We start from the raw sequence: 111,975 nt of genomic DNA on the forward strand, positions 1-111,975 counted from the left end.
AGGGCTCCTGGCGCAGCGATTCCTTCAGCAGCTTGTAGTCGCCCGCGTTGGGCTGGTTGGCGATCAGGCCGGCGAGCTGCACGTCGTCGAGCACGTAGGCCGCGGCGCGGTCGCTCGCGAGCAGCAGGAAGGCATCGGCCGTGTCCTTGCCGGCGATCTCCTGCACGTCGATGCCGTTCTTGCGCGCGCCGCGCAGCAGCTGGATCGAGGTGCTGCCGGCCACGGTGGCCACGGTCTTGCCCTGCAGGTCGGCGAAGCTGTTGATGCCCGAACTCTTCTTGACCGCCGCCGTGATGTTGGTGACGAAATGGCTGGGTGCGAAGTCCACCTGCTGCTGGCGCTGCGTGGTGTTGGTGGTGGTCGCGCAGTCGAGGTCCACGGTGCCGTTCTGCAGCAGCGGGATGCGGTTGGTGGAGTTCAGCAGCGTGTAGCGCACGTCGAGCTTCGGCAGGTTCAGCTTCGCCTTCACCGCCTCGACGATCTTCAGGCAGATCTCGTTGGTGAAGCCGATCGGCGCCGCGTCGGCGCTGGTCTTGTACGAGAACGGGATCTGGGTGTCGCGGCTGCCGATCTGGATGGTGCCGCTGTCCTTGATCTTGCGCAGCGTGCCGCTGTCCTGGGCGGCGGCGACGCCGCAGGCCACTACGAGGGCGATGCCGAGTGCGGCGGGGCGTGGGAAGTGCATGGTGAAGTCCTTGGCCGTGTGGTTTGAATACGAAAGTGGTGGGCGCAACCGGTTCGGAGCGCATCTTCGGCGCGGCTTCAAGTTTCCAAAAGCGATTTTTATTCATCGAAAAAGATCGCTTAAAGTGTTCTTTCGCCCAAGGAACGCACCGCCATGATGACCTTCAAGCAGCTCGAGGCCCTGTACTGGATCGCCCGCCTGGGCGGCTTCGCGCAGGCCGCCAACCAGCTCCACACCTCGCAGTCGGCGGTGTCGAAGCGGGTGCACGAGCTCGAGGCGCTGTTCGACACCGAGCTGTTCGACCGCAGCCAGCGCAGCGCGCGGCTCACCGAGAAGGGCGAGGAGATGTACGTGCTCGCGCAGAAGCTGCTGGCGCAGCGCGACGCGGCGGTCGAGCAGTTCGGCAAGCCCGGCGTGGTGGAGCGCCGGCTGCGCATCGGCGTGACCGAGCTCACGGCCATGACCTGGCTGCCGCGGCTGGTGCGGCTGATCCAGCAGCACTACCCGAAGGTGATCCTCGAGCCCGACGTCGACGACAGCCTGCAGCTACGCGACAAGCTGCTGGCCGACGAGCTCGACCTGGTGTTCCTGCCCGACAGCTTCGCCGACGCGCGCATGGCGAGCAAGGCGATCGGCGAGGTGAAGAGCGCCTGGATGTGCAAGCCCGGCGTGGTGCCCACCGACGCGCCGCTGCGGCTGCACGAGCTGGCGCGCCAGCGCATGCTGGTGCAGGGCGGCAACTCGGGCACGGGCCGCGCCTACGACGCCTGGATGAAGGAACAGGGCGTGCAGCCGGCCGACACCATCGTGGTCAGCAACCTGATCGCGCTGGTCGGTCTCACGGTGTCGGGCCTGGGCGTGAGCTACCTGCCGCGCGAATGCCTGCGGCCGATGGTGGCCGCCGGCATGCTGGCCGAGATCGAGGTGGCGCCGGCCCTGCCGGTGGTGCGCTACGTGGCGATGCACAAGGGCGAGCACCGCAGCGCGCTGACCTCGTCGATCGTGATGCTCGCGCAGTCCTGCTGCGACTTCACGCGCATGTTCCAGGCGCAGGCCGACGATGCGGTGACGGGCTGATGTCGCGGGTCATGCCGCGGGCATGACGGCGGCGTGACTTTCAAAAATCTTTCATGGGCGCGTCATGGCGCGCACCGAGACTGCAGCGCGTTCCCGGCGCCCGCGCGCCGGGTCCGTCCCCGAGCGCCGCGGCATCGCCGTGGCTGCCTCGTGCTCCTTTCCGCGTTCCTGTTTCCGTCTTCATGAAATCCCTGCCTTCCCTCCCCGGCCTGCCGCTGTCGCGCCTCGCCTTCTCGCTCGTGCTCGGCACGGCCCTGCTCGCCGGCTGCGGCGGCGGTTCCGACAGCGGCGTGCTGTTCGGCGGCCTGCCCGCCGCGCCGGCGCCCGCCCCGGCACCCGCGCCCCCGGCCCCGCCGCCCGCGCCGGTCGCCGAAGCCGGCCGCTGGACCGTCGGCGACCTGCACGTCCACACGTACCAGTCGGACGACACGCAGCAGATCTCCACGCTCGACCAGGTGCTGGCCAAGGCCTTCGACCGCTTCGGCCTGGACTGGGTCGCGATCTCGGACCACCTGCGCCTCTCGTCCTACGACAACGCCGGCAACAAGCTGCCGGCGCAGATCCCCTTCTCCGAGGGCATGGCCAAGTACCAGGTGCCGCGCATCAAGGCGCTGCAGGCCGGCGGCAAGTACGCCGACAAGACCATCTTCGCCTCGGCCGAATGGGACATGCCCGCGCACGACCACGGCAACGTCGGCATCCTGACCGACAGCCCGATGTCGGATGCCGCGCTCAAGGCCGTGAGCCAGTTCGAATACCTGTTCACCAACCGCGACGCCGCGCTGTTCCCGGCCGCCGACGTGGCCGCCTGGGGCCCGAAGGCCGGCACCGGCTACAACACCCATGCCGAGACGATGCAGGCCGTGGCCTGGCTCAAGAAGAACTACCCGGCCACCAGCTACCTGCAGATCAACCATCCCTCGCGCAACCCCGGCAAGTACACGATCGCGCAGCTGCGCGAGATGAACGACCTCGCGCCCGACATCGTGTTCTCGCTCGAAGGCATGGTCGGCAACCAGATGGAGCCCGACCGCGGCGGCTACAACAGCGCCTACATCGACGCCAACCTGCCCTCGCGCACCTATGGCGGCGTCGACTACCTGGTGGCCAAGCTCGGCGGCACCTGGGACGCGTTGCTGTCGGAAGGCCGCCGGATCTGGAACGTGGCCGACTCCGACTACCACTTCACCACCTCGCAGGGCCTCTACAGCAGCGGCTACGCGCCCGGCGAGTACGCCAAGAACCACCTGTTCGGCGACATCAAGGATCCGAACTCGCTGCTCGCGGCGATGCGCGCGGGCCGGCTGTTCGCGGTCAACGGCGACCTGATCGATGCGCTCGACTTCCGGGTGGAAGGCAGCAAGGGCGCCGGCCGCATGGGCACCGAGCTCGCGGCCGCCGCGGGCGAGGAGCTCCAGATCACCGTGCGCTTCCGGAGCCCCGAGCGCAACAACTTCGAGTACCAGCTCGGCAGCGGCCTCTACGCCAACGTCAAGCCCGTGGTCGACCACATCGACCTGATCGCGGGCGACGTGACCGGCCGCGAGCAGCCCGGCACGCCCGGCTACGACCGCGCGACCAATCCGTCGACGCGCGTCGTCAAGCGCTTCACGCGCGCCGACTGGAAGCTCGACGCCGAGGGCTACTACGCCGCCAGCTTCACCGTGAAGGCCGGCGCCAACCAGTACTTCCGGCTGCGCGGCACCAACCTGGGGACCGACGTGCCCGGCGAGACCGCCAACGGCGAGCCGCTGCCCGACGCGCGAACCGAGGGCAACGACAACGTGGCGCGCTTCAACGCGATCAACGCGCGCAACTACGCCGACCTCTGGTTCTATTCGAACCCGGTGTTCGTGAAGGTGGCGGCGAAGTAGGCCCGGCCCGTCTTCCCCCTCCCTTTCCGCGCGAGAGCGCCGTGGCCCCTGGGCCCGGCGCTCTTTTTCTTGCAGCGGCGGTCCGAGCCCGCCCGTCCGCGCCTCAGGGAATCTACGGATATATGAATATCTGGATGATCTTGATTGTGCTCAGTTTTTGTATACAAATAACGAACTCAAAAACGGGCGCACAAATTGCGTCGTAAGCAGGTCCTCCAACGCAACCCAATCGAAGAGACGAGGTAAAGACCATGAGCACAGCCGTCAGCCAGACGCCCGCCGGGGCCAGCGCAGCCAGCGCCCCGGCGCATGCCGAATCGAATGCCCTCATCAAGCCCGGCTACCACCCGCGCCTGACCAACGAGGACCTCGCGCCGCTCAAGAAGCAGACCTGGGGGCAGTACAACATCTTCGCGTTCTGGATGTCCGACGTGCACAGCGTGGGCGGCTACATCACGGCCGGCAGCCTGTTCGCGCTGGGCCTGTCGAGCTGGCAGGTGCTGGTGTCGCTGCTGGTGGGCATCGTGATCGTGCAGATCTTCTGCAACCTGGTCGCCAAGCCCAGCCAGGTGACCGGCACGCCCTACCCCGTGATGTGCCGCGCCTCCTTCGGCGTGCTCGGCGCCAACATCCCGGCCATCATCCGCGGCCTGATCGCGGTGGCCTGGTACGGCGTGCAGACCTACCTCGCCTCGGCCGCCTTCATGGTGCTGGCGCTGCACATGTTTCCCAACCTCGCGCCCTACGCCGACCTGGCGCAGCACGGCTTCGTCGGCCTGTCGACGCTGGGCTGGGTCGCCTTCATGGTGATGTGGGTGCTGCAGGCCTTCGTGTTCTGGCACGGCATGGACGCGATCCGCAAGTTCATCGACTGGGCCGGTCCGGCGGTCTACGTGGTGATGGCCATCCTGTGCGGCTGGCTGGTGTGGAAGGCCGGCTGGAAGAACATCGACCTGAATCTCGGCGGCATCAAGTTCCAGGGCTGGGACGCGCTGCCGGTGATGCTGTCGGCCATCGCACTGGTGGTCAGCTACTTCAGCGGCCCGATGCTCAACTTCGGCGACTTCTCGCGCTACGGCAAGAGCTTCGACGCGGTGAAGAAGGGCAACTTCTGGGGCCTGCCGATCAACTTCGTGTTCTTCTCGCTGCTGACCGTGATCACCACCGCCGCCACGCTGCCGGTGTTCGGCGAACTGATCACCGACCCGGTGCATACCGTGGGCAAGATCGACAGCACCACCGCCGTGGTGCTGGGCGCGCTGACCTTCATGATCGCCACCATCGGCATCAACATCGTCGCCAACTTCGTCTCGCCGGCCTTCGACTTCTCGAACGTGGCGCCGCAGCACATCAGCTGGCGCACCGGCGGCATGATCGCCGCCGTGGGCTCGGTGTTCCTCACGCCGTGGAACCTCTACAACAGCCCCGAGGTCATCCACTACACGCTCGACGTGCTGGGTTCGTTCATCGGCCCGCTGTTCGGCATCCTGATCGCCGACTACTACCTGGTGCGCAAGCAGCAGATCGACGTGGATGCGCTCTACAGCATGAGCACGCAGGGCAAGTACTGGTACAGCGGCGGCTACAACCCGAAGGCGATCCAGGCGCTGATCCCCTCGGCGATCGTGCCGATCCTGTGCGTGATGGTGCCGACCCTGCGCGGCGCGGCCAACTACGCCTGGTTCATCGGCATGGCGCTGGGCTTCGTGATCTACGCGCTGCTGAACCGCAACACCAAGAGCTGAACACACTGCAAGAGAAAGGGAGCGCACCGTGCGCATCAAGATCATCAACCCCAACACCACCTGGAGCATGACCGAGAAGATCGGTGCCTGCGCCCGCGCGGTGGCGCACGCCGGCACCGAGATCGTGGCCGTGAGCCCGGCCATGGGCCCGGTGTCCATCGAGAGCCACTACGACGAGGCGCTGGCCGTGCCCGGCCTGCTGCAGGAGATCGCGGCCGGCGAGCGCGACGGCATCGACGGCTACGTGATCGCCTGCTTCGGCGACCCGGGCCTGAAGGCCGCGCGCGAGCTCGCGCGCGGGCCGGTGGTGGGCATCGCCGAGGCCGCGATGCACCTGGCCAGCATGGTCGGCAGCCGCTTCAGCGTGGTCACCACCCTGGGGCGCACCATCGGCCAGGCCTGGCACCTGGCGGAGATCTACGGCATGGAGCGCTTCTGCGCCAACGTGCGCGCCTGCGAGCTGCCGGTGCTCGAGCTCGAGGAGCCGGGCTCGCGCGCGCGCGAACGCATCGTCGAGGAATGCCGGCGCGCGCTCGAGGAGGACGGCTCCGACTGCATCGTGCTCGGCTGCGCCGGCATGACCGACCTGTGCGAGCACATCGGCGAGCTGCTCGGCGTGCCGGTGATCGACGGCGTGGCCGCGGGCACGCAGCTGATCGAATCGCTGGTGCGGCTCAAGCTGCGCACCAGCAAGCGCGGCGAGCTCGCGCGGCCGCTGCCCAAGACCATGGTCGGCGCGCTCGAAGGCTTCACCCTCGCGAGGCCATAGCGGCATGTGCGCCCGGCACCGGCTTGCGCCAAGCGACAATCCACCGATGCCCCGCGCACGTTCCACCCCCGCTCCTTCCCCCGCCGCGCCGGTTGCGTCCGGCGACGGCCCGGCCGCCGCCAGCGAGAAGGCGGACAAGGCCAGCTCCATCGAGAGCATCGCCCAGGACATCGCCACCGCCATCGTCGAGAAGCGCCTGCCGCCCGGCACCTGGCTGCGCGAGGAGGCGCTGGGACGCGTCTATTCGGTGAGCCGCACCAAGGTGCGCGCGGCGCTCCTGATGCTGTCGAAGGACAAGCTGATCGAGATCATTCCCGACAAGGGCGCCTTCGTCTGCCAGCCCACCGTGGAGGAAGCGCGCGAGGTGTTCGCGGTGCGCCGCATCCTCGAGCGCGAGGTGGTGCGGCTGTTCATCGCCAACGCGCGGCCGCGCGACTACCAGGCGCTCGACCAGCACATCCGCTTCGAGCGCAACGCGCTGCGCCAGACCACCACCATGGGCACGGTGCGCGAGAAGCTGCTGGGCGACTTCCACGTCGCGCTGGCCGAGGCCACGGGCAACCACACGCTGGCCGAGCTGGTGCGCGAGCTGGTCGCGCGCAGCTCGCTGATCGCGATGCTCTACCACTCGTCGAACGATCCGCACTGCTCGTCCGACGAGCATGCCGACTTCCTGCGCATCTGCCGCACCGGCGACGTGGAGGCCGCCGTGAACTGCATGATCGAACACCTCGACCGCATCGAGGCCAGCCTCGAGCTCGGCACCGGCAAGCCCGACCGCCAGCTCGACCTGGTGAAGGCGCTGCTGGCCTGAGGAACGCGCGCATGGCGGCCCACGACACCGGTCTCGCGCTTCGGCGCCTGCGGCTGCTGCGCGGCTTCAAGCAGAGCCATTTCGCGCAGCTCATGGGCGTGCACCAGGCCACGGTGTCGCGCTGGGAGCGCGGCGACCTGCCGCTGTCGAAGGCGCAGCAGGCGGCCGCGCACCGGCTGCTGGCCGCGGCGCGCGATCCGCGCCAGGACGCGGCGCTCAAGCGGCTGGTGGAGTCGTCCACGCGCAAGGTGCACCTGATCTGCGACCGCACGCACCGGCTGCTCGCGGCCTCTCCCGCGCGCCAGTCCGAATGGCGCGCCGACCCGGCCGAGTTCATCGGCCGCTCGCTGATCGGCTATGCCTCGCGGGAGATCCTCGCGGCCGAGGCCACGCTCGCGGACCGCGGCTGGCACGAGGGCGAGCTGGCCACGCTCGAGATCGCGACCGCCGGCACGCTCGACCCCGTGATTCCGATCCTGCCGGGCCGCGTGCTGTGGGAACGCATCGCGCTGGCCGACGGCAGCGCGGGACGGCTGGTCACCACCATCGCCTGAGGGCGGACCGCCCCACGCATAACTTATGCGTGGACGGGGCGCGCGGCCTCGCGCTAGCCTCGCGGTTTCGAGAATCCCCATCGCAGGAAGGAAACCGTTCCCATGACCACCCTGGTCACCGGCAGCGCCGGCCATCTCGGCGAAGCACTGATGCGCCATCTGCGCGCGCACCCCGACACCCTGGGCGAGGCCCGCGGCATCGACCTGCTCGCCTCGCCTTTCACCGACCGCACCGGCTCCATCGCCGACCGCGGCTTCGTGCGCGAGTGCATGCGCGGCGTGCGCACGGTGCTGCACACCGCCACCCTGCACAAGCCGCACGTGGCCACGCATGCGAAGCAGGACTTCGTCGAGACCAACATCGCGGGCACGCTCGCGCTGCTCGAGGAGGCGGTGGCGGCCGGCGTGCAGGCCTTCGTGTTCACGAGCACCACCAGCAGCTTCGGCTCGGCGCTCACGCCGGCCGCGGGCGAGCCCGCCGCCTGGATCACGGAAGAGGTGACGCCGATCCCGAAGAACATCTACGGCGCGACCAAGACCGCGGCCGAGGACCTGTGCCAGCTGTTCCACCGCGAGCACGGTCTCCATGCGATCGTGCTGCGCACCTCGCGCTTCTTCCCCGAGGACGACGACGATCCGCGCGCGCGCGAACGCCATTCGCTCGAGAACGCCCAGGCCAACGAGCTGCTGCACCGCCGCGCCGACATCGCGGACATCGTCGAGGCGCACCTGTGCGCGGCACGGCGCGCACCGGCGCTGGGCTTCGGCCGCTACATCGTCTCGGCCACCACGCCCTTCGCGCGCGACGAGCTCGAGCTGCTGCGCAGCGATGCACCGGCCGTGCTGCGCCGGCATTTCCCGGACTGCGAGGCGCTCTACGAACGGCGCGGCTGGACCCTGCCCGCGCAGCTCGACCGCGTGTACGTGAACGAACGCGCGCGGCGCGACCTGGGCTGGGCGCCGAAGCACAACTTCGCGCAGGTGCTGCAAAGCCTGCGCGAGGGCCGCGATTTCCGCAGCGACCTGGCGCATGCCGTGGGCAGCAAGGGCTACCACGCGCAGCGCTTCGAAAACGGTCCCTACCCCGTGGCCTGAACCCGCCGCGGCACGGCCTCCGGCCCACCCGGGCCCTCCGGGTTTTCCTCAGTCCGGATTGCCGCATAAATTGTATACAGTTTCGCGTACACCAGATGCGGTGGACGCGCCCGACGACTGCGCGCCGCACCTCTCCCTGTCTTTCTCTCATTGCCGCAGCAGGAGATTCACGATGACGGCCGACTCCCTTTCCCCAGTCCATCCGGTGGACCAGCGCCTGCCCGCCGGCAAGCTCACCGCCCTGGGCCTGCAGCACGTGCTGGTCATGTACGCGGGCGCGGTCGCGGTCCCGCTGATCGTGGGCCGCGCGCTCAAGCTCTCGCCCGACGAGGTCGCGCTGCTGATCTCGGCCGACCTGTTCTGCTGCGGCATCGCCACGCTGATCCAGGCGCTCGGCGCCACGCAATGGTTCGGCATCAAGCTGCCCGTGATGATGGGCGTGACCTTCGCCTCGGTGGCGCCCATGGTGGCCATCGCCAATGCCAACCCGGGCCAGAACGGCGCGCAGCTGCTGTTCGGCGCCATCATCGGCGCGGGCATCGTCTCGATACTGATCGCGCCGTTCGTGAGCCGCATGCTGCGCTTCTTCCCGCCGGTGGTCACCGGCACCATCATCGCGGTGATCGGCATCAGCCTGATGCGCGTGGGCATCAACTGGATCTTCGGCAATCCCGTGGGCCCGACGGCGCCCGCGCTGGTCGACCCGGTCTACGCCAAGTGGCTGGCCGAAGTCACCTCGCCCGGCAGTTCCATCCCCGCGGTGCCCAAGGGCTTCGCGATCATGCCCACGGTGCCCAACCCCAAGTACGCCGACCTCTCGGGCCTGGGCGTGGCCGCGCTGGTGCTGGTGTCGATCCTGCTGATCGTGAAGTACGCCAAAGGCTTCGTCGCCAACATCTCGGTGCTGCTGGGCATCGTCATCGGCGCGGTCGTGGCCTCGCTCACCGGCCTCATGACCTACGAGAAGGTCGGCAAGGCCGCGTGGTTCGACATCGTGCTGCCCTTCCACTTCGGCATGCCGCAGTTCGACCCGATCCTGATCCTCACGATGACGCTGATCATGGTGGTGGTGATGATCGAGTCGACCGGCATGTTCCTCGCGCTCGGCGAGATGACCGAGCGCAGGATCTCGCAGCAGGACCTCGCCAAGGGCCTGCGCACCGACGGCCTGGGCACGTTGATCGGCGGCATCTTCAACACCTTCCCCTACACCAGCTTCTCGCAGAACGTGGGCCTGGTCGCCGTCACCGGCATCAAGAGCCGCTATGTCTGCGTGGCCGGCGGCATCATCCTGATCGTGCTGGGCCTGCTGCCGAAGATGGCGGCGCTGGTGGAGTCGCTGCCCACCGTGGTGCTCGGCGGCGCGGGCCTCGTGATGTTCGGCATGGTGGCCGCCACCGGCATCCGCATCCTCTCGGGCGTGGACTTCAAGCACAACCGCCACAACGCGATGATCGTCGCGGTCTCGATCGGCGTCGGCATGATTCCGCTGATCGCGCCCAACTTCAAGCAGTGGATGCCGCATGCGATCCACTCGCTGATCGAGTCGGGCATCCTGCTCGCATCGATCGCGGCGGTGCTGCTGAACCTGTTCCTCAACGGCGCGAAGCACGACGAGCAGGCGGTGATCGCGGCCGCCAAGCACGCGGATGCGCACTGAGCCGCTGCACGCCACGACGAACGAAGGGGCCGTCGGCCCCTTTTTTCATGCAGTGCCCAAGGCCTGCTAGACCGCGTGCGCCGGCACGCCGCGCTGCGAGGCATGCCAGCCGAGCAGCCGCTCCTCGGCCAGCTCGATCCCCTTGAAAAGCACCACGCCGAGCACGCACAGCAGCGCGAGCGCGACGAACACGGTGGAGGTGTCGAAGCTGCCCTGCGCCACCAGGATCACGTGGCCCAGCCCCGATTCGCCGGCCACGAACTCGCCGACGATGGTGCCCACCAGCGCGAAGGACACGCCGACCTTCATGCCCGCGAACAGGCTCGGCAGCGCATTGGGAAAGCGGATCTTCCAGAGGATGCGCCCGCGCGTGGCCTTGTTGACCCGCGCCATGTCGAGCATGTCGGGGTCGGTGGAACGCAGCCCCAGCACGCAGTCGATCAGGATCGGGAAGATCGCGATCAGCATCGCGATCGCCACCTTGGGCAGCGCGCCGGTGCCCATCCAGATCACGAACAGCGGCGCGAGCGCGACCTTGGGCACGGCATTGAGCGCCACCAGCAGCGAGTAGAGCGTGCGGTCGAGGAAGCGCGAATAGACGATGCCGATGGCCGCGGCCACGCCGAGCACCACTGCCAGCACGAAGCCGTACAGGGTGGTGAGCAGCGTGTCGAGCGTCTCGCGCAGCAGGTAGCCGGGCTGCGCGAGGAACTGCCCGATGATCTTCGAGGGCGCGGGCAGCAGGAAGTCGCGGATGCCGAGCAGACGCACGCACGCCTCCCAGGCCACGAGCAGCACGGCGAGCGTGAGCAGGGCCTGGCGGCTGCGCTCGGTGTGGTTCCAGAGTGTCTTCATGGTCAGTAGGCGCCCAGTTCGCGGAAGGTTTCCTTGATGCGCGACACGTAGGCCGCGAACTCGCGCGTCTCGCGCACGTCGAGGCCGCGCGGCCGCTCGAGCTCGATCGGCAGGATGTCGGCGATGCGGCCCGGGCCGCGCGCCATCATCACCACACGCCCGCCGAGGTACACGGCCTCGGTGATCGAATGGGTGATGAAGATCACCGTCTTGCCGGTCGCCATCCAGGTGCGCTGCAGCTCCGCGTTGAGCGCATCGCGCGTGAAGGGGTCGAGCGCGCCGAAGGGCTCGTCCATCAGCAGCAGCTGCGGATCGAGCAGCAGCGCGCGGCAGATCGACACGCGCTGGCGCATGCCGCCCGAGAGCTCGCGCGGATAGCGGTCCATGAAGTCGGCCAGGCCGAACAGGGCCAGCAGTTCGCGCGCGCGCGGCGCATGCCGCGCACGCTCGAGGCCATGGAATTCGGCGGCCGCCAGCACGTTGTCGAGGATGCTGCGCCATTCCAGCAGCAGGTCGCGCTGGAACACCACGCCCATGTTGTCGGGTGGCTCGGTGATCGGCACGCCGTCGAGCGCGAGCCGGCCGCTGGTGATCGACTCGAGCCCGGCGATGCAGCGCATCAGCGTGCTCTTGCCGCAGCCGCTCGGGCCCACGATCGAGACGAACTCGCCGCGCGCGACGCCGAGGCGCACGTCCTGCAGCGCGGTGATCGGCTTGCGGCCGGACTGGTAGACCTTGTGAAGGCCGTCGATCGACAGGAAATCGGCCACGTGGTGGGCTCCGCGCGCGGGCGCTTCAGACGGAAAGGAGCGCATTGGTGTAGTAGTCGGAGGGTTTGCGGCCCGGCTTGATCTGGCCGGTCTGTTCCATCGAGCGGATCGCCGCGGCCCAGTCGGCGTCGGACTGCTGGCCGATCGGCAGGTTCTTGTCGCCCGGGCTCTGGAAGAACGGGCGGTAGGCCACGAGCTGTCCCTTGAGCACCTCGGGGTCGAGCCGCGCATTGGGCCGCTGCGCCACGATGGCGGCCACCGCCTCGTCGATGTGGTTGTCGTGGATGTACTGCCAGGCGCGCAGCTGCACGCGCGTGAACTTCGCGATCGCGGCCTGCTTCGATTCGATCGCCTTCGGCGTCGTGGCCAGCCCGTAGCTCGGGAAGCTGATGCCGCTGTCGGCCAGCAGCAGCGCGCTGGCCTTGCGGGTCTTCAGCACCATGGGCTGGCCGAACGGGGCCTGCGACATGAAGCCGTCGCTGTTGCCCGAGGCATAGGTCGAGATCATCGCGCTGGGCGTGACCATCACCAGCTCGATGCTGCTCTTGCTCATGCCGTTGGCCTTGAGGAAGGGCTCGATGAACGGCGCCCACGGGCTGGTCGTGAAGCACACGATCTTCTTGCCCGCGAGCTCCTTCGGCGACTTCACGCCCTGCGCCGCGTCGGTCATGACGGCGAGGTCGCCGGTGCGCGCGAAGCCGGCGATCGAGACCAGCTCGAGCCCGTTCTCCTTCGCCACCGCCATGGTGCCGAGCGCCACCTGGCCGACGTCGACCTGCCCCGCCGCGAGCAGCTGCAGCGTCGAGATGGTGCCGGTGCCGTCCTGCACCTCAACCTCCAGGCCCTCGTCCTTGAACCAGCCCTTCTGCTGGGCCAGGTGCACCGCGCCATGCATGCCCCAGGGCGAGAAGTCCATGCGCACGCGCAGCTTGGTGGCCCCCTGCGCCTGCGCCGTTCGCAGGCCGAGGGACAGCGCTGGGAGCGCGGCCATCGCCGCGAGGCCTTGGGTCAACGTACGTCTTTTCATCGCTTACCTCTGCTTCTTCGTCATGGGGTGGTGGGGGAATCGCGGGAACGGCGCGGTGCTTCAGTCCGCCGTGCCGGCGCGCAGTGCCTGGGTTTGCGCGGCATCGAGGCGGCCGCTGGCCGGATCGACCACCGCGCGGTAGTGCCGGCGCACGAAGTCGGCCGAGAGCTTGTGGTCCCAGACGTCGCGCTCGATCTCCTGCGCGGGGCGCAGCAGCGGATCGCCGAAGCCACCGCCACCGGGTTGCGTGTGCGTCACCACGCTGCCTCTTGCAATGCGCATGCCAACCTTGCTCGCGAGCTCGGTGGTTTCAGCGTCGTGCTGCAGCCGGTTCGAGGCCGACTTCGCGGGCAGGCCGCCCTGCAGGCCGTAGGGCTGGAACTTCATGCGGTCGGCGCGCAGCTGCAGCAGCACGTCGTCGGCCAGCACGCGGTAGCTGCGCCGGATGCCGAGGCCGCCGCGGTAGCGGCCGGCGCCGCAGGAGTCGGGCTCGAGCTCGTAGGCCTCGACGCGCACCGGATGCTGCGCCTCCAGCGTTTCCACCGGCGTGTTCGAGAGGTTCTGCGAGGCATTGGTGATCGCCTCGATGCCGTCGGAACCTGGGCGGCCGCCCCAGGCGCCGCAGATCATGTCCACGATGATGTAGCTGCTGCCGTCGTCCTTCTTGCCCGAGAGGCAGACCACGGTGTTGCCGCCCTCGCCCGCGGCGGGAATGCGGTCGGGCACCACCTGGGCCAGCGCGCCGAGCATCGCGTCGAACACGCGGTAGCCGGTGAGCGCGCGCGCCGCGACCGCGGCCGGCTCGATCGGGTTGAGCACGGTGCCTTCGGGCACGTGCACCTCGATGCAGCGGAACACGCCGGCGTTGTTCGGCACGTCGCCCTTCAATGCGCAGCGCACGCTGAGGTAAGTGCAGGACTTGGTGTACGACAGCGTCGAGTTGATCGCCGCGCGCACCTGGGGCGAGGAGCCGGTGTAGTCCACGCTGACGCGATCCTCGTGCACCGTGAGCGCGACGCGGATCGGGATCGGCTCGGGAGAGAGGCCGTCGTCGTCGATGAAGTCCTCGAAGTGGAAGGTGCCCTTGGGCCAGCGGCGGATCTCCTCGCGCGTGAGCCGCTCGGCATAGTCGAGCAGTTCGGCGAAGTAGCGCCGCGCGTCGTCGCGGCCATAGCGGTCGAACAGCGCCGTGAGCTCGCGCACGCCCACCTGCGAGGCCGCGTACTGCGCGCGCAGGTCGCCGAGCACGCGGTCGGGCACGCGCACGTTCTGCGCGATCACGCGCTCCATGATGTCGTTGACCGTGCCGCGTTCGTAGAGCTTGACCACCGGGATGCGCAGGCCCTCCTGGTAGACCTCGGTCGAGTCGCTGGCGTTCGATCCGGGCACGCGGCCGCCCACGTCGGTGTGGTGGCAGATGACGACGCAGAAGCCCTCGAGTTCCTCGCGGTAGAAGAAGGGCACGAACATGAAGATGTCCGGCAGGTGCATGCCGCCCTGGTAGGGGTCGTTGACGATCACCGCGTCGCCCGGCGCGAGCGCATCCCCGTAGCGCTTGCGCACCTCGGCCATGGCCTCGGGGATGGCGCCCAGGTGCAGCGCGATGGTCTTGGCCTGCGCGATCATCTGGCCGTGGCGGTCGCAGATCGCGGCCGAGTAGTCCATCACGTCCTTGACGATCTCCGAGCGCGCGGTGCGCAGCACGGTGTAGGCCACTTCGTCGACGATGGAATCCATCGCGTTCTTGACCACCGCGAAGGTGATCGGGTCGATGGCGCGGTTCATGCCGGGATCTCCTGGAGGTCGATGACGATGTTGCCGATGGCATCGGCGCGTGCGCTGCAGTGCGGCGGCACGACGATGGTGGTGTCGTAGGACTCGACGATCAGCGGCCCCTGCACCGGCTCTGCACCGAGGCTGGCGCGCGGGACCACGGGCGTCGAAGCGGGCGCCTCGCCGGGCGCGAAGCTCACGAGGCGTTCGCCCTGCGTGCCCTGCAGCGCGGTCGCGTCGACGCGGCACTGGGCGAAGTCGAGCCGGAAGTCGCTGCGGCCATGGGCGCTGACGCGCAGGTTGACCAGCTCGAGCGGCTCGTCGCTGCTGTAGCCGAAGGTCTGCTGATAGAGCGCATGGAAGTCGCGCGCCAGCTGCTCGAGCACGGCCGTGTCGAGCGTGCCCGCGGGCAGCGCCACGGTGAGTTCCGAGCTCTGGCCGAGGTAGCGCAGGTCGGCGAAGCGCTCCACGCGCACCGCATCGGCCGCGTAGCCTTCGGAGGCCAGCACCGTGAAGCCCTGGTCGGCGAGCACCGCGGTGGCGCGTGCGAGCGCGGCCGGTTCGCAATCGGCCAGCGGGCGCAGCACCGCCTTCACGAAGTTGTGCTCGGCGTCGGCCGAGAGCATGCCGGCCGAACAGAAGACGCCGGCCATGATCGGCGCGATCACGCGGCGGATGCCGAGCAGCCGCGCCACCGCCACCGCATGCAGCGGGCCGCCGCCACCGAAGGCGATCATCGACATGTCGCGCGGATCGCGGCCGCGCTCCACCGTCACCGCGCGGATCGCACGTGCCATGTTCACGTTGGCGACCTGGCGGATGCCGTGCGCCGCGGCGAGGCGGTCGAGCTTCAGCGGCCCGGCCACGTGGGCCTCGATCGCCCGCGCCGACAGCTCGGGAGAGACCGGCAGGCTGCCGCCCGCGAGCGCTTGGGGATTGAGGTAGCCGAGCACCATGTTGGCGTCGGTCACGGTCGGGCGCTCGTTGCCGTTGCCATAGCAGGCCGGTCCCGGTGAGGCGCCCGCCGATTCGGGCCCGACGCACAGCAGGCCGCCGCCGTCGATCCAGGCGATCGAGCCGCCGCCCGCGCCCACCTCGGCGATGTCGATCGCGGGCACCTTGAGCACGTAGCCGCCGCCCTTGACGAAGCGGCTCGGTGCGCTGATGCCGTCGCGGAACTCGTACTCGTTGGTCAGCGAGGGCTGGCCGCCGACGATGACCGAGGCCTTGGCGGTGGTGCCGCCCATGTCGAAGACGATCAGGTCGTCGTCGCCGCCCATCGCGCCGATGCGCGCGGCGCCGGCCACGCCGCCCGCCGGGCCCGAGGCCACGGCGAACACCGGCTTCTCGGTCGCGGAGGCGATGCCCATCATGCCGCCGTTGGAGGCCATCACCTGCAGCGAGGCATCGACGCCCATGTCGCGCAGGTCCTTCTTCAGGCGCGCGAGGTAGGTCTTCATCGCGGGCAGGATGTAGGCGTTGACCACCGTCGTGCTGGTGCGCTCGTACTCCTTGATCTCGGGCAGCACCTCGCACGACACGCTCAGCAGCAGCTCGGGAAAGCGCGCCTGCAGCGCGGCCTTGGCCTGGAGCTCGTGCGCCGGGTTGATGTAGCTGTTGAGGAAGCACAGCGCGACCGCGTTCACGCCGTCGGCCACCAGCTCGCCGGCCTGCTCGAGCAGGTGCTCGACGTCGAGCGGCACGACCACCTCGCCGCGCGAGCCCATGCGCTCGCGCACCCCGCGGCGCCAGCGGCGCGTGGCCAGCGGCTGCGGCTTCTGCCAGCCGAGATCGAACATGGTGGGCGTGCGGATGCGGCCGATCTCCAGCACGTCGCGGAAGCCCTCGGTGGTGAGCACGCCGGTGTTGGCGCCGACCTTCTGCAGGATGGTGTTCGACGCGGTGGTGGTGCCGTGCACGATCTCGGCGATGTCGCCCGGCGCGATGCCGGCCTGGTCGATCAATGCGCGCAGGCCGTTGACGATGGCCTTGCCGAGGTCCTCCGGCGTGGTGGACGTCTTGTTCACGAAGAGCCGGCCGTCGGGCATCGCGAGCACGATATCGGTGAAGGTTCCTCCGATATCGCATCCGACGCGCACGCCTTTGCTTCGCTGTGGTGCAGAACCCATTGTGATGCTCCGTTCTAGCGGGGTTGGACGATAATGGGACCGGCCTTAACTAACTAACTGGCTAGTACCATTGAGGGCGAAATATAGGAGCCGTGACCGCACGGTGTCAACCTTTGTTTTGCATCTTTTTCGCGCCCGCGCCGGAAGTAGACTCGCGGCCTCGGTGGTGCCTCGCCGACATCAGGACCCATGACACACGACACAAAGACGCCCAAGCCGCGGCAGCGCAATGCCGTGGCAACGCGAGACCGGATCTTGAAGATCGCGAGCAAGGAGTTCGCCGCGCACGGCTACGACGGCGCGCGCATCGACGCGATCGTGGCCCGCTGCAAGATCAGCAAGAACCTCGTCTATCACTACTTCGACAGCAAGGAGGCGCTGTTCATCGAGGTGATGGAGCGCGCCTACGGCGCGATGCGCGAACGCCAGAACGAGCTCGCGCTCACGGGCGAGGACCCGGTGCGCGACATGCGCGAGCTGGTCGAGAAGACGGTGCAGCACTTCATCGACCAGCCCGAGTTCCACCAGCTGCTGTCGACCGAGAACCTGCACAAGGCGGTGCACATCCGCAAGTCGAAGGTGATCTCGGAGATGTTCAACCCGCTGCGCACCGCGCTGTCGACCATCCTCGAATCTGGCAAGCAGAAGGGCGTGTTCCGCCGCGATGCCGACTGGGTCGACCTCTATGTCTCGATCTCGGGCCTGGGCTCGTACTTCATCACCAACCGCTACACGCTCTCGTACGTGCTCGACGTCGACCTCGGCGCGGCGGACCGCCAGCAGTCGCGGCTCAGGCACGCCTCGGACATGGTGATCAGCTACCTCTGCGACCGCAGCGCTGAAGCCGCGTGAGGTCCGCTCAGATCATCGCCAGCGCCGTCTTGCGCTTCGGCGGCGGATGCAGCCGGTCGAGCTTCTCGAGCACGCCGGCATCGAGCGTCAACGAGGCCGCCGCGAAGTTCTCCTTCAGATGCGCGCTGCCCACCGCCTTCGGAATCGCCGCCACGCCCGGCCGCGCGATGACCGCGGCCAGCGCGAGCTGGGCCGCGCTCACGCCCAGGTCCGCCGCGAGTTCGCCGAGCCCCTCGTCGTCGGCCAGCGCGCCCTGGTCGATCGGGCTGTAGGCCATCAGCGGGATGCCGCGCTCGCGCTGCCAGGGCAGCAGGCTGAACTCGGGACCGCGCTCGCCGAGCGACAGGTAGACCTGGTTCGCCGCGCACGCGGGACCGCCCTGCCCCAGCGGCGCCAGCTCCTCCATGTCGTCGGTGTCGAAGTTGCTCACGCCCCAGCGCGCGATGCGCCCGCGCGCCACCAGCGCCTGCAGGGCGTCGACGGTCTCGGCCAGCGGATGGCTGCCGCGCCAGTGCAGCAGGTAGAGGTCGATGGCATCGAGGCCCAGGCGCTTCAGGCTGCGCTCGCAGGCCTCGGGCGTGCCGCGCCGGCTCGCGTTGTGCGGATAGACCTTGCTGACGATGAAGAGCTCGTCGCGCCGCACCTCGCTGGCGCGCAGCGCCTCGGCCACGGCCTGGCCCACCACGGTCTCGGCACCGCCCTCGCCGTACATCTCGGCGGTGTCGATCAGCCGGTAGCCGAGCGCGATGGCCTCGCGCACCGCGGCCACCTCGGCCTGGCGGCGGCCCGCGGCCTCGCCCATGCGCCAGGTGCCCAGCCCGAGCACGGGCATCTCGTTGCCGTTGCCGGCGCCTTGGGGAAAGGAGAGTGTTCGCATCGGGCCATGCTAGCGCCGGCCGAATGCCACACGTGGATTACTTGAATTCCTCGGCCGCGATGCCGAGCTTGCGCAGCTTGTCGAACAGGGTCTGGCGCGCGATGCCCAGCGCGCCCGCGGTGGCCGGCTGGTCGCCCTGGTGCTGGCGCAGCGCCTCGACGATGACGGCGCGCTCGAAGGCCTCCACCTGCTGCGGCAGGGCCTGCGGCAGCACCTCCTCGTCGCTCGCGCGCAGCAAGGTGAGCCGCTCGCCGAGCAGGCCCAGCACGAAGCGGTCGGCCACGTTGCGCAGCTCGCGCACGTTGCCGGGCCAGGCATAGGCCATCAGGTCGGCGAGCTGGGCATGGCTGGGCACCGGCGCGGGCCGGTCGTACTTCTTCGCGGCCTGCAGCGTGAAATGCTCGAACAGGAGCGGGATGTCCTCGCGCCGCTCGCGCAGCGGCGGCAGCTCGATGAACGCCACGCCGATGCGGTAGTAAAGGTCGGCGCGGAATTTCTGCCGGTCGCTCAGCGCCTTCAGGTCCTCCTTGCTCGCGGCCACCACGCGGCAGTCGAAGGGGATCGGCTTGTTCGAGCCGATGCGCTCGATGCTGCGCTCCTGCAGCGCGCGCAGCAGCTTGATCTGCACCGCCATCGGCATGCTCTCGATCTCGTCGAGGAACAGGGTGCCGCCGCTCGCGTACTCGAACTTGCCCACGCGCGTTCGGTTGGCGCTGGTGAAGGCGCCGGCCTCGTGGCCGAACAGCTCGCTCTCGGCCAGCGCCTCGGGCAGGCCGCCGCAGTTCAGCGGCACGAAGTGCTCGCGGCGCCGCTCGCTGTGGTCGTGCAGGCAGCGCGCCACCATCTCCTTGCCGGTGCCGGTCTCGCCGTAGATCAGCACGTCGGCCGAGGTGCCGGCCAGGGTCATCACATTGCGCCGCACCCGCTGCATCTGGGCCGAGCGGCCGATCAGCACCGACTGGATGCCGTTCCAGTTGTCGAGCGCCTCGCGCAGGCTGCGCACCTGCAGCGCCAGCTGCCGCCGCTCGATCGCATGCCGCACGATGGCCACCAGCCGCTCGGTGGTGAAGGGCTTCTCGATGAAGTCGTAGGCGCCGTCGCGCATCGCCGCCACCGCCATCGCGATGTGGCCATGGCCCGTGACCAGGATCACCGGCAGCTCGGGATCGATGCCGCGCACCTCCACCAGCCACTCGGTGCCGCTCATGCGCGGCAGCCGCACGTCGCACACCACCACCGCGGGCACGCCGAAGGCGATGTGCGGCCGCACCCGCTCCACGCTCGCGAAGGCCTCGACCTCGAAGCCCGCCAGGCTCAGCATCTGCGCGGTGCTCAGGCGCACGTCGTCGTCGTCTTCGACGAGCAGCACGCGGATGGCGGAGGCTTCGTTGGCGGGCGGTGGTGTCATGGGTGGGCGTGGGGGCTGGCGGCCGGCAGGTCGACGACGAAGTATGCCCCGCCGCCCTCCCGGTTGTCCGCCCGCAGGCCGCCGTTCATGGCGCGCACGAGTTGCGCGCACAGCACGAGGCCGAGCCCCAGCCCCGAACCCGCGGGCTTGGTGGTGACGAAGGGCTCGAACAGCTTCGGCACCACGTCGTCGCGGATGCCGGGCCCGGTGTCGCTCACCGTCAGCACCGCGCGGCCGTCCTCGCTGAGCCGCCCCTGCAGGCGCAGCACGCGCTGCGGCATGTGCTCCATGGCCTCGATCGCGTTGCGCATCAGGTTCACCAGCACGCTGCCGAGCGCGGCCTCGTCGGCCATCACGGCGAGCTGCGGCGGCTCGATGTCGACCTCGACCTGCACGCCGTGCTTCTGCTCGGCGCCGGCGACGATCACGCGCGCATCGTCGATCGCGGCGGCCAGCGCCACGGGCGAGGGCCCGAGCTGGTTCTTGTGCGAGAAGGTCTTGAGCTGCGCGGTCAGCCGCGCGAGCCGGTCGACCATGTCGCGGATGCGCTTGAGGTTGCCGCGCACCTCGTCGTGGCGCTCGTGGTCGAGCAGGATGGCCGCGCTCTCCGACAGCGTGCGCATCGCGGTCAGCGGCTGGTTGAGTTCGTGCGCGAGGCCGGCCGACATCTGGCCCAGCGCGGCCATCTTGCCGGCCTGCACCAGCTCATCCTGCGCGGCGCGCAGCTGCGCGGTGCGCGCCGCCACCATCGACTCGAGGCCGTCGTGCGCGGCCTGCAGCGCGGCCTGGTTGGCCAGCTTCTGGCGCTCGGCGCGGCGGCGCTGCCACAGGGTCACGCCCAGCAGCAGCAGCGCGACCATGCCGAGCGCGGCGGTCATCGCGGCATTGCGCGCGGCCACGCGCAGCGGCGCCATGTCGTCGAGCGTGAGCAACTGCCACGGCGCGTTGCGCAGGGTACGGCTGGCGACGAGCCGGTCGGCGCCCTCCACGCGGATCAGCTGCACGCCCGGCGCCAGCGCCTCCAGCCGCTGCCAGCGCAGCGGCGCGAGCGCGGCCTCGCCATAGGGCCGCGAGCGCAGCACCTCGGCGCGCTGCAGCGCGTCGAGCGGCAGCAGCGGCCGGAACTTGAGGTCGTCGCGCGTGGCGAGGATCACCACGCCGCGCTGGTCGACCACCACCACGTCGCCCGGCAGCTTGCGCCACGCGGCCTCGTTGTCCTCGAGGTTGATCTTCACCGTGACCACGCCGGGCACGGAGCGCTCGCGGCGCAGCGCGTACGAGAGGTAGTAGCCGGGCCGGCGGCTCGTGATGCCCACGCCGTAGAAGCGCCCGCGCCCCTGGGCCAGCGCATCGATCATGTAGGGCCGGAACTCGTAGTGCTGGCCCAGCGTGGTGCCGGGCCGGTCCCAGTCGGAGGCCGCGAGCGAGGTGCCGCCCGCGTCGAGCACGTAGAGCATCTCGGCGCGCGCGGTGGCGTTCACGCCCGCGAGGTAGCGGTTGGCGGCGTCGCGCAGCGAGGCGTCGGCCGGCGCGTTCAGCAGCGCGGGCACCACCGGCGTCATCTCGAGCAGCGCGGGCAGGTAGTCGAAGCGCGTGAGCTCGGCGTCGAGCCCGGTGGCGACCATGTCGAGCCGGTGCTCGGCGGCCTCGCGCAATCGCGCCAGGCCGGCCTGCATGGAGAGGTGGTGGCCGACCAGGGCGGACAGCGCCACCAGCACGAGCGCGGCGCACCAGCGCACCACCGCGCGCCGGGTGCGGGGACGGAAGGTCACGGTGGAAGTCTCCATGGAAGGGCGCGCCGCTCCGGTTCGATTCTGGGGCGCAGGTTAATGCAGATTGCGAAGCCGCAAGGCAGGACGCCCGCGCGAGGCGGGCGTCCGAGGAAGAACCGGCGCGAACGCCGGCCCCGATCAGCGCCCGCTGCCCGCGGGCATGTGCGCTTCCTTGGCGTCGAGCACCAGCTCGGGCTCGTCGGCCTCGGCGCCGCTGCCCTGGTTCAGCTGGCTGGTCAGGCGCTCGGTGTCGAGGTCGCCGGTCCACTTCGCGACCACCATGGTGGCCACGCCGTTGCCGATCAGGTTGGTCAGCGCGCGCGCTTCCGACATGAAGCGGTCGATGCCCAGGATCAGCGCCAGGCCGGCCACCGGCACGTGACCCACGGCCGAGAGCGTGGCCGCCAGCACGATGAAGCCGCTGCCGGTCACGCCGGCCGCGCCCTTCGAGGTCAGCAGCAGCACCAGCAGCAGCGTGATCTGCTGGGTGATCGACATCGGCGTGTTGGTGGCCTGGGCGATGAACACCGCGGCCATGGTCAGGTAGATCGAGGTGCCGTCGAGGTTGAACGAGTAGCCGGTGGGGATCACCAGGCCGACCACCGACTTCTTGGCGCCGAGGTTCTCCATCTTGGCCATCATGCGCGGCAGCGCGGCCTCGCTCGAGGAGGTGCCCAGCACGATCAGCAGCTCTTCCTTGATGTACTTGATGAACTTCCAGATGCTGAAGCCGTGCGCGCGCGCGATCGCGCCGAGCACCACGAAGATGAAGAACAGGCAGGTGGCGTAGAAGGTCGCCATCAGCGCGCCGAGCTGCACCAGCGAGCCCACGCCGTACTTGCCGATGGTGAAGGCCATCGCGCCGAAGGCACCGATCGGGGCCACCTTCATGATGTAGCCGACGATGGTGAACAGCACGTGCGAGAACTTCTCGATGAAGTCGAACACCAGCGTGCCGCGGCCGCCGAAGCGGTGCAGCGCGAAGCCGAACATCACGGCGAACAGCAGCACCTGCAGGATCTCGCCCTTGGCGAAGGCATCGACCACGGTGGTCGGGATCACGTTGAGCAGGAACTCGGTGGTCGAGGCCATCTTGCCCGGGCCGGTATAGGCCGCGATCGACTTGGCGTCGAGCTGGCTCGGATCCACGTTCATGCCGTGGCCGGGCTGCACGATGTTGATGATGACCAGGCCGACGATCAGCGCGATGGTGCTGACGATCTCGAAGTACAAGAGCGCGAGGCCGCCGGTCTTGCCGACCTTCTTCATGTCCTCCATGCCGGCGATGCCGACCACCACCGTGCAGAAGATGATCGGCGCGATGATCATCTTGATCAGCTTGATGAAGCCGTCGCCCAGCGGCTTCATCGCGGCGCCGGTGTCGGGATAGAAGTGGCCGAGCAGCACGCCGATGACGATGGCGGTGATGACCTGGAAGTACAGCGATCTGTAGAAGGGCTTGGGGGCGGATGCGGATACGTGGTCCACGGGAAATCTCCTTGAGGCCGGGGGCCGGCCGGGGCTGAACACTGGGATGGAAAAGGGGTGCGCCCGACGGGCGCGGTCGGACGGGGTCAGCGCGCCGGCGCGCCGCCGCGCGGGGCGGGGCGTGCTGGCGAAGGGGGTCGCAAGGCCGGTCGGCTGAGGGTCATGGTTGTCTCCTGGGCTCGTTGTCGCCGGCTGCGCCGTCCGAAAAGGCGGCGCCGGCAGTGGAGAACACAGAGCAACGCACATGCCAGTCGAAACGGCACGTGAACCCGACTCAAGTCGTTGATTTCATTGAAGAAAATCAGGGGCCGACAAGGCCCCGCGCCGCGCTTCCGGACGCGGCCCGTGCGGGCCGTCCGGCGTTTCGGACGCACCCTTCAGGGAAAACCCTAGGCGCTGTATTCCGCGCGCAGCCCGCGCACCACCTGCTCGACCGTGGCCAGCCCGGCCACGCCGCCGACCGAATGCCCGGCGCTCCACAGGTCGGCCCAGCGCTGGATCACGGCGCCTTCGGAGCCGCCGCCGAAGCGCTGGCGCGCCTCCTGCACCGACACCGTCTCGTCGAGCGCCGCCGGATCGAGCCCCGCGTTCACCACCGAGGGCCGCAGGAAGTTGGCCGGCAGGCCGGTGAAGGCGCGCGTGGTCATCACGTCGTCGAGCGAGCTCGCGGCCAGCATCTTCTTGTAGGGCGCCGAGGCCAGGCTCTCCTCGGTGGCGATGAAGCGCGTGCCCATCGAGCCCAGGTCGCAGCCCAGCACGGTGGCCGCGTGCAGCGCCACGCCGTCGGGCAGGCCGCCGGCCAGCACCAGCGGGCCGTCGAAGAAGGCGCGCACCGCGCGCACGAAGGCGAAGGGATTGGCCCAGCCGGTATGGCCGCCCGCGCCCGCGGTCAGCAGCACCAGGCCGTCGGCGCCGGCCTCGATGGCGCGCTCGGCATGGTGCACCGAGGCCACGTCGGCCAGCACCAGGCAGCCGCCGTCGTGCAGCGCGGGAATCACCGCCGCGGGCGAGCCCACGCTGGTGATCACGAGTTCGGCGCGATGGCGCACGATCAGCTCGACCTCGGCGCGCACGCGTGCCGGGTCGCGCCGCATGATGAGGTTGGGGCACCAGGGCGCATGCGCGGTGCCGGCATCGCGCGCCGCGGCCGCCTCGTCGTTGAGCCGCGCCATCCAGCCCGCGAAGGCCTCGAGCGATTCCGCATTGGCGGTCGGAAAGGCACCGACCACGCCGGCGCGGCAGGCGGCCGACACCAGCTCGATGCCCGACACCCGCAGCATCGGCGCGGCGATCGCGGGCACCGCCAGGCGGTCGAGGAAAGGCAGGCGCTGCGTCATGCGGGCTCCGATGCGGGGGACACGAGGGAAGGCAGGCGCGCGAGCGAGGCCCGCGCCTGCGCCAGCAGCTCGGCCACGATGGCCGCCAGCGGCTCGATGCGCCGCGCGAAGGCGATAGCCGGCCCGAGCGACACCATGCCGCGCTGCCAGTCGCCCTGCGCATAGCAGTGGTCGCGCGTCTGGCGGCCGTCGATCAGCGCGCCGAAGGCGGTGTGGTCGGCCGCGCCGGCGCGCTCGATCGCCTCGACCTCAAGCGCGGTCTCGTTGCGCAGCACGCGCCAGGTGTTGCCCAGCGTGTGCAGCAGCCGCACGGTGGACTGCTCGTCGCAGTCGAGCAGGTGGCGCTTGTAGGCCGGATGGGTGGCGATCTCCTCGGCCACCAGGAAACGGCTGCCGATCAGCACGCCGTCGAGCCCCTGCGCGAGCACGGCCGCGAGCTGGCGCCCATGGCCGATGCCGCCGGCCAGCACCACGGGCACGCGCAGCTGCTCCGCCGCCAGCGCGCCCAGCAGCATGGTCGGCAGCTCGTTGGCGCCCGGATGGCCGCCCTCCTCCATGCCGACCAGCGCCACCGCGTCGGCGCCCGCGCGCTCGGCCGCGAGCGCATGGCGCAGGCCCGGCGCCTTGTGGATCACCACCGCGCCGGCCGCGTGCAAGGTGCCGATCAGCTCGCCGGGCGCATAGCCCGCGGTCTCGAAATGGCGCACGCCGTGCGCGAGCGCGATCTCCATCCAGCGCCGCACCGCCATGTTGGCCTCGGGCCGCTTCGAGAGCGTGAGGTTCACACCGAAGGGCCGCCCGCGCGTGAGCTCGCGGCATTGCACGAGCGCGGCCGCGAAGGCCGTGTCGTCGGCGAAGGAGCGCGGCGTGACGAAGCCCATGCAGCCGGCGTTCACCAGCGCGGCCACGTAGCGCGCATCCGAGAGCCACATCAGCCCGCCGCCGAGGATCGGATGGTCGATGCCGAACAGCTCGGTGATGCGGGTGCAAAAGAGCGGTGCCGTCATGGCCGCTCAGCCGCGCGCGCTGTCGAGCCGCGGCGCGCCGCCGAGACCGCCAGGCGCCACGCCCGCCATCGGCACCGGATAGCGCGCAAGCGAGAGCGCTGCATCGCTCTCGAACTTGCCGCGCTGTGCGAACTGCGGCAGCGCCGCGAGCGCGGCCGGCTCCACCACCGGCGCCACCGGCACGTCGTGCCGCTGCAGCAGCGCGAAGGCGTCGTCGGCATCGAACGCGGCCAGCGCCTCGGCCAGCCGCGCATTGATGGCCGGCGCCACCTTCTTGCGCGCGCCATGCGAGCGGAAGGCCGCGTCGCCATAGGGCGAGAGATCGAGCGCCTCGCACAGGCGGGCCCAGAAGTGGTCCTCGAGCGCGGCCACCGACAGGTGCCTGCCGTCGCGGCAGAGGAAGGCGCCGTACGCGGCCTTCACCAGCGTGGCCTCGCGCTGCGCTGCCAGGTCCGCATCGCCCGACGAGCGCCAGGCGCCGAGGCGCGGGTTCATCCAGTGCAGCGCGCAGTCGGCCAGCGCCACGTCGAGGTGCTGGCCCTGGCCCGTGTGCTGGCGCTGCAGCAGCGCGGCCAGCGTGGACGACAGCGCATACATCGCGCCGCAGAGGTCGGCCACCGGCAGGCCGAAGCTCTGCGCCGGACCGCCGCCGGGCACGCCCGAGACCGCGAGCACGCCGGCCGCGCCGAGGTAGTTGATGTCGTGCCCCGGCAGGTCGGCCCACGGCCCCTGCTGGCCATAGCCGCTGAGCGACACGTAGACCAGCCGTGGAAATTCCGCGCGCAGGCTCTCGGCATCGAGCCCCAGCCGCGCCATCACGCCGGGCCGGTACGACTCCACCACCACGTCGGCCGTGGCGATCAGCGCGCGCACCTCGGCGCGCTGCGCCTCGTCCTTCAGATCGACCAGCAGGCTCTGCTTGCCGCGGTTCACGGCCTCGAACACGCCCGGGCCCATGCGCCGCACGTTGTCGCCATGCGGCGGGCGCTCGATCTTGATCACGCGCGCGCCGAGCTCGGCCAGGTTCTGCGTGAAGAAGGGGCCGGGCAGCAGCTCGCTGAAGTCGACCACCACGATGCCGGCCAGCGGCGGCGTTGCGACTTCTCGCGTCATGCCGGCACGCGCTCGATGATCACGGCGTCGAGCGGCAGCGCGCCCTCGCCCACCGCGCCCACCCAGACCGGATTGAGGTCCATCTCCTCGATGCGATCGGCATTCGCCACCACGAACTCCGACACGCGCAGCAGCAGCGCCTCGAGCGCCGCGAGGTCGGCCTTGGGCCGGCCGCGCGCGCCGTCGAGCAGCGCGAAGCTGCGGATCTCGCGCACCATCGCCGCCGCGTCGCGCGGGCCTATGGGCAGCATGCGCCGCGTCACGTCGCGCAGCACCTCGACGTAGATGCCGCCGAGGCCGAAGGTCATGACATGGCCGAACACCGGGTCGCGCGTGACGCCCACCATGAGTTCGGTGCCGCCGCGCGGCGCCATCTTCTCGACCAGCAGGCCGTCGACCGTGGCCTCGGGATGGTGCTTCGCGGCCGCGGCCATGATCTCGCGCCAGGCCTCGGCGACCTGGGGCGCGTCCTGCAGTCCCACCTTCACGCCGCCGATGTCGGACTTGTGGACGATCTGCGCGCTCGCGATCTTCGCGACCACGGGGTAGCCCATGTCCTCGGCCAGCGCATGCGCCTCTTGCGCCGATCGCGCCAGGCCCTGCGGCAGCAGCGCGATGCCCGCCTGCTTCAACTGCGCCTTGGCCTGCGATTCCGACAGGCTGCGCGTGGCGAACTCGCCCTCGGGCGCGCGCGTCGGCAGCACCGGTCGCGCCTCGGGGTTCGACGGATTCGCGCGCTTCCAGCGCCCGTACTCGACCCAGCGCGCGATCGCCGCGATCGCCTTGTTGACCGAGCGCGGCGGCGCGAAGCCGGCCGCCACCAGCTTGCGGTAGCCCTCGCCGAGCCGGTCGCTCATCCAGATCGGCACGATCGGCGAGGCGCTGTCCTTCTGCGCATTGATGATGTTGTCGGCCATGCGCGTGGTGGTCTCGCCGTAGTCGAGCGCGATCGGCACGATGGTCAGGCCCGTGTGCGGATCGTTCGCCACGCAGCCCAGCGTGGTCTCGACCACGGTCTTGTCGCTGAGCACCATCGCCGTGGTGTCGACCGGGTTGCCGATGGCCGCGTAGTCGGGCAGCTTGGCGCGCAGCACCGCGGTGGTCTCTGGAGCGAAGGTGGCCAGCGTGAGGCCGGCGGCGCCCACCGCGTCGGCGGTCAGCGCGGCCGTGCCGCCCGAGGAGCAGTAGATGCCCAGCGCCTCCTGCGCCCCCGGCATGGCGCGCGCGAACAGCCAGGCGGTGTCGACCAGCTCGTCGATGTCGTCGACCTCGATCACGCCGAACTGGCGGAACACCGCGCTGTTGACCTCGGCCGAACCCGTGAGCGAGGCGGTGTGCGACTGCGCGGCCTTGCGTCCGTATTCGGAGCGGCCCACCTTGAGCCCGATCACGGGCTTGCCGTTGGCCGCGCAGCGCTGCACCGCGGCCGCGAACTTCGCGCCGTCCTTGATGCCTTCGAGCAGCGTGACCACCACCTTGATGTCGGGCGCGTCGGCCATGTAGTGGATGAAGTCGGCCACCTGCAGGTCGACCTCGTTGCCGGTCGAGGCCCACAGGCCGATGCCGATGCCGCGCTCCATCGCCTGCATCACGTTGCGGCCCAGGCCGCCGCCCTGCGTGGCCAGGCCGATCGGGCCCTTGGTCAGGTCGTGCGGGAACGAGGGCGAGAAGGTCAGGCCCAACCGGTGGTTGACGTTGGTCAGGCCCGGGCAGTTGGGGCCGTACAGCCGCAGGCCGCCGCGCGCGGCGATCTCCTTCATGCGCTGCTGCTCGCGCTCGCCTTCCTCGCCGGCCTCGCCGAAGCCCGAACTGAGGATCACGGCGAAGCCCACGCCGCGCGCGGTGCATTCCTCGATCACGGCCAGCACGCCGCTCGCGGGCACCGCGACCACGGCCACGTCGGGCGTGGCAGGCAGCGCGGCCACGCTGGGCCAGCATTGGCGGCCGCGAAGCTCGGCCTTGGTGGGATTGACGAGGTAGACCTCGCCGTCGAATTCGGAGTGTTCGATCAGGTTGTTCAGCGTGCGCTCGCCGATGCTGCCTTCGCGCTCGGAAGCGCCGACCAGCGCGATGGAGCGCGGGCGGATCAGCCGCGCGATGTCGACCGGGCGCGTGTCCTGGGTGCCTTGCATTGCGGTGCTCCCCTCAGGCGATCGCCGACATGCCGAGGATCTCGCGCCCGACGATCAGCGTCTGGACCTCGGTCGTGCCCTCGGGAATGGTGCCGCCGCGGGTGTCGCGGAAGATGCGCTCGATCGGATAGTCGGTGGAATAGCCGAGCCCGCCATGCACCTGCAGCGCCATGCTCGCGACCTCGTGCGCGGCCTCGGTGGCATAGAGCTTGGCGATCGAGCAGGCCATGCGCGCGTCGTCTGCGTTGGCGTCGAGCGCCGCGGCCGCGCGCAGCGCCAGCGCGCGCGCCGCCTCCACGCGCACCGTCATGTCGACGATGAGCTTCTGCACCAGCTGGAAGCTGCCGATCGGCTTGCCGAACTGGGTGCGCGTGCGCGCATAGTCGATCGACAGCTCGAGCGCCGCGCGCGCGGCGCCGACCGCGCCCATCGCGATGTTCACGCGCGCGCCGTCCAGCCCCACCAGCATGCGCTTGAGCGCGCTGCCCTCCTCGCCCAGCAGGTTCTCGCGCGGCACCTTCACGTTGTCGAAGCTCAGCTCGGCGGTGCCGGTGCTGCGCAGCACCATGGTGTCGACGCGGCGCGCCTCGAAGGGCGAGACCTCGCGCTCGACCAGGAAGGTCGACAGCTGCCCCTGGCAGTCGGGGCTGAAGGTGCGCGCCACCACGATGCCGAAGTCGGCGAAGGCGCCGTTGGTGATCCAGAGCTTGCGGCCGTTGAGCACGTAATGGTCGCCCTGCAGGTCGGCGCGGGTCTGGATCTGCGCGATGTTCGAGCCGGTGCCGGGCTCGCTGATGGCGGTGAAGACGCGGCGCTCGCTCGCCAGCAGCGGCTCGAGGAACCTCTTCTTCTGCGCCGCCGTGCCCTCGCTCGCGATCTTGTGGATCGGCCCGTTGGTGATGTTGAGCATGGTGCGCAGCGACAGCCAGGTGTGGCCCGCCTCTTCCATCAGCATGGCCCAGGTCATCTGGTCCAGGCCCATGCCGCCCTCCGATTCGGGCAGACGGCCGCCGATGTAGCCGAACTGCGCGAGCTGCTTCAGGATCTCGAACGGGAAGGTCTTCTCCACGTCGTGCTTCGCCACCAGGGGCGCCACCTCGCTCTTCATGAAGCGCCGGATGCTGTCGCGCAGCAGTTCCTGGTCGGCGTCGGGGGTGAAATTCATCGAGATGTCTCCTGTGTGGCGTTGGATGGAAAGAGGACGCACGCCGGGCGCCCGGCCCTCGGTCTACGAGGCGCCGGGCTCCCGGGCGTTGCGGGGACGGAAGACCAGCGCCTGCACTTCCTGCAGGGCGGCCAGGAAAGGTTCGCGCTGCTGGCGCAGGCGGTCGGTGGGGCCGGCGACCGAGAGCGCGATCGGCTCCCCGCCCACGTAGCCGGCGACGGCCAGGGCCGAGAGCCCGTCGCCGCCTTCGTTCTCGACCCAGATCCAGCCCTGCTCGCGCGCGCGCGCCACCTGCGCCTCGAGGGCGGCGAGGTCGGTGATGGTTCCCTCGGCGAGCGGGCGCAGCGGCTTCAGGCGCAGCTGGCGCGCCGCCTCCTCGGGCGTGCCGAGCGCCAGCGCCGCCTTGCCGAGCGCCGAGACGTGCAGGCTCAGCTTGTCGCCGGGGTTCTGCATGTAGCGCAGCGGATGGCGGCCCTCGAAGAAGGCCAGCACCTTGACCACGCCGCCCTCGACGCGGCCGACCAGCCCGGTCTCGCCGGTCTTGTCGCGCAGCAGCTCGGCGGCTTCCGAAGCCACCGCGTAGAGCGGGTCGCTGGCCGAGATATCCCTGGCCACGGCCAGCAACCGGGCCGTCGGATAGAAGCGCCGGCTGCGCGCGGTGCGCAGCAGGTAGCCGAGCTCGTGCAGCGTGTGCAGCAGGTCCGAGCAGCTGCTCTCGGGCAGGTCCATGAGCCGCGCGAGGTCGGAATTGGAGAGCTCGCGCTTTTCGCGCGCGAACAGTTCCAGCAGCGCCATGGTGCGGGCGGCGGCGGGGACGAGCGTGGGCATATTTCCTCCGATATTTCGTAGAGACCCACGAATATTAACGAAGGGACGGTCTAGAACTTCCATTGGTGACGGGCAGTTTCTTCCGATACGGGTTTTCCGGCATCGGCGGATTTCCTCTTGTTTTTCTACGAATGGTCGAAGTATATTGCGATTACTCGTAGAAAAACGAGACCCAAAACAAACCCGGAGACAAGGCATGCAGAAGTTCTGGAAGACAGCATTCGTGGGGCTGGCGGCGGTGTCCGCCCTGCTCGGCGGCCCCGCCCGGGCGGCCGGCGAGGCCTGGCCCGCCAAGCCCATCACCTTCGTGGTGCCGTTCACGCCCGGCGGCATCACCGACAACACCTCGCGCGTGCTCGCGAAGATCGTGGGCGACAAGCTGGGGCAGCCGGTGGTGGTCGACAACCGGCCCGGCGCGGGCGGCTCGATCGGCGTGGAGGCGGCCTCGCGCCAGGCGCCCGACGGCTACACCATGATCTACGGCACCCAGGGCACGCAGGCGGCCAACCTCGCGCTCTACAAGAACATCCGCTACGACCCGGTGAAGGACTTCGTGCCGGTGCACGCCATGTCCGAGACGCCGCTGATCCTGGTGATCAACCCGAACCGGCCGTTCAAGACCGTGCCCGAGCTGATCGCCTACGCCAAGGCCAACCCCGGCAAGCTCAACTTCGGCTCGGCCGGCCCGGGCACGGGCACGCACCTGACGGCCGAGCTGTTCCAGGTCGCCACCGGCACCAAGATGACCCACGTGCCCTACAAGGGCAGCAGCCCGGCACTGACCGACCTGATGGCGGGCAACCTCGACCTGATGTTCGACTACCCGGTGGTGGTCATGCCCTTCGTGCAGGCCGGCAAGCTCAAGCCGCTCGCGATGACCGGCCGCGCGCGGCTGTCGGTGATGCCCGAAGTGCCCACCGTGGGCGAACTCGGCTTCCCGCGCGCCGAGTCCTCGGCCTGGAGCGCGGTCTTCGTGCCCGCGAAGACGCCGCCCGAGGTCGTGAAGAAGCTCGGCGACGCGATCGCGCTGGCCATCGTCGACCCCGAGATGCTGCAGGTCACCGAGAAGTTCGGCAGCGTGCCGCTCAAGGACCTGCGCGACGCCAGGCTCGGCGAGTTCGTCAAGACCGAGATGGTGCGCTGGCGCGAGGTGGTTCAACAGTCGGGCGCCCGCATCGACTGAACCCGCGCTTCTTTTCTTCCTCCGCGACTCCTTCCTCCATGACCCCAGACCTGACCACGCTCCAGCCCCTGCGGCCCACGCTCTACCGGCTCGCGGCCGACGGCCGCTCGCTCGACTTCCTGTTCGCGCAATGCCCGCAATGCCGGCAATTGAGCTTTCCGGCCAACGCGCCGGGCTGCATGCATTGCGGCCACGCCATCGATGCCTCGGCGCAGGTGGCGCGGCCCGGCGGCGGCACCCTGCTCGAGTACGTGACCCTGCACGTGCCGATGGTGCCGGGCCTGAGCGCGCCCAGCATCGCGGGCGACATCCGCATCGCCGAGCAGGTGGTGGAGGAAGGCGTGATCGGCGTGGCCGACGAGAGCCTGCTCGCGCCGGGCATGGCGCTGCGCGCGGTGGCGGTGGCGCTGCCCTCGGGCGAGCACTACGGCTGCCACTTCGTGCCCGCGGATGCACGAGGAGCCGCGGTATGAGCAGCAGCAACTGGCTGGCCGGCAACGGCGGCGTCTACGTGGTCGGCATCGGCCTGCATCCCTACCAGTTCCCGAGCGACACGCCCTACACCCACCTGGGCCTCACGGCCGTGCGCGCCGCGCTGGCCGACGCCGGCCTGGCCTGGAAACAGGTGCAGGCCGCGTACGTGGGCACCACCTCGATCGGCATGGCCGCGGGCCGCGTGATGCTGCGCCACCTGGGCTCGACCGGGCTCGCGGTGACGCAGGTCGAGAACGCCTCGGCCTCGGGCTCCTTCGCCTTCCGCCAGGCCTGCATGGAAGTGGCGCACGGCATCAGCGACGTGGTGCTCGCGATGGGCGTGGACAAGCACGGCGACGGCCGCCGCGCGGCCAACAAGGACGGACTCGAGCGCCTCAGCGACACCGCCACCATCCCGGCCGTGAAGTTCGCGCTGATGGCGCGCAGCTACCTGCGCGAGCACGGCGGCGGCATGGAATCGATGGCGAAGGTGGCGGTCAAGAACCACGGCAACGCCGCGCTCAACCCCTATGCGCAGTTCCGCAAGCCGCGCACGCTCGAGCAGGTGCTGGCCTCGCCCAAGGTGGCGGGCGATCTCACGGTGCAGCAGTGCTGCCCGCGCGGCGAGGGCGCCGCCGCGGTGCTGCTGGTGTCGGGCGATGCGCTGGCGCGGCTCGGGCTCGACCCGAAGCGCTGCGTGCGCGTGCAGGCCTCGGCCGCCAACAGCGAGCGCGAGGAAACGCGTTACGGCGAGGGCCCGGTCGAGCTGGTGCGCGACAGCGCGCGCGCCGCGCTCGAGCAGGCCGGCATCGGCGCCACCGAGCTCGACCTGCTCGAGCTGCATGACGCCTTCTCGGTCGAGGAACTGCTCTACAGCGAGGCCGTGGGCGTGTGCCAGCCCGGCGAGGGCGCGGCCTACCTCGAGCGCGGCGACTCGCGCATCGGCGGGCGCTGCGCCATCAATGCCTCGGGCGGTCTGATCGGCATGGGCCATCCGCTCGGGCCCACGGGCATCGGCCAGGTCGCCGAGATCGTGCGCCAGATCCGCGGCGAGGCCGAGGGCCGCCAGCACCCGGCCGCGCGCTGGGGCATGGCCCACATGATCGGCCTCGGGTCGGTGGCGATCGCGCACGTGCTCGGCGGCACGGCGCAGGGCTGAAGAACAGAAGACGACACAGGAAGAAGCTCCCCATGAACCCGAACACCCCTGCCCTCGAAACCCTGCTGTACGAAGTGCGCGGCAACGTCGCCGTGGTCACGCTGAACCGGCCCGATCGCATGAACACGCTCGGCGGCTCGATGAAGCCCGACCTCGCGCGCGCCTTCTTCGAGTACGCGCGCGCCGACGAGCGCGTGCGCGCCGTGCTGGTCACCGGCAGCGGCGAGCGCGCCTTCTGCGCCGGTGCCGACATCAAGGAGCGCGCCGGCAACGCCACCCTCGGCACCGACTACTTCGTTGCGCAGAAGGCCACGCACGACCTGTTCCGCGACATCGAGGAGTTCGAGAAGCCGGTGATCGCCGCCATCAACGGCGTGGCGCTCGGCGGCGGGCTCGAGATCGCGCTGTGCGCCGACATACGCCTGGCCTCGCAGGCCGCGCGCTTCGGCCTGCCCGAGATCAAGCTCGGCGTGATCCCCGCGGCCGGCGGCACCCAGCGGCTGCCGCGGCTGATCGGCGAGGCGCGCGCCAAGGAGCTGATCCTCACGGCCGACCTGGTCGACGCCGACACCGCGCTGCGCTACGGCATCGTGAGCCGCGTGCTGCCGCCCGCCGAGCTGATGCCCGCCGCGCTCGAGCTGGCCCAGCGCATCGCCGAGCATCCGCCGCTGGCGGTGCGCTTCGCCAAGCGCGCCATCAACCGCGGCATGCAGACCGACCTCGACTCGGGCCTCGAGTACGAGCGCTACGCGGCCGCCATGATCATCGACAGCGAGGACCGCAAGGAAGGCATGCGCGCCTTCGTCGAGAAACGCAAGCCGGTGTTCACCGGCCGCTGAGTCCCTTCCCTCCATTTCTTCCCCATCCCCTACAAGACAAGGAACGCATCCCATGAAACTCGGATTGGAAGGCCAGGTCGCGCTGGTCACCGGCGGCGGCCAGGGCGTCGGCCGCCAGATCTGCATCGAGCTCGCGGCCGAGGGCGCGTGCGTCATCGTCAACGACCTGTTCGCCGAGCGCGCCGAAGCGGTGGCGGCCGAGATCGCGGCCGCCGGCGGCCAGGCCCTCGCGGCGCCGGCCGACATCACGCGCGCCGACCAGGTCGAGGCCATGGTCGCCAGGGGCACGGCGCACTTCGACGCGCCGGTCAGCGTGCTGGTCAACAACGCCGGCATCATTCCCGAGCGCCGCGAGAAGGGTGGGCGCACGCCGCCCTTCCTCGACATGCCCATCGAGGACTGGGCCAAGATCGTCAACCTCAACGTCTACGGCACCATGCACTGCTGCCGCACCGTGCTGCCGGGCATGGTGGCGCGCAAGGGCGGGCGCATCGTCAACATCATCTCGGAGGCCGGGCGCATCGGCGAGGCCAACATGGCGGTGTACTCGGGCGCCAAGGCCGCGATCGCCGGCTTCGGCAAGGCGCTGGCGCGCGAGCACGGCCGGCACGCGATCACGGTCAACTCGATCGCGCTGGGCGCGGTCTCGCACGCCGGCATCAAGGACGGCCCGCTGCGCGTGGACGCCACGGTCGAGAACGACGAGCGCCTGCCCAAGATGCTCAACGTCTACCCGATCGCCAAGGGCGTGGGCCGGCTCTCGCGGCCCGAGGACGTCTCGGGCGTGGTGGCCTTCCTGGCCTCGGACCGGGCGCTGTTCGTCACCGGCCAGACGCTGGGCGCCTCGGGCGGTTTCGCGATGCTCTGAGCGCGCGTTCCTGAAGATCGGGCCGCGCCCAGGGTTCTCCCGCAGCCCCGCGCCGGCACGGGCCGTGCGGGGCAATGCAGAATCCGGTCCCATGGCTGCATTGCCCTCCGTTCTCGATCCCCGTTCCGTCATCATGCTGGCGGGCCTGATGGGCGTCGTGATGTCGGTGGTCGTGTTCTTCATGCGCCGCAGCTACCCGGCCACCATCCAGGGCCTGCGCGAGTGGGCCTGGGCGCCGCTGGTGGCCTTCGTCAGCACCCTGCTGTTCGCCGGCCGCGACGTGCTGCCGGACTTCATCACCATCGTGGTCGCGAACGTGGTGCTGTTCGAGGCCTGCCTCCTCTACTACGCCGGCAGCCAGCGCTTCCTGCACGGCCGCAGCGACACCGCCGGCTGGCACGGCCTGACCGTGCTGATGGCCTGCGCGCTGTTCTGGTTCAGCGAGTTCAAGCCCGACTACGAGATCCGGCTGGTGATCGTCACGGCGCTGGTCGCCGCCCTGTTCTTCAACCACGCGCTGCTCTACATCCGCAACCGCGGCCGCGTGCTCGGCATGCGGCTGATGATCGTGCTGCTGCTGCTGCAGTCGCTGGTGGCCCTGGCGCGGCTGGTGTCGGCGCTGCTGGGCATGGCCGGCGTGGGCCTGCTGGACGCGACCCTGCTGCAGTCGATCTACATCTCGATGTACTCCTTCACCGTGCTGCTGCTGTCGATCGGCGCCATCCTGATGGCCACCGACCGCATGCACTCGGAGTTCGAGTTCCTCGCCACCCACGATCCGCTGACCGGCGTGCTCAACCGGCGCGCGCTGCTCGACGCCTGCCAGGCCCAGCTCGGCACGGCCGGCCGCGAGGCCTCGGCGCCGCGGCGCATGGCGCTGCTGATGATCGACGTCGACCACTTCAAGTCGATCAACGACCGCTTCGGCCACCAGACCGGCGACGCGGTGCTGCGCGAGGCGGTCGGACGCATGCAGCGCAGCCTGGGCGGCCAGGGCGTGCTCGGGCGCTACGGCGGCGAGGAATTCGTCGTGATGCTGCCCGAGGCCAGCACCGACGAGGCCACCGCGCTGGCCGAAGAACTGCGCCATGGCGCGCGCCAGGCCTTCCCGGCCGATTCGCCGCTGGCCGCGGTGGGCTCGTTCACCGTCAGCGTGGGCGTGGCGCCGCAATGGCCGGGCGCCGACATCGACGACATGCTCGGGCAGGCCGACGAGGCGCTCTACCGCGCCAAGTCGCAGGGGCGCGATCGGGTGGTGCTGGCCATGGCCGGCTGATCACCGCGGCAACGGCCCGACGCGATCGGCCGCCGGTCTCCTACGAGCCGCGGCCGCGGCCGCGCGCATGGTGCGGCCATGAACCGGCTGCGTTTCGAGCCGGCAAGGAGTCACGCCCATGGCCACCGGCACCCGAACCCTCTGGAAAGGCGCGATCAGCTTCGGCCTGGTCCACATCCCCGTCGGCCTGCACACCGCGAGCAGCGAGCAGGGCGTGGATTTCGACTGGCTCGACAAGCGCAGCATGGACCCCGTGGGCTACAAGCGCATCAACAAGCGCACCGGCCGCGAGATCGACCGCGACAACATCGTCAAGGGCGTCGAGTACGAGGACGGCAAGTACGTGATCGTCTCGCCGGCCGAGATCGAGGCCGCCTTTCCGCGCACCACGCAGACCATCGAGATCGAGCGCTTCATCGACGCCGGCGAGATTCCCTTCGTCTACCTCGAGCGGCCCTACTACGTGGCGCCGATCAACAAGGGCCAGAAGGTCTATGCGCTCTTGCGCGAGGTGCTCGTGAAGACCGGCAAGGTCGGGCTCGCGAAGGTGGTGATCTCGACCAAGCAGCACCTCGCCGTGCTCGTGCCCTCTGGCAAGGTGCTGGTGCTGAACCTGCTGCGCTGGGGCGACGAGGTGAAGTCGACCGAGGGGCTGGATCTTCCGCCCGAGGGCGTGAAGAGCGCGAAGATCACGCCGGCCGAGATGAAGATGGCCGAGCAGCTGGTCAAGGACATGTCTGGCGCCTGGGACCCCGAGGACTTCAAGGACGAGTTCAAGCACGCGGTGATGAAGATCGTCGAGAAGAAGGTCAAGGCCGGCGACACCGAGACGGTGGTCGAGCCCGAGGAAGAGGCACCGGGCCCGGGCGCGAAGGTGATCGACCTGACCGAGCTGCTGACGCGCAGCCTCAAGGGCGCGAAGGCGGGGGCCGCCGCGAAGAAGGGTGCGCGCGCGGCGCCCAAGGCGGGCAAGGCGGCCGCGAAGAAGACGACGCGTGCGAAGGCGGCGCCGGCCAGGAAGTCCGAGGAGCGCAAGGCGGCGTAGCACGCGAAGGCAACGAGGGGACGACGAGGGGACAATCGGGCCCTTGTCCGAAAAGTCCGCTCCCATGCCGCCCACCCAGTACCTGTTCCTGTCCCTCGCGGATCACCCCTCGGCGTCGCCTGCCGCCGAACGGCAAGACAGCCATGCGCGCTGCCTCAACGCCGCGGGCCGGTGGGCGGTGCATGGCACGCCGGACTCGCCGCTGCTCGCATGGCCTGCGGCACGGGCGGACGAAGCGCGCGCCGCCGCCGAGCGAGCGACCCAGGCCCAGGGCCGGCCGGCCGAGGTGCTGTCGCGCGGCGATGCCGGATGGGAGGAAGGCCGCGAGATCCGGTTGTTCACCGAAGCCTCGGAACCGGTGCTTCTGGGGCCCACCGCACCGAGCGAAGCGAAGGCCCGCCGCCTGCGCACCGAAACCGACAAGCTCGAAGCCTTCTGCCTGGTGGTGCGCCAGGCATCGGCGGCCACGAACCACGAGGAGTTCGTGCGGATCAGCCAGGCCGCGGGCAAGGCGCTGAAGGTCCGCTTCGGTGGCGGATCGATCTCGTCGGCCGCCGCCTGGCTGACCGGCGCCAAGGGCCGGGAGGCACTGCAGAGCGTGCTGGCCGGCGAAGCCGAACTGACCGGGCGGCTCGCGCTGCGCGAGATCGTCGAGATCGTCGCGCTGGCGCGGGAGGCCGAACGCCTGCGGCAGGAAGCGGAGAACCCCGCCACCCGCCACTGAGGGCCCGGGGCGCTCAACGCGCCGGGACCGCCGACGAGGACAGCCGCCGGATCTGCGCCTGCGCGATGGCCCGCCGCGAGAGCGAGCGCGAATTGCCGAGGAACCATTCGTAGGTCGCGATCGCGGCCTGGGTCTCGCCGCGTTCCTCGAGTTCGAGCGCCTCCGCCATGCAGCGCGCGAACAGAAGGATGGCATCGCGCTCGCGTGCCGGCGCCGCCAGCGACCGCGGCCTGAGTTCGGGGTGCGCGATGTGGATCTGCCGTTGCACGTCGAGCACCTCGATCAGCGCGCGGCCTATTCTTTCGATGTTGGTGGACAGGGGGTGCAGCTGGGTCCTGTGGGCATCGGCGGCCGCCTGGTCCAGCAGGTGCGAGGTCACACGCAGCAGTTGATGAAGGCGCTTGAGCGTCATGCCCCGACCATAGTTTTTAGCCCCCCGGAAAACATCCCCTCTTGCGAGGGGGCCGCGCCCGATCGGGCCCTGCGATGGTGTAAAAACGCGGCCGCAGAGCCAGCTCCGGCCCGGCGCAGGGAGAGGTACAAGATGAAGATTCTTGTCGTGGACGACCACGCACTGTTCCGTGCGGGTCTGCGTCTGCTGCTCGCCAGCATGGAGAGCGGCGCGGCGGTCTACGAGGCCGCCACCTTGCGCGAAGCGACGGCCGCCGTTGCCGCACACCCCGATCTCGCCGTCTGCCTGCTCGACCTCACGCTCGCGCGCGAACGCGGCCATGAGGCACTCACCGCCTTCAAGGCGGCCGCGCCCGACGTCGCGGTGGTGATCGTGTCGGCCACCAGCGACCTCGCCACCGTGCGGGCCTGCATCGATGCCGGCGCCATGAGCTTCGTGCCCAAGAGCATGCCGCCCGAGACCCTGACGCGGGCGCTGCGCCGGGTGCTGGCCGGCCAGATCTACCTGCCGCAGGAGGTGCTGAACACCATCGCGCTGGCGCACGAGCTTCCCGCGCTGAGCCCGCGCCAGGTCGACGTGCTGCGCGGCCTGGCCCGGGCCCTGCCGACCAAGGCGATCGCGCGCGAGCTGCGGCTTTCCGAATACACCGTCAAGGAATACATACGCGGGCTGTTCGAGGCGCTCGACGTCCACAACCGCACCGAGGCCGTGATCACCGCGAGCCGGCTCGGCCTGCTGGACCTGCCGCGTCCCTGCTGACCCGGCCCCGGGGACAGCGTGCCAGCCACCCACGACCCCGCGGCCGAGGCCTCGTTCCAGCGCGAGCTGCTGCGGGAGTTCGTCGAGCTGCATGCACGCGTCACCCTGCGCATTCCGCTGGTGCAGGCCCTGTTGGTCGGTGGCTCCGCCTTCGTGCTGCTGCCGCAGGTGCCGCTCATCGAGTTCGCGCTGTGGGCCGTCGCGGTGCTGTGCATGGAGGGAGCGCGCGCCGCCCATGCCTGGCAACTGCTGCGGCGGCTCTCCCGCCTCGACCTGCGCAAGGCCCTGCGCCAGCAGGTCGCGCTGGCCTTCCTGGCCGGTGCCGAGGCCGGCGTGATGCTGCCGCTGTTCAAGCCCGACTTGAGCGCGCTGAACCAGACCTTCCTGACCTTCATCCTGGTGGCATTGCCGGCCATCGGGGTCGCGGTCTCGATCTCCTCGCGCCTGCTCGCCGGCGTCTACGCAGCCGCCATCCTCGTGCCCACCTCCACCGCCTGGGTGCTGCTGCATCCCGAGCACCTGCTGGCGACCATCGTCATGACGCTCGCCTACATGCTCGCGCTGCTGTTCGCCGCCAACGAGAACGAGAAGCTGCTCACGCGCTCGGTGGCGATCCGGCGCGAGCGCGACGAGATGGTGCGCCACCTCGAGCGCAGCAATGCGGAGGTCAACGCGGCGGTCACGCGCGCGGAGGCCGCGGCGCTGGCGCGCACGCGCGTGCTCGCGGCGGCGAGCCACGACCTGCGCCAGCCGCTGCATGCGCTGTCGGTCTACAGCGCGATCCTGGCCACGAGCCCCACGCCGGCCACGCTGGACGAGGTCGCGACGCACATCGACCAGCTGGTGCGTTCGCTCGGTGCGCTGCTGCACGGACTGCTCGACCTGTCGCAGCTGTCCTCGGGCCACTACGTGCCGGCGCGGCAGCGCTTCGCGCTCGATGCGGTGATCGCGAACGTCTGTGTCGAATTCGAGGCGGCCGCCGCGAAGAAGGGGCTGTACTTCGAGCGCGAGCTGCAGCCCGTCACGCTCGAGAGCGATCCCACCGCGGTGCTGCGCATCGCGCGCAACCTGATCGACAACGCCATCAAGTACACCGAGCGCGGCGGGCTGCGCGTGCGGCTGCGGCACGACGGCCTGTGCGCCGTCCTCGTGGTCGAGGACAGCGGCAAGGGCATCGCCGCCTCGGAGCACGCGCACATCTTCGAGGAGTTCTACCAGCTCGGCAACGCGGGACGCGACCGCAGCCAGGGGGTGGGACTGGGGCTGGCGATCGTCGAGCGGCTGGTGACGCTGATCGGCGCGCGGATCTCGGTGCGATCGCGGCTCGGTGCCGGCAGCCGCTTCGAGGTGCGCATGCCGGGCGTGCACGATGCGCCGCCGCCCGTTGCCGCGGCCGCGCCGGCGCCGGTGGCCGCCGCGCTCGAGGCCGTGGCCGGCAGCCGGCCGAGGATCTACCTGGTCGACGACGAGCCCGACATCGTGCGCGGCATGACGACCTTGCTGCAGGCCTGGAAGCTCGAGGTGCGCACGGCCCTCGATGTCGCCGGCACGGCGGCGCTGTTCGACGAAGGCGGTTGTCCCGACCTGCTGATCGCGGACCTGCGGCTGCGCGGCAACGAACACGGGCCGGCGCTGGTCGCGCGCATGCGCGAGATCCATGGCGAGTTTCCGGTGGCCTTCATCACCGGCGAGACCTCGTCCGAGGCCCTGCGCGAGGCGCGCGCCACACGCTGGCCGCTGCTGCACAAGCCGGTGGATGCGCAGACGCTGCGCGCGACGATCCAGTCGCTGCTGGCGGCGCACGGAGCCACGCGTCTTTGAGTTTTCTTTATCTTATGAAGAAATTAGGCTGAACATTTTTCATGGCGATGTAACGAGCAAACCACATCCTTTGGTTCTCACTTCGACGGCGCCCTCCGACCGCGCAGCCCTGCATGGCGGAACCCGTCCCTACTTCCAGAGGTTCATGGTGTTGACGACGCCCCAGTCTTTTTCCAAACGCTTCCTCGCGGTGGCCTGCGCAGTCTTCCTCGCATCGTGCGGGGGAGGCTCGGGCAACGGCGGGCTGGCCTTCCTTCCTCCGCCCGCCGGCCAAGGCACAGGCGGTTCCAGTGACTCCGGCGGCTCCGGCGGCGCCGGCACGCCCGACAACCCGACCGTCCGCCATGCCGCGGCCGTGAGCGTGCAGGGCGACGGCAGCGGCGACGTGGAGTCGCTCGACACCACGCTCGCCTGCCATGCCGACTGCAGCGCCGACTACGCCGAGGGTGCGAGCGTCAAGCTCATCGCGACCGCCGCGCGCGGCTCGGTCTTCGACGGCTGGCAGGGCGCCTGCGAAGGCACCGAGGCCTGCGAACTGACGATGGACCAGGCGCGCAACGTGGTGGCGAAGTTCTCGCTGGCCGCGAACGCCGCGCCCACGGGCACCTGGTTCAAGGGCGACACCCACGTGCACGACGACCACTCGGACGACGGCAGCGCGCCGCGCCAGCTCAACAAGGACAAGGCCAAGGGCAACCTCTCGCTGGCCGACCAGATCGGCCAGGCCGGCCGCACCGGCCTGGACTTCGTGCCCTTCACCGACCACCGCACCTACGACCAGCACTACGACCCGCTGTGGGAGTCGTCCTCGCTGCTGCTGATCCGCGGCGAGGAAGCCAACGGCAAGCCGCACGCCATCGCGCTCGGCGGCGTGGACTCGGTGGAGCAAGGCGCCATGCATCCGGACCGCGCGCAGTTCGCGCTGGTCCAGCAGTCGGTCTGGGATGCGCACGCGCAGGGCGCCATCTGGTCGGTCGCGCATGCCGACGATGGCGAGACGAATGCCGACGGCTCGCCCAACGTGAACGCCAACGTGCAGGGCGTCAACCTGGTCGAGGTCTGGAACCGCTCGAAGAGCCCCGACAAGCAGATGGACTACGCCGAGAACCGCTGGAACGCGGGCTTCCGCTTCGGCGTGGCCGGCGCCAGCGACAACCACTTCCGCGAGTACTGGGGCGCGCCCTACCTCAACAGCCCCGGCATGCCGGTGACCAAGGTGCTGGCCAAGGGCTACAACGAGCGCGGCATCCTCGAGGCGCTGCGCGCGGGCTACACCAGCCTGTCGATCAACCCGACCGGTCCCGGCGTCTCGATGACCACCGACCTCAAGGGCGGCGGCTACACCGCCATGAGCGGCGACGAGGTCTTCGTGCCCGCGGGCACCACCGGCCACCTGCGCATCGGCGTGCAGCGCGCCGCCGGCATGGACGTGCTGCTGTTCCGCATGCCCGGCAAGAGCGCCGGCCCGATGAAGACCTTCAAGCCCACCCGCGACGACGAGACCTACACGGTCGACATCACCGCCGGCTCGCAGCCCGACTGGTACCGCGTCGAGGTGCGCGGCATCAACGTGCCGATTCCGCCGGCCGCGCCCGCGATGGAGCTCAAGGCGGCCGTGTCGCCGATCTTCGTGTCGCCCGCCCCGGTCGAGGCCAAGGCCGAGATCGCCGTGCCGAAGGAAGACAGCGTGCCCGACGGCGCGCTGCGCGTCGCCGGTGCGCGCGGCGACTTCGCCGGCTTCCCCGACCTCGTGACCGCCGACGGCGTGACGCACGTGGTCACCGAGATGCATGGCGATGCCACCAGCACCGTGGTCTACCGCCGCCGGGATGCCAAGGGCGCCTGGAGCGATGCCGGCCAGACGCTGAGCGGCAAGGGCCAGGCGCGCTTCCCGCGCGTGGCCGTGCGCGGCAACGACGTCTGGGTGGCCTGGGAGGAAGACGCGGTGCAGGTGCCGCACCGCCCGGTCATCAACCTGCGCCATTCGGCCGACGGCGGCGCGACCTGGGCCTCGACCGACACCGTGCGCGCGCTCGAGGGCCGTGCCGAGCATCCGGACGTCGCCGTGGCCGCGAGCGGCAAGCCGGTGCTGGCCTGGCAGGAGATCCGGGCCGACCAGCCCTTCGACATCATGGTGCAGGAGGTCGGCACCGACGCGCAGCCGCGCAACCTCTCGCGCGCCGGCAAGTCGGTCGACGCCGGCGTGCTCGACGACACGCGCTCGCCGCACTACCCGGCCTCGGTGCTGCCGAACCTGACGGTCGCGGCCGACGGCCGGGTCGCCGTGGCCTGGCAGGACAACCGCAACGACCAGGACCCGCTGTGGACCGGCGCCGCCGCCTACGGCGACGGCTCGAATCCCGACGACTGGCAGGTCCAGGTCGCGGTGCGCGATGCGGCCGGCGCCTGGAAGACGCCCGTGAGCCTCGGCGCCACCGACCGCGCCGATCGCCATCCCGACGTGATCTTCGGCGGCAACGGCGACCTGGTCGTGGCCTGGGAAAGCAAGGAGCAGGAGCCGGCCGGCAAGAACATCGCGGTGCTCGCGGCGGTGTCGGGCGACGGCGGCGCGACCTTCTCGGCCCCCACGGTGCTGGCCGCGGAGCCCACCACCATGAGCCAGCGCCCGCGCCTGGGCGTGGACAAGGACGGCTCGGTGCGCGCGGTCTGGTTCGACTCGCGCTCGGCCGACTGGCGCTGGCGCGTGATGACGGCGGTCTACAGGAAGCCCGCGGGCTGGGACACCGGCGCGCTGCTGAAAGGCACCGGCATCAACACCTGGCCCGTGACCTCGGGTGGTGTCATCGCCTTCGCGAGCACGCGCAACGCCACGCGGCTGCAGCGCGACCCGACGCAGCAGGTGTTCCTGTTGTCCGCGAAGTAGGCGCCCCCCGCTTCCAGGCCCGATGCCCCGCTCGCGCGGGGCATTTTTCATGGGGCCGGTGCCTGAAGAAAGGGCTCCCACAGGCCCGGGAATACCCTCTGCCAGCCCGGGCCCTTTCTTGCCTACATTGCTTGTATGCAAGATTTCCGACGACTTGCATGCAAATAACACAGGAGATTTCCATGCGTCGTTTCACCCGCTCCCTGTTCGGCCAGGTCGTGCTCGCCCTGCTGATCGGCGTGGTGCTGGGCCTCGTGGCCCCGCAGTTCGCCGTCAAGCTCAAGCCGCTGGGCGACGGCTTCATCAAGCTGATCAAGATGATCATTCCCGTGCTGGTCTTCTGCGTGGTGGTGCATGGCATCGCCGGCGCGGGCGACCTGAAGCGCGTGGGCCGCGTCGGCGTGAAGGCGCTGATCTACTTCGAGGTGCTCACCACCATCGCGCTGGCGATGGGGCTGGTGCTGGCCTTCGTGTTCCAGCCCGGCGTGGGCATGAACGTCGATCCGGGCAAGCTCGACCCGGCCGCGATGAGCGCCTATGCCTCCAATGCCGACAAGCTCACCAGCGGCGGCACGGTCGAGTTCCTGATGAAGCTGATCCCCACCACGGTGGTGAACGCCTTCGCGACCGGCGACGTGCTGCAGGTGCTGCTGTTCGCGGTGCTGTTCGGCTGCGCGCTGTCGCTGCTCGGCGAGCGCGGCAAGCCGGTGGCGGTGGTGGTGGACGCGCTTTCGCTGGTGCTGTTCAAGATCATGGGCATCCTCATCAAGCTGGCGCCGCTGGGCGTGCTCGGCGCGATCGCCTTCACGGTGGGCCAGTACGGCCTGGGCTCGCTCAAGCAGCTGGGCATGCTGATCGCGCTGTTCTACCTCGCGGTGCTGCTGTTCGTGTTCGTGGTGCTGGGCTTCGTGATGCGCATGTCGGGCTTCAGCCTCTGGAAGCTGCTGCGCTACCTGCGCGAGGAGCTCGCGATCGTGTTCGCCACCACCTCGTCGGACAGCGTGCTGCCGCAGATCATGGCCAAGCTGCGCCGCATGGGCATCCGCGACTCGACGGTGGGCCTGGTGATCCCCACCGGCTACTCGTTCAACCTCGACGCCTTCTCGATCTACATCACGCTGGCGGCGGTGTTCATCGCGCAGGCCACCAACACGCCGATCACCATGACCGACCTGCTGACGATCCTCGCGATCTCGCTGGTCACCTCCAAGGGCGCGCACGGCGTGCCGGGCTCGGCGATCGTGGTGCTGGCCGCCACCCTGCATGCGATTCCGGCCATTCCCGCGATCGGGCTGGTGCTGGTGCTGTCGGTCGACTGGTTCATGGGCATCGCGCGCGCGCTCGGCAACCTGATCGGCAACTGCGTGGCGACGGTGGCGATCGCCGCCTGGGAAGGCGACATCGACCGCGAGCGCGCCCATGCGGTGCTCGACGGCCGCGTGGCGCCCGAAGAACCGGCACTCGAGCCGGCGCTGGCAGAATCCGGCGCGCCGCTCGCCGGCGCCGCCCTCGAACGCCACTGAAGCAAGCCACCGCCGCCACCGATGAGCACCACCGAAGTCAGCCCCACCGTCATCGCCGAGCGCGTGGTCGAGGCGATCCTCGCGCAGAAGCTCGCGCCCGGCGAGCGGCTCGGCGAGCAGGCGCTGGCCGAGAACTTCGCGGTCAGCCGCACCATGGTGCGCGAGGCGCTGATGCAGCTGCAGGCGCGCGGCTTCGTCGAGGTGCAGTCGCGCCGCGGCTGGTACGTGGTCGAGCCCTCGGCCGAGGAGGCGCGCGACGCCTTCCGCGCGCGCCGCATCATCGAGTCGGGCATCCTCTCGGAGCCCGAGGGCCGGCCGCTGGCGAAGGTGATCCGCAAGCTGCGCGACCACATCGCCGACGAGCAGCGCGCGGTGGAAGGCGCCGATGCCGCCACCCGCGCCTTCCTGCTGGCCGACTTCCACGTCTGCCTGGCCGAGCAGCTCGGCCACCAGTTGCTGGTCGACGTGCTGCGCGACCTGACGGCGCGCACCACGCTCGCGGCCACGCTCTACCAGTCGAAGCACGAGGCCGGCCAGTCCTGCGCCGACCACGAGGCGATCGTGGCCGCGCTCGAGAACGGCGACCGGCCGCGCGCGCGCAGCCTGATGCTGGCGCACATCGGCAACGTCGAGCGCGCGCTCGAGGTCGAAGCCAGCGCCGAACCCGATGCCTCGGCGCGGCTGCGCGCCACGCTGGCGCCGGTGGCCTTGCCGCGCGCCAAGCGCTGAGAACCGTGCATTAGGTCCGCGCCGGCCGCTGGCGAGGGCGCACGAAGGGGCCGGCGACTACAAAAGCGGCCCGGCGCGCTCGGCTACAGTCCGGGACAACCATGAATTCTCCCCAACTCCAGCGCGGCGTGTTCCTCGCCCTGCTCGCCGTCGTCACCGTCGCTTTCCTGTGGGTGCTGATGCCGTTCTTCGGCGCGGTGCTCTGGGGCGTGGCGCTCGCGATCCTGTTCACGCCGCTCTACAAGTGGCTGCTCAGGAAGATGCGCGGCAAGCCGAACGCGGCGGCGCTGTCCACGCTCGCGATCTGCCTGGTGATCGTGATCCTGCCGCTGGCGATGATCGGCGTGTCGCTGGTGCAGGAAGTGGCGCTGGTCACGCAGAACATCCGTTCGGGGCAGATCAACTTCGCGGCCTACTTCCAGCAGATCCTGGCCGCCACGCCGCAGTGGCTGCTCAACCTCGTCGAGCGCTTCAACCTCGGCGACGCGGCCGCCTGGCAGGCGCGCATCTCGGCCATCGCCGGCCAGGGCAGCCAGCTGATCGCGAGCCAGGCGCTGGCGATCGGACAGAACACTTTCGACTTCGTGGTCAGCTTCTTCGTGATGCTGTACCTGCTCTATTTCCTGGTGCGCGATGGCGCCGAACTGTCGAAGAAGGTGCGCGACGCGCTGCCGCTGGCCAAGCCGCACACGCACTACCTGCTCAACAAGTTCACCACCGTGATCCGCGCCACCATCAAGGGCAACGTGGCGGTGGCGGTGGCGCAGGGCACGCTGGGCGGACTGGCCTTCTGGTTCCTCGGCGTGCAGGGCGCGCTGCTGTGGGCGGTGCTGATGGCCTTCCTGTCGCTGCTGCCGGCGGTGGGCGCGGCGCTGATCTGGGGCCCGGTGGCGATCTACTTCCTCGCCACCGGCCACTTCTGGCAGGGCGGCATCCTGATCTTCGTCGGCGTGTTCGTGATCGGCCTGGTCGACAACATCCTGCGCCCGGTGCTGGTGGGCAAGGACACGCAGATGCCCGACTACATCGTGCTGATGTCGACCATCGGCGGCATGGCGATCTTCGGCATCAACGGCTTCGTGATCGGGCCGGTGGTGGCGGCGCTGTTCATGGCGGCGTGGAGCCTGTTCGCCGATTCGGGGCACGTGGGAACGGGCCACGAGACCCCCGAAGCGGACGGCGAGGAAGGCCGCCGCAAGAATCCTCACAAGCATTGAGGACACAGCGAGCGCCGGCCGTTCGCGCCGGCCCTCGCGCATTTCGCGCGTGCATTCGCGCATTCCGTCGCATGGCGGTGGGCAGCATCCGCCGCCTTTGGGATCGTCGGGTCTTCCATCCACCACGACGAGGACCGCCATGCACCTTCCCGCTTTCCTGCCCCGCCCGGCCGCGCGCACCCTGTACGCCGCGACCGCCGTCGCCGCCCTCGCGGCCGCCACCTTCGTCCCGCTGAGCGCGCGGGCCGCCGACCTCAGCCTGAACGTGGCCGACGGCCCCGCGACCGAGGCCACGCTCTACATCGCGCTGTACGCCGATGCCGCCAGCTTCGGCGCCAGCAAGCCGCTGGCCTCGCAGAGCCTGCCGCTGCGCGAGGGCAAGGCGCGCGTGGTGTTCGCGGGTCTGCCGCCGGGCCGCTATGCGGTGCGCGCCTATGCCGACGAGAACGGCAACGGCAAGCTCGACACCAACCTCGTGGGCCTGCCGACCGAGCGTTACGGCTTCTCGAACGATGCCAGGGGCAAGCTCGGCGCGCCCGACTTCGAGGCCGCGGCGATCGGCGTCGACGCCGACCTGCAGAGCGCCATCCACCTGCGCTGAGGAGGCCGCCATGCAACGACGCGAACTGCTGCGCCTGCTGGCCGGCACCGGCGCCCTGCCCCTGCTCGCGCCCTGGGCCCGAGCGGCGGGCGCGGCCGGCGAGGAGAACTGGCAGGCCCAGTTCGAGGCCGCCGACGCCCCCTGGAAGATCGGCTTCGCCACCCCGCCCGGCGACCTGCCGCCGACCCGCGCCACGGTGCGCGGGCGCTTTCCCGACGCGGTGGCCGGCACGCTGTTCCGTGTCGGCCCCACCGGCCACGACCTCGGCGGCGAGCGCTACCACCACTGGTTCGACGGCGACGGCATGGTGCACCGCTTCGCGATCGCGGGCGGCGAGGTGCTGCACCAGGGCGGCTACGTGGCCACGCCCAAGCGCGTGGCCGAGCTGCGCGCCGGGCGCCGGCTGGTCGAGGCCTTCGGCACCGTGCCGCCGGGCGCGGAGCCGCCGGCCTCGCCCGACGCGATGAACGTCGCCAACACCAGCGTGCTGCCGCTGCAGGGCGAGGTGCTGGCGCTGTGGGAAGGCGGCTCGGCCACGCGCCTCGATGCGCGCACGCTCGACACGCTGGGCCTGAAGACCTGGCGCGCCGACCTCGCGGGCATGCCGTTCTCGGCCCATCCGAAGGTCGACCCCGACGGCACGGTGTGGAACTTCGGCGTGAGCTCGGGCGCGAGCCTGCTCGCGCTCTACGAGATCGCGTCCGAGGGCACGCTGCGCCGCGCCGCCGCGGTGCCGGTGCCCGACCTGCCGATGGTCCACGACTTCGCCGTGACCGAGCGGCACCTGGTGTTCCTGATGCCGCCGCTGGTCTACGACGGCAAGCGCAAGGAGGCCGGTGCCAGCTTCCTCGACGCCCATGTCTGGCGGCCCGAGCTCGGCATGCGCGCGCTGGTGGTCGACAAGCGCGACTGGGAGCGGCGCCAGCTGCTGACCCTGCCGGCCGGCTTCCTGTTCCACGTCGGCAATGCCTGGGAGGAAGACGCGCCGCGCGGCCCGCGCATCCACGTCGACTACGTGCGCACCGAGGACGCCGAATCGGTGTTCACGACCAACCGCGAGCTGATGCGCGCACGCCGCGTGCGCCAGAACGAGCCGCGCCTGACCGTCGCCACGCTCGACCTGGCCGCCGGCCGGGCCACGCAGAAGGTGCTGCCGCAGGAGGCCGAGTTCCCGCGCATCGATCCGCGCCGCGTCGGCCTGCGCCATCGGCAGGTGATCCATGCCACGCTGACGCGGCCCGACGTGCCGGGCTTCCAGGCGGTGGCGCGCACCGACGTCGAGAGCGGCCGCAGCGAGCGCTTCGTCCATGGCGCGCAGTCGATCGTCGAGGAGCATGTGTTCGTGCCCGACGGCAGGAAGCCGGGCTGGGTGCTGGGCACCTCGCTCGACTTCGGCCGCAAGTGCACGGTGCTGTCCTGCTTCGCGGCCGACCATCTCGCGGCGGGGCCGGTGGCGCAGGCCACCTTGCCCTACGCACTGCCGCTGGGGCTGCACGGGGCCTTCGTGAAGGCCTGAGGCGCGAGGGGACGCCGTCAGGCGTCCCACCAGCCTTCGTCGAAGCGCCCCTGCAGGAAGGCCACGAAGCTCGACACCTTGCCCGGCACCAGCTTGGGCGACGGGAAGACGGCGTGGATCTCCTGCTCGGGCAGCGCATGGTCGGCCAGCACCGCGCGCACCTTGCCCGCGGCCAGCGACTCGCTGGCCACGTAGCGCGGCATCAGCGCGATGCCCAGGCCGTCGCGCGCGGCCGCCAGCACGGCCGAGAGGTTGTTGGAGCGGAAGCGGCCCGACACCGGCACCGTCACCGGCTCGCCCTTGGGCGTGTGCATGCGCCAGAACTCGTCGCCCACCACGCTGCTGTAGATCAGCGCCACGTGCGCGCTCAGGTCCTGCGCGCGCCTGGGCGTGCCGTGCTTCTTGAGGTAGGCCGGCGAGGCGACCATGGCCCAGGGGTTGGCGCCCAGGTAGCGCGCGCCCAGCGAGGAATCGGCCAGCTTGCCCATGCGCACCGCCACGTCGATGCCCTGCGCGATCAGGTCCACGTAGCGGTCCTCGAAGCTCAGGTCGATCTGCACCTGCGGATACCGGCGCATGTACTCGAGCGCGAGCGGCACCACCACGCGGCGGCCGAAGGCCACCGAGGTGCCGACGCGCAGCAGGCCCTGGGCCTGGTTCTGGCGCAGCTGCACCACGCTGTCGGCCTCCTCGGCGTCGCGCACGATCGACTTGCACTTCTCGTAGTAGAGCGCGCCGGGCTCGGTGAGGCTCACGCCGCGCGTGTTGCGGTTGAGCAGCCTTACTTTCAGGCGCGCCTCGGTGGCGGCGATCTGCTTGGTCACCGTGGGCTGGGTGGTGTGGAACTCGAGCGCGGCCTTCGAGAAGCTGCCGGTCTCCACCACGCGCACGAACATTTCCATTGCCAGCAACCGGTCCATCGCCACTCCTTCGGATCGCCGCCATCCTAATCACTTATTCCGCAATGGAATAGGTTTTATGGTCCCGTGCCGTCTTCTTGGAATCCCCCCCGCTTCCTACAGTGGACCCAAGCTTTTAAGGAGACTTTCAATGGCAAAGATGACCGCGGTCCAGGCCGCCGTGCTGGTGATGGAGAAGGAGGGCGTGACGCAGGCCTTCGGCGTGCCCGGTGCCGCCATCAACCCGATGTACTCGGCGCTGCGGCAACGCGGCAGCATCGCGCACATCCTCGCGCGCCACGTCGAGGGCGCCTCGCACATGGCCGAGGGCTACACCCGCGCCGTCGCCGGCAACATCGGCGTGTGCATCGGCACCTCGGGCCCCGCGGGCACCGACATGATCACGGGCCTGTACTCGGCCTGGGCCGACTCGATCCCGATCCTGTGCATCACCGGCCAGGCACCGCGCGCGCGCCTCTACAAGGAAGACTTCCAGGCGGTCGACATCGAGTCGATCTCCAAGCCGGTCACCAAGTGGTCGGTGACGGTGCGCGAACCCGGCCAGGTGCCGCAGGTGTTCCAGCAGGCCTTCCACCTGATGCGCTCGGGCCGCCCGGGCCCGGTGCTGATCGACCTGCCCTTCGACGTGCAGATGGCGCAGATCGAGTTCGACATCGACAGCTACGAACCGCTCAAGCCCTACAAGCCGGCCGCGAGCCGCGCCCAGATCGAGCGCGCGATCGAGATGCTCAACGCGGCCGAGCGCCCGCTGATCGTGGCCGGCGGCGGCGTCATCAATGCCGACGCGAGCGAACTGCTGGTGCGCTTCGCCGAAGCCACCGGCGTGCCCGTGATCCCCACGCTGATGGGCTGGGGCTCGATCCCCGACGACCATCCGCTGATGGCCGGCATGTGCGGCCTGCAGACCAGCCACCGCTACGGCAACGCCACCATGCTGGCCTCCGACTTCGTGCTGGGCATCGGCAACCGCTGGGCCAACCGCCACACCGGCTCGGTCGACGTCTACACCAAGGGCCGCAAGTTCGTGCACGTGGACATCGAGCCCACGCAGATCGGCCGCGTGTTCACGCCCGACTTCGGCATCGTCTCCGATGCCAAGGCCGCGCTCGAGCTGTTCGTGCAGGTGGCCGAGGAGATGAAGGCCGCGGGCCGGCTGCCGAGCCGCCGCGAGTGGGCCAACGCGTGCATCGAGCGCAAGAGGACCATGCTGCGCAAGACCAACTTCGACGAAGTGCCGATGAAGCCGCAGCGCGTGTACCAGTGCATGAACAACAACTTCGACAACGACACCTGCTACGTCAGCACCATCGGGCTGTCGCAGATCGCCGCGGCGCAGTTCCTGCACGTCTACAACCCGCGCCACTGGATCAACTGCGGCCAGGCCGGCCCGCTGGGCTGGACCATTCCCGCCGCGCTCGGCGTGCGCGCGGCCGACCCCACGCGCAAGATCGTCGCGCTCTCGGGCGACTACGACTTCCAGTTCATGATCGAGGAGCTCGCGGTGGGCGCGCAGTTCAAGCTGCCCTACATCCACATCGTGGTCAACAACTCCTACCTCGGCCTGATCCGCCAGGCGCAGCGCGGCTTCGAGATGGACTACTGCGTGCAGCTGGCCTTCGACAACATCAACGCGGGCCCCGACGCCGGCATCGAGAGCAGCTACGGCGTGGACCACATGAAGGTGGTCGAGGGCCTGGGCTGCAAGGCGATCCGCGTCAACCGCCAGGAAGAGATCGCCCCCGCGATCCGCCGCGCCGAGGCGCTGATGGCCGAGCACGGCGTGCCGGTGGTGATCGAGGTGATGCTCGAGCGCGTGACCAACATCGCGATGGGCACCGAGATCGACAACATCACCGAGTTCGAGCCGCTCGCGGAGACGCCGGCCGATGCGCCCACCGCAGTGGCGGCGGTGCTGCTGGACTGAGCACGGGCCATCGCCGAATCGATTCGAAGGACCACACACCATGCCCAAGTTCGCAGCCAATCTCACCATGCTCTTCACCGAGCTGCCGTTCCTGCAGCGCTTCGAGGCCGCCGCCAAGGCGGGCTTCGAGGCGGTGGAGTACCTGTTCCCCTATCCCTTCGAGAAGAAGGACCTGACTGCCGCGCTGCGCGCCAACGGCCTCGCGCAGGTGCTGCACAACCTGCCGGCCGGCGACTGGGACAAGGGCGAGCGCGGCATCGCCTGCCATCCGGACCGCACCGGCGAGTTCCGCGAAGGCATCGCGATGGCCATCGACTACGCCACGGCCCTCGGCTGCCCGCAGGTCAACTGCCTGGTCGGCAAGGTGCCGGCCGGCGTGAGCCACGACATCGCCCACCGCACGGTGGTCGAGAACCTGCGCCTCGCGGCTTCCGAGCTCGAGGCGGCGGGCATCCGCCTCTTGATCGAGCCGATCAACCCCTTCGACATTCCCGGCTTCTTCCTCAACCGCACCGAGCAGGCGATCGCGCTGATCGACGAGGTGGGCTCGGCCAACCTGCGCGTGCAGTACGACATCTACCACGCGCAGCGCACCGAGGGCGAGCTGGGCAACACGCTCACGAAGCACTTCGCGCGCATCGGCCACATCCAGCTGGCCGACAACCCGGGCCGCGGCGAGCCGGGCACGGGCGAGATCAACTACCCGTGGCTGTTCCAGCACATCGATGCGCTCGGCTACGACGGCTTCATCGGCTGCGAATACAAGCCGCGCGCCACCACCGTCGAAGGCCTGGGCTGGCGCGAGGCGCTGACCCGCGCGCAGTGAACGACGACACCACAAGATTCAAGGAAACCTCAGACATGACGCAACAAGCATCGCAACGCATCGGATTCATCGGCCTGGGCATCATGGGCGCGCCCATGGCGGGCCACCTGCTCGAGGCCGGCCACCAGCTGTTCGTGAACACGCACGGCAACACGCCCGAGCCCTTCATCTCGCGCGCCACCATCTGCGCCTCGCCGGTCGAGGTCGCGCGCCAGGCCGACATCGTGTTCGTGATGGTGCCCGACACGCCCGACGTGGAGAAGGTGCTGTTCGGCGAACCGGGCCGCGACGGCGTGGCCGCGGGCCTGAGCAAGGGCAAGATCGTGGTGGACTGCAGCTCGATCGACCCGATCGCCACCAAGGGCTTCGCGCAGCGCATCGAGGCGCTGGGCTGCGGCTACATCGACGCGCCGGTCTCGGGCGGCGAGGTGGGCGCCAAGGCCGCGAGCCTCACGATCATGTGCGGCGGCGACGAAGGCACCTTCGGCCGCGTGCGCCCGCTGCTCGAGAAGATGGGCAAGAACGTGACGCTGGTGGGCGGCGTGGGCGACGGCCAGGTCTGCAAGGTGGCCAACCAGATCATCGTGGCGCTCAACATCGCGGCCGTGGGCGAGGCGCTGCTGTTCGCGAGCAAGGCCGGCGCCGATCCGGCCAAGGTGCGCCAGGCGCTGATGGGCGGCTTCGCGAGCTCGCGCATCCTCGAGGTGCATGGCGAACGCATGATCAAGCGCACCTTCGCGCCGGGCTTCCGCATCTCGCTGCACCAGAAGGACCTGAACCTCGCGCTGCAGAGCGCGCGTTCGCTGGGCGTGGCGCTGCCGCAGACGGCCGGCGCGGCGCAACTGATGAACGCCTGCGCGGCACTTGGCCACGGGCAGCAGGACCACTCGGCGCTGGTGCGCGCGCTGGAAGCGCTGGCGCAGCATACGGTGGCGCCGGACTGAAACCGTCGAAATCGGGCAGCCGGACGCAGAGGACGCAAAGATTTCGCGAAGAACGCGAAAGGGACCGAAGACAACTTTGAGATTTCTTTTGCGTCTTTCGCGAAACCTTCGCGTCCTCTGCGTCCGGAAGTCCGCTCCCTACTTCGCTGCCTCCAGCGACTCCTTGAGGTTGCGCCGCCGCCAGGCCCAGGTCTTGATGGCCTGCGGCAGGATGCCGAGGCAGGAGGCGTAGTAGGTCACCTTGAAGCCCCAGAAGCGCGGGCCGATGGGGGTGTCGCGGAACAGGTCGCCGGCCAGGATCGACAGCAGCGCCTCCTGCATGCGCCAGACGTTGCGCGGCGCCATGAACAGGCGCCGGATCGCCGGCGAGGTGATGCGGTAGATGAACCACGAGAACATCTTCGGCCCGCGCTTCATGACCTTCTCGTAGTGGCGGAACGCGCGCTCGGCCTCCCTGGCCTCGCCGCGCAGCCACAGGTCGGCGGCCGTCGCGGCCTCGAAGCCGCTGTTCATCGCGAGGTAGACGCCCGAGGAGAACATCGGGTCGACGAAGGCATAGGCGTCGCCCACCATCATGAAGCGGTCGCCGCGGCAGAACTTGGAGTCGTAGGCGTAGTTGCCGGTGGCGGTGGCGCCCTCCATCAGCGTGGCGTTCTTCAATCGCGCGGCCAGCTTGGGCGCGAGCGCGATGGTCTCCATCAGGAAGTCCTCGAGCGAGGCGCCCTGGCGGCGCTTGAAGTAGGCCGGCGAGGCCACCGCGCCGACGCTCACGGTGCCGTCCTTGAGCGGGATGTACCAGAACCAGCCGTGGTCGAACCAGAAGAGCGAGATATTGCCCTCGAAGCGGCCCGGCCGGCGCTCGGCATTGGCGAAGTGGCCGTAGAGCGCGGCGCTCGCATGCTTGCGGTTGCGCTGCTTGGCGTCGAACTGGTTCGACAGCAGGGTGTCGCGCCCGCTGGCATCGATCACGAAGCGCGGGCGCCAGGCGGTCTCGGTGCCGTCGTCGGCCTTGATCTTCACCAGCGGCCGGTTGTCGGGCGTGCCCTTGCCGGCGTCCATGTCGACGCCCGTGACGCGCTGGCCCTCGAAGGTCCGCGCGCCGCGCTTGCCGGCATGGCGGAACAGCAGCTCGTCGAACTCCGAGCGGCGCACGTGCACCGCATACGGGAAGCTCTTGTCCATCGCCTCGCCGAAGTCGAAATGGCTGCTGTGGTCGTGCCAGGGCGAGACGAACTCGGCGCCGTGCTTGCGGATGCCGATGGCCTCGACCTCGGTGCGCACGCCGAGCCGGTCGAACAGCGGCATGTTCATGGGCAGCAGCGATTCGCCGATGTGAAAGCGCGGATGCTGCGCCTTCTCGAACAGCACCACGTCGTGGCCCTTGTCCGCGAGCAGCGCGGCCACGGTGGAACCCGAGGGCCCGCCGCCGATGACCACGACGTCGGGTTCGGTGCTGGTGAAAGGTCCGGAAGTCATTCGCTGCAAGCCTCTTGTTGTCGTTCTGTCATGTGGAGGATGAAGCCGCCCTCGCGGCAGGGCCGCAACCGGCCGGAGCGCAGTTTAGCGGCCCCCCGGGCCGCGCCGAACCCGTTCCGGCGCGCGGCCGCGGCCGCCGCGCATCCATCGGGGGCCACGCCCGCTATGGGTTCAGGCCTTTTCGGCATCGCCCTGGCAGGAAGAGGTAGCGCTTTTGCGGTAGCCTCGTTCCCCGTCAGAAACAAGGAGACTTTCCATGGCCGCCCCCCTGTCACCGGCAGAAGAAGCACTGCGCGAAGCTGCCCGTGAATACCACCGCTCGCCCGTCAAGGGCAAGATCTCGATCACCCCGACCAAGCCCCTGCTGAACCAGCGCGACCTGTCGCTGGCCTATTCGCCGGGCGTGGCCTATCCCTGCCTCGACATCGCGGCCGATCCGGCCACCGCCGCCGAATACACCGCGCGCGGCAACCTGGTGGGCGTGGTCACCAACGGCACGGCCGTGCTGGGCCTGGGCAACATCGGCCCGCTGGCCGCCAAGCCCGTGATGGAAGGCAAGGGCTGCCTGTTCAAGAAGTTCGCCGGCATCGACGTGTTCGACATCGAACTGGCCGAGACCGATCCCGACAAGCTGGTCGAGATCATCGCGGCGCTCGAGCCCACGCTGGGCGGCATCAACCTCGAGGACATCAAGGCGCCCGAGTGCTTCTACATCGAGAAGAAGCTGCGCGAGCGCATGAACATCCCGGTGTTCCACGACGACCAGCACGGCACGGCCATCATCTCGGCCGCCGCGCTGATCAACGGCCTGGAACTGGTCGACAAGAAGATCGAGGACGTGAAGATCGCCGTCTCGGGCGCGGGCGCCGCCGCCATCGCCTGCCTCGACGTGATGGTGGGCCTGGGCGTGAAGCCCGCCAACATCCACGCCTGCGACTCCAAGGGCCTGATCTACACCGGCCGCGCGGGCGGCTTCGACGAATCGAAGGCGCGCTACGCGCAGCCCGACACCGGCGCGCGCACGCTGGCCGACGTGGTGAAGGACGCCGACGTGTTCCTCGGCTGCTCGGCCCCGGGCGTGATGACGGCCGACATGGTCAAGACCATGGCGCGCCAGCCGATCATCCTGGCGCTGGCCAATCCCGAGCCCGAGATCCGCCCCGAGCTCGCCAAGGCCGTGCGGCCCGACTGCATCATCGCCACCGGCCGCTCGGACTATCCGAACCAGGTCAACAACGTGCTGTGCTTCCCGTACATCTTCCGCGGCGCGCTCGACTGCGGCGCGAGCAAGATCACGGAAGAGATGAAGCTGGCCTGCGTGCGCGAGATCGCCGACCTGACCAAGGCCGACATCAGCGAGGAAGTGGCCACCGCCTACGCGGGCCAGGAGCTCGCCTTCGGCCCCGACTACATCATTCCCAAGCCCTTCGATTCGCGCCTGATCCTGCGCATCGCGCCGGCCGTCGCCAAGGCCGCGCAGGCCTCGGGCGTGGCCACGCGCCCGATCGAGGACATGGAGGCCTACCGCCAGCACCTCACGCGCTTCGTCTACCAGACCGGCATGTTCATGCGCCCGGTGTTCACCGCCGCCAAGCTGGCCACCGCCAAGCGCGTGGCCTACGCCGAGGGCGAGGACGAGCGCGTGCTGCGCGCGGCCCAGTACGCGGTCGACGAAGGCATCGCGCGGCCGATCCTGGTGGGTCGCCCCGCCGTGATCGAGGCCCGCATCAAGAAGGCCGGGCTGCACATCCGCCTGGGCGCCGACTTCGAGGTGGTCGACCCCGAGGACGATCCGCGCTTCCGCACCTACTGGGAGAGCTATCACAAGCTCATGGGCCGCCGCGGCATGACGCCCGAGGCCGCCAAGGCCGCGGTGCGCCGTTCGAACACCGTGATCGCCGCGCTGATGATCCACCTCGGCGACGCCGACGCGATGATCTGCGGCATGGTCGGTCGCTTCGACGCCCACCTCGAGCACATCCGCGACCTGATCGGCCTGAAGCGCGGCGCGCCCGGCTTCGCGACCCTGAACGCGCTCACGCTCGACAAGCGCACCATCTTCATCACCGACACCAACGTGAACGAGGACCCGAGCGCCGAGATGCTCGCCAGCATCGCGCTGATGGCGGCCGAGGAGATCCACCGCTTCGGCCTGCCGCCGAAGGTGGCCTTCCTCTCGCACTCGAACTACGGCAGTTCCTCGCGCGGCTCGGCGCGCAAGATGCGGCTGGCGCGCGACCTGTTCGCCCAGATGGCGCCCGACATCGAATGCGACGGCGAGATGCACGGCGACGCGGCGCTCTCCGAAGAGATCCGCCGCACCGCGCTGCCCGACAGCACGCTCTCGGGCGAGGCCAACCTGCTGGTGTGCCCGAACCTCGATTCGGCCCACATCCTCTACAACGTGCTGAAGATGACCGGCGCCAACGGCATCACGGTGGGCCCGGTGCTGCTGGGCGCCGCGAGCTCGGCGCACGTGCTCACGCCCTCGTCGACGGTGCGCCGCATCATCAACATGACGGCGCTGGCGGTGGCGAAGGTCACGGTCGACAAGTAAGCAGGAAGGCCGAGCCTGGGGCCGCGATCGCGCCCCCAGGCTCGGCTTCGGTGCGAACGTCCCCTGAGAATCGAAGGTTTCTCACCCTCGCGGTGCGGTTTTCCCCAGCGACGCACCGCATCGAGACGCGGGAAGGGTTCGCACCAATCACGTGCGGGCACCGTTTTTGCTTGAATCCGGAAGCATTTCACCTTCACGGAACCAAGCCCGCATGAACAAGCGCCATCTGCTCCAGTCCTTCCTCGCCGCCTCGGCCCTGAGCTTCGGCCTGCCCTCGGCCTTCGCCCAGGCCACGACGCCGATCAAGTTCCAGCTCGACTGGCGCTTCGAGGGACCGGCCGCGCTGTTCCTGCATCCGGCCGCCAAGGGCTACTTCAAGGCCGCCGGCCTCGACGTGACCATCGACGCGGGCAACGGCTCGGGCGGCACGGTCACGCGCGTGGCCTCGGGTGCCTACGACATGGGCTTCGCCGACCTCGCGGCGCTGATGGAATTCCACGCCAACAACCCCGACAGCCCGAACAAGCCGGTCGCGGTGATGATGGTCTACAACAACACGCCGGCCTCGGTCATGACGCTCAAGAAGAGCGGCATCACCAAGCCCGCCGACCTCACGGGCAAGAAGCTCGGCGCGCCGGTGTTCGACGCCGGCCGCCGCGCGTTCCCGATCTTCGCCAAGGCCAACAACATCGGCACGGTCAACTGGACCGCGATGGACCCGACCCTGCGCGAGACCATGCTGATGCGCGGCGACATCGACGCCATCACCGGCTTCACCTTCACCTCGCTGCTCAACCTCGAGGCGCGCGGCGCCAAGACGGCCGACGTGGTGATCCTGCCCTACCCCGACTACGGCGTGAAGCTCTACGGCAACGTCATCATTGCCTCGCCCAAGCTCATCAAGGAGAACCCCGAGGCGGTGAAGAAATTCCTCTCGGCCTTCGCCAAGGGCGCCAAGGAAGTGATCGCCAATCCCGCGCAGGGCATCGAGTCGGTGAAGGCGCGCGACGGCATCGTCGACAGCAAGCTCGAGACGCGCCGCCTGCAGCTCGCGATCGACACCGTGATCAACAGCGCCGACGCACGCGCCGACGGCTTCGGCGCGGTGAACGCGGGCCGCCTGTCGCTGATGGCCTCGCAGGTGTCGGATGCCTTCAACACCAAGACCCGCGTGAGCCCCGAGGCCGTGTGGACCGCCGCGCTGCTGCCGCCGGCCGCCGAACTCAGCGGAATCCTGCGCAAGTGATGGCGGACGCCGCGAACGAGGCCGCCCCCTTCGTCGACTTCCAGGACGTCTGGCTCGCCTACAACGAGGAGCTGCTGCGCGCCAACCACTTCGCGGTCGAGGCCATCGACCTGAAGGTCAGGCGCGGCGAGTTCATCGCCATCGTCGGCCCCTCGGGCTGCGGCAAGTCGACGTTCATGAAGCTCACGACCGGGCTCAAGATGCCGTCGATGGGTCGCATCCGCATCGACGGCGCGCCGGTGACCGGGCCACTCAAGATCTCGGGCATGGCCTTCCAGGCGCCCTCGCTGCTGCCCTGGCGCACCACGGTCGACAACGTGCTGCTGCCGCTGGAGATCGTCGAGCCCTACCGCTCGAGCTTCAAGGCCAAGCGCAAGGAATACGAGGACCGCGCGCGCCGCCTGCTGCAGAAGGTGGGCCTGGGCGGCTACGAGGACAAGTTCCCGTGGCAGCTCTCGGGCGGCATGCAGCAGCGCGCGAGCATCTGCCGCGCGCTGATCCACGAACCCAAGATGCTGCTGCTCGACGAGCCCTTCGGCGCGCTCGACGCCTTCACGCGCGAGGAGCTGTGGTGCATCCTGCGCGACCTCTGGACCGAGCAGCGCTTCAACGTGATCCTGGTCACGCACGACCTGCGCGAATCGGTGTTCCTGGCCGACACGGTCTACGTGATGAGCAAGAGCCCGGGCCGCTTCGTGGTCAAGCGCGAGATCGAGCTGCCGCGTCCGCGCGAGCTCGAGCTCACCTACACCAAGGAGTTCACCGACATCGTGCTCGAGTTGCGCAGCCACATCGGCGCGATCCGCGGCAATGCCGCCGGCGCGACCGGTGCCGCCGCGGTGGCCCACTGAGGAGCGGCCATGAAGAACAACAAGCAACTCGAACGCTGGTCGCCGTGGCTGCTGCTCGTGGCGGTGATCCTGCTGTGGCAGGTGATCTGCGCGGGCTTCGGCGTCTCGGACTTCATCTTCCCGAGCCCGCTGCGCATCTGGAACCAGTTCTGGGAGTTCAAGGAGATCATCGCGGGCCATGCCTGGCGCACCTTCTGGGTCACGATGGCGGGCTTCGGCCTCGCGATCGTGGTGGGCGTGCTGCTCGGCTTCGTGATCGGCAGCTCGCGCCTGGCCTACGCGGCCATCTATCCGCTGATGACGGCCTTCAACGCGCTGCCCAAGGCGGCCTTCGTGCCGATCCTGGTCGTGTGGTTCGGCATCGGCATCGGGCCCGCGATCCTCACGGCCTTCCTGATCAGCTTCTTCCCGATCATGGTCAACATCGCGACCGGCCTCGCCACGCTCGAGCCCGAGCTCGAGGACGTGCTGCGCGTGCTCGGCGCCAAGCGCTGGGACGTGCTCGTGAAGATCGGCCTGCCGCGCTCCATGCCCTACTTCTTCGGCTCGCTCAAGGTCGCGATCACGCTGGCCTTCGTGGGCACCACGGTCAGCGAGATGACCGCCGCCAACGAGGGCATCGGCTACCTGCTGATCTCGGCCGGCTCGTCGATGCAGATGGGCCTGGCCTTCGCGGGGCTGATGGTGGTGGGCGCGATGGCGATGCTGATGTACGAACTCTTCAGCGTGATCGAGAAGCACACCACGGGCTGGGCGCACCGCGGGTCGCAGAACCAGTGAGCGTCATGCCGGCCGGGCCGCGGGCGCGGCCTGCGCGCCGGCCAGCCAGCAGGCGGCGGTGAAGCGCACTTCGTCGCCCTGCACGAAGGGTTCGAAGGCGGCACGCACCGTCTCGACGACGCGATCGCGCGTTGCCGCATCGGCCTGCTCGAGCGCGATGCCGACCGGGCCGAGGCGGCTCAGGTAGGGCATGAGCTCCCGCGCGGGCAGGCTGCAGGCCAGATCGACGGGACGGATCGCGATGGCGCCCCAGCCGGCCTGCGCGAGGATGGACTCGACCCGCTCGCGGTCCGCGAAGCCGAACTGTCCCGGCGCGCCCGGCCGGCGCGCGGGCAGTCGAGGCAACAGCGGCGCCGCCGCGCGTTCGGCCGTGGTCATGAACGGGTTCTCCGCGGCCGCGCGCCACGCGAGGAAGCGCAGCGCGGCACCGTCGCGCGCGGCACGCCGCAGGTTCGCGAAGGCCGCGACGGGATCGCCGAAGAACATCACGCCGAGGCGCGAGACGAGGGTGTCGAACCCGGCCGGCGCGAAGGCATGGGCCTGGGCATCGGCGCACACGAAGCGCGCCCGCGAACCCTCGCGCTCGGCGCGTGCGCGGGCGGCCTCGATCATCGGCGCCGAGATGTCGATGCCGACGCATTCGCCAGCATCGCCCGACGGGCTCGCGAGCGCGAGCGTGACGGCACCGGTGCCGCAGCCCACGTCGAGCACGCGACCGAGCGAATGCCCGGCCAGGGACTCGATCAGCAGCGTGCCGAGCGGTCCGAACAGGCGGTCGAGCAGCGGCTGCCGGTCGACCCAGGCGCGGCCCGCCGGGCCGTTCCACAGCCGCGACTGCTCGCTGTCGGACTCTTGCGTGTCGTGCATCTTTCTTTCCTTTCTGGCTTGCCTTCGGAAGGCGGGGAACGCACTATGCAAGTTCAAGTCGACTTGAGGTCAAGAGGATGGCACCACTGGATATCGCGCAGGTGGCGAGGCAATCGGGCGTGCCCGCTTCCACGCTGCGCTTCTACGACGAGAAGGGGCTGATCGCCTCGACGGGCCGGCAGGGGCTGCGCCGGCTGTTCGATCCCGGCGTGCTCGAGAAGCTGGCGCTGATCTCGCTGGGCCGCGCCGCCGGCTTCTCGCTCGACGAGATCGCGCGCATGTTCGCGCCCGACGGCCAGCCGCGCATCGATCGCGGCATGCTCGAGACCAAGGCCGACGAGCTCGACCGCACCATCCGCCAGCTCGCCGCGATGCGCGACGGCCTGCGGCACGCGGCCGTGTGCCGCGCGCCCAGCCACATGGAATGCCCGACCTTCAGGCGCATCCTGCGCGCCGCGGGCACGGGCGCCATCGCGGCACCCGATCGCAAGGCGCCGCGCAAGCGCGCCGCTCAATCGAGCAGCAAGGAGGCCTCGTCGCGCCAGTAGGCGACCGCCGCGAGCCAGCCTTCCCAGACGCAGCCGTTGCAGCCGCGCCCGCAGCAGGTGGTGGGCTCGGGCGGCGGCGCGCGCATCGCCAGGCCGCGCGCCGCGAGCAGCGGCGCGATGCGCGCGATCAGGGCCTGCGCGCTGGCAAGGTCGGTCGGCGTGGCGAGAAGGGCCGGGTCGGCGAAAGGCGAATCGGGCATGCGGTGCGGAGGCGGTCGAGGCGCGATTGTCGGTGCTTCAGCAGCCCTTCAGGCCGCGCGGGCGTTCGTCCGCAGAATCGCCGCGATGGTCCGCTCCGATGCCCTGCCCCGCCTGCCGCATGTCGACCTGCTGCGCGGCCTGCTGGTGGTCTTCGTGATCCTGCTGCATGCGAACCTGCGCCTGCCCTTCGGTCCGCCCGAGCTCGCGCAGGCGCTCGGGCCGCGCCTGCAGGGCCTCCTGTTCCGAAGCGGCTACTACGCGGTGATCGCGTTCTTCGTGGTGTCGGGCTACCTGATCGCGAGCGCCTCGCTGCGCCGCTGGGGCACGCTGTCGCGCGTGCCGCCCGGCGCCTTCTACCGCCTGCGCGCGGCGCGCATCCTGCCGAGCCTCGTGCTGCTGCTCGCGGTGCTGAGCGTGCTGCATCTCGCGGGCAGCGCCTGGTTCGCGCTCGACACGACCAAGGTCTCGCTGCCGCGTGCGCTGCTCGCGGCGCTGGGCCTGCACCTCAACTGGCTCGAGGCGCAGGTCGACTACCTGCCCGGCCCCTGGGGCGTGCTGTGGTCGCTCTCGGTCGAGGAGGCCTTCTACCTGGGCTTTCCGTGGCTGTGCCTGCTCGCGCGCGGCGAACGCCGCTTCGCGCTGCTGATGCCGGTGCCGATCGCGCTCGGGCCGCTGGCGCGCAGCGTGTGGAGCGACAACGAACTGTGGCAGGACCACGCCTACCTCTCGGGCATGGACGGCATCGCCTTCGGCTGCCTCGCGGCGCTGCTCGCGCACCGCGTACCCCGCGCGCCCTCGGCCACGGTGCATCGGCTGCTGCTGGCCGCGGGCGCGCTGCTGGTGGCGGGCGTGTTCTGCTTTCGGCGCGAGGTGTTCCAGCTCGGCCTCACGCGCTTCGGCCTGCAGGTCACGCTGCTCGAGCTGGGCCTCGCGCTGCTGCTGGTGGCGGCGCACTGGCGACCCTGGCGCTGGTGCGCGGGCGCGGCCGCGGCGCCGCTGCGCTGGTTCGGGCGATACAGCTACGAGGTCTACCTGAGCCACATGTTCGTGGTGATTCCCGGTGCCTGGTGGTTCCAGCAATCGGGCCTGCCGGCGATGTGGATTCCGCTCGGCTACCTCGCGCTGCTGGCCGTGTCGGGGCTGCTGGGGCAGGTGGTGGCACGAGGCTTCTCCGAGCCCTGCAACCGCTGGCTGCGCCGGGCCTGATCAGGTCCCGAGGTTCAGCTCCAGCCGCATCCGCGCGCCGCCCGTGTCGTTGCTGCCGATGGTGAGCCGCCCGCGGTGCAGATGCGCCACCTCGGCCACGAGGTGCAGCCCGAGCCCGGCGCCGCGCCCGCGCGGCACCAGCCGGTGGAAGGGCTCGACCACGCGCTCGCGCTCCGACTCGGGGATGCCAGGGCCCGAGTCGAGCACCTCGATGCAGAAGGGCTCGCACAGCCGCACCTGGATGTCGCAGCCCTGCCCGCCGTGCTCGATCGCGTTCTGGATCAGGTTGGTCAGCGCGCGCTCGAGCGAGGGCGCATCGCCGCCGACCACGATCGCCTGCGGCGCATCGACCGACAGGGTGCAGCGGTTCATGATCGCGAGCGGCGCGAGGTCGGCCGCCACGCGCTCGCACAGCGCCTTCAGGTCCACCTGCTGCGCCTGCACCACCACGCCGTCGAGCCGCTGCAGGTCGAGCAGTTGCTCGGCCAGCGTGGCCAGGCGCGCCGAGGCCTGCATCAGCTTGACCTTGAGCGGATCGTTGGGCAGCCCCTCGAGGCGGATCTGCAGGATGGTGATCGGCGTGCGCAGCTCGTGCGCCGCGTCGGCCAGGAAGCGCTCCTGCCGATCGTAGCCTTCGTTGAGCCGGTCGAAGGCGCGGTTGACGGCATTCACCAGCGGGCGGATCTCGCTCGCCACGCCATCGAGCGGCAGCCGCGTGGTGCGCTCGTGCACGTCGATGCTCTCGGCATGCGCGGCGGTGGCGATCAGCCCCTTGAGGCCGCGCTTGACCACGAAGGGCGTCGCGAGGATCACGCCGAGACAGGTGACCAGCGCCATCGGCGCCACCAGGAACAGGAAGGCCACGCCGGTGCCCCGCAGGGTGCTCTTCATCGACAGGGGGCTGCCGGTCTGAACCATCATCGCGACCGGGCCGGCGCGCGTCTCGACGCGCTCGAAGCGCGCCTTCGGCTGGCCGTTGCTCGTGGCGAGGTCGATCCACACGCGGTCGATGCCGTCGAAGCGTCCGGCCAGGCCGAGGTAGCGCTCGGGCACCTCGCCCTGCACGAGCTGGTGGCCCTGCGCATCGCGCACGATGAACCACAGGCCCGCGCCGGCGTTGCCGCGCAGCTGTTCGAACTCGGGCGTGGGCGCGAGCGCGAGCACGCCGTCGTCCGCGCGCACGACCGCATCGCGGATCACGCGCACCGTCTCCTCGCCGGTCTCGTCGACCACCCGCCCCAGCACCCAGGCCAGGCCGATGAAGCCGCCCATCACCAGCAGCCCCACCACCACCTGCAGCAGGATCAGGCTCCAGATCAGCTGCCAGCGCAGCGACAGCAGCTTCATGCGGCGCCCGGCGCCGCGCACAGCAGGTAGCCCACGCCGCGGATGGCGTGGATCTCGACCTGGGCGCCCGACTTGTCGAGCTTGGAGCGCAGGCGCGAGACATGGGTGTCGAGCGCGTTCGAATGGATGTCGCCCTCCTGCCCGTAGACGCGGTCGTGCAGCGACTCGCGCAGCACGGTGCGCCCGCGCTGCTCGAGCAGGGCCTCGAGCACCAGCAGCTCGCGCCGCGTGAGCAGCAGGCTCTGCGCATCGACATGCGCCTGCCGCTGCAGGTGGTCGAAGCGCAGCCGCGCCAGCGCGGTGACGGGGTTCGCGCGCAGCGCGGGACGGCGCGCGAGCGCGCGCACGCGCGCCATCAGCTCGTCCATCGAGAAGGGCTTGGCGAGGTAGTCGTCGGCGCCGCCGTCGAGGCTCAGCACGCGTTCGGAGATGTCGGCCATCGCGGTGAGCACCAGCACCGCGGCCGCGATCCCGCTGGCGCGCAGGAACTCGATCAGGCTCAGGCCGTCGCCATCGGGCAGGCCGCGATCGAGCACGATCACCTCATGCTGGCCCGCGAGCACCGCGTCCTGCGCCTCGCGCAGCGAGCCGGCCACGTCGACCACCGCCTGGTTCTGGCGCAGGGCCGCCGCCAGCGCCTGCGCGAGTTCGGCTTCGTCTTCGACCAGCAGGATTCTCATATCGGGCGGGAATTCTAGAGGGCGGCCCCCGTAATGTTCACGCAATGCCCTCGCCTACCCTGGCCGGTTCATCCATCCAGGGAGCCCAGGTGACACCCCTCTCGTCCCGCCTCGCCGGCACGCCATGGCACGCGGCGCTGCTGCGGCGCACCGCCACGCTCTGGGTCACCAAGATGCTCGGCACCACGCTCGGCATCTCCGGCTTCTTCGTGCTGTATTTCTGGGTCATGCACCACCCGCTCGGCCTGCCGCTCACGATGCCGCTCACGGCCATCGACCACTGGGTGCCGCTGAGCGAGGACGCGCTGCCGCTCTACGGCTCGCTGTGGCTCTACGTCGGCCTCGCGCCGGCCTTCGCGAAGGACCGCGCCGAGCTGCTGCTGCATGCGCAGGCGGCGGCGCTGATGGCGGCCATCGGGCTCGTGGTGTTCTGGCTCTTTCCGACCACCGTGCCGGCCTTCCCGGTCGACTGGGCGCAGTACCCCTCGCTGCAGTTCCTCAAGAGCACCGACGCGGGCGGCAATGCCTTTCCCTCGCTGCACGTGTCGTTCGCGGTGTTCACGGCCGTGCTGATGACGCGCCAGCTGCGCAGCGTGGACGCGCCCGGCTGGGTGCTGGCGCTCAACTGGCTGTGGGCCGCGGGGATCGTCTATTCGACGCTGGCCACGCGCCAGCACGTGCTGCTCGACGTGCTCGGCGGCACGGCGCTGGCGGGCTTCATGAGCTGGATCACCGGCCCGGCGCGGCGCCGGCTGATCCTGGTGGGCGCCTGAGGCGGCGCCCGGCCCTTCACTACCAGAAGATCCAGAGCGCGAGGCCGCCGAAGATCGCCCACTTCACGAGGTAATACACGCGCTTGTCCCAGGCCTTCAGGCGCTTGCCGATCACGCGGATCTGGTAGATGTACTTGAAGGCGCGGTTGATGCCGCCGGTCTTGTCGCCGGCATCGTTGGGCGAGCTGGCCGCGGCCAGCAGGTTCTTCGCGAACCAGCGGTTGACCGCGCTGGCCCAGCGGTACTTGAGCGGACGCTCGATGTCGCAGAACAGGATCACGCGGTCGTGGTCGGTGGTGTTCTCGGCATAGTGGATGTAGGTCTCGTCGAACACCACCGATTCGCCGTCGCGCCAGTGGTAGCGCTGGCCGTCGACGTCGATGTAGCAGCCCTCCACGCCCGGCGTCCACAGGCCCAGGTGGTAGCGCAGCGAACCCGCGAAGGGGTCGCGGTGGCGCACCAGCCGGCTGCCGGGCGGCAGCTCGGCGAACATCGCGGCCTTGATGGTGCCGATGCCGCGCAGCAGCTCGGTCGTGCGCGGGCACAGCACCGCGGCCGAGGGATGGGCCTCGTCGTACCACTTGAGGTAGAAGCGCTTCCAGCCGCTCTTGAAGAAGGAGTTGAAGCCCACGTCGTTGAACTGGCTCGAGGCCTTGATGCTGCCGCCGTTGCGCATCGCGAGCGCCTCCTCGCGGATGACCTCCCAGTTCTCCTCGAGCACGCGCATCTCGGGGAATTCCTTGGGCGACAGGTAGGGCGTGCTCGGCACCTTCGAGAACATGTACATGAACACGTTGAGCGGCGCGAGGAAGGTCGAGTGGTCCGACAGCTGGCGGAAGAATCGGTGGCGCACCTGGCCGCGGAAGTGCACGTAGAGCGCGCTGAGCGCGAAGATGGCGAGAATGACCCACTTCATGGGGGAGTGTCCTGTTCGGGAGGGGTGCCGGAGAGCACCCGGCATTTTAAATCTTCACACTTCGGCGGGACTGAGCGGGGTCTTGGTGCCCTCAGCCGCGCCCCTCGAGCATCGGCTGCGCCTGCCCGTCGACCGCCAGCGGCAGCCGCACCACCGCCAGCAGCCCGCGGCCGCCGGCGCCGGTCTCCAGCACCACGCTGCCGCCATGCTTGTCGACCACCGACTTGACGATCGCGAGGCCCAGCCCGCTGCCGCTCTGGGCCTGGCCCGGGCTGCGGAAGAAGCGGTCGAACACCCGCTCGCGCAGGCCCGGCGGAATGCCCGGTCCCCGGTCGGCCACGCGCAGCACCGCCTGGTCCTGCTCGCGCGCCACCTGCACCTCGACGACCGTGCGGCGCGGGCTGTACTTGATGGCGTTGTCCACCAGGTTGTCGACCATCGACACCAGGCTCTCGCGCTCGCCGAGCACCGGCACCTCGCCCTCGCAGGCCAGTTCGAGCTCGACGCCGCGCGCATGCGCCACGGCCTCGATCATCGCGAGCCGGTCCTGCACCAGCGCGTCGAGCGACAGCGCCACCGGCAGCGCGGCATCGGACACCGCGTCGCTGCGCATGAGCTGCAGCAGCTGGCCCACCAGCCGGGTCGCGCGGTCGTTGCTGCGCAGCAGGTTGGCCATCAGCTCGCGCTGCCCCGAATCGATGCTCTGCGCCTTCAGCGCCTCCACGTTCACACGCATCGCGGCCAGCGGCGTGCGCAGCTCGTGGGCCGCGTCGGCGATCAGGCTGCGCTCGCGCGTGGTGCTGTCGCGCACCCGCTGCAGCAGCGTGTTGATGCTCTGCACCAGCGGCTGCAGCTCGCGGTGCGGCGGCCGGTACGACAGCGGCGTGAGGTCGGCCGGCCCGCGCTCGGAGGTCTCGCGGCTCACGCGGCGCCAGGGCCGCAGCGCGAGCCGCACCGTGAGCCAGGCCGGCACCACCAGGAAGGGCAGGCTCACCAGCAGCGGCAGCAGGTAATAGCCGCGGTAGGTGATGTTGACCACCAGCCGCCAGATGCCGGGCTCGGCGATCATCACGCGGGTGTCGAGCTGGGGCGAGTGCAGCGTGCGCGCGCGCCATTCGCGCCCGCCCGCGTGCACCGTCTCGATGACGTCGGGCGCGCTGTTGACGATCTCGGGCACGCTGTCGGTGGTGCGGTAGATCAGCTTGCCGCGCTGCCACACCTGCAGCATCGGCGAGGTGTCGGATTCGGCGTTGCCGTCGCTCGCGGTCTCCATCAGCGCGAGGTCGAAGGCATGCAGGGTGTCGTACTGGCGCTTCGGGTCGTCGGCCAGGTTGATGGCGATCGCCGCCACGCTCTCGTAGATCTTGCCGAAGCGCAGCAGCTCCGGGTCCTTGTAGGAGTCGTAGAACAGCAGCCCGACGATCAAGGTCCACAGCGCCGCCACCACCGCCATCTGCGCCAGCACCAGCCGGCGCATCAGCGAGGGCTGGATCACCCGCCCGATGAAGCGCAGCGCGCCACGGATCATGCGCGCGGGCTGCCGGCGCGCGCCAGCGACTGGGCGTCGACCACGTAGCCGATGCCGCGCACGGTGCGGATGTAGCCCTGGCCGATCTTGCGGCGCAGGTTCGAGATGTGCACCTCGAGCGAGTTGCTGCCGATGCCCGGGCCGCCCGGCAGCACCTGTTCCTCCATCACGCGGCGCGTGACCACGCGACCGGTGCGCTTGAGCAGCAGCGCGAGCAGGTCGAACTCGCAGCGCGAGAGCTCCACCTGCTGGCCGTCGACCAGCACGCCGCGCGTGGGCTCGTGCAGCGCCAGGCCGCGCATGCGGATGGTCTCGTCGTCGAAGCCGTAGCTGCGGCGCGCGAGCGCGCGCACGCGCGACAGCAGCTCGGCCAGCGCGAAGGGCTTGACCAGGTAGTCGTCGGCGCCGTCGTCGAGGCTGCGCAGCCGGTCGTTGAGCGCGTCGCGCGCGCTGAGCACGAGCACCGGCAGGATCTGGCGCTCGCGGCGCAGGCGCAGCAGCAGTTCGATGCCGTCGCCGTCGGGCAGGCCGAGGTCGAGCAGCACCATGTCGAAGGCACCGCTGTCGAGGGTGCGGATGGCATCGTCGAGACGGCGCACCCAGACCACGTCCATGCCCTGGTTGGCGAGCGCGATGCGCACGCCGTTGCCGAGTTCGAGGTCGTCCTCCACGAGCAAAAGATTCATGACAGTCTCCGTGCGGTGCGCCGCCCGGCACCTGGGGAGCCGGAAGTATCTGCCAAGCGGCCTTCGAAGACTTCAGGATTCCTTCATGAAGGCCACAGCCGCGCTTCAGGTCGGTTGCCCACACTGCGCGCCATGCCCCGGTTCCACCCCCTCTTCTTCCCGCCGCGGCGCGCCTTCCTGCGCGCCGCGCTGGCCTGGCCCTCGGCCGTGTCGCTCTCGGGCCTCGGCGGCCTCGTCACCCTCGGCGGCTGCGGCGGCAGCAGCCATCCGGTCGCCCCGCAGGCCAGTGCGCCCGCCGGCCCGATCGTGGTGTCGGTGACCGACCGGCGCGTGAAGGTGGCGCACGATGTCTCGCTGCATGTGCGCGACTGGCAATGCGACAACTGCCGCGGCCCGGCCATCGTGCTGCTGCCGGGGCTGGGCGCCAATGCCTACGTCTTCGACGGCCTGGCCCATGCGCTCGCGCCGCGCTCGCGCGTGATCGCGGTGAGCCGCCGCGGCTACGGCCAGTCGGACAAGCCGCTGCCGGTGCGCACCGCCACCGAGCACTACGAGGTCGACACGCTGGTGGCCGACCTGCATGCGCTGCTCGACGGGCTCGGGCTCGACCGCGTGGTGCTCGCGGGCCATTCGATCGCGGGCAACGAGCTCACGCGCTTCGCGGGCCGGCATCCGCAGCGCGTGCGCGGGCTGGTCTACCTCGATGCCACCTTCGACCACACGCGCAACCCCGGCACCGGCGGCCTGCCCGTGCCAGACAACCGGCTGTTTCGCGAACCGGTGCCGAACGAGGAGGACGGCGCCTCGATGGAGGCGGCGATCGCCTATGCGCGGCGCACGGTGCGCCACTGGTCGGCGCCGCTGGAGGCCAACCTGCGCGACCAGCTCGACCCACGGCCCGACGGCAGCGTGCGCCTCAACACGCCCGCCGCCGTGGCCGACGCGATGGACACCGCCAGCCATTCCTTCTCGCCCGACTACACGCCGGTGCGAGCGCCCGCTCTCGTCGTAACCGCCATGCCGGGGGACATCCGCGACATCTTCCCCGCGCTGCCCGAGACGCTGGACGATGCCACGCAAAAGGACGCGGCCGCCTACCTGCGCGCGATCCGGTACGTGCGCGTCGACGACGCGGCCCGCCTCATGGCGGCGCTGAAGACCCGCCACCAGCTCGTGCTCGAGGACGCCTGCCACGGCGACTTCTTCATCGAGCGCGAGGCCGAGCTGGTGCGCGCCATCGAGGCGATGCGCTGGGCCTGAGGGCCGGCCGGCGATGTCAGGCCGGCGCGCGCAGCAGCTTGATCAGCGCCGCCAGTTCCTCGCCGCCGAGCCCCGCCGCATCGGCGCGCTGGAACAGGCCGGCCGCGAAGGCCGGGAACTCGCTGTTGATGCCGCTCTCGCGCGCCGTCTGCAGGATGCGCTGCGTGGCCTCGACCGAGATCCGCATCGGGCTCTGCGAGATCTTGAAGTCGCCCGACTGGATGACCGCGCTCTCGTGCTGCAGGAAGCCCGCGAAGGTCGGCATGATGCCCGCGACGATGCGTCCGAACTCGGCCACGTCGAAGCCTTCCGACTCGGCCACGCGCGCGCCGTGCAGGAAGCCCAGCATCGTGCCGTAGATGGTCGAGAGCGTCGCGAGGTCCATGGCCGCGGCGTTGCTGATCTTCTCGCCGAGGTAGACGATGCCGCCGCCGAGCACCGCGAGCAGCGGCTCGACGGCACGGAACACCTGCTCGTCGCCCGACATCAGGATCGGCGTGTCGCCCTGGCCCATCTGCTCGGGCGCGGCCTGGATCGCGCCCTCGAGGAAGGTGGCGCCGTGGCGCTGCGCCCAGGCCTGCGCATCGCGCGCATCGCGCGGGCTGCCGGTCGTGAGCTGCACCAGCAGGCGGCCGTCCATCGCGGCCGCCACGCCCTCGGCGCCGAGGATCGCGTCGGCCGCGCGGTAGTCGTAGACGCACATCAGCACCACGCGGCTCGCGCGCACCGCGGCGGCGGCGCTGTCGGCCAGCACCGCGCCCTGGGCGACCAGCGGCGCGGCCTTGTCGGCGCTGCGGTTCCATATCGTGACTTCGTGGCCCTGTTCGAGGTAGAGGCGCGCGATGGTGGCGCCCATCGCGCCGAGGCCGATGACGGTGATCTTCTGCTTGCTGCTCATGGGGTGTTTCCGAAAAGGATTGACGATGGCCGCATGGTAGAAATCGCACCTCCCGATGGTCAAGTACCTACGATAAAGTGCGGTACTTACCAAAATGTCAGTATTGGAGAAGGCATGGCAGCGAAGAAGCCCTACGTCTGCGGCATCGGCCCCGCGTTCGAAGTCATCGGCGGGAAATGGAAAGCGCTGATCCTCTGGGAGCTGCACCTGCAGCCGCGCCGCTTCGGCGAGCTGCGGCGCATGCTGCCGGGCATCAGCGAGAAGATGCTGATCCAGCAGCTGCGCGAGCTCGAGACCGACGGCGTGGTCGCGCGCGAGGTGTTCCACGAGGTGCCGCCGCGCGTCGAGTATTCGGAGACCAAGCTGGGTGCCACGCTCAACGCGGCGCTCGGCCCGCTCGCCGATTGGGGCGACCGCTACGCCAAGCGCGTGGAGGCGGCGCGCAAGCAGTCGGAAGCGGCCAGGCAGGGCTGATGGAGATCGGATGACAACGACGCTGAACGACCCGGCGCGCCGCAACGCGCTGGCCACGATGATCGCGATGGCCCTGCCATGGGGCAGCGCGCGCGCCGACGAGGGCTGCTCGGTCCGCGCCGCCTATGCCGGCCCGCCGCGGCGCTCCGCGCCCGATGCGGTCTGGCAGCGCGACTTCGGCCGCGCGATCGACGGCGAGCTGCCCGCCGACCTGCAGAAGAGCCTCGGCGATGCGCTCGACAAAATGCTGCAGCACGTGCCGGCCGCGAGCGTGGCGGTCGCGCTCCCCGGCGAAGGCAGCTGGCGGGCAACCCGCGGCCTGGCGCGCACCGAGCCGCGCGAGCCGGTACGGCCCGATCAGGGCTTCCAGGTCGCGAGCACCGCCAAGACGCTGACCGCCGCGATCGTGCTGCAGCTCGTGGAGGAACGCCGGCTCGCGCTCGGCGACAGCATCGAGCGCTGGTTCCCCGAGGCGCCCAACGCCGGGTTCGTCACCATCGAGCACCTGCTGCGCCACACCAGCGGCCTCGTGAGCTTCAATGCGCTGCCCGACTTCGGCACGAAGTACCGGCCACCCGCGGAGATCATCGCCATGGGCCTCGCGCAGAAACCGCAGTTCTGCCCCGGCACGAACTGGAGCTACAGCAACACCGGCTACGCGATGCTCGGCGTCATCGTCGAACGGCTCGAGGGCGCATCCTTCGAGCAGGTGCTGGCGAAGCGGCTGGTCGGCCCGCTCGCGCTCACGCACACCACGATGCGCCGGCCCGGCGTCGAACTGCCCGTGGTCAGCGGCCACGCGGGCGGCCGACCGGTCGAGGCGCCCGACCAGTACGCCACGCCCTATGCCGCGGGCGCGCTGGCCTCGACCGCGGGCGACCTCGTGCGCTTCTGGCATGCGCTGCTCGGCGGCCGGGTGCTGCCGCCGGCCACGGTGCGGCGCATGTTCGGCGACATGCCCGCGATGCTCGGCCCCTACAGCGGCGGCAATGCCTCGTACGGCATGGGCGTGCAGCTCTACGACGTGCCCGACGGGCCGGGCCTGATGCTGGGCCACAGCGGCGGCATCGAGGGCTTCACGAGCGTGGTCGCCTACGTGCCGGCCGACGACATCTACGTCGCCGTGTCCTTCAACGAGAAGAAGGTGCCGGCCGAGGCCGGCCTGTGGTCGCTGCTGCGCGCGGTGCGGGCCTGGCGCGTGCTGCGCTGAACGCCCCGGGAGTCAAGCCGCCCAGTTCGTCTGGATCTCGGTCTTCACCTCGGTCATGAGCTTGTGCACCGGGCACTTGCCCGCCACGCGCAGCAGCTCGTCGCGCTGCGCGTCGGTGAGGTTGCCGCTCACGCGCAGCGTCGAGTCGAGCCGGTAGATGCCCTTGCGCTCCTCGCTGTCGTCGCGGTCGACCACGACCTCGATGTCCTCGACCGGAATGCCCTTGCGGCGCGCGTAGATCAGCACGGTGAGCGCCTTGCAGGCGGCCAGCGAGGCGTCGTAGAGGTCGTGCGGCTCGGGGCCGTCGTCGTTGCCGCCGCCGGCCGGCGAGGCATCGACGGCGATCTCGTGGTTGCGGATCTTGAGGATGTGGCGCGTGCCGGTGGTGCCGTCGCGGCGGATCGAGATGCTCATGCCGGTGTCCTTGGGGTGGAGGAAAGGGTCAGGAAAACAGCGGCTTCACGTAGAGGATGGTCGTGAAGCCGCTGTGCCATTCGAGGTCGGGATAGCGGTCGGCCTCGCGATAGCCGAGCGCGAGGTAGAAGCCCTGGCTCGCGGTGTTGAAGGTGTCGGTCTCGAGCCGCGCGAGCTCGACGCCGTCGGCGCGCATGCCCGCTTCGGCGAAGGCCATGAGCGCGCGCGCGATGCCCTTGCGCCGATGCGCCGCGGGCACGTGCAGCGCCTGCACGAAGTCGCGCTGCCAATGGACCATGCCGACCACCTCGCCGCCGATCTCGGCAACGAAGAACTCGGGCCCCATCTCGTCGATGTAGCCCACGGGCTCGCCGCTCTCGCGGTAGCCGCGCGCGGCCTCGGGCGTGAGCTGCGGCAGCCAGGTGCTCGCGAAGGTGTCGTCGAGGATGGCCTTGACGGCATCGAAGTCGTCGAGGCGCCAGGGGCGGATGGTGATCGGGTCGGGGGACATGGGCGGGCGATGGTAGCCGTGCCTTCAGCGGTCGGTGGCGAGCATCAGGGTTTCCTTGATCTCCTCCATGACCACGTAGCTGTGCGACTCGGCCGCCACGGGCAGCTTCTTGAGGATGTCGCCGAGCAGGTGGCGGTATTCGCTCATGCCGCTCAGGCGCGCCTTCACGAGATAGTCGAAGCTGCCCGACACGAGGTGGCATTCGAGCACCTCGGGCATGTGCAGCAGCTCCTGCCTGACCTTGTCGAACACGTCGCCCGACTTGGCCGAGAGCTTGATCTCGACGAACACCAAGAGCGTCTTGCCCAGCGCCTCGGGCGACACGCGCGCGTGGTAGCCGCTGATGACGCCGTCGCGCTCCATGCGCTTGACGCGCTCGGCGCAGGGCGAGGCCGAGAGGCCGATGCGCTCGGCCAGTTCGGTCATGGAAATGCGGCCCTGGCGCTGCAGCAGGTCGAGGATCTTGCGGTCGATTCGGTCGAGCTCGGGCACTTTCACTCCGTGCGGCGCATAGGAAGGTTCTACACAGGAGATTCCGCTGTCGAACGCTTGAAAACAGTGGAATCCACTTCATTCTGACGCATAAATTCTCGGTATTCCATTCGAATCAGCGGATACACCATGAAAGTCATCGTTCTGGGCGGCGGCGTGATCGGCACCACCACGGCCTACTACCTCGCGCGCTCTGGCGCCGACGTCACCCTGCTCGACCGGCAGGCCGGCCCGGCCGAGGAAACCAGCTTCGGCAACGCGGGCCAGGTGTCGCCCGGCTACTCCACGCCCTGGGCCGCGCCCGGCATTCCGCTGAAGGCGATCAAGTGGATGTTTCAGAAGCATGCGCCGCTGTCGATCCGCCCCGACGGCACGCTGTTCCAGCTGCGCTGGATGGCGCAGATGCTGCGCAACTGCTCGCCCGAGCGCTATGCGATCAACAAGGAACGCATGATGCGGGTGGCCGAGTACAGCCGCGGCTGCCTGCAGGCGCTGCGCGCCGAGACCGGCCTGCAGTACGAGCACCGCACCGGCGGCACCTTGCAGCTGTTCCGCACGCAGGCGCAGCTCGACGCGGTGCAGCGCGACATCGCGGTGCTCGAGGAATGCGGCGTGCCCTACGAACTGCTCGACCGCGATGCGCTGGCACGCGTCGAACCCGCGCTGGCCGGCGCGCGCGACCGCCTCGCGGGCGGCCTGCGGCTGCCGAACGACGAGACCGGCGACTGCCACCTGTTCACGCGCGGCCTGGCCGAGATCGCGCGCGGCCTGGGCGTGGACTTCCGCTTCGGCCAAAGCATCGAGGCGCTCGAGACCGAGGGCGGCCGCATCAGCGGCGTGCGCACCACGGCCGGCAAGGTGCTCACGGCCGACCGCTACGTGATGGCCTTCGGCAGCTACTCGCGCGCGGCCATCGCCTCGCTGGGCCTCGACATTCCCGTCTACCCGGTCAAGGGCTATTCGCTCACGGTGCCGCTGATCGACGAATCGCTGGCGCCGCAGTCGACCGTGCTCGACGAGACCTACAAGGTGGCCGTCACGCGCTTCGACAACCGCATCCGCGTGGGCGGCATGGCCGAGCTCTCGGGCTTCGACCTGCGCCTGAACCCGCAGCGCCGCGCCACGCTCGAGAAGGTGGTGAGCGACCTGTTCCCGGGCGGCGACCTGCCGCGCGCGAGCTTCTGGACCGGCCTGCGCCCGATGACGCCCGACAGCACCCCGATCGTCGGCGCCACGCGCTACCCGAACCTGTTCCTCAACACCGGCCACGGCACCCTGGGCTGGACCATGGCCTGCGGCTCGGGCAAGCTGATCTCCGACATAGTGACCGGCCAGCGGCCCGAGATCCGCACCGACGGGCTCGCGATGGACCGCTACGAGCAGGGGTCGCAGCGTATGCCTCAACCGCGCCCGGCCTCTGCGACGGCCTGAGAAAGCGGACTTCCGGACGCAGAGGACGCGAAGGTTTCGCGAAGGGCGCAAAACAATTCAATAAAAAATTGGTTTTCCTTTCGCGTCCTCTGCGAAACCTTCGCGTCCTCTGCGTCCGGCTGCCCGATCCCGTTTTTCAGGCGGCCTTCGCAACCGTCACGCCGCTGTCCATCCCCCGGTACACCTCGGCCTCGCCATGCCGCGCGAGCAGCTGCATCAGGTGCTTGCGGATCAGCATGCCCGGGCGATCCGACTCCATCGAGTACTCGACGCCGCGCCGGCGCGTGTCGACCAGCGCATCGGGATCGGTCGACTCGAGGATGTCCTTGTCCTCGCGCGTGATCTCCTCGTCGAAGGCGATCAGCATCGAGGCCGGGCAGTCGGCCTCGGTGTCGTTGCGGAACAGCCATTGGCACAGCTGCATGCGGTGGTCGTCGATCGGCGTGAAGCAGTTGATGATGATGTGGCGGATGCCGCTCGGGTACTCGATGTCGAGGCGGCGCGAGAACGGCAGGAAATAGGCATTGCGCATGTGGCGCGTGGTGATGGGATCGCTCACGCCGCTGATCGCATGGAATTTCGCGGGATTGGTCGCCTCGATGACGGTCTCCGCGTGGAAGCCCGCCTCGTTCTCCACCAGCTCGTACCGGCTCGGCTTCGGGCTCGCGGCCACGCCGAAGGTGGCGCGGTGCACGAAGCTGAAGTGCGAGTTGTCGAAGGAGTTCTCGAGCGCGCGCAGCGGACTGGTCCGCCACTCCTCGTGGAACTGGAAGATGGTGCGGTAACCCGGATCGTCGAACTCGGGAATGGCCGGGATGTCGGCGATCGGCTCCTCGAGCGCGACCCAGGCATAGCCATGGCGCGCGGTGCAGCGGTAGGCCGTGGTGCGGTAGTCGGGCGGGATCGGCCGCTCGGGGTCGTACTGCGGGATGCGGATGACCTGGCCGCCGCGGTCGTAGGTCCAGCCGTGGTAGCCGCACTGGATCGCGCCCTGCCCACAGGCCTGGCCCGCGCCGTCGACGCACCAGCCCTTGGAGAGCTTCGCGGTGCGGTGGCAGCAGCGGTCGCGCAGCGCGGCCGGCTGGCCCTCGGCGTCGAGGAAGAGAACGATGTCCTCGCCGAGCAGCCGGAAGGGCCTGGGCCCCTGGGCCAGGTCGGCGAGCGGCATGACGGCATGCCAGAACTTGCGGAAGACGGGTTGACGGGTGACGAGCATGCGTGGGACTCCTTCTGCGTTGCATGTCCGCGCACGACCAGCGATGCGCGGGGACGAACCGAAGAGCAATTTCCCGTCGCGGCCGGCTTCGCCAGGGGGTGGGACGAAGGCCGGTGGACTGAACGCTTCTACTCTGCGCCTTGCCCGATGCAAGTTGCGCGCCCGCATTGTGTCGCGCGGGCGATCCACCGTGCGCAATGCCCGAGCGCGCCGCCTTGGCATGCGGCATGCATTCCACGCCGCCGAGAGTAGAAGCGTTCAGCGGCAGATGCACCATCGAAGTGCGCCGCCCGGAAATTGCTCTTGCAGCGCCCGCGCCATGGCCCGCCGTTCAGGCGGTCATGATGCGGTCACCAGGACATCCGATCCGAGACAAACGAAACTGCCGCCCCGCCGCGGCGAACGCACGCCCTCTTTCCACGCATGAACTTCAGCGACACCCCCTCTCCCTCCTTCCCCGCCGAAACCGCGCTCGACGAACGCGACGGCCGCTACCTGCGCAAGGCCATCGTCTGGTCGCACCTCGCGCGCCGGCGCGGCAACCGGCCCTTCGGTTCCGTCATCGTCTCGGCCGCGGGCGAGGTGATCGCCGAGGCCTACAACAACACCGGCGAGACCGGCGACTGCACCGGCCATGCCGAGACCAACGCGATCCGCGCGCTCGCGGGCCGCGGCATCTCGCGCGAGGAACTGGCCGGCGCCACGCTCTATGCCTCGGGCGAGCCCTGCGTGATGTGCGCGGGCGCGATCTTCTGGTCGAACATCGGCCGCGTGGTGTTCGGCATCGACGCCGAGCGGCTGCGCGTGTTCCGCGGCGAGCGGCAGGACCAGCGCGATGCCGAGCTGTCGTGCCGCGACGTGTTCCGCGTCTCGCCGCACCCGATCGAATGCATCGGCCCGGCGCTGGTCGACGAGGCCAGCGCCGCGCACGACGGCGCCTGGAAGAGCTGACGCGGCACATAGACTCCCCGCATGCCCTGGCACGCCCGCCTCCATCTTTCCTACCGCCACGAAGCCGACCGCACCGTCGCCCGCTTCCGCCACGACGGCCCGTTGCGCATCCTGCAGAGCCTCTACCCCGAGGGCGATGCCGTCTGCCACAACGTGCTGGTGCATCCGCCGGGCGGGCTGGTGGGCGGCGACACGCTCGAGATCGAGGTCGAGGCCGCCGCCGGCAGCCATGGCCTGGTGACCACGCCCGGCGCCTCGCGCTTCTACCGCAGCGAGGGCGAGCGCGCGGTGCAGCGCACCCGGCTGCGGCTGGCGGCCGGCGCGCGGCTCGAATGGCTGCCGCTCGAGGCCATCTGCTACAGCGGCTGCGTGGCCGAGAACCGCATCGCCATCGAGGCCGAACCCGGCGCGGAGATGATCGGCTGGGACGTGGCGGCGCTGGGCCTGCCGCATGCGCACCAGCCCTTCGAGCGCGGCAGCCTGCTGCAGCACATCGAGGCGCCCGGCGTGTGGCTCGAGCGCGGCCGCATCGACGCGGCCGACCAGAGGCTGCTGCAAAGCCCGCTGGGCCTGGGCGGTCACCGCTGCCTGGCCTCGCTGTTCTACGTGGCGGGCACGCCGGCCGCGCGCGCCCGGCGCGAGGCACTGCTCGCGCTCGCGCGCGAATGCATCGAGGCCCAGGGCCTGGCCGGCAGCGCCGGCGCCACCAGCCCGCATGCCGAGGTGGTGGTGCTGCGCGTGCTCGCGCCGGTGGTCGAACCCGCGATGCGGCTGCTGCGCGAGGTGTGGCAGGCCTGGCGCGCCGAGCTCTGGTCGCTGCCGGCCGCCACGCCGCGCATCTGGTCGACCTGAAGTCCCTGGCCGTGGCGGCGGGGCGGAGGCTTCGGCTACAGTCCCGCACCTCCCCGCCTCAGGACCCGCCGCCAGAGTGACCCTCCGAAAATCCGCTCGCAGCCTGGTCGTGCGCCTCCTCGTGATGGGGCTGGTGATGGCGATCATCGGCACCGCCGCCAGCTACATCCAGCTCAGCCGCTTCCTGCGCGAGGACCTGACGCAGTCGGTGGCCTCGCAGCAGACCGCGCTGGCCGCCTACGTGGCGCGCGACGTCGACAACTACCTGGTGGAGCGCCTTGCCTTCCTCGAGCGGCTGGCGCAGGCCGTGCCGCCCGAGCTGCTGGCGCAGCCCGCGCCGCTGCACGCCTGGCTCGCGGAGCGCGGCGCGCTGAACCCGCTGTTCCCGCTCGGCCTGGCGCTCGCCACGCCCGATGGCAGGCGGCTCGACCAGGACGGGCAGTTTTCGACCGAGGCGCTGGAATTCGCCGCCGCGCGCGCCGGCCGGCGCGCGGTGGGCCGGGCGCAGGCGACGGCGGCGCATCACGCGGCCCTGCCCATGGCCGTGCCGCTGCGCGACGGCCGTGGCGAAGTGGTGGCCGTGCTGCTCGGCACCGCCGACCTCACGGCCGACGGCCTGCTCGACCACCTGCTGGAAGGCCGCGTGGGCCAGGCCGGCGGCATCCTCGTGATCTCGCCGCGCGACCGGCTCTTCGTCGCCTCGACCGACGCGACGATGATGCTGACCCCCACGCCGCCCGACGGCGTGAACCCGCTGCACGACCGCGCGATGGCGGGCTACCGCGGCAGCGGCACCACGCGCAACGCCCGCGGCATCGACGAGATCTCGGCCATCGCCTCGGTGCCGACCACCGGCTGGTTCGTGGTCGCGCGGCTGCCGGTGGCGGAGGCGCTCGCGCCGGTGGCGCGCATGCAGGCCTTCATCCTGCGGCAGCGCGCGCCGGCCGTGACGATGGTGCTGATCGTGATCGGCCTGATCATGGCCTGGCTGCTGCGCCCGCTGCTGCGTGCCGCCGACCAGGCCGACCGCATGACGCGCGGCGAGCTGCCGCTGGCGCCGCTGCGCGTGGTGCGCGACGACGAGATCGGCCACCTGACGCAGGCCTTCAACCGGCTGCTGGCCAAGCTGGTCGACAACCAGCAGGCGCTGGCACGGCTGGCCCACCACGACACGCTGACCGGCCTGCCCAACCGCAAGCTGCTCGACGAGCGGTTGCAGCAGGCGCTGGCCCATGCCGCGCGCCACAGGCAGCCGGTGGCCGTGCTCTACCTCGATCTCGACGGCTTCAAGCAGCTCAACGACACCCTGGGCCACGAGGCCGGCGACCTCGCGCTGCGCGAGATCGCGCGCCGGCTGCAGGCGCTGGTGCGGCAGACGGACACCGTGGCGCGCATCGGCGGCGACGAGTTCGTGCTGCTCGCCACCGGCCTCGTGGAGCCCGCGGAACAGGGCGCGCAGGTGTTGGCGCAGCGCTGCATCGCGGCGATCGCCGAGCCGCTGCAGCTGGCACGCGCGCGCACGCTGATCGGCGTGTCGGTGGGCATCGCGCTGGGCCGTGGCGGCGAGACGCCGCGCGACCTGCTCGCGGCCGCCGACCAGGCGATGTACCGCGCCAAGCAGGACGGCCACGCCGTGCCCGCGGCGCGCTGAACGCGCCCGCGCCGCTCAGCCCCGGGTTCAGCCCGCCGCGTCGGTGCGCGGCAGCCGCAGGTGCTTCTTCAGGTGCTCGAACACCTGCCGCGTGACCGGGTTCACCACGTGGCTGCGCACGTAGAGGTGGTAGGCCAGGTCGGGGAGCCGCGGCATGCCGTCGCCCACGCCGAGCACGCGCAGGCCCGCGTCGAGCTGCTCCACGCCGCGCGCCGTCACGCCCAGGCCCGCGCGCAGCGCCGCCTTGATGCCGATCAGGCTCGAGGAGGTGTAGCGCGGCGTCCAGGGCACGCCGGCCGCGTCGAGCGCCTCGTGGCCGATGCGCCGGAAGATGCTGGGCCCGTCGGCCATGATCAGCGGCACCGGCTTCGCCGGGTCGTGCACGTAGCCCGCGGCGCACAGCCACACGGTCGGCGAGTTGCGCAGCACCACGCCCTCGAACTGGGTGTCGATGCGGTTCGAGATGATCATGTCGACCTCGCCGCGCTTGAGCGAAGTCATGAGGTAGGGGCTGCGCGCCACGTGGATGTCGAGCTGCAGCAGCGGCGAGGTGCGCGCCACCTCGGTCAGCAGCAGCGGCAGCATGGTTTCGGCCACGTCGTGCGGCGCGCCGATGCGCAGGTTGCCCTCGAGCTGGCCCTCGCGCAGGCTGCGCAGCGCCTCGTCGTTGAGCGCCAGCAGGTGGTGCGCATAGTTGAGCAGGCGCTGGCCGTGCTCGGTCAGCCGCTTCTGCCGGCCCTGCCTGGCGAACAGCGGATGGCCGATCTGCTCCTCGAGCCGCTGCATCTGCTGCGTGACCGCGGACTGCGTGCGGTCCAGGTGCACCGCCGCGGCGGCGAAGCTGCGATGGGTGACGACGGCGGCGAGCGTGCGCAGCAGTTCGAGGTCGAGCGTGGGCATTCATTAATTTTATTGATGTGTTTTGCGCCCGTGCTGGATTGTTCGGCGCCGCCGGGCTCACTACAGTGGCTGCACAGAAATCGGGCAGCCCCACAGGAGAAACCGCATGAGCACCGCATCCGTTCCACGCCGCGAAGCCGTCGAGACGGCCATCGCCAGCATGAAGACATCCATCGCCAACGGTGAACCGACGCGCGAGAAGCTGGCCGAGGTGCTCGAAGCGCTGCAGGGCCTGGCCGCCCGCACCGACTACTGGCAGGCCGGCGACTACCCGCCGCCCGAGCCCGGCGAGCACCAGGCGCGCTACCTGATCGCCGAGGACGCCGACCAGAGCTACGCGCTCTATCTCAACGTGATGCGCCCGGGCAAGCGCATCGTGCCGCACAACCACACGACCTGGGCCTGCATCGCCGCGGTGGAAGGCACCGAGCACAACCGCGTCTACCGGCGGCTGGACGACGGCTCGGTGCCCGGCGTGGGCCGGCTCGAGGAGACCGCGCTGGTGGTGGTCGCGCCCGGCGCCGGCATCGCGCTGATGCCCGAGGACATCCACTCGGTGGAGATCCAGGGCGAGCAGACCATCCGCCACCTGCACATGTACGGCCGCGCGCTCGAGACGCTGGACCGCCGCACCGCCTACGACCTCGCGGCCGGCACCTGCCAGACCATGGGCATCGGCGTGCAGACGCGGCGCTGAACCGGTTCCCCGCTTTCTTCCTTTTCGCTTTCCCCATGACCTCCATCGACCCGAAGACCCTCAAGCGCTGGCTGCACGACGGCGGCGAGATCGCGCTGCTCGACGTGCGCGAGCACGGCCAGTACGGCGAGTCGCACCTGTTCCTCGGCGTGCCGCTGCCCTTCAGCCGGCTCGAGCTCGATGCGCCGCGCCTGCTGCCGCGCCGCGGCGTGCGCGTCGTGACCTATGACGGGGGCGACGAGGAGAGCCGGGGCGTCGCTCATCGCGCGGCCGAACGCCTGCGGGCGCTCGGCTACGGCGACGTGCACGTGCTCGAGGGCGGCACGCGCGCCTGGCAGGCCGCGGGCCATGCGCTGTTCGCGGGCGTGAACCTGCCCTCGAAGACCTTCGGCGAACTGGCCGAGGAGGCCTACCATACGCCGCGCATCGGCGCCGACGAACTCGCCGCCATGCTCGCGCGCCGCGACGACGTGGTGGTGCTCGACGGCCGGCCCGTGAGCGAGTTCTTCAAGATGAACATCCCGGGCGCGACCTGCTGCCCCAACGGCGAACTCGCCTACCGCGTGCGCCGGCTCGTGCCCGATGAGCGCACGACCATCGTCGTCAACTGCGCGGGCCGCACGCGCAGCATCATCGGCGCGCAGACGCTGATCAACCTCGGCGTTCCGAACCCGGTCTATGCGCTGGAGAACGGCACGCAGGGCTGGTACCTGGCCGACCATGCGCTCGCGCACGGCGGCACCGAGCGCTATGCCGACGACAGCGGCAATTGCGAGCTGCGCGGCGCCGCGCAGGCGCTGGCCGCGCGCTTCGGCGCGCCCACGGTCGATGCGCGCACGGTGCGCGACTGGGCCGGCGACGCGGGCCGCAGCCTGTTCCTGTGCGACGTGCGCACGCCCGAGGAATTCGCGGCCGGCAGCCTGCCCGGCGCGCAGCACACGCCGGGCGGGCAACTGCTGCAGGCGGCCGACCAGTACCTGGGCGTGCGCGGCGCGCGGCTGGTGCTGTTCGACAGCGACGGCGTGCGCGCGCCCACGGTCGCGAGCTGGCTGCGCCAGATGGGCCACGACGCGAGCGTGCTCGAGGACGGGCTCGCGAGCGGGCTGGCGCTCGAGGCGATCGATGCGCCGATGCCGAAGCCGCTCAGCACCATCGATGCGCACGCGCTGTCGGCGCGCATCGAGAGCGGCGAGGTCGCGCTGGTCGACCTGCGCCCGGGCATGGCGTTCCGCGCCGGCCACATCGCGGGCGCGCGCTGGTCGATCCGGCCGCGGCTGGCCGACGACCTGCGCGGCGAGGCGCGCCAGTTGGTGCTGGTGGCCGACGATCCGGCGCTCGCCGCCTGGGCCGTCGCCTCCGAGCTCGCGGACCACGCGGCGCCGCTGCTGCTCGAGGGCGGCATGGCCGCATGGCGCGCCGCCGGGCTGCCGCTCGAGGCCACGCCCGCGCTGCCCAGCGATGCCGACTGCATCGACTACCTGTTCTTCGTGCACGACCGCCACGACGGCAACAAGGAGGCCGCGCGCCGCTACCTCGCCTGGGAGACCGGCCTGGTCGCGCAGCTCGACGCGCAGGAGCGCGCCGCCTTCCGATTGCCGGGCGCGCCGCACGCGTAGCCCTCGCCCCCGTTCCTCGCCAGTCCACGGACCGCGGCTTCGCGCCACGGTCCGGCCTCCGCTCGTCCTCGTTCGTTCCGTCCAGGAGTTCACCATGTCGACTGCATCCGGCCTTTCCCCGCACCGTCCGTCCCGCCTGCGCCGCGCGCGCTGGCTGCTCGCCGCGGCCTGGAGCGCCACGCTCGTGCTGCAGGGCGCGGCGGCCGACCCGCTGCCCGCGCGCAACGGCTACCCCACGCAGCCGATCCGCTTCGTCTCGCCGTTCCCTCCGGGCGGCGGCAACGACGCCACCGCGCGCCTGGTGACCACGCGCCTGGCCGAGATCACGGGCCAGCCGGCCGTGGTCGACAACCGCGGCGGCGCGGGCGGCAACATCGGCGCCAAGGCGGTGGCCGATGCCAGGGCCGACGGCTACACCGTGCTGACCTCGCAGGTCTCGATCATGGCGGTGAACCCCGCGCTGTACGCGGCGCCGGGCTTCGACCCGGTCAAGAACTTCGTGCCGATCACGCAGATCAACGCGGCGCCGCTCGCGCTGGTGGTGGAGGCGAACTCGCCGCTCAAGTCCTTCGCCGACCTGGCCGCGAAGGCCAAGGCCAGCCCCGGCAAGCTCACCTATGCCACGCCGGGCAACGGCACGCTCTCGCACCTGGTCGGCGTGGTGCTGCAGAAGGACAACGGCGTCGACATGACGCACGTGCCCTACAAGGGCGCCGGCCCCGCGCTCACCGACCTGCTCGGCGGCCAGGTCGACGTGCTCGTGACCTCCACTGCCTCGGTCGCGGGCATGGTGCAAAGCGGCAAGTTGCGCGTGCTGGCCGTGACCAGCCCGCGCCGCATCGGCGTGTTCGCGAAGGCGCCCACGCTCGAGGAGCTCGGCTATGCCAATGCGCGCTTCGAGGACTGGTACGGCTTCTTCGCGCCGGCCGGCACGCCGCCCGAGCGCGTGGCCTATCTCAACGAGGCGATCGTGCGCACCCTGCACCTGCCCGAGGTGAACAGGCAGGTGACCGACGGCGGCAGCGAGGTGGTCGCGAACACGCCCGAGGCCTTCGCGGCGCAGCTCAGGCAGGACATCGAACGCTGGTCGCGCATCGTGAAGCTGTCGGGCGCGCGCGCCGACTAGCATCGGCGAACGCCTCCACGACAGAGAACAAGCCCATGCCCGCCTCGCCCACCGATCCCTCCGGCCTGTCCCTCGAAACCCGCATCGCCCACCTCGGCAAGCACCCGGCCCATGCGGGCGGCGCGCCGGTCAACCCGCCGCTGGTGCGCGCCAGCACGGTGGTGTTCGACAGCGTGGCCGCGATGCGCGACGCCCGCGCGCGGCGCGGCGAGGAGCGCGTCTTCAGCTACGGCGCGCGCGGCACGCCCACCACCTTCGCGCTCGAGGATGCGGTGAGCGAGCTCGAGGGCGGCTACCGCACGCGGCTCTTTCCCACCGGCCTCGCGGCCATCGGCATGGTGCTGCTGTCCTACCTCAAGCCGGGCGACCACGTGCTGATGTCCGACAGCGTCTACGAGCCGGCGCGCCAGCTGGTGCATTCCTTCCTCGATCCCTACGGCATCCGCTGCAGCTTCTTCGCGGCCGACGGCAGCGGCATCGAGGCGCTGTTCGAGCCCGCCACGCGGCTGGTCTACGCCGAGTGCCCGGGCTCGCTGGTCTACGAGATGTGCGACCTGCCGAAGCTGGCCGCGCTCGCGCATGCGCGCGGCGCGCTGCTGGCGGCCGACAACACCTGGGGCTCGGGCCTGCAGTACCGCCCGCTCGCGCTCGGCGCCGACATCTCGCTGATGGCCGCCACCAAGTACCTCTCGGGCCACTCCGACGTGATGATGGGCACGGTGGCGACCACGCGCGAGGCCTGGCGCGCGCTCAACGAGCGCTGCGACGCCTTCGGCATGACCGTGAGCCCCGACGACGCCTGGCTGGTGCTGCGCGGCATCCGCACGCTGTCGGCGCGGCTGCGCCTGCACGAGCAGCATGCGCTCGAGGTCGCGCGCTGGCTGCAGGCGCGACCCGAGGTCGCGACCGTGTTCTGCCCCGCGCTGCCCACGCACCCCGGGCACGATCTCTGGCGGCGCGACTGCAGCGGCACCAACGGGCTGCTGTCCTTCGAGCTGCGGCCGGAGATCGCGCCGACCGCGGTCGAGCGGCTGGTCGATGCGCTCTCGCTGTTCGGGCGCGGCTCGTCCTGGGGCGGCTACGAGAGCCTGGTGGCCTGGGCCAACATGCGCGCGGCGCGCAGCGTGAGCGACTGGAGCGCGCGCGGCGCGGTGGTGCGGCTGCACGTCGGGCTCGAGGCGCCGGCCGACCTGGTGGCCGACCTCGGCCGCGGCTTCGCGGCCGCCGGGGCCGGCGAGGCCGGCTGAGGGCGCCGGGCCGCGTTCCCGCGCCCGGGCGGGCCGATCGGCTTTGTCAGCATCTGTTTCCTTTCCGCGGCTTCGGCGGCGCGGAACAGGGCCGCGAGAGCGCCGCCCGCACCCCGGCAGCCACCGCCGGTCACCAGGACGTGAAAAAAGCCCCTGCTCCGGGCAACAATTAGTGACCTTTTCTTAAGGCCAAAGGTTACATTCAGGCTCCAGCGCAGCGCACACCTGCCATGAACCGGATCGGCTTCTCCCCACGCACCCCTTTCCCGCCGGAAAGCACGCGCTCGCGCACGGCGAGCTTCATCCCCTGGCTGATCGCGGTCCAGCTCTTCGTGCTCGTGCCGATGCTGGCCTTCAGCGTCTATGTCACCACCCGCATGGGCGACCAGGCAGAGGCCCGCGAGCGCCAGTTGCTGCTCGACAAGGCCAACAGCACCGCCGCCGCGATGGCGCGCGAGGCCGACCGGCTGCGCGCCGACGTCCACCAGCTCGCCGCCGTGCCGCGCTCGGGCCAGCGCTTCGAGGTACAGGGCCCGGGCGAAGCCTCGCCCGCGCTCCATGCCGTCTACCGTCCCGATGGCACGCCGTGGCTGGCCGATGTACCGGCCGCGCTCGTCGGCCTGCGACCCGAGGGTTTCGGCGTGGTGCTGCGCGAACAGATCTGGCCCGAGGGCTGGGTTGCCTCGCTGGTCGACGCCAGCGGCAAGGTGGTCGCGCGCTCGCGCGACGAGGACCGCTATCTCGGCCACCACGCCACGCCCCAGCTGCGGCAGAAGATCGCCGGCGCCGACCGCAGCGTCAGCAGCACCCTCACGCTCGACGGCCTGAAGGTGCTCTCCACCATCGCGCCGGTGCCCGGCACGGCCTGGTGGGTCGCGGTCGGCGTGCCAGAGGACACCCTGACCCGCAGTGCCCGCAACCCGCTGGCCTCGCTGCTCGGCATGGGCAGCTGCCTGGTCGTGCTTGGCCTGGCGGCCTCGGCGCTGATCGCGCGCCGGCTCAACCGCGAATTCCGGCCCGCTTCGATGGACGTGCCCGACGTGGTGGTGCCCACCGCCACCGCGCGCGCGCTCACCGTGCCCGGCCCCGCGGCCGAGGCCATGCCGAAGACCGGCGTGGCCGCCGAAATGGCGCCCGCGCCCGACGACATGGCGCGCGACGACATCACCGGCCTGCCGCTGCCCGAGGTCTTCCTCGCCCAGGTGCGGCAGGCCCGCACCGTGGCCGAGAACAGCCCCGGCTTCCTCTGGTGCGCGATCAGCGTCGAGCTCGGCGGCCTCGCCGCGGCACGCGACCGCCTCGGCGAGGAAGCGGCCGAACGGCTGCTGCAGGCCTTCGTCGGCCGCATGCGCCGCTCGGTGCGGCCCGGCGACGCCTGCGGGCGCATCGACGCCGACACCTTCGTCATCGTGCTGACCGGCCCGCGCGACGGGCTGGCGCAGGCCGCAGAGCGCGTCGGCTCCTCGCTGGTGCGCGGCGCGCGGGCGCTCGGCCACGGGCTGGACTGCAAGGTCGGCTTCGCCATCGGCGACCCGGCGCGACCGGTCACGGCGGTGCTCGAGCAGGCCGCCCATGCGCGGCAGGAAGCCCGCATCGACGGCGCCAGTGCCACGCGCTGGTTCAACGTCATCGCCTGAGCCTCCCGGCCTCCTACGGCCACCGCCGTCGCCTCGTGCGATCATGCCCCGCCGCGCACGGCGGCTTTTGATCCAGGAGGTATCCGGTTTTGGTTTCGACAGGCAGGAACTGGCGCATGCGCGCCGCACCGCTCGTGGCCCTGACGATGGCGCTGGCCATCGCGGGCTGTTCCACCCCATCCCCGGGCAGCGCGCCCGTCGAGAAGAGCGATGCGCGCGGTCCCGGCAACTACGTGGTGCAGCCGGGCGACACCCTGTACCGCATCGCCTCGAAGACCGGCCGCCGGATGCAGGACATCTCGCGCTGGAACGGCATCGACGACCCGGACAAGCTCGAGGTCGGCCAGGTGCTGCGCATCGTGCCGCCGGGCGGCGCGTCGGAGCCGCCGCGCACCGCGGGCGGCGAGCGCGAACCCTCGAAGCGGCCCGTGCCGCCGGCACCGCGCGAATCGGGCCCGCCGCCCTCGCGCGTCGGCACCGGCGACTGGGCCTGGCCCGCGCCGGGCCCGGTGATCGCGGGTTTCAACGGCGGCAGCAACAAGGGCGTCGACATCGCCGGCAAGCTCGGCGAGCCGGTGGTCGCCGCGGCCAGGGGCGTGGTCACGGTCAGCGAGACCCTGCGCGGCTACGGCAACGTGCTCATGATCGACCACGGCGGCTCGCGCATGTCGGTCTACACCCACCTGCGCAGCGCCCTGGTGAAGAAGGGCCAAACCGTGCAAAAGGGCCAGCAGATCGCCGAGATGGGCAATACCGACGCCGACCGGGTCAAGCTGCATTTCGAGGTCCGCGTGGGCGGGCGCGCGGTCGATCCGCGTTCATTCCTGGCCGACGGACGATAAATTCCGCCGCCGGAATAGGGTGGCGGGCTCGAATTGGGATTGCCGGTCGCGCACCGGACTTGGGCATCCGGGTATTCCAGTGCGAGTTCTTTGCGGTCGTCCAATTGCAGCCTCGACGGCCGGCGGCGAATCCCGCGCGATGCGGTGAAGTCGAATTCATTCACCGACCGGCACGGAAGCCTGCCAGCCCGAATCCCCAATTCCCAAAAAGGAATCCGGGATTCCGCTTCCCGATCAGATAAAGTCGGCGGGCCGGATTCGATGCCGGCACGGATTGGCGATGGGCCAAACCGGATGCCTTTTTTGTAGACCACCTGTCTGCGACTCGTCCTGATTTCGATCTTGCGACAATTGCTGACAACGAAAAATGCGTTCGCGGCCTAATCTCGCCAGCTCTCCTCTCCTCACTCAAATACAAAGCATCTCCATGGCCAAGACATTCCAACAGGTCCAGAAGCAAATCGAACAACTCCAGAAAGAAGCCGATCAGCTTCGCAAGAAGGAAGCCGACGGCGTCCTCGAGCGCATCCGCGAAGCCATCGAGGTGTATGGCTTCACGGCCGCCGAATTGGGTTTCGGCCGCTCGCCCGGCCGTCCCGCCGCCACGGCGAAACCCGCCGCGCGCCAGGGCCGCAAGGGTCGCAAGGCCGCCGGCAATGCGCCCAAGTTCAGGGACGACCAGGGCAATGTGTGGAGCGGCCGCGGTCCGCGTCCCGGCTGGTTCAAGGCCGCGCTCGAAGCCGGCAAGTCGCCCGACGAACTGCTCGCGAAATAAGGCGACGGACTTCGGGAGGCGCCGCTACCACCGGTGCGCCATCCCGAAACCCGCCTTTGGCGCTTTCGAATTGCACATGCGGCCCTCGAGGCCGCATGTCTTTTTGGGGCGGCCGAATTGCGCCGCCGGGCTATCGCCCCAGGGGCCGCAATCCCTCCACCAGCAGCACCACCGCATCCGCGCCGGCCTTGCGGTCGCGCGCAATCGCCGCATAGCCGGGATCGTTCTGGAATGCGCGCGCGGCCTCCTTGTCAGCGAATTGCATCACCACCACCTTGTCGCGCTGCCATCCGCCTTCGAGGATTTCGGGCGCTTCGTCGGCCACGAGCAATTGCGCGTCGAAGCGCGCGAACACGGCCGGGAATGCGCGTTGATAACGCCGGTAGGCCTCGAGGTCTTTGAAGGCGAGTTGCGCAATGATGTAGGCAGGCATCTTCGGAATGTCTCCTGTGTCGCTTCGGTCTTTGATGGGCGATGCGGCGACGATCGGATCCATTCGCGGTCGCCGGCCGCATCGCCTCCAGTATCCATTCGCGAAAAGCCGAAACGCGCGTCCCATTGCGTGCATCGGCAATAGGCCGAAAGGCGGACCACCGAGCAAAGAGTCCCGGCAGCGGGGAAACGTCATGAAATGGCGCGCGGCGTCGCCGACGGCAGTTCGCCGAACAGCGCCTTGTAGCGCTGCGAGAAATGGCTCAATTGATGGAACCCCTGCGCCTCGGCCGCCTGCGACACGCTGCATTGCGCGGCCGAGGTGGCCAGCAGGCGGCCGCGCACCGCATTGAGCCGCAGGCTGCGCAGGTAATGCACGGGCGTCGTGTCGGCCATCTGCCGGAAGCCGTTCTGCAGGCTGCGCCGGCTGGTGCGCAGGCGCCGGCACAGCGCCTCGATGTCGGGCGGCGCGGCACCGCTGGCGGCCACGATGCGATGGCACTCCGAGACGATGAAGCTCGCCGAGCTGCCCGCCACGCCCGGTGGGGCACCGGCCGCCCCCTCGAGCACGGCATGCAATGCCTCGAAGGCGATGCACGCGGCGGCTTCCTCGTGCGCGGTATCGCCGCCCTGCACCAGCCCCAGCAAGGCGTGCCGCAAGCGCGCCACGGCTTCGGCCGGCGCGCGCAGCACCGGCTGCGACAGCAGGCGCAGCGCCTGCGGCGGCAAGGGCCGCGCATCGAGCAGGCGGCGGAACTGCTCGGCCTCGAAGGTCACGGCCAGCAGTTCCATGCCGCGCGGACGCTGCAAGGTGAAGTCCTCGCCGGCGCGCAGCAGGAACAGGCTGTGGTCCTCGAGCGCGCGGCCCTGCACGCGCGGAACGCCGGCGCCCTGGCCATTGCCGACCGCGAAGCACAGCCGTCCCGCCGGCAGGCAGCCCTGCTGCACGACGCGCTCGCTCATCCACTTGCGGAACACGTGCACCCCGCCCGACACGGCTTCGGCCAGCGTGCTGCGCATCACGCCCTGCGACAGCTGCAGGTAGCGCTGCTGCCACTCGGGCGCGGAAGCACCATGCAGGTGGAAGTCGTCGTACAGGTCGAGGGTGATGGCCATGCGTCGGCAAGGGGCGGTGGGACGCCAGCGTACGCCGGCCCGCGCATTTTGCCGATTTGGGTTAACGAGCGTTCGGCCTCCCGCCGCACACTGCCGGCCTCTTCACACAGGGCAGCCCCATGACCGAGGAACAGACCCAACAAGCCCTTCTGGGCGACTGGACCAGCATCGCGACCGAAGTCCGGCCCAGCGCCGCGAAGAATGCCGACGGCACGCTCAAGCCCTTCTACCTGAAGCGCGCCTTCAAGGCCCTGCCCGACGACCGCTTCGAGCTCGCCATCGTCAACTCGGCCGACCCGAACGGCGCCGTGCCGCTCGCGCGCATCCTCATCAAGGGCCACATGCTGTGGCGCGGCGCGCACCCGATCGCGGCCGGTGCGCAGAAGGTGGACTTCGTGGCCGACGAGGCCTACGAGGTCACGCCGCTGATCCAGGGCTTCGCCGACCTGCTGAACCAGGTGGCGAGCCAGGGCTATGCGAAGTGGGAGCTCAACGGCACGCAGAGCGTGTTCGGCAAGAGCTTCGCGCCCTTCGGCCTGGCGGCGGGCCGCCATTTCATGGAGTACGACCTCGTCCACCTGCGCGGCGACATGCTGTTCTGGGGCGCGCGCCACATCGACGGCCGCGGCTTCGACACCGAGCAGAACCGGCCGACCAACCTGCAGATCCCGCTGGTGCGCCCCTGATCAGCGCGCGAGCGTGGCCTCGATGAAGGCCACGGCGCGCGCCAGTCCCTGCTCGGCGCGCATGCGCTCGCCGAGTTCGCGCGCCCGCGAGCGCACCGCCTCGTCGTCGGTCCAGGCGATGCCGCGCGCCAGGTCCTGCGCCGTGAGCCGCGTGCCGGCCACCGCCTCGGGTGCCACGCCGGCGCGCGCGAGCTGGTGGGCCCAGAAGAACTGGTCGCCCGCGAACGGCACCACCACCGAGGGCACGCCGGCACGCGCCGCCGAATGCGCGGTGCCCGAGCCGCCGTGGTGCACCACCGCCGCCATGCGCGCGAACAGCCAGTCGTGCGGCACGTCGCCCACCACGTGGAAGTTGGCCGGCAGCCCCTGCAGCGCCATGCCGCTCCAGCCCGGGTTGAACACCGTGCGCCGGCCCGCCATCGCCTCGACCAGCATCGCGCGCATGCGCACCGCATCGAAGCCCGTCATGCTGCCGAAGCCCAGGTAGACCGGCGCCTCGCCCGCCTCCAGAAAAGCCTGCAGCGCCGCGGGCACCTGCCAAGCGCTGGCGGGCGGCATCCACTGCCCGAAGGCCACCGCGTTGGCGGGCCAGTCGGCTGGGCGCGGCAGCAGGCTCGGCGAGAAGCCGTAGAGCATCGCGTGCCCGTCCCACATCTTGCCGCGTGCCGGCAGGCCGCGGACCTCGGCGCGCGCCGCATTGATCGCCGGGCGGAAGGCGCGCCACAGCATCGCGTTGACGAAGCGATGGCTGGTGCGGTGCAGCCAGCGCGGCACCTTCGCGGGCGGCACGAAGGGCGTGGCGAAATCGCGCGTGGGCGTGAGCGGGAACATGCCCGCGCCGATCACCGGCACGCGCAGCGCATCACCGGCCGAGAGTCCGACGAAGGCCGCGAGGCCCGCCGACACGATGGCGTCGCAGCCGTGCGCCGCCTCGACGGTCTGCCGCAGCCAGGTTGCGGCATTGGCATTGGCGATGGCCGCGAGCGCCTTCGCGGCCGCGCCCGGGTTGTGGCTCTGCGCGACCACGTTGGCGATCGCGCCGCTCGCGCCCAGCGCGCCCTGGATGTCGCCGGCCAGCGCCAGCGAGCGCACGCCCAGGCGCTGCGCGGCGCCGAGCGTGGAGGCATCGGCCAGCAGCAAGGTCGAATGGCCGGCCGCGTCGAGCGCATGGCACAGCGCGGCGAGCGGACGCGCATCGCCCTCGGTGCCGTAGGTGACGACCGCGATCCTCATGCGCGCTTCCTCCTCGCGGCCTTGGCACCCGCGCGCGTGCCGTCGACGAAGACCTCGACGATCGCCGCGAACTCCTCGCCCAGTTCCAGGCCCGGCAGCGTGAGCCAGCGCATCAGCGCGCCGAAGTACAGGTGGTGCAGCAGCTGCGCGAGATGATCGGGCGCGAGGTCGGCGCGCAGGCTGCCCTCCTGCTGCGCATCGCGGATCAGCAGCGCGAACAGCCCGATCAGGTCGCGCGGCCGGCCCTCGGGATCGCCGCCGCCGTCGAGCTCGCTCTCGATGTTGAGGAAGCGAAAGCGGAAGTAGTCGAGCAGGTAGGCACGATGGCGCCGCGACCACTCGGCCGAGGCCTCGAGCAGCCGCACGAGCCGCGCCTCGAAACCGCCGGGCGCGCCGACCAGTTCGGCCAGCCGCGCGGTATCGGCCGCGAGCTCCAGGTGGATCCAGTGCGCGAGCACTGCCTCCTTGGTCGCGAAATGGTTGTAGAGCGTGCCCTTGGCCACGTCGGCCCGCAGCGCGATCTGCTCCATCGTGGTGGCGTCGTAGCCCTGGGCCTCGAACAGTTGCATGGCGGTGGTCGCCACGTGGTCGAGCGTCTGGACGCGCCGCCGTTCGCGGCGGCCGGGGATCTCCGGGACTGGCAAGGCGAAACCTTCAAAGTTGAACGTCGTCCAAGTTTATACGACATCCAAAATCGAACGGCATTCAATTCCCGTCGAAACGAGGCGGCTGCGTGGCCGCCCTCCCCTCACCAGGCGTAGCCCGCCTGCACCCGCGTCGCGATGTGGCTGCCGCTGCCGCCGCTGGTGGCGGTGGACACGCCGAGCCCGAGGTTGAGGTTCTCGCTCACCTGGTAGCCGAAGGCGAAGCCGATCGCCGATGCGCCCGCGTAGTTGCCCACGGCCGCGCCCATCCACTTCTTGCCGGCGGCGAGCGCCGGCATCGCCGGCATCGCGAGCGAGGCCGCCACGCCGCGCGCGGCGAAGGCATTGGACTGCTGCACCGCGCCGCTCACGGCCTGCTGCAGCTGGTTGACGTTGACCGCGTCGGTGCCCAGCAGGCCCGGCGCCACGTTGGCGATCGCGCGCAGCTGGCCGGTGGCCGCGTTGCCCACCGACACCGTGTTGTCGCGATCGGCGACCGAGCCCTGGCCAAGTGCCACCGAGTTGCTGCCCGAGGCCAGCGTGTTGGCGCCGAGCGCGACCGCGTTGTTGCCCGTCGCCACCGCGTTGTTGCCGACCGCGGTGGTGGGGTCGGCCAGCGCCCGCGCGCCCGCGCCGATCGCCACCGAACCCTTGTGCTCGGCGCGCGCACCGTTGCCGATGGCGGTCGTGTCTTCGCCGATCGCCTGCGCGTTCGTGCCCATCGAGGTGCTGCCGGCGCCGCTGGACACCGAGCCGCTGCCGCAGGCCACCGCGCCCGAGGCGTTCATCGAGCACACGCCGCTGGCCAGCGCCTGGTTCATCAGCGCCTGCAGCGCCGTGACCTGCTGCACCGTGAAGTTGTTCGCCGAGCTGACCGCGCTCTGCTGCGCTTGCTGCACCTGGCCCACATTGGCCGCGTCGGTCGCGTTCTGCCCCGCCGCCACGTTGGCGATGGTGGTGCCCGCGCCGCCATTGGCATTGAGCTGCAGCGAGGTGCCGCCCGCGCCGTACTGCGCCGAGTTCTGCGCCAGGCCCAGTGCCGAATTGGCGGTGCCCTGCGCGGCCGTCGCGGTGCCCTGTGCCGCGTTGGCGGTGGTCTGCGCGGTGGCGGCCGCGCCCTGGGCGGCCGTGGCGGTCGTCTGCGCGGCATTGGCCGTGGTCTGTGCCGCGGCGGCGGCGGCCTGCGCGGCCGTGCCCGTGGCCTGCGCGGCGGCAGCGGCCGCCTGTGCTGCCGTGGCCGTGCCTTGCGCCGTATTCGCCGCTGTCGACGCAGCATTGGCCGTGGTCTGCGCGGCAGCGGCCGCCGTCTGCGCCGCGGTGGCCGTGCCCTGCGCCGTGGTCGCCGCCGTCGATGCGGCATTGGCCGTGGTTTGCGCGGCAGCGGCCGCCGTCTGCGCTGCCGTGGCCGTGCCTTGCGCCGTGCCCGCCGCCGTCGACGCGGCATCCGCCGTGGTCTGCGCGGCGGCAGCGGCCGTCTGCGCCGCCGTCGCCGTGCCCTGCGCGGCGCTGGCCGCCGCCGACGCACTGTTCGCCGTCTGCTGCACGCCGTGGAGCTGGCTGCCGTTGACCGCATCGGTGCTGGTGGCCGTCACCGCGCCCGCGCTCACGTTGACCAGCCCGCGCGTCTGGCCGGCCGATCCGAACGAGACCGTGTTGGCATCGGTCGCGACCGAGTTCGCGCCGATCGCCACGCTGCCGTTCGCGCCGCTCGCCACCTGGCTGCCGCTGCCCAGCGCCACGCTGCCCGCGGCCTGGGCCGAGGCACCGGCCGATCCATTGCCCGCGCCGCCGATCGCGGTACTCGCGGCGCCCGATGCGACCGCGCCCGAGCGCGTGCCGTCGGCGCTGCCGAGTGCGATCGCGCCCGTGGCGGAGGCCTGCGCGCCATTGCCGCCCGATGGCGCGGTACCGCCGCAGCACCCTTCGGCACCATTGCCCCCCGCACCCAATGCGATCGCCCCGCTGCCGGCTGCCGTGGCGCCGCCACCGCCCGCGCCACCGTGGCCCCCGGCCACGCCCAGGCCGCCGTTGCCGCCGCCGCCGATGGCCATGGCGCCTTGACCGCCCGTTGCCGTGGCACCGCTACCGCCTGTGCCACCGGTTCCCCCTGAATTGGCCTCGCCACCATGGCCGCCGCCGCCAATGGCCATGGTTCCTTGGCCGCCAGCCGCCGAGGCTCCTCTGCCGCCCGCGCCACCGGTTCCCCCTGCGGACTCGCCGCCGTTGCCGCCGCCGCCTATGGCCGTGGCGCCCTGGTCACCAGCCAAGGCCCCTTGGCCGCCCGCTCCACCGGCTCCCCCGGCGGCCTGGCCGCCATTGCCGCCGCCGCCAACGGCCGTGGCGCCGCCCCCGGTCACGCTCGCGCCCGAACCGCCCACGCCACCTGTTCCGCCAGCGAAGGCATCGCCGCCACGCCCGCCCGCGCCCATCGCGGAGCCGCCGGCGGCGGTCGTGCTCGCGCCCGAGCCACCGGAGCCGCCCGTGCCGGTCGAATTCGCATTGCCGCCGCTCCCTCCCGCGCCGATCGCGGAGCCTCCCGCGACGGTGGTGCTCGCGCCCGAACCGCCAGCGCCGCCGGTCGCGCCCGAACTCGCATTGCCGCCGTTGCCGCCCCCGCCGATCGCCGTTGCACCGCCGGCGGCCTGCGCCGCCGCCCCGCCGCCGCCGCCCGAGCCGCCCGAATCGCTGGTGCCGCCATTGCCGACACCGCCGCCGCTGAAGCCCGCGGCAAAGCTGCCGCCAGCCATGAGCAGCGCCGCGAGCGGCACCGCGCGCAGCAGGCGCCGCATGGACGATGGGCCACTCGGAATGGAGCGAGGAATGGTGCGCACGGCGCGAAGGGGTGCTTGCATGGTGTCTCTGACGCGTTGAAAAAACGCAACGGAGTGTGTCCTCACGGTCCTCGTGCAGCCATCCCCGAAAACAAGTAAATCGCTCCTAGAATCGGCGCCGGCGTCTTCCACGCCTCCCGTCCGCGGAAAGGGCTGCGCCCAGGTTTCATCCCCCATCGCATGCCCATGCGACTCCCGGCCAGACAGCGGACACGGCCGACACTGGAGTTCGTATGTCCAACGCCCCTCGCGACACCCATCGCGCCTCGGCCCGCAGCGGCCACATCAACCTCGAGCAGCAGCGCAAGCGCGCCAAGGAATTGCTCGAGCGGCTCACCGATGGCAGCGCCGCCGCGCCACCGTCCCTTCTCTCGCGCCGGAGCGCTTCGGCACCACGGCTGGCCGACGCCCAATGGCTGATCGCGCGCGAACTCGGCTTCGCGAGCTGGCCCAGGCTCAAGGCCCATGTCGACGCGGTCGACTTCGCCGCGGCGCATCCGGGTTTCGTGGCCGACGACGAGGCCGGCACCCGGCACTGGCGCTGCGGCAACGACATCGCCCACACCCTGCAACTGGCCGGCTTCCGCGGCGCCTTCCACATGTTCGCGGACCCGCTGTGCATGGGTCCGGTGCCCGAGCAGCCCGAGGCCGCCTTCATCGAGACGCGCAGCGCCTTCGTCGCCCGGACCTTCGGCCTGCCGCCCGACGATGCACGCGGCCGCATGCGCGGCGAATACGAAGCGCTCGCGAACCTGCCCGATGCCGGCCGCGCCGTGCTCTGGTGCGAAGCCGATGCTTACGACCAGCTGTTCCTGATCGCCGTGCTCGCGCGGCTCGAGCGCCTGCCCGCGAAGCTCGAGCTGATCGAGATCGATCGCGTGCCCGGCGTCGACCGCTTCATCGGCATCGGCCAGCTCGCACCCGCGGTGCTGGCCTGGCTGTGGCCGCGCCGCAGGCCCATCGATGCGCCCGCGCTCGAACTCGCGCGCAACGCATGGCGTGCCTACCGCGCGTCCTCGCCCGAAGCCTGGGCCGACATCGCGCATGGCAAGACGCCCGCCCTGCCCTTCCTCGCGCCCGCGTTGCGGCGGCAGTTGCAGGAACTGCCCTCGCTGCGCGACGGCCTCTCGCTGACCGAGCGCCTGGTGCTCCAGACCATCGACGAGCACGACCGACCCGCGTTCGGCCAGGTCTATGCCGAACTCAACGAGCATCGCGAGCCGCTGCCCTTTCTCGGCGACCTGATGTTCCATGCGCTCGTGCGTCCCTTGATCGACGCGGCCGAGCCGCTGATCGTGGAATCCGAGGCACAGCGCGACTGGCCCCGGCGCCCGCTCGAGCTCACGACGCTGGGCCGGCGCGTGCTCGCGGGCGAGACGTACTGGATCGACCATGCGAGCCACGAACGCTGGATCGGCGGAGTGCGCATCGAGCCCCGCAAAGCGCACTGGGCGATCGACGATGCACTGCGCCCCGTGTGGCGCGGCGAGCCTCGCTGAGTCCGAAGTGCGCGGGGCGCTTTGCTACCCTGCGCGCTTCATCCCACCCGAGCGCCCCATGACCACGATCTCCGTCCGCCAGGCCGTGATGGCCGACCTCGATGCACTGGCCGCGCTGTTCGACCAGTACCGCCAGTTCCAGGCCCAGCCCGGCGACCTGCCCGCCGCACGCGCCTTCCTGCGCGAGCGTCTCGACCATGGCGAGTCGGTGCTCTTCCTCTGCCACGACGGCGCCGTGTCCGTGGGCTTCGCGCAGCTCTACCCGATCTTCTCGTCGGTCTCGCTCACGCGCGTGTTCATCCTCAACGACCTGTTCGTCGCCGCGGCCGGCCGCCGCAAGGGCGTCGCCTCGCGCCTGCTCGCGGCTGTCGAGTCGTATGCATGGTCACTGGGTGCCGCGCGCATCTCGCTGAACGTCGCACGCGAGAACGTGTCGGCGCAGCAGCTCTATGAACGGCAAGGCTGGGAACAGGACGGCAAGTACTTCATGTACCACCGCTTTCCTGCAGCTTCGTAGTACCGCGCCAGGGCGGCGATGCAGAGGTCCAGTCCAGTTGCAAGGCCCGGTGCCCTCACCCTAACCCTCTCCCAGAGGGAGAGGGAACAAGACGCCGAGCGAAGCGATGGCCCGATCCCCCCCCTCTGGCTGCGCCGAGGAGCGCAGCGTTTCGCGGATCAGGGCTCGCAGCTGTTTGAGCGAAGCGAGTTCTGCGAGACCCCGCGAAACGCGAGCACCGCAGGTTGCCCGTAGCGAAGCGGAGGGACGCAGACAGCGGGGTCGCCTTCTCTTTGGTTACTTTCTCTTGGCGAGACAAGAGAAAGTGACTCGCCCGCCGGGGCGAGACCCGGCCTGCAATCTCAAACCCCCTTCAACCCATCCACCATCAAAGGCAAAAAGACTTCCGAAGCCCCTCTCAGCACGACACGCGCCCTGTCGTCCAGATGCGCAATAGGCTCCATGTTCAACGTGATCAACGCAGCCCCATGCGCCATCGCAGCCACTGGCAAATCCGCAGCCGGATAAACCACCGCCGTACTCCCCACCAGCAAGAACAGATCGCAATCCGTCGAAGCTTCCTGCGCATCCATCAACACCCCCGGATTCAGCATCTCCCCAAACATCACCACATCGGGCCGCGCATGCCCCCCACACCGCAGGCAGCGATGAAAGGGCCAGGGCCCATGCCGATTGCCGCACCGATCGCACCGCCAGCGCCGCAGATTCCCATGCAGCTCCAGCACGTCCATGCATCCCGCCTGCGTCAGCAGCCCATCCACGTTCTGCGTGATCAATCGCGTAGCCGGCCGCAACCGCTGCAGCGCAGCCAGCGCCCGATGCCCCGGATTCGGCGCCGCCTCCTCGATCACGGCCAGACGCTGCGCCCAGAACTTCGTGAAGCCTGCGGGATCGCGCGCCAGATCCTCCGCATGCGAGAACTGGATCGCGTTCTGCTGCATCCACAGCCCATCGGCGTCCCGGTAGGTCGGGATGCCCGAGGCGCGGGACAGCCCCGCGCCGGAAAAAACGACGACGCGCCGGCTCGCGTTCAGCAGGCCGATCGCCGTCTCCAACTCTTCTTGCATGAATGAAAAAACGCTTCCTTCGGAAGCGTGGTGATCGTCAGCGGACCATTCTCGCCCAGCTCAACAGCAGCGCCCCTTGCCCGCGCCGTAGCGCGCCTCGAGCCGCTCGCGGAAGAAGGCCTCGTAGCTCATCGGCGGCCGGTCGGGATGCGTGGCCGCCATGTGGCTCAGGTAGACGTCGTAGTCGGGCATCCCGACCATCAGCCGCAGCGACTGCCGGATCGAGCGCGCGATGTAGCGCCCGGTGTCCGCGAGGCCGCGGCCCGCGGCGGACGCTTCGTCGACCTGCATCTCGCGCTCCGGCCTCAGTGCGCGCCGCGCGCCGCGACCGCGCCGCCCATCGGCTCGAACGGCGTCTCGTGCGCGGTCGGCCGGTGGGCCGCGCGCGCCGCGATGCAGGCCTTGATGCTGTAGACCAGCACGCTGAGCACCACGAACATGAACAGCGCGCACAGCGCGGCATCGAGCCGGTCGTTGAAGACGATGCGCTCCATCGCCGCCGTGGTCTTGGCCGGTGCCACCAGCACGCCGTTGGCCAGGCCCTCGCTGTACTTGGCCGCATGCGACAGGAAGCCGATCTTCGGATCGCTCGAGAAGATCTTCTGCCAGCCCGCGGTCAGCGTGCAGGCCAAAAGCCACGCGGCCGGCGCCGCCGCCACCCAGGCATAGCGCTCGCGCTTCATGCGGAACAGCACCACCACGCCGAGCAGCAGCGCCACCGCGGCCAGCATCTGGTTCGAGATGCCGAACAGCGGCCACAGCGTGTTGATGCCGCCCAGCGGATCGACCACGCCCTGGTAGAGGAAGTAGCCCCAGGCCGCCACGCACAGCGCGGTCGCGACCAGGTTGGCCGGCAGCGAGTCGGTGCGCTTGAGCGCGGGCACGAAGCTGCCCAGCAGGTCCTGCAGCATGAAGCGGCCCGCGCGCGTGCCGGCATCGACCGCCGTGAGGATGAAGAGCGCCTCGAACAGGATCGCGAAGTGGTACCAGAAGGCCATCATGGCCTGGCCGCCGATCACCTGGTGCAGGATGTGCGCCATGCCGACCGCGAGCGTGGGCGCGCCGCCGGCGCGGCCCAGGATGGTGGTCTCGCCCACGTCCTTGGCGGTCTGCACCAGCATCTCTGGCGTGACCACGAAGCCCCAGCCCGAGATGGTCTGCGCCGCCTGCTGCACCGTGGTGCCGATCAGGGCACCGGGGCTGTTCATCGCGAAGTAGATGCCGGGCTCGATGCACGAGGCCGCCACCAGCGCCATCACGGCGACGAAGGACTCGGCCAGCATGCCGCCGTAGCCGATGAAGCGCGCATGGCGCTCGTTGTCGAGCATCTTGGGCGTGGTGCCCGAGGAGATCAGCGCATGGAAGCCCGACACCGCGCCGCAGGCGATGGTGATGAACAGGAACGGGAACAGGTTGCCCGACCACACCGGGCCGTTGCCCTGCGCGAACTGCGTCACCGCGGGCATCTGCAGCGTGGGCGCCACGACCACGATGCCGATCGCCAGCGCGATGATGGTGCCGATCTTCAGGAAGGTCGACAGGTAGTCGCGCGGCGCGAGCAGCAGCCACACCGGCAGGCTCGCGGCGACGAAGCCGTAGCCCACGAGCATCCAGGTCAGCGCCTTGCCGTCGAAGGTGAAGGCCGGGCCCCAGACCGGGTCCTGGCTCACCCACTGGCCGCCGAAGATCGCGAGCATCAGCAGCACGAAGCCGATGATCGACACCTCGCCGATGCGGCCCGGGCGGATGTAGCGCAGGTAGAGGCCCATGAAGACCGCGACCGGAATCGTCGCCGCCACCGTGAAGGTGCCCCACGGCGATTCGGCCAGCGCCTTCACCACGATCAGCGCCAGCACCGCGAGGATGATGATCATGATCATGAAGGTGCCGAACAGCGCGATCATGCCTGGCACCACGCCCATCTCCTGCTTGACCAGGTCGCCGAGCGAACGGCCGTCGCGGCGCGTGGAGATGAACAGCACGATGAAGTCCTGCACCGCGCCCGCGAACACCACGCCCGCGAGCACCCACAGCAATCCGGGCAGATAGCCCATCTGCGCCGCCAGCACCGGCCCCACCAGCGGACCCGCGCCCGCGATGGCGGCGAAGTGGTGGCCGAACAGCACGTTCTTGTCGGTCGGCACGTAGTCCAGGCCGTCGTTGTGGCGGTGCGCCGGCGTCTTGCGGTTGCCGTCCAGGCCCAGCACCTTGTCGGCGATGAACAGGCTGTAGTAGCGGTAGGCGATCAGGTAGGTGCAGATCGCGGCGGCGACCACCCAGATCGCGTTGATCGTTTCCCCCCGGCTCAGGGCCACGGTGCCCAGCGCGAACGCGCCGAACACCGCGATGACGAGCCACACCAGGTGGCGGCGGATGCTCTGCATGCTTTGTCTCCTCGGATTTGTCGAACCCCGGGAGTCTTGCCGGACATGCGCGCGCTGCCATCCGTCGCACCGCGCAGGCCGGGCGCGTGGCTTTGCGTAATGGAAAACCCGAGGGCCTAGCCCGGCCGGCGCACCTGCACCGGCTGGCGCGACCAGTAGATGCCGTCGAGCCGGTCGAGCCGGACCTCGCCGCCGGTCGAGGGCGCGTGCACGAAGCGGTTGGCGCCGACGTAGATGCCGGCATGCGTGGGCGTGCCCGCGCCGAAGATCACGAGGTCGCCGGTGCGCATCTCCGCGGTGGGCACGCTCTGGCCGAACGAGGCCATGCGCGCCACGGTGCGCGGCGCGGCCTGGCCCACGCTCTCGCGGTAGACATAGCCGATCAGGCCGCTGCAGTCGAAGCCGCCGGCGGGCGTGTTGCCGCCGTAGCGGTACGGCGTGCCGACCAGGCCGAGCGCGTGGATCGCGATGCTGTTCGATTGCTCGTCGCTCAGCGGCGAACTGCGCACGGTCGGGGTCGAGGGCGAGGAGGGCGAAGTGGGCCGGCTCGCGCAGCCCGCGGCCAGGATCGCCACCGCGCAGGCCCCGGCGGCAAGGAAGCGATGCAGTTGCTTCGGGATGCGGTGGCCGGGGTGGTGCGCGCGTGCGTCTGGCATGTCGAGGGCGGGTCTTGTGGACGTGCGCGCACTCTAGCGCGAATGCGCGCGCGCCAAAAGCAAACCCTCCGCGCTCCACGCGCATCGGATGCGCGGGCCCGCGGAGGGCTGGGGATGCGGCGCGCGCGAGGCGCGCCGCGGGGCACGGGATCAGGCCTGCGGTGCCGCGCCGTTCACCACGTCCTTCAGCGCCTTGCCGGCGGTGAACTTGGGGGCCTTGCTGGCCTTGATGGTCAGGGGTTCGCCGGTCGACGGGTTGCGGCCCGTGCGCTCGGGACGGCTGGTCACCGCGAAGGTGCCGAAGCCGATCAGTTGCACCGTGTCGCCGCCGGCGAGCGCGCGCGAGAGGTTGTCGAGGGCGGCGTCGAGGGCGCGCGCGGCGTCGGCCTTGCTCAGGCTGGTGTCGTTGGCGATGGCGGCAATGAGGTCGGTCTTGTTCAAAACGAGTGATTCCTTGTGGATTGAGATGACGGTTCGGTGACGCCCCCGCGCGGCGAAGCGGCGGGGGCGCACCGGCTCGAATTTAACGGGCGCTACGCCGGCCTCCGGCCGGCACGCACGCGAAAGCGAGGCAACGTGAACGATGCACGGGTCCGGAGCGATCCATCCCCGCGCGGCGAGGCTGCGGTTCTACCTCATGCGGGCGCGGGTTGTGCGGTCGGCGCGACGCCGGCGCTCATTCGTTTACGTCCGTTTCGTTCGGAAACTCCGAAGTTCGCGCCAAGTGCGTGCCAACGGGAACTTTTGCGGCGCATTCAGCGCCGCTCGAACTCCCTCGCATGCTCCACCGCATACTTGATCAGCTCGGCCTGCCCCTCGATCCCGAGCCGCCGCTTGATGCTCTGGCGGTGCGCCTCGACCGTGCGCACGCTCAGGCCGAGGTCGCGCGCGATCTGCTTGCTCGATTCGCCGCGGCCCAGCGCCGCGAGGATCTCGCTCTCGCGCGGCGTGAGCAGCGGGCGCGGCGTCTGGTTGCGGAACAGCTTCCTCGACACGGCCGGGCTCAGGAAGGTACCGCCCGCGGACACGGCCTCGATGGCCGCGACGATCTCCGACGCCGGCGCATCCTTCAGCACGTAGCCGTGCGCGCCGGCCTGCAGCGCGCGCTGCACGTACTCGGGGTTGTCGTACATGCTGAGCATCACGACGTGCGGCGCGGGTTCTCGCTCGAGCAGCAGCGCGGCCAGCTCGATGCCGTTCATGTCCTTCATGCCGATGTCGACCAGCAGCAGGTCGGGCCGCACGCTGTCCATCTGCGCGAGCGCCTCGGCCGCGCTGCCGGCCTCGCCCGCGATCTCCAGCCCGGGCAGCGCGCCGAGCCGCGCGCGCAGGCCGTCGCGCACCAGCGGATGGTCGTCCACCAGGAAGATGCGGATCGGAGCCGGGGTGCGGGCCTTGGCGGTCGTCATCGTCGGGGCGTTCGTCAGGTGGAGGGGGAAAGGGGTGGCACGGCCCGCGCGGCCGCGGCGGGCACGATCGCGACGATGCGCGTGCGCCCGCTGCCCGAGCGCACCACGAGCTGCCCGTCGATCGAGGCCACTCGCTCGCGCATGTTGCGCAGGCCGATGCCGCGCCGCGGATCGAGCTGCACGGCATCGACGTCGAAGCCGATGCCGTCGTCGCCGACCTCGAGCCGCACCTCGCGCTCGCCGAAGGCCAGCGCGATGTGCACCTCGTGCGCGAGCGCATGCTTGCGCACATTGGTCAGCGCCTCCTGCGTGGTGCGGAACAGCGCGGTCTTCACCTCCTGCGAGAGTTCGAAGGGCTCGCCCTCGACCATCAGCGAGGCGGCGGTCGTCCCCTGGCCCTCCTCGCCGAACTCGTCGACCAGCCGCTCGAGCGCGGCCGGCAGGCCCAGCGTGTCGAGCAGCGCGGGGCGCAGCCGGTGCGAGATGCGGCGCACCTCGGTCAGCGAATCGTTGAGCCGCTGCAGCGCCTTGCCCAGCGCGGGCGGCGCGGGATGCCGCGCGCGATCGAGCGCATCGACGGCCGACTCGATCAGCAGCTTGGCCGACACCAGGGTCTGGCTGGTACCGTCGTGCAGCTCGCGCGCGAGATGGCCGCGCTCCTCCTCCTGCGACTGCACCACGCGGCGCGCGAGCAGGCGCAGCTTGGCCTCGGCCACGCGGTGCTCGCTGAGGTTGAGCAGCAGGCCGCCGGCGCTGACCACGCCCAGGCACAGCGCGGCGATGCCGGCGATCCACAGCAGGGTGGTCGTGACGTTGGCGCTGATCTGGCGGTCGAGCGACTGCATGGTGGCTTCCATGTCGTCGAGGTACAGGCCGGTGCCCACCATCCAGTTCCAGCGCGGCAGCGCGACCACGTAGCCGAGCTTGGGCGCGCGCTGCGTGCTCGAGGGCTTGCGCCATTCGTACTCGACGTAGCCCCCGCCCTCCTTCGCGCGCGCGATCAGGTCCTGGATCGTGAAGCGGCCCTTCGAATCCTTGAGCCCCCAGAGGTCCTGGCCCACGAGGTCGGGCTGGCGCGAATGCATCAGCGAGCGGCCCTGCAGGTCGTAGACGAAGAAGTAGCCGTCGTCGCCGTAGTCGAGCGCGGCCAGCCGGCGCAAAGCCTCGGCGCGCGTGGCCTCGTCGTCCTGGCCCGCGTCGTACAGCGGCTTGACGATGCTGATCGCGAGGTCGACATAGCTGCGCAGCTCGTTGCGCCGCTGGGTCATGTAGCTCTGCTCGATCAGCGCGCGCTCGCGTTGCGCGAGGTCGTGCTCCTGGTGCCGCACGGCGAGCGCGACCAGCACCAGCGCCACCAGCAGCGGTGCGACGGCCAGGGCCACGATCTTGGTGCGCAGGTTCATGTCGGGCGCGAAGACTACCACCGCCCCGCCGGCAGGCGCGCAGGGCCCGGGCCTGGCTCAGTGCGGCGAGGTCGGCCGGCCCGAGGCCACCCAGGCATCGAGCCCGCCGGTCAGCGGCAGCGCGCGCCGCGCGCCACGTGCCAGCAGCACGCGCGCGGCCTGCGCGGCCGACACCTCGTTGGGGCAGTTGCAGTACAGCACCACGTCGCGCCCGGCCGCGGCCGACAGGTCGAGGCCGCGCTGCTGCAGCGCCTTGAGCGTGTACGACAGCGCACCCGGGATGCGGCGCGGATCGACCTGCCGGCCGGCCGCGCCGCGCACGTCGATCACCAGCGGCGGCTCGTCGCCCGCGAGCATCTCGTGCAGCTCGTCGACCGAGATGCGCGGCATGCCGGTCAGGCGCATGAAGGCGCGGCGGCGCCACCAGCGCACCACCAGGAACACGACCAGCAGCGCGCCCAGGGCCATGGTGGCGATGCCGCCGGCCTGCGCCATCACCGCGAGCACGTCCTGGATCTGGTTGCGGAAGCCCCAGCCCAGGCCGAGGAACAGGCCGGTCCAGATCAGCGCGGCGCCGATGTCGAAGCCGATGAAGCGCGGCACCGACATGCCGAGCGCGCCCGCCATCGGCGGCGCCACCACCGACACGCCCGGCACGAACTTGGCGGCCACCAGCGACAGGCCGCCCCAGTCGCCGATCAGCGATTCGCCGCGGCGCACGCAGGAGTCGGGCGCCAGCGAGATCCGGCACAAGAGGCGCATGAAGCGGTAGCCGAAGCGCCGCCCGGCATAGAACCACGCACCGTCGCCCAGCAGGTTGGCCGCCACCGCCGCGAGCACCACGCCGGCCAGCGAGATGTCGCCGGCCGCGAGCAGCGCGCCGGTGACCACCAGCACCGCGGCCGCCGGCACCGGCAGGCCCAGGCGGGCGGCGAAGCTGGCGGCGAACACCACCAGGATCGCGTTCTGCACCAGGAGCGACATCAGCTGTGCCATGGCAACGGCTCCGTGATGGCGAAAGAGGGTGCGGACGTGGTCATGGGCGGCATGGATTCTGCGGCATGGCGCAAGGGCCTGTCGCCGGGAGGCCATTGGCCATGCGGGTTGCGGCGCGTTCCGGGGGTCATGGCCGGCCCCCGCGCGACGGGTTCAGGCCGCCGGCCGGGCGACGCTGAATTCGAAGGTATTCACGCCGTCCGCGCTGGCCGCGGCGACCTGCCCGCCATGCATGCTGGCCACGGCCCGCACGATCGCCAGCCCGAGCCCGTGGCCATGGTGCTCGCCGCCGTCGTTGCGCGCGGCATCGACGCGGTAGAAGCGGTCGAACAGGTGCTGCAGGTGCGCCTCGGCGATGGGCGCGCCCGGGTTCGACACGCCGATCCAGGTCGCCGCGGGCGTCTCGCGCAGCCGCACCGCGATGCGCGCGCCCGGCGGCGAATGCTCGATCGCGTTCTGCAGCAGGTTCGACATGGCACGGCGGAACAGCGCGGTCTCGAGCTGCGCCTGCGCCAGCACGTCGCCCTCGATCTCGACTTGCACGCCGCTCTCCTCGAGCACGAACTCGAAGAACTCGATGGTCTTGCGCACCTCCTGCGCCACCGGCGTCAGCACCAGGCCGGTGGCGACCTCGCCGCGGTCGGCGCGCGCGAGGAACAGCATGTCGTTGACGATCGAGCGCAGCCGCTCCAGGTCCTCGAGGTTGGCCTGCAGCACCTCCTCGAACTGCGGCGCGCTGCGCTGGCGCGACAGCGCGACCTGGGTGCTGCCGATCAGATTGGCCAGCGGCGTGCGCAGCTCGTGCGCCACGTCGGCATTGAAGGCCTCGAGCTGGCCATAGGCTTCCTCGAGCCGCGCGAGCGCGCCGTTGAAGGCCTCGGCCAGCCCCGACAGCTCGACCGGCAGCGCGCCCGAGCGCAGCCGCTGCGAGCGCATCTTGGGCCGCAGTGCCTGCGCCTCGCGCGAGAGCTGGTCGAGCGGGCGCAGGCCGACGCGCGCGATCCAGTAGCCGGCGGCCGCCACCACCAGCACCGCGCCCAGGCCCAGCGACACCAGCGCCGTGAGGAAGGTGCGGCGCGTGCGCGCATAGGGCTCGGTGTTCTTGCCCACGATCAGCCGCACGGCCGGGCGCTGCTCGAACGGCGGGATGTGGGCCGACAGCGTGCGGTAGGGCTTCTCCTCGCCGGGCAGCAGCAGGCTGCGGCCGGTCTCGCGCGTGAGGGCGTCGATCTCGGCCATGCCCTTGCCGTACTGGAAGCGCGGGTCGTCGCTGAGCACCCAGAAGCGGGTGCTGCCGTCCTCGGGCGTCAGTGCGTCCATGCGCGCCTGCACGCGCGGCCAGCGCTCGGGCGTGCCGATGGCCTGGATCCAGAACTGCAGGCTCTTGACCGTGGTGTCGAGCTCCTCGTACTGGTGGCGCTCGAGCTCGCGCAGCAGCACGCCCTGCAGCGCCGCGCCGATCAACGCGAAGGTGGCGAGCGCCGCCGCCGCGAACATCAGCACCAGCCGCGCGGCGATCGAGCGCTTCATGGCGTGGCGCCGTCCTCGCGCAGCTCCATCACGTAGCCCATGCCGCGGATGGTGTGCAGCAGCTTGGGCGAGAAAGGCACGTCGATCTTGTCGCGCAGCCGCTTGATCGCGACCTCGACCACGTTGGTGTTGCTGTCGAAGTTCATGTCCCACACCAGCTCGGCGATCGCGGTCTTCGAGAGGATCTCGCCCTGGCGCCGCGCCAGCACCGCGAGCAGCGCGAACTCCTTGGCCGTGAGGTCGATGCGGGTGGCGCCGCGGAAGGCCTTGCGCGCGAGCAGGTCGATCTGCAGGTCGGCGATGCGCAACTGCATCGGCTCCTGCTTGCGGCCGCGCCGGTTCAGCGCCTGCAGCCGCGCCAGCAGCTCGAGGAACGAGAAGGGCTTGACCAGGTAGTCGTCGGCGCCCTCGTGCAGCCCCTTGACGCGGTCCTCCACGCGGTCGCGCGCGGTCAGCATGATCACCGGCGTCTGCTTCACGGCGCGCAGCCCGCGCAGCACCGAGAAGCCGTCCTGGCCCGGCAGCATCACGTCGAGCACGATCACGTCGTAGTCGTGGGTGAGCGCCAGGTGCTGGCCGTCGATGCCGTTGTGCGCCATGTCGACCGCGCAGCCCTGCTCCGTCAGCCCCTTCGAGAGGTAGTCGGCGGTTCTCAACTCGTCTTCGACGATCAGGATCTTCATGGCGTGGCGTTGTCTCCGGTGCTCAATGCGCCTGCGCCTGCGAGGGTGCCTGCCCGGCCTTGGCCGCCTTGCGTGCCATGCGCGCTTCCTTGCGGCGCAGGTACCAGTAGTGGGCGCGGTCGAGGTAGAGGTAGACCACCGGCGTGGTGAACAGCGTGAGCGCCTGCGAGAGTACCAGCCCGCCGACCATGGCGTAGCCCAGCGGCCGGCGCAGCTCGGAGCCCGAGCCGTGGCCCAGCATCAGCGGCAGGCCCGAGAGCAGCGCGCACATGGTGGTCATCATGATCGGGCGGAAGCGCAGCAGGCAGGCCTGGTAGATCGCCTCGTGCGGCTTCATGCCCTGTTCGCGCTCGGCCTTGAGCGCGAAGTCGATCATCATGATCCCGTTCTTCTTGACGATGCCGATCAGCAGGATGATGCCGATCAGCGCGATCACGCTGAGGTCGTAGCCGCCCGCCATCAGGATCAGCAGCGCCCCCACGCCGGCCGAGGGCAGGGTCGAGAGGATCGTCAGCGGATGGATGTAGCTCTCGTAGAGCAGGCCCAGCACGATGTAGACCGCCACCAGCGCCGCCGCGATCAGGTAGGGCTGCGAGGCCAGCGAATCCTGGAAGGCCTGGGCCGTGCCCTGGAAGGCGCCGGTCAGCGACTGCGGCATGCCCATCTCGGACTGCGCGGCCTTGATCGCGTCGACCGCCTGGCCCAGCGAGGCGCCGGGCGCGAGGTTGAACGAGATCGTCACGGCCGGGAACTGGCCCTGGTGGCTGATCGAGAGGTAGGCGGTCTTGCTGGTGTCGACCTTCACGAAGGTCGACAGCGGCACCTGCTGGCCGGTGGCTGGCGCGCTCAGGTAGAGCTTGTCGAACAGCGCCGGATCCTGCTGCAGCGCGGGCGTCACCTCGAGCACCACGTGGTAGCTGTTGAGCTGCGTGAAGTACTGCGCCACCTGGCGCTGGCCGATGGCGTCGTACAACGTGGCGTCGATCGCGGCCGGCGAGATGCCGAAGCTCGAGGCGCGGTCGCGGTCGATGGTCAGCACGGCCGAGGCGGCGGCGTTCTGCTGGTCGGTCGCGAGGTCGGTCACCTCGGGCACCTGGCGCAGCTTGGCCAAAAGGCGCGGCGCCCAGGTGTTGAGCTCGTCGAGGTTCGAGTCGGTCAGCGTGTACTGGTACTGCGTGCGCGAGGAGCGCCCGCCCACGCGGATGTCCTGACCCGCCTGCAGGAACAGGTTCACGCCCTGCACCTTCGCGAGCTGCGGGCGCAGCCGCGCGATGATCTCGTCGGCATTGGCGGTGCGGCCCTCGTCCTTGGGCTTGAGGCTGATGAAGAAGTTGCCGGTGTTGTAGGTCGACGAGCTGCCGTTCATGCCGAAGCCGGTCACGTCGGGGTCCTTGCGCACCACGTCGGCCAGCTCGAGCATGCGCGCGTTCATCGAGGCGAAGGAGGCATCCTGCGCCGACTCGGCGAAGCCCGAGATGAAGCCCGTGTCCTGCTGCGGGAAGAAGCCCTTCGGGATCACCACGAACAGCGCGCCCGTGGCCACCACGGTGGCGATGAACACCATCAAGGTGATGAACTGGTGGTCGAGCACCACGTGCAGCCCGCGCTTGTAGCCGTCGAGCATGGCGTCGAAGCCGCGCTCGCACAGCAGGTACAGCCGCCCGTGGCGCCGCGCATGCTCGTTCTTGAGGAAGCGCGAGCACAGCATCGGCGTGAGCGTGAGCGAGATCACCACGCTCACCACGATGGTCAGGGTGACGGTGACGGCGAACTCGCGGAACAGCCGCCCGACGATGCCGCCCATCAGCAGCAGCGGGATGAACACCGCGATCAGCGAGACCGAGATCGAGACGATGGTGAAGCCGATCTCGCCCGCGCCCTTGTAGGCGGCCTCCAGCGGCGCCATGCCCTCCTCGACGTAGCGGTAGATGTTCTCGAGCATCACGATGGCGTCGTCGACCACGAAGCCGACCGCGATGGTCAGCGCCATCAGCGAGAGGTTGTCGAGGCTGTAGCCCAGCAGGTACATCATGGCCACGGTGCCGAGGATCGCGAGCGGCACCGTCACGCTCGGGATCAGCGTGGCCGCCACGTTGCGCAGGAACACGAAGATCACGGCCACCACCAGCACGATGGTCAGGAGCAGCGTGAACTCCACGTCCTTGACCGAGGCGCGGATGGTCTGGGTGCGGTCGATGATGGCGTTGACGTCCACCGTCGGCGGGATCGAGGCCTTGAGCCGCGGCAGCGCGGCATTGATGCGGTCCACCGTCTCGATCACGTTGGCGCCGGGCTGCTTGGTGATGGCCAGCACGATCGAGCGGCCGTTCTGCACCGTGCTGCCCGCGGGCGCGGCGGCGCCGGCATAGGCCCAGCCCGCGATCTTCGCGTTCTCGGGGCCGTCGACCGCCACGCCGAGGTCGCGCACCCGGATCGGCGCGCCGTTGCGGTAGGCCAGCACCACGTCGTTCCAGGGCTGGGCCTTGAGCAGCTGGTCGTTGGTGTAGACGGTGAAGCTCTGGTTCGGCCCGTCGATCGTGCCCTTGGGCGCGTTGACGGTGGCCGAGGACAGCACGG

Annotated in this window: 100 protein-coding genes (2 of these 100 cut by a window edge); 52 read left to right on the plus strand and 48 right to left on the minus strand. The window is 70.4% G+C overall.

The genetic code is table 11. The annotated features are described in order from the left end of the window. A protein-coding gene (locus AC1HIL_RS28740; RefSeq protein ID WP_057596524.1) for an amino acid ABC transporter substrate-binding protein crosses the window boundary here: on the minus strand, positions 1 to 685 show its 5' portion. 206 nt of this gene lie to the left of the window's left edge; the window shows 685 of its 891 coding nt (coding positions 1-685); its start codon is at positions 683 to 685; its stop codon lies beyond the left edge, outside the window. Positions 686 to 841: 156 nt separating this feature from the next. Here AC1HIL_RS28740 and AC1HIL_RS28745 point away from each other — a divergent pair, with 156 nt between their 5' ends. From AC1HIL_RS28745 to AC1HIL_RS28780, 8 genes are all read left to right on the plus strand, one after another. Further along, positions 842 to 1,762: a LysR family transcriptional regulator gene (locus tag AC1HIL_RS28745; RefSeq protein WP_261210857.1), complete on the plus strand. Its 921-nt coding sequence runs from the start codon at positions 842 to 844 to the stop codon at positions 1,760 to 1,762. Between the two features lie 182 nt (positions 1,763 to 1,944). Beyond that, positions 1,945 to 3,636, plus strand: coding sequence for a CehA/McbA family metallohydrolase domain-containing protein (locus tag AC1HIL_RS28750; protein ID WP_479670596.1), 1,692 nt, complete (start codon positions 1,945 to 1,947; stop codon positions 3,634 to 3,636). 251 nt (positions 3,637 to 3,887) lie between these two features. Next, the gene (locus AC1HIL_RS28755; RefSeq protein WP_057591521.1) at positions 3,888 to 5,381 is read left to right on the plus strand and encodes an NCS1 family nucleobase:cation symporter-1; all 1,494 of its coding nucleotides are present in this window, start codon (positions 3,888 to 3,890) and stop codon (positions 5,379 to 5,381) included. Positions 5,382 to 5,409: 28 nt separating this feature from the next. Further along, on the plus strand, positions 5,410 to 6,150 hold the full coding sequence (locus AC1HIL_RS28760) for an aspartate/glutamate racemase family protein (RefSeq protein ID WP_057591522.1): 741 nt from the start codon (positions 5,410 to 5,412) through the stop codon (positions 6,148 to 6,150). Positions 6,151 to 6,196: 46 nt separating this feature from the next. Then, complete coding sequence (locus AC1HIL_RS28765; protein WP_057591523.1) at positions 6,197 to 6,964, plus strand: GntR family transcriptional regulator; 768 nt, start codon at positions 6,197 to 6,199, stop codon at positions 6,962 to 6,964. 11 nt (positions 6,965 to 6,975) lie between these two features. Then, entirely contained in the window at positions 6,976 to 7,518 is a 543-nt protein-coding gene (locus AC1HIL_RS28770; RefSeq protein WP_479670597.1) for a helix-turn-helix domain-containing protein, read from the plus strand. A gap of 102 nt (positions 7,519 to 7,620) precedes the next feature. Beyond that, positions 7,621 to 8,613: an NAD-dependent epimerase/dehydratase family protein gene (locus AC1HIL_RS28775; protein ID WP_413762617.1), complete on the plus strand. Its 993-nt coding sequence runs from the start codon at positions 7,621 to 7,623 to the stop codon at positions 8,611 to 8,613. Positions 8,614 to 8,785: 172 nt separating this feature from the next. After that, a complete protein-coding gene (locus tag AC1HIL_RS28780) occupies positions 8,786 to 10,273 on the plus strand; it encodes a nucleobase:cation symporter-2 family protein (protein ID WP_057591525.1) in 1,488 nt (495 codons plus the stop codon). Positions 10,274 to 10,339: 66 nt separating this feature from the next. Here AC1HIL_RS28780 and AC1HIL_RS28785 read toward each other — a convergent pair whose 3' ends face one another. The 5 genes from AC1HIL_RS28785 to AC1HIL_RS28805 all read right to left on the minus strand — a co-directional run bounded on the left by AC1HIL_RS28785 (position 10,340) and on the right by AC1HIL_RS28805 (position 16,827). After that, positions 10,340 to 11,128 carry an ABC transporter permease gene (locus AC1HIL_RS28785; RefSeq protein WP_057591526.1) on the minus strand — a complete coding sequence of 263 codons (789 nt, stop codon included), beginning with the start codon at positions 11,126 to 11,128 and terminating at the stop codon, positions 10,340 to 10,342. A gap of 2 nt (positions 11,129 to 11,130) precedes the next feature. After that, positions 11,131 to 11,898 (minus strand): ABC transporter ATP-binding protein, encoded by a 768-nt coding sequence (locus AC1HIL_RS28790; RefSeq protein WP_412179348.1) that lies wholly within the window; start codon positions 11,896 to 11,898, stop codon positions 11,131 to 11,133. Positions 11,899 to 11,923: 25 nt separating this feature from the next. Continuing rightward, positions 11,924 to 12,889, minus strand: a complete 966-nt coding sequence (locus AC1HIL_RS28795; protein WP_057591528.1) for an ABC transporter substrate-binding protein — start codon at positions 12,887 to 12,889, stop codon at positions 11,924 to 11,926. A gap of 96 nt (positions 12,890 to 12,985) precedes the next feature. Next, positions 12,986 to 14,710: a hydantoinase B/oxoprolinase family protein gene (locus tag AC1HIL_RS28800; protein WP_479670598.1), complete on the minus strand. Its 1,725-nt coding sequence runs from the start codon at positions 14,708 to 14,710 to the stop codon at positions 12,986 to 12,988. Further along, positions 14,707 to 16,827 carry a hydantoinase/oxoprolinase family protein gene (locus tag AC1HIL_RS28805; RefSeq protein WP_479670599.1) on the minus strand — a complete coding sequence of 707 codons (2,121 nt, stop codon included), beginning with the start codon at positions 16,825 to 16,827 and terminating at the stop codon, positions 14,707 to 14,709. The genes AC1HIL_RS28800 and AC1HIL_RS28805 overlap by 4 nt, the downstream gene beginning before the upstream one ends. Positions 16,828 to 17,016: 189 nt before the next feature. Between AC1HIL_RS28805 and AC1HIL_RS28810 the strand changes: the two genes are divergently transcribed. Then, complete coding sequence (locus tag AC1HIL_RS28810) at positions 17,017 to 17,679, plus strand: TetR family transcriptional regulator (RefSeq protein ID WP_064262214.1); 663 nt, start codon at positions 17,017 to 17,019, stop codon at positions 17,677 to 17,679. Positions 17,680 to 17,686: 7 nt separating this feature from the next. Here the strand turns inward: AC1HIL_RS28810 and AC1HIL_RS28815 are convergent, their stop codons facing one another. The 10 genes from AC1HIL_RS28815 to AC1HIL_RS28860 form a co-directional block, all read right to left on the minus strand. Beyond that, positions 17,687 to 18,556 (minus strand): aldo/keto reductase, encoded by an 870-nt coding sequence (locus AC1HIL_RS28815; protein ID WP_413762614.1) that lies wholly within the window; start codon positions 18,554 to 18,556, stop codon positions 17,687 to 17,689. 37 nt (positions 18,557 to 18,593) lie between these two features. Continuing rightward, positions 18,594 to 19,964, minus strand: coding sequence for a sigma-54-dependent transcriptional regulator (locus AC1HIL_RS28820; protein ID WP_057591532.1), 1,371 nt, complete (start codon positions 19,962 to 19,964; stop codon positions 18,594 to 18,596). After that, positions 19,961 to 21,736, minus strand: a complete 1,776-nt coding sequence (locus tag AC1HIL_RS28825; protein ID WP_261210779.1) for a sensor histidine kinase — start codon at positions 21,734 to 21,736, stop codon at positions 19,961 to 19,963. Before AC1HIL_RS28825 ends, AC1HIL_RS28820 begins: the two co-directional genes overlap by 4 nt. Before the next feature lie 138 nt (positions 21,737 to 21,874). After that, positions 21,875 to 23,224, minus strand: a complete 1,350-nt coding sequence (locus tag AC1HIL_RS28830; protein ID WP_057591534.1) for a dicarboxylate/amino acid:cation symporter — start codon at positions 23,222 to 23,224, stop codon at positions 21,875 to 21,877. Positions 23,225 to 23,613: 389 nt separating this feature from the next. Further along, a complete protein-coding gene (locus AC1HIL_RS28835) occupies positions 23,614 to 24,561 on the minus strand; it encodes an NAD(P)H-dependent flavin oxidoreductase (RefSeq protein ID WP_057591535.1) in 948 nt (315 codons plus the stop codon). Continuing rightward, positions 24,558 to 25,568: an NAD(P)H-dependent flavin oxidoreductase gene (locus AC1HIL_RS28840; RefSeq protein WP_479670600.1), complete on the minus strand. Its 1,011-nt coding sequence runs from the start codon at positions 25,566 to 25,568 to the stop codon at positions 24,558 to 24,560. The genes AC1HIL_RS28835 and AC1HIL_RS28840 overlap by 4 nt, the downstream gene beginning before the upstream one ends. 6 nt (positions 25,569 to 25,574) lie before the next feature. Then, entirely contained in the window at positions 25,575 to 26,681 is a 1,107-nt protein-coding gene (locus AC1HIL_RS28845; RefSeq protein WP_479670601.1) for a CaiB/BaiF CoA transferase family protein, read from the minus strand. Continuing rightward, positions 26,678 to 28,813: an acetate--CoA ligase family protein gene (locus AC1HIL_RS28850; RefSeq protein ID WP_479670602.1), complete on the minus strand. Its 2,136-nt coding sequence runs from the start codon at positions 28,811 to 28,813 to the stop codon at positions 26,678 to 26,680. The genes AC1HIL_RS28845 and AC1HIL_RS28850 overlap by 4 nt, the downstream gene beginning before the upstream one ends. A 13-nt stretch (positions 28,814 to 28,826) precedes the next feature. Continuing rightward, positions 28,827 to 29,978, minus strand: coding sequence for an acyl-CoA dehydrogenase family protein (locus AC1HIL_RS28855; RefSeq protein WP_057591539.1), 1,152 nt, complete (start codon positions 29,976 to 29,978; stop codon positions 28,827 to 28,829). A 63-nt stretch (positions 29,979 to 30,041) separates the two neighbouring features. Further along, a complete protein-coding gene (locus tag AC1HIL_RS28860) occupies positions 30,042 to 30,806 on the minus strand; it encodes an IclR family transcriptional regulator (RefSeq protein ID WP_479670603.1) in 765 nt (254 codons plus the stop codon). 196 nt (positions 30,807 to 31,002) lie between these two features. On the opposite strand from AC1HIL_RS28860, the gene AC1HIL_RS28865 reads away from it, so the two are divergent. From AC1HIL_RS28865 to AC1HIL_RS28900, 8 genes are all read left to right on the plus strand, one after another. Continuing rightward, on the plus strand, positions 31,003 to 31,989 hold the full coding sequence (locus tag AC1HIL_RS28865; RefSeq protein ID WP_479670604.1) for a Bug family tripartite tricarboxylate transporter substrate binding protein: 987 nt from the start codon (positions 31,003 to 31,005) through the stop codon (positions 31,987 to 31,989). A gap of 38 nt (positions 31,990 to 32,027) precedes the next feature. Continuing rightward, positions 32,028 to 32,462, plus strand: coding sequence for an OB-fold domain-containing protein (locus AC1HIL_RS28870; RefSeq protein ID WP_479670605.1), 435 nt, complete (start codon positions 32,028 to 32,030; stop codon positions 32,460 to 32,462). Next, the gene (locus AC1HIL_RS28875; protein ID WP_479670606.1) at positions 32,459 to 33,622 is read left to right on the plus strand and encodes a thiolase family protein; all 1,164 of its coding nucleotides are present in this window, start codon (positions 32,459 to 32,461) and stop codon (positions 33,620 to 33,622) included. The genes AC1HIL_RS28870 and AC1HIL_RS28875 overlap by 4 nt, the downstream gene beginning before the upstream one ends. Before the next feature lie 32 nt (positions 33,623 to 33,654). Next, entirely contained in the window at positions 33,655 to 34,461 is an 807-nt protein-coding gene (locus AC1HIL_RS28880; RefSeq protein WP_057591544.1) for an enoyl-CoA hydratase/isomerase family protein, read from the plus strand. Between the two features lie 52 nt (positions 34,462 to 34,513). Beyond that, positions 34,514 to 35,329: an SDR family NAD(P)-dependent oxidoreductase gene (locus tag AC1HIL_RS28885; protein ID WP_479670607.1), complete on the plus strand. Its 816-nt coding sequence runs from the start codon at positions 34,514 to 34,516 to the stop codon at positions 35,327 to 35,329. A gap of 91 nt (positions 35,330 to 35,420) precedes the next feature. Beyond that, on the plus strand, positions 35,421 to 36,605 hold the full coding sequence (locus AC1HIL_RS28890) for a GGDEF domain-containing protein (protein WP_479670608.1): 1,185 nt from the start codon (positions 35,421 to 35,423) through the stop codon (positions 36,603 to 36,605). Positions 36,606 to 36,723: 118 nt separating this feature from the next. Further along, positions 36,724 to 37,650 (plus strand): non-homologous end joining protein Ku, encoded by a 927-nt coding sequence (gene ku / locus AC1HIL_RS28895; RefSeq protein WP_261210771.1) that lies wholly within the window; start codon positions 36,724 to 36,726, stop codon positions 37,648 to 37,650. Between the two features lie 64 nt (positions 37,651 to 37,714). Continuing rightward, a complete protein-coding gene (locus AC1HIL_RS28900) occupies positions 37,715 to 38,374 on the plus strand; it encodes a hypothetical protein (protein ID WP_479670609.1) in 660 nt (219 codons plus the stop codon). Between the two features lie 13 nt (positions 38,375 to 38,387). Here AC1HIL_RS28900 and AC1HIL_RS28905 read toward each other — a convergent pair whose 3' ends face one another. Further along, positions 38,388 to 38,786 (minus strand): hypothetical protein, encoded by a 399-nt coding sequence (locus AC1HIL_RS28905; protein WP_296724993.1) that lies wholly within the window; start codon positions 38,784 to 38,786, stop codon positions 38,388 to 38,390. Positions 38,787 to 38,918: 132 nt separating this feature from the next. On the opposite strand from AC1HIL_RS28905, the gene AC1HIL_RS28910 reads away from it, so the two are divergent. The 8 genes from AC1HIL_RS28910 to AC1HIL_RS28945 all read left to right on the plus strand — a co-directional run bounded on the left by AC1HIL_RS28910 (position 38,919) and on the right by AC1HIL_RS28945 (position 49,836). Then, positions 38,919 to 39,545 (plus strand): response regulator transcription factor, encoded by a 627-nt coding sequence (locus tag AC1HIL_RS28910; RefSeq protein WP_064262213.1) that lies wholly within the window; start codon positions 38,919 to 38,921, stop codon positions 39,543 to 39,545. Between the two features lie 18 nt (positions 39,546 to 39,563). Further along, positions 39,564 to 41,366, plus strand: coding sequence for a sensor histidine kinase (locus tag AC1HIL_RS28915; protein WP_479670610.1), 1,803 nt, complete (start codon positions 39,564 to 39,566; stop codon positions 41,364 to 41,366). Positions 41,367 to 41,514: 148 nt separating this feature from the next. Further along, on the plus strand, positions 41,515 to 44,250 hold the full coding sequence (locus AC1HIL_RS28920) for a CehA/McbA family metallohydrolase (protein WP_479672788.1): 2,736 nt from the start codon (positions 41,515 to 41,517) through the stop codon (positions 44,248 to 44,250). 182 nt (positions 44,251 to 44,432) lie between these two features. After that, on the plus strand, positions 44,433 to 45,773 hold the full coding sequence (locus AC1HIL_RS28925) for a C4-dicarboxylate transporter DctA (RefSeq protein WP_057591553.1): 1,341 nt from the start codon (positions 44,433 to 44,435) through the stop codon (positions 45,771 to 45,773). A 21-nt stretch (positions 45,774 to 45,794) separates the two neighbouring features. After that, entirely contained in the window at positions 45,795 to 46,502 is a 708-nt protein-coding gene (locus AC1HIL_RS28930) for a GntR family transcriptional regulator (RefSeq protein ID WP_057591554.1), read from the plus strand. Positions 46,503 to 46,603: 101 nt separating this feature from the next. Continuing rightward, entirely contained in the window at positions 46,604 to 47,719 is a 1,116-nt protein-coding gene (locus AC1HIL_RS28935; RefSeq protein WP_422096135.1) for an AI-2E family transporter, read from the plus strand. A gap of 139 nt (positions 47,720 to 47,858) precedes the next feature. Beyond that, complete coding sequence (locus tag AC1HIL_RS28940) at positions 47,859 to 48,320, plus strand: DUF2141 domain-containing protein (protein ID WP_296724972.1); 462 nt, start codon at positions 47,859 to 47,861, stop codon at positions 48,318 to 48,320. A 10-nt stretch (positions 48,321 to 48,330) separates the two neighbouring features. Further along, the gene (locus tag AC1HIL_RS28945; protein WP_479670612.1) at positions 48,331 to 49,836 is read left to right on the plus strand and encodes a carotenoid oxygenase family protein; all 1,506 of its coding nucleotides are present in this window, start codon (positions 48,331 to 48,333) and stop codon (positions 49,834 to 49,836) included. 17 nt (positions 49,837 to 49,853) lie between these two features. On the opposite strand, the gene AC1HIL_RS28950 is transcribed toward AC1HIL_RS28945, so the two are convergent. Beyond that, on the minus strand, positions 49,854 to 50,756 hold the full coding sequence (locus AC1HIL_RS28950; protein ID WP_057591557.1) for a LysR family transcriptional regulator: 903 nt from the start codon (positions 50,754 to 50,756) through the stop codon (positions 49,854 to 49,856). 130 nt (positions 50,757 to 50,886) lie between these two features. On the opposite strand from AC1HIL_RS28950, the gene gcl reads away from it, so the two are divergent. Genes gcl through AC1HIL_RS28965 form a run of 3 tightly spaced genes read left to right on the plus strand, consistent with a single transcriptional unit; the run spans position 50,887 to position 54,450 of the window. Beyond that, positions 50,887 to 52,680: a glyoxylate carboligase gene (gene gcl / locus AC1HIL_RS28955; RefSeq protein ID WP_057591558.1), complete on the plus strand. Its 1,794-nt coding sequence runs from the start codon at positions 50,887 to 50,889 to the stop codon at positions 52,678 to 52,680. A gap of 40 nt (positions 52,681 to 52,720) precedes the next feature. Continuing rightward, positions 52,721 to 53,506, plus strand: a complete 786-nt coding sequence (gene hyi / locus AC1HIL_RS28960; RefSeq protein WP_296741790.1) for a hydroxypyruvate isomerase — start codon at positions 52,721 to 52,723, stop codon at positions 53,504 to 53,506. Positions 53,507 to 53,541: 35 nt separating this feature from the next. Next, positions 53,542 to 54,450, plus strand: coding sequence for a 2-hydroxy-3-oxopropionate reductase (locus tag AC1HIL_RS28965; protein ID WP_057591560.1), 909 nt, complete (start codon positions 53,542 to 53,544; stop codon positions 54,448 to 54,450). Between the two features lie 138 nt (positions 54,451 to 54,588). Here AC1HIL_RS28965 and AC1HIL_RS28970 read toward each other — a convergent pair whose 3' ends face one another. Further along, a complete protein-coding gene (locus tag AC1HIL_RS28970) occupies positions 54,589 to 55,926 on the minus strand; it encodes an NAD(P)/FAD-dependent oxidoreductase (protein WP_261210763.1) in 1,338 nt (445 codons plus the stop codon). A 256-nt stretch (positions 55,927 to 56,182) separates the two neighbouring features. Here AC1HIL_RS28970 and AC1HIL_RS28975 point away from each other — a divergent pair, with 256 nt between their 5' ends. The 4 genes from AC1HIL_RS28975 (at position 56,183) to AC1HIL_RS28990 (ending at position 61,360) form a co-directional block, all read left to right on the plus strand. After that, positions 56,183 to 58,483 (plus strand): NADP-dependent malic enzyme, encoded by a 2,301-nt coding sequence (locus tag AC1HIL_RS28975; protein WP_479670613.1) that lies wholly within the window; start codon positions 56,183 to 56,185, stop codon positions 58,481 to 58,483. Between the two features lie 211 nt (positions 58,484 to 58,694). Continuing rightward, on the plus strand, positions 58,695 to 59,729 hold the full coding sequence (locus tag AC1HIL_RS28980; protein WP_057591563.1) for an ABC transporter substrate-binding protein: 1,035 nt from the start codon (positions 58,695 to 58,697) through the stop codon (positions 59,727 to 59,729). Next, complete coding sequence (locus AC1HIL_RS28985) at positions 59,729 to 60,580, plus strand: ABC transporter ATP-binding protein (protein ID WP_479670614.1); 852 nt, start codon at positions 59,729 to 59,731, stop codon at positions 60,578 to 60,580. The genes AC1HIL_RS28980 and AC1HIL_RS28985 overlap by 1 nt, the downstream gene beginning before the upstream one ends. A gap of 9 nt (positions 60,581 to 60,589) precedes the next feature. Beyond that, a complete protein-coding gene (locus AC1HIL_RS28990) occupies positions 60,590 to 61,360 on the plus strand; it encodes an ABC transporter permease (protein WP_296741781.1) in 771 nt (256 codons plus the stop codon). Between the two features lie 3 nt (positions 61,361 to 61,363). Here AC1HIL_RS28990 and AC1HIL_RS28995 read toward each other — a convergent pair whose 3' ends face one another. Next, positions 61,364 to 62,227, minus strand: coding sequence for a class I SAM-dependent methyltransferase (locus AC1HIL_RS28995; RefSeq protein WP_479670615.1), 864 nt, complete (start codon positions 62,225 to 62,227; stop codon positions 61,364 to 61,366). A gap of 77 nt (positions 62,228 to 62,304) precedes the next feature. Here AC1HIL_RS28995 and AC1HIL_RS29000 point away from each other — a divergent pair, with 77 nt between their 5' ends. Then, positions 62,305 to 62,775, plus strand: coding sequence for a helix-turn-helix domain-containing protein (locus AC1HIL_RS29000; protein WP_057591567.1), 471 nt, complete (start codon positions 62,305 to 62,307; stop codon positions 62,773 to 62,775). Here AC1HIL_RS29000 and AC1HIL_RS29005 read toward each other — a convergent pair. After that, entirely contained in the window at positions 62,739 to 62,975 is a 237-nt protein-coding gene (locus tag AC1HIL_RS29005) for an oxidoreductase-like domain-containing protein (RefSeq protein ID WP_057591568.1), read from the minus strand. The genes AC1HIL_RS29000 and AC1HIL_RS29005 overlap by 37 nt on opposite strands. 85 nt (positions 62,976 to 63,060) lie before the next feature. On the opposite strand from AC1HIL_RS29005, the gene AC1HIL_RS29010 reads away from it, so the two are divergent. Then, complete coding sequence (locus tag AC1HIL_RS29010) at positions 63,061 to 64,182, plus strand: acyltransferase family protein (RefSeq protein ID WP_479670616.1); 1,122 nt, start codon at positions 63,061 to 63,063, stop codon at positions 64,180 to 64,182. On the opposite strand, the gene AC1HIL_RS29015 is transcribed toward AC1HIL_RS29010, so the two are convergent. After that, the gene (locus AC1HIL_RS29015; protein ID WP_057591602.1) at positions 64,183 to 65,529 is read right to left on the minus strand and encodes a sensor histidine kinase; all 1,347 of its coding nucleotides are present in this window, start codon (positions 65,527 to 65,529) and stop codon (positions 64,183 to 64,185) included. Then, positions 65,526 to 66,209 carry a response regulator gene (locus AC1HIL_RS29020; protein ID WP_057591570.1) on the minus strand — a complete coding sequence of 228 codons (684 nt, stop codon included), beginning with the start codon at positions 66,207 to 66,209 and terminating at the stop codon, positions 65,526 to 65,528. Before AC1HIL_RS29020 ends, AC1HIL_RS29015 begins: the two co-directional genes overlap by 4 nt. A gap of 89 nt (positions 66,210 to 66,298) precedes the next feature. Here AC1HIL_RS29020 and AC1HIL_RS29025 point away from each other — a divergent pair, with 89 nt between their 5' ends. Further along, positions 66,299 to 66,982: a phosphatase PAP2 family protein gene (locus tag AC1HIL_RS29025; protein ID WP_479670617.1), complete on the plus strand. Its 684-nt coding sequence runs from the start codon at positions 66,299 to 66,301 to the stop codon at positions 66,980 to 66,982. A gap of 19 nt (positions 66,983 to 67,001) precedes the next feature. Here AC1HIL_RS29025 and lpxO read toward each other — a convergent pair whose 3' ends face one another. From lpxO to AC1HIL_RS29040, 3 genes are all read right to left on the minus strand, one after another. Continuing rightward, positions 67,002 to 67,898, minus strand: coding sequence for a lipid A hydroxylase LpxO (gene lpxO / locus AC1HIL_RS29030; protein WP_057591571.1), 897 nt, complete (start codon positions 67,896 to 67,898; stop codon positions 67,002 to 67,004). A gap of 91 nt (positions 67,899 to 67,989) precedes the next feature. Next, complete coding sequence (locus AC1HIL_RS29035) at positions 67,990 to 69,426, minus strand: sensor histidine kinase (protein WP_479670618.1); 1,437 nt, start codon at positions 69,424 to 69,426, stop codon at positions 67,990 to 67,992. Continuing rightward, entirely contained in the window at positions 69,423 to 70,112 is a 690-nt protein-coding gene (locus AC1HIL_RS29040) for a response regulator (RefSeq protein WP_057591573.1), read from the minus strand. Before AC1HIL_RS29040 ends, AC1HIL_RS29035 begins: the two co-directional genes overlap by 4 nt. Positions 70,113 to 70,244: 132 nt before the next feature. Between AC1HIL_RS29040 and AC1HIL_RS29045 the strand changes: the two genes are divergently transcribed. Continuing rightward, on the plus strand, positions 70,245 to 71,372 hold the full coding sequence (locus tag AC1HIL_RS29045; protein WP_479670619.1) for an alpha/beta fold hydrolase: 1,128 nt from the start codon (positions 70,245 to 70,247) through the stop codon (positions 71,370 to 71,372). Between the two features lie 16 nt (positions 71,373 to 71,388). Here AC1HIL_RS29045 and AC1HIL_RS29050 read toward each other — a convergent pair whose 3' ends face one another. Beyond that, on the minus strand, positions 71,389 to 72,270 hold the full coding sequence (locus AC1HIL_RS29050) for an NAD(P)-dependent oxidoreductase (RefSeq protein ID WP_479670620.1): 882 nt from the start codon (positions 72,268 to 72,270) through the stop codon (positions 71,389 to 71,391). A 114-nt stretch (positions 72,271 to 72,384) separates the two neighbouring features. Here AC1HIL_RS29050 and AC1HIL_RS29055 point away from each other — a divergent pair, with 114 nt between their 5' ends. Together AC1HIL_RS29055 and AC1HIL_RS29060 are read left to right on the plus strand one after the other, a co-directional pair. Continuing rightward, complete coding sequence (locus AC1HIL_RS29055; RefSeq protein WP_057591576.1) at positions 72,385 to 72,744, plus strand: winged helix-turn-helix transcriptional regulator; 360 nt, start codon at positions 72,385 to 72,387, stop codon at positions 72,742 to 72,744. Positions 72,745 to 72,754: 10 nt separating this feature from the next. Further along, entirely contained in the window at positions 72,755 to 73,954 is a 1,200-nt protein-coding gene (locus tag AC1HIL_RS29060; RefSeq protein ID WP_479670621.1) for a serine hydrolase domain-containing protein, read from the plus strand. Between the two features lie 12 nt (positions 73,955 to 73,966). On the opposite strand, the gene AC1HIL_RS29065 is transcribed toward AC1HIL_RS29060, so the two are convergent. Genes AC1HIL_RS29065 through AC1HIL_RS29075 form a run of 3 tightly spaced genes read right to left on the minus strand, consistent with a single transcriptional unit; the run spans position 73,967 to position 75,371 of the window. After that, the gene (locus tag AC1HIL_RS29065; RefSeq protein WP_479670622.1) at positions 73,967 to 74,368 is read right to left on the minus strand and encodes an OsmC family protein; all 402 of its coding nucleotides are present in this window, start codon (positions 74,366 to 74,368) and stop codon (positions 73,967 to 73,969) included. A gap of 28 nt (positions 74,369 to 74,396) precedes the next feature. Beyond that, positions 74,397 to 74,879 (minus strand): N-acetyltransferase family protein, encoded by a 483-nt coding sequence (locus AC1HIL_RS29070; protein WP_479670623.1) that lies wholly within the window; start codon positions 74,877 to 74,879, stop codon positions 74,397 to 74,399. A 24-nt stretch (positions 74,880 to 74,903) separates the two neighbouring features. Next, entirely contained in the window at positions 74,904 to 75,371 is a 468-nt protein-coding gene (locus AC1HIL_RS29075; protein ID WP_057591580.1) for a winged helix-turn-helix transcriptional regulator, read from the minus strand. 129 nt (positions 75,372 to 75,500) lie between these two features. Here AC1HIL_RS29075 and AC1HIL_RS29080 point away from each other — a divergent pair, with 129 nt between their 5' ends. Then, a complete protein-coding gene (locus AC1HIL_RS29080) occupies positions 75,501 to 76,802 on the plus strand; it encodes a D-amino acid dehydrogenase (RefSeq protein ID WP_413762590.1) in 1,302 nt (433 codons plus the stop codon). 136 nt (positions 76,803 to 76,938) lie between these two features. Here AC1HIL_RS29080 and AC1HIL_RS29085 read toward each other — a convergent pair whose 3' ends face one another. Then, positions 76,939 to 78,018: an aromatic ring-hydroxylating dioxygenase subunit alpha gene (locus tag AC1HIL_RS29085; RefSeq protein WP_479670624.1), complete on the minus strand. Its 1,080-nt coding sequence runs from the start codon at positions 78,016 to 78,018 to the stop codon at positions 76,939 to 76,941. A 423-nt stretch (positions 78,019 to 78,441) separates the two neighbouring features. Here AC1HIL_RS29085 and AC1HIL_RS29090 point away from each other — a divergent pair, with 423 nt between their 5' ends. The 3 genes from AC1HIL_RS29090 (at position 78,442) to AC1HIL_RS29100 (ending at position 81,472) form a co-directional block, all read left to right on the plus strand. Next, positions 78,442 to 78,969 (plus strand): nucleoside deaminase, encoded by a 528-nt coding sequence (locus AC1HIL_RS29090; protein WP_057591583.1) that lies wholly within the window; start codon positions 78,442 to 78,444, stop codon positions 78,967 to 78,969. 21 nt (positions 78,970 to 78,990) lie between these two features. Next, the gene (locus AC1HIL_RS29095) at positions 78,991 to 79,821 is read left to right on the plus strand and encodes an urease accessory protein UreD (protein WP_479670625.1); all 831 of its coding nucleotides are present in this window, start codon (positions 78,991 to 78,993) and stop codon (positions 79,819 to 79,821) included. A 76-nt stretch (positions 79,822 to 79,897) separates the two neighbouring features. Then, positions 79,898 to 81,472 carry a diguanylate cyclase domain-containing protein gene (locus AC1HIL_RS29100; RefSeq protein WP_479670626.1) on the plus strand — a complete coding sequence of 525 codons (1,575 nt, stop codon included), beginning with the start codon at positions 79,898 to 79,900 and terminating at the stop codon, positions 81,470 to 81,472. A 27-nt stretch (positions 81,473 to 81,499) separates the two neighbouring features. On the opposite strand, the gene AC1HIL_RS29105 is transcribed toward AC1HIL_RS29100, so the two are convergent. Beyond that, positions 81,500 to 82,372: a LysR substrate-binding domain-containing protein gene (locus AC1HIL_RS29105; protein ID WP_261210749.1), complete on the minus strand. Its 873-nt coding sequence runs from the start codon at positions 82,370 to 82,372 to the stop codon at positions 81,500 to 81,502. A gap of 106 nt (positions 82,373 to 82,478) precedes the next feature. Between AC1HIL_RS29105 and AC1HIL_RS29110 the strand changes: the two genes are divergently transcribed. From AC1HIL_RS29110 to AC1HIL_RS29140, 7 genes are all read left to right on the plus strand, one after another. Further along, on the plus strand, positions 82,479 to 83,069 hold the full coding sequence (locus tag AC1HIL_RS29110) for a cysteine dioxygenase family protein (protein ID WP_057591587.1): 591 nt from the start codon (positions 82,479 to 82,481) through the stop codon (positions 83,067 to 83,069). A gap of 35 nt (positions 83,070 to 83,104) precedes the next feature. Next, positions 83,105 to 84,685 carry a rhodanese-like domain-containing protein gene (locus tag AC1HIL_RS29115; protein ID WP_479670627.1) on the plus strand — a complete coding sequence of 527 codons (1,581 nt, stop codon included), beginning with the start codon at positions 83,105 to 83,107 and terminating at the stop codon, positions 84,683 to 84,685. A 94-nt stretch (positions 84,686 to 84,779) separates the two neighbouring features. Next, entirely contained in the window at positions 84,780 to 85,811 is a 1,032-nt protein-coding gene (locus AC1HIL_RS29120; RefSeq protein ID WP_057591589.1) for a Bug family tripartite tricarboxylate transporter substrate binding protein, read from the plus strand. A 35-nt stretch (positions 85,812 to 85,846) separates the two neighbouring features. Further along, complete coding sequence (metC, locus tag AC1HIL_RS29125) at positions 85,847 to 87,058, plus strand: cystathionine beta-lyase (RefSeq protein WP_479670628.1); 1,212 nt, start codon at positions 85,847 to 85,849, stop codon at positions 87,056 to 87,058. A 230-nt stretch (positions 87,059 to 87,288) separates the two neighbouring features. Beyond that, positions 87,289 to 88,695, plus strand: a complete 1,407-nt coding sequence (locus AC1HIL_RS29130) for a sensor domain-containing diguanylate cyclase (RefSeq protein ID WP_413762584.1) — start codon at positions 87,289 to 87,291, stop codon at positions 88,693 to 88,695. 116 nt (positions 88,696 to 88,811) lie between these two features. After that, positions 88,812 to 89,537, plus strand: coding sequence for a peptidoglycan DD-metalloendopeptidase family protein (locus tag AC1HIL_RS29135; protein WP_261210743.1), 726 nt, complete (start codon positions 88,812 to 88,814; stop codon positions 89,535 to 89,537). A 427-nt stretch (positions 89,538 to 89,964) separates the two neighbouring features. Continuing rightward, positions 89,965 to 90,312: an H-NS histone family protein gene (locus tag AC1HIL_RS29140; RefSeq protein ID WP_057591593.1), complete on the plus strand. Its 348-nt coding sequence runs from the start codon at positions 89,965 to 89,967 to the stop codon at positions 90,310 to 90,312. Between the two features lie 130 nt (positions 90,313 to 90,442). Here AC1HIL_RS29140 and AC1HIL_RS29145 read toward each other — a convergent pair whose 3' ends face one another. Both AC1HIL_RS29145 and AC1HIL_RS29150 read right to left on the minus strand, forming a co-directional pair. Next, entirely contained in the window at positions 90,443 to 90,808 is a 366-nt protein-coding gene (locus tag AC1HIL_RS29145) for a DUF1330 domain-containing protein (protein WP_216087353.1), read from the minus strand. 128 nt (positions 90,809 to 90,936) lie between these two features. Beyond that, positions 90,937 to 91,860, minus strand: coding sequence for a helix-turn-helix domain-containing protein (locus AC1HIL_RS29150; RefSeq protein WP_057591595.1), 924 nt, complete (start codon positions 91,858 to 91,860; stop codon positions 90,937 to 90,939). A gap of 119 nt (positions 91,861 to 91,979) precedes the next feature. Between AC1HIL_RS29150 and AC1HIL_RS29155 the strand changes: the two genes are divergently transcribed. Then, the gene (locus tag AC1HIL_RS29155) at positions 91,980 to 92,546 is read left to right on the plus strand and encodes a hypothetical protein (protein ID WP_057591596.1); all 567 of its coding nucleotides are present in this window, start codon (positions 91,980 to 91,982) and stop codon (positions 92,544 to 92,546) included. Here the strand turns inward: AC1HIL_RS29155 and AC1HIL_RS29160 are convergent, their stop codons facing one another. The 3 genes from AC1HIL_RS29160 to AC1HIL_RS29170 all read right to left on the minus strand — a co-directional run bounded on the left by AC1HIL_RS29160 (position 92,547) and on the right by AC1HIL_RS29170 (position 97,275). After that, positions 92,547 to 93,779, minus strand: coding sequence for a glycosyltransferase (locus tag AC1HIL_RS29160; RefSeq protein ID WP_479670629.1), 1,233 nt, complete (start codon positions 93,777 to 93,779; stop codon positions 92,547 to 92,549). It lies immediately after the preceding gene. Beyond that, the gene (locus AC1HIL_RS29165; RefSeq protein WP_479670630.1) at positions 93,776 to 94,423 is read right to left on the minus strand and encodes a TetR/AcrR family transcriptional regulator; all 648 of its coding nucleotides are present in this window, start codon (positions 94,421 to 94,423) and stop codon (positions 93,776 to 93,778) included. Before AC1HIL_RS29165 ends, AC1HIL_RS29160 begins: the two co-directional genes overlap by 4 nt. 104 nt (positions 94,424 to 94,527) lie before the next feature. Beyond that, entirely contained in the window at positions 94,528 to 97,275 is a 2,748-nt protein-coding gene (locus AC1HIL_RS29170) for a YadA family autotransporter adhesin (RefSeq protein ID WP_479670631.1), read from the minus strand. Positions 97,276 to 97,487: 212 nt separating this feature from the next. Here AC1HIL_RS29170 and AC1HIL_RS29175 point away from each other — a divergent pair, with 212 nt between their 5' ends. Further along, positions 97,488 to 98,753, plus strand: coding sequence for a DUF1835 domain-containing protein (locus AC1HIL_RS29175; RefSeq protein ID WP_479670632.1), 1,266 nt, complete (start codon positions 97,488 to 97,490; stop codon positions 98,751 to 98,753). Between the two features lie 58 nt (positions 98,754 to 98,811). Next, positions 98,812 to 99,270, plus strand: coding sequence for an N-acetyltransferase family protein (locus AC1HIL_RS29180; protein WP_479670633.1), 459 nt, complete (start codon positions 98,812 to 98,814; stop codon positions 99,268 to 99,270). A 341-nt stretch (positions 99,271 to 99,611) separates the two neighbouring features. Here the strand turns inward: AC1HIL_RS29180 and AC1HIL_RS29185 are convergent, their stop codons facing one another. From AC1HIL_RS29185 to AC1HIL_RS29235, 11 genes are all read right to left on the minus strand, one after another. Next, positions 99,612 to 100,337 carry an SIR2 family NAD-dependent protein deacylase gene (locus AC1HIL_RS29185; RefSeq protein WP_479670634.1) on the minus strand — a complete coding sequence of 242 codons (726 nt, stop codon included), beginning with the start codon at positions 100,335 to 100,337 and terminating at the stop codon, positions 99,612 to 99,614. Between the two features lie 60 nt (positions 100,338 to 100,397). Then, positions 100,398 to 100,628: a YbdD/YjiX family protein gene (locus tag AC1HIL_RS29190; RefSeq protein WP_057597219.1), complete on the minus strand. Its 231-nt coding sequence runs from the start codon at positions 100,626 to 100,628 to the stop codon at positions 100,398 to 100,400. Positions 100,629 to 100,642: 14 nt separating this feature from the next. Then, positions 100,643 to 102,721, minus strand: a complete 2,079-nt coding sequence (locus AC1HIL_RS29195) for a carbon starvation CstA family protein (RefSeq protein WP_261210734.1) — start codon at positions 102,719 to 102,721, stop codon at positions 100,643 to 100,645. Positions 102,722 to 102,837: 116 nt separating this feature from the next. Beyond that, a complete protein-coding gene (locus AC1HIL_RS29200) occupies positions 102,838 to 103,377 on the minus strand; it encodes a C40 family peptidase (RefSeq protein WP_296728331.1) in 540 nt (179 codons plus the stop codon). A 150-nt stretch (positions 103,378 to 103,527) separates the two neighbouring features. Beyond that, a complete protein-coding gene (locus AC1HIL_RS29205; protein ID WP_057597217.1) occupies positions 103,528 to 103,818 on the minus strand; it encodes an HU family DNA-binding protein in 291 nt (96 codons plus the stop codon). A gap of 314 nt (positions 103,819 to 104,132) precedes the next feature. After that, the gene (locus AC1HIL_RS29210; RefSeq protein WP_057597216.1) at positions 104,133 to 104,786 is read right to left on the minus strand and encodes a response regulator; all 654 of its coding nucleotides are present in this window, start codon (positions 104,784 to 104,786) and stop codon (positions 104,133 to 104,135) included. Positions 104,787 to 104,800: 14 nt separating this feature from the next. After that, positions 104,801 to 106,189, minus strand: a complete 1,389-nt coding sequence (locus AC1HIL_RS29215; protein WP_261210731.1) for a cache domain-containing protein — start codon at positions 106,187 to 106,189, stop codon at positions 104,801 to 104,803. 57 nt (positions 106,190 to 106,246) lie between these two features. Beyond that, on the minus strand, positions 106,247 to 107,185 hold the full coding sequence (locus AC1HIL_RS29220; RefSeq protein ID WP_057597214.1) for a DedA family protein/thiosulfate sulfurtransferase GlpE: 939 nt from the start codon (positions 107,183 to 107,185) through the stop codon (positions 106,247 to 106,249). A gap of 153 nt (positions 107,186 to 107,338) precedes the next feature. Then, on the minus strand, positions 107,339 to 108,715 hold the full coding sequence (locus tag AC1HIL_RS29225; protein WP_057597213.1) for a heavy metal sensor histidine kinase: 1,377 nt from the start codon (positions 108,713 to 108,715) through the stop codon (positions 107,339 to 107,341). Then, positions 108,712 to 109,398, minus strand: a complete 687-nt coding sequence (locus AC1HIL_RS29230; RefSeq protein ID WP_057597212.1) for a heavy metal response regulator transcription factor — start codon at positions 109,396 to 109,398, stop codon at positions 108,712 to 108,714. Before AC1HIL_RS29230 ends, AC1HIL_RS29225 begins: the two co-directional genes overlap by 4 nt. Positions 109,399 to 109,420: 22 nt before the next feature. Next, positions 109,421 to 111,975, minus strand: the 3' portion of a protein-coding gene (locus AC1HIL_RS29235) for an efflux RND transporter permease subunit (RefSeq protein ID WP_413762572.1). The gene runs 616 nt beyond the window's last position; only the last 2,555 of its 3,171 coding nucleotides appear in the window; its start codon lies off the right edge, out of view; the stop codon is at positions 109,421 to 109,423.

The sequence above is a fragment of the Variovorax sp. ISS6 genome (assembly GCF_056523145.1).

Excerpts from the sequence above, each read along its gene's own strand:
- AC1HIL_RS28745 (WP_261210857.1), top strand. The coding sequence starts at position 842 with ATGACCTTCAAGCAGCTCGAGGCCCTGTACTGGATCGCCCGCCTGGGC.
- AC1HIL_RS28750 (WP_479670596.1), top strand. The coding sequence starts at position 1,945 with ATGAAATCCCTGCCTTCCCTCCCCGGCCTGCCGCTGTCGCGCCTCGCC.
- AC1HIL_RS28755 (WP_057591521.1), top strand. The coding sequence starts at position 3,888 with ATGAGCACAGCCGTCAGCCAGACGCCCGCCGGGGCCAGCGCAGCCAGC.
- AC1HIL_RS28765 (WP_057591523.1), top strand. The coding sequence starts at position 6,197 with ATGCCCCGCGCACGTTCCACCCCCGCTCCTTCCCCCGCCGCGCCGGTT.
- AC1HIL_RS28770 (WP_479670597.1), top strand. The coding sequence starts at position 6,976 with ATGGCGGCCCACGACACCGGTCTCGCGCTTCGGCGCCTGCGGCTGCTG.
- AC1HIL_RS28775 (WP_413762617.1), top strand. The coding sequence starts at position 7,621 with ATGACCACCCTGGTCACCGGCAGCGCCGGCCATCTCGGCGAAGCACTG.
- AC1HIL_RS28780 (WP_057591525.1), top strand. The coding sequence starts at position 8,786 with ATGACGGCCGACTCCCTTTCCCCAGTCCATCCGGTGGACCAGCGCCTG.
- AC1HIL_RS28785 (WP_057591526.1), bottom strand. The coding sequence starts at position 11,128 with ATGAAGACACTCTGGAACCACACCGAGCGCAGCCGCCAGGCCCTGCTC.
- AC1HIL_RS28795 (WP_057591528.1), bottom strand. The coding sequence starts at position 12,889 with ATGGCCGCGCTCCCAGCGCTGTCCCTCGGCCTGCGAACGGCGCAGGCG.
- AC1HIL_RS28800 (WP_479670598.1), bottom strand. The coding sequence starts at position 14,710 with ATGAACCGCGCCATCGACCCGATCACCTTCGCGGTGGTCAAGAACGCG.
- AC1HIL_RS28805 (WP_479670599.1), bottom strand. The coding sequence starts at position 16,827 with ATGGGTTCTGCACCACAGCGAAGCAAAGGCGTGCGCGTCGGATGCGAT.
- AC1HIL_RS28810 (WP_064262214.1), top strand. The coding sequence starts at position 17,017 with ATGACACACGACACAAAGACGCCCAAGCCGCGGCAGCGCAATGCCGTG.
- AC1HIL_RS28815 (WP_413762614.1), bottom strand. The coding sequence starts at position 18,556 with ATGCGAACACTCTCCTTTCCCCAAGGCGCCGGCAACGGCAACGAGATG.
- AC1HIL_RS28820 (WP_057591532.1), bottom strand. The coding sequence starts at position 19,964 with ATGACACCACCGCCCGCCAACGAAGCCTCCGCCATCCGCGTGCTGCTC.
- AC1HIL_RS28835 (WP_057591535.1), bottom strand. The coding sequence starts at position 24,561 with ATGACGCAGCGCCTGCCTTTCCTCGACCGCCTGGCGGTGCCCGCGATC.
- AC1HIL_RS28840 (WP_479670600.1), bottom strand. The coding sequence starts at position 25,568 with ATGACGGCACCGCTCTTTTGCACCCGCATCACCGAGCTGTTCGGCATC.
- AC1HIL_RS28845 (WP_479670601.1), bottom strand. The coding sequence starts at position 26,681 with ATGACGCGAGAAGTCGCAACGCCGCCGCTGGCCGGCATCGTGGTGGTC.
- AC1HIL_RS28850 (WP_479670602.1), bottom strand. The coding sequence starts at position 28,813 with ATGCAAGGCACCCAGGACACGCGCCCGGTCGACATCGCGCGGCTGATC.
- AC1HIL_RS28855 (WP_057591539.1), bottom strand. The coding sequence starts at position 29,978 with ATGAATTTCACCCCCGACGCCGACCAGGAACTGCTGCGCGACAGCATC.
- AC1HIL_RS28860 (WP_479670603.1), bottom strand. The coding sequence starts at position 30,806 with ATGCCCACGCTCGTCCCCGCCGCCGCCCGCACCATGGCGCTGCTGGAA.
- AC1HIL_RS28865 (WP_479670604.1), top strand. The coding sequence starts at position 31,003 with ATGCAGAAGTTCTGGAAGACAGCATTCGTGGGGCTGGCGGCGGTGTCC.
- AC1HIL_RS28870 (WP_479670605.1), top strand. The coding sequence starts at position 32,028 with ATGACCCCAGACCTGACCACGCTCCAGCCCCTGCGGCCCACGCTCTAC.
- AC1HIL_RS28875 (WP_479670606.1), top strand. The coding sequence starts at position 32,459 with ATGAGCAGCAGCAACTGGCTGGCCGGCAACGGCGGCGTCTACGTGGTC.
- AC1HIL_RS28880 (WP_057591544.1), top strand. The coding sequence starts at position 33,655 with ATGAACCCGAACACCCCTGCCCTCGAAACCCTGCTGTACGAAGTGCGC.
- AC1HIL_RS28885 (WP_479670607.1), top strand. The coding sequence starts at position 34,514 with ATGAAACTCGGATTGGAAGGCCAGGTCGCGCTGGTCACCGGCGGCGGC.
- AC1HIL_RS28890 (WP_479670608.1), top strand. The coding sequence starts at position 35,421 with ATGGCTGCATTGCCCTCCGTTCTCGATCCCCGTTCCGTCATCATGCTG.
- ku (WP_261210771.1), top strand. The coding sequence starts at position 36,724 with ATGGCCACCGGCACCCGAACCCTCTGGAAAGGCGCGATCAGCTTCGGC.
- AC1HIL_RS28900 (WP_479670609.1), top strand. The coding sequence starts at position 37,715 with ATGCCGCCCACCCAGTACCTGTTCCTGTCCCTCGCGGATCACCCCTCG.
- AC1HIL_RS28905 (WP_296724993.1), bottom strand. The coding sequence starts at position 38,786 with ATGACGCTCAAGCGCCTTCATCAACTGCTGCGTGTGACCTCGCACCTG.
- AC1HIL_RS28910 (WP_064262213.1), top strand. The coding sequence starts at position 38,919 with ATGAAGATTCTTGTCGTGGACGACCACGCACTGTTCCGTGCGGGTCTG.
- AC1HIL_RS28925 (WP_057591553.1), top strand. The coding sequence starts at position 44,433 with ATGCGTCGTTTCACCCGCTCCCTGTTCGGCCAGGTCGTGCTCGCCCTG.
- AC1HIL_RS28930 (WP_057591554.1), top strand. The coding sequence starts at position 45,795 with ATGAGCACCACCGAAGTCAGCCCCACCGTCATCGCCGAGCGCGTGGTC.
- AC1HIL_RS28935 (WP_422096135.1), top strand. The coding sequence starts at position 46,604 with ATGAATTCTCCCCAACTCCAGCGCGGCGTGTTCCTCGCCCTGCTCGCC.
- AC1HIL_RS28940 (WP_296724972.1), top strand. The coding sequence starts at position 47,859 with ATGCACCTTCCCGCTTTCCTGCCCCGCCCGGCCGCGCGCACCCTGTAC.
- AC1HIL_RS28945 (WP_479670612.1), top strand. The coding sequence starts at position 48,331 with ATGCAACGACGCGAACTGCTGCGCCTGCTGGCCGGCACCGGCGCCCTG.
- AC1HIL_RS28950 (WP_057591557.1), bottom strand. The coding sequence starts at position 50,756 with ATGGACCGGTTGCTGGCAATGGAAATGTTCGTGCGCGTGGTGGAGACC.
- gcl (WP_057591558.1), top strand. The coding sequence starts at position 50,887 with ATGGCAAAGATGACCGCGGTCCAGGCCGCCGTGCTGGTGATGGAGAAG.
- hyi (WP_296741790.1), top strand. The coding sequence starts at position 52,721 with ATGCCCAAGTTCGCAGCCAATCTCACCATGCTCTTCACCGAGCTGCCG.
- AC1HIL_RS28965 (WP_057591560.1), top strand. The coding sequence starts at position 53,542 with ATGACGCAACAAGCATCGCAACGCATCGGATTCATCGGCCTGGGCATC.
- AC1HIL_RS28970 (WP_261210763.1), bottom strand. The coding sequence starts at position 55,926 with ATGACTTCCGGACCTTTCACCAGCACCGAACCCGACGTCGTGGTCATC.
- AC1HIL_RS28975 (WP_479670613.1), top strand. The coding sequence starts at position 56,183 with ATGGCCGCCCCCCTGTCACCGGCAGAAGAAGCACTGCGCGAAGCTGCC.
- AC1HIL_RS28980 (WP_057591563.1), top strand. The coding sequence starts at position 58,695 with ATGAACAAGCGCCATCTGCTCCAGTCCTTCCTCGCCGCCTCGGCCCTG.
- AC1HIL_RS28985 (WP_479670614.1), top strand. The coding sequence starts at position 59,729 with ATGGCGGACGCCGCGAACGAGGCCGCCCCCTTCGTCGACTTCCAGGAC.
- AC1HIL_RS28990 (WP_296741781.1), top strand. The coding sequence starts at position 60,590 with ATGAAGAACAACAAGCAACTCGAACGCTGGTCGCCGTGGCTGCTGCTC.
- AC1HIL_RS28995 (WP_479670615.1), bottom strand. The coding sequence starts at position 62,227 with ATGCACGACACGCAAGAGTCCGACAGCGAGCAGTCGCGGCTGTGGAAC.
- AC1HIL_RS29000 (WP_057591567.1), top strand. The coding sequence starts at position 62,305 with ATGGCACCACTGGATATCGCGCAGGTGGCGAGGCAATCGGGCGTGCCC.
- AC1HIL_RS29005 (WP_057591568.1), bottom strand. The coding sequence starts at position 62,975 with ATGCCCGATTCGCCTTTCGCCGACCCGGCCCTTCTCGCCACGCCGACC.
- AC1HIL_RS29010 (WP_479670616.1), top strand. The coding sequence starts at position 63,061 with ATGGTCCGCTCCGATGCCCTGCCCCGCCTGCCGCATGTCGACCTGCTG.
- AC1HIL_RS29015 (WP_057591602.1), bottom strand. The coding sequence starts at position 65,529 with ATGAAGCTGCTGTCGCTGCGCTGGCAGCTGATCTGGAGCCTGATCCTG.
- AC1HIL_RS29020 (WP_057591570.1), bottom strand. The coding sequence starts at position 66,209 with ATGAGAATCCTGCTGGTCGAAGACGAAGCCGAACTCGCGCAGGCGCTG.
- lpxO (WP_057591571.1), bottom strand. The coding sequence starts at position 67,898 with ATGAAGTGGGTCATTCTCGCCATCTTCGCGCTCAGCGCGCTCTACGTG.
- AC1HIL_RS29035 (WP_479670618.1), bottom strand. The coding sequence starts at position 69,426 with ATGATCCGTGGCGCGCTGCGCTTCATCGGGCGGGTGATCCAGCCCTCG.
- AC1HIL_RS29040 (WP_057591573.1), bottom strand. The coding sequence starts at position 70,112 with ATGAATCTTTTGCTCGTGGAGGACGACCTCGAACTCGGCAACGGCGTG.
- AC1HIL_RS29045 (WP_479670619.1), top strand. The coding sequence starts at position 70,245 with ATGCCCCGGTTCCACCCCCTCTTCTTCCCGCCGCGGCGCGCCTTCCTG.
- AC1HIL_RS29050 (WP_479670620.1), bottom strand. The coding sequence starts at position 72,270 with ATGAGCAGCAAGCAGAAGATCACCGTCATCGGCCTCGGCGCGATGGGC.
- AC1HIL_RS29055 (WP_057591576.1), top strand. The coding sequence starts at position 72,385 with ATGGCAGCGAAGAAGCCCTACGTCTGCGGCATCGGCCCCGCGTTCGAA.
- AC1HIL_RS29060 (WP_479670621.1), top strand. The coding sequence starts at position 72,755 with ATGACAACGACGCTGAACGACCCGGCGCGCCGCAACGCGCTGGCCACG.
- AC1HIL_RS29065 (WP_479670622.1), bottom strand. The coding sequence starts at position 74,368 with ATGAGCATCTCGATCCGCCGCGACGGCACCACCGGCACGCGCCACATC.
- AC1HIL_RS29070 (WP_479670623.1), bottom strand. The coding sequence starts at position 74,879 with ATGTCCCCCGACCCGATCACCATCCGCCCCTGGCGCCTCGACGACTTC.
- AC1HIL_RS29080 (WP_413762590.1), top strand. The coding sequence starts at position 75,501 with ATGAAAGTCATCGTTCTGGGCGGCGGCGTGATCGGCACCACCACGGCC.
- AC1HIL_RS29085 (WP_479670624.1), bottom strand. The coding sequence starts at position 78,018 with ATGCTCGTCACCCGTCAACCCGTCTTCCGCAAGTTCTGGCATGCCGTC.
- AC1HIL_RS29090 (WP_057591583.1), top strand. The coding sequence starts at position 78,442 with ATGAACTTCAGCGACACCCCCTCTCCCTCCTTCCCCGCCGAAACCGCG.
- AC1HIL_RS29095 (WP_479670625.1), top strand. The coding sequence starts at position 78,991 with ATGCCCTGGCACGCCCGCCTCCATCTTTCCTACCGCCACGAAGCCGAC.
- AC1HIL_RS29105 (WP_261210749.1), bottom strand. The coding sequence starts at position 82,372 with ATGCCCACGCTCGACCTCGAACTGCTGCGCACGCTCGCCGCCGTCGTC.
- AC1HIL_RS29110 (WP_057591587.1), top strand. The coding sequence starts at position 82,479 with ATGAGCACCGCATCCGTTCCACGCCGCGAAGCCGTCGAGACGGCCATC.
- AC1HIL_RS29115 (WP_479670627.1), top strand. The coding sequence starts at position 83,105 with ATGACCTCCATCGACCCGAAGACCCTCAAGCGCTGGCTGCACGACGGC.
- AC1HIL_RS29120 (WP_057591589.1), top strand. The coding sequence starts at position 84,780 with ATGTCGACTGCATCCGGCCTTTCCCCGCACCGTCCGTCCCGCCTGCGC.
- metC (WP_479670628.1), top strand. The coding sequence starts at position 85,847 with ATGCCCGCCTCGCCCACCGATCCCTCCGGCCTGTCCCTCGAAACCCGC.
- AC1HIL_RS29130 (WP_413762584.1), top strand. The coding sequence starts at position 87,289 with ATGAACCGGATCGGCTTCTCCCCACGCACCCCTTTCCCGCCGGAAAGC.
- AC1HIL_RS29135 (WP_261210743.1), top strand. The coding sequence starts at position 88,812 with ATGCGCGCCGCACCGCTCGTGGCCCTGACGATGGCGCTGGCCATCGCG.
- AC1HIL_RS29140 (WP_057591593.1), top strand. The coding sequence starts at position 89,965 with ATGGCCAAGACATTCCAACAGGTCCAGAAGCAAATCGAACAACTCCAG.
- AC1HIL_RS29145 (WP_216087353.1), bottom strand. The coding sequence starts at position 90,808 with ATGGATCCGATCGTCGCCGCATCGCCCATCAAAGACCGAAGCGACACA.
- AC1HIL_RS29150 (WP_057591595.1), bottom strand. The coding sequence starts at position 91,860 with ATGGCCATCACCCTCGACCTGTACGACGACTTCCACCTGCATGGTGCT.
- AC1HIL_RS29155 (WP_057591596.1), top strand. The coding sequence starts at position 91,980 with ATGACCGAGGAACAGACCCAACAAGCCCTTCTGGGCGACTGGACCAGC.
- AC1HIL_RS29160 (WP_479670629.1), bottom strand. The coding sequence starts at position 93,779 with ATGAGGATCGCGGTCGTCACCTACGGCACCGAGGGCGATGCGCGTCCG.
- AC1HIL_RS29170 (WP_479670631.1), bottom strand. The coding sequence starts at position 97,275 with ATGCAAGCACCCCTTCGCGCCGTGCGCACCATTCCTCGCTCCATTCCG.
- AC1HIL_RS29175 (WP_479670632.1), top strand. The coding sequence starts at position 97,488 with ATGTCCAACGCCCCTCGCGACACCCATCGCGCCTCGGCCCGCAGCGGC.
- AC1HIL_RS29180 (WP_479670633.1), top strand. The coding sequence starts at position 98,812 with ATGACCACGATCTCCGTCCGCCAGGCCGTGATGGCCGACCTCGATGCA.
- AC1HIL_RS29185 (WP_479670634.1), bottom strand. The coding sequence starts at position 100,337 with ATGCAAGAAGAGTTGGAGACGGCGATCGGCCTGCTGAACGCGAGCCGG.
- AC1HIL_RS29190 (WP_057597219.1), bottom strand. The coding sequence starts at position 100,628 with ATGCAGGTCGACGAAGCGTCCGCCGCGGGCCGCGGCCTCGCGGACACC.
- AC1HIL_RS29195 (WP_261210734.1), bottom strand. The coding sequence starts at position 102,721 with ATGCAGAGCATCCGCCGCCACCTGGTGTGGCTCGTCATCGCGGTGTTC.
- AC1HIL_RS29200 (WP_296728331.1), bottom strand. The coding sequence starts at position 103,377 with ATGCCAGACGCACGCGCGCACCACCCCGGCCACCGCATCCCGAAGCAA.
- AC1HIL_RS29210 (WP_057597216.1), bottom strand. The coding sequence starts at position 104,786 with ATGACGACCGCCAAGGCCCGCACCCCGGCTCCGATCCGCATCTTCCTG.
- AC1HIL_RS29215 (WP_261210731.1), bottom strand. The coding sequence starts at position 106,189 with ATGAACCTGCGCACCAAGATCGTGGCCCTGGCCGTCGCACCGCTGCTG.
- AC1HIL_RS29220 (WP_057597214.1), bottom strand. The coding sequence starts at position 107,185 with ATGGCACAGCTGATGTCGCTCCTGGTGCAGAACGCGATCCTGGTGGTG.
- AC1HIL_RS29225 (WP_057597213.1), bottom strand. The coding sequence starts at position 108,715 with ATGAAGCGCTCGATCGCCGCGCGGCTGGTGCTGATGTTCGCGGCGGCG.
- AC1HIL_RS29230 (WP_057597212.1), bottom strand. The coding sequence starts at position 109,398 with ATGAAGATCCTGATCGTCGAAGACGAGTTGAGAACCGCCGACTACCTC.